Below are 115,343 nucleotides of genomic sequence, written 5' to 3'. Positions count from 1 at the left end.
AGCGCAGCGGGCGTCCAATAATAGATTCCAGCGTTTTTACTGCAATATCAAATTCATCGCGCTGTTCCAACAGCTGAGCTTCAGCCAGCTCGACTCTGGCACGCGTTTCAAGAAGATCGGTTTGTGTCCCTTCGCCGGCCTGAAGTAACCGCTGATTCAAACGCAATTGTTCGCGCAGCGTGTCATTCTGCGCTAGCAGCAATACGCCTTTCTCATGTTCAAGAAGTACGCGATTCCATGCCTGAAATAATCTGACCATTAGCGCTAAATGCTGTTCACGAAACTGCGCATAGGCCTGTCGCGCCCCCGCCTTTCCACGCTGATAGCGCGCCCAGGCCTCGTAATCTAACAAAGGCTGCTGCAAAGACCATGTTGATACTGCACTGGTATAACGTCGCTGATTGTGCTGCCGGGCACCGTTGACAGAAGAGTAATTACGAGCCTGTTGATAATCCCACCCTACTTTAGGTAATAACGCTGAAACTCCCAATTGTTCTTCTTCCATGCCCGCATCCCTGGCATAGCGCGCAGCCTGATAATCCGGATCGTGGGCAAGTGCCAGCGCCCAGGCGTCCATAAGGTTCATCGCATAACCTTGAGCAATAATTAAAAAGATGCCCGCCAATCCTAAAAGAACGCGCAAAGCGTATTTTGTTAGATACTGCATGCTCATTCCTCCGTGAATGCCAGTTTTAACCTATCAAATAGCGGCTTAAATAAATAACTCAGAAAAGAGCGCTCCCCCGTACGAATAAAAGCTTCCACTGGCATACCTGGGCGAATATCAAAATGGCTAAGCGCTTCACTTCCATGTTCATCAACACGGATTTGCAGGTCGTAATAAGGCTGCCCGGTTTGAATATCCTTTTGTTGGTCTGCTCCTACCAAGATAACCCGCCCGGATACACGCGGAGTGGTAGCCTGGTTAAATGCAGTAAAAGAAAGAGTGACCGGGTTATGAAGCGCAATTTTATCGATAAGGTTTATTGGAAGCTGGGCGTTAATTTGCAGTGGTTGCCCCTGAGGCACGACTTCCATTAAAAGTTGCCCTGCACTAATAATGGCGCCTTCTGTATATACGGTTAACCCAACAATTATTCCGCTTGCAGGAGAGATAATCTTCGTATTTTCCAGGTCGTATTCCGCACTTTTTAAGCGTTGTTCCAAATCCTGGGTTAACTTGCTTGTCTCAATAAACTGCTCATAAAGCATCTTCCGGTATTCACTTTCACGCAGCGAGAAGGTTTGTTCGATCTCCTGTTTTTGCTGCTGAAGAGCCATTAGACGCTGGCGCTCCTGGGCAAGGGCACCGCTCACCTGCGCAAACTGGCGCTCAAGCTCTAAATGACGATTGGCCGCAACGAACTGTTCCTGAACTAACGGCCTCACCCTGAGGAGCTGCTTATTGAGTAATTGTACCTGCTGCTGATTACTGGCAATCGTCGCACGGGCGCCGGCTATTTGCGCCGCAATGCCGGCAATAGAGGCCTGAATTGCATTACCCTCCCGAAGATGAGCGTCCCGGCGACTCGTCAGCAGTTTCTGCTGCGCCTGGCTCAGGGCTTGGGCAACACTATCGTCCAAAGAAAGTCGCTTATCTATAAAAGCGGAAAGAGATGCGGCGTCGTTAATTTCAGCCTGCAAACGCCCCAGATTCGCAAGCGCGTCCAGATATTGATAATGTAAATTTTCGCGTAGCGCCAAAAGAGGGCGGCTGTCCAGCTCAATCAGCGTCTCTCCCTGACGCACCGCTTGCCCATCGCGAACATGAAGCCGGATAATCTTCCCGCTCGTTAACGGCTGAACGGCCTTACGATTTTCCGTAACAATAACAATTCCAGGCACATTCACGCCGCTATCCAGCGGCGCAAATGCGGCCCACAGCAGCATCCCGCCCAAGCCAATGGCTATAATGCATCCCCCGCGGAAGATAATATTGCGCGTCCCGGGGACATCATATTGTTCCATTACCGCTTTCCCTGTCGGTTATTATGCGTTCAAATGGCAACGGCATCATCACGCACGGCTGGCTGACGTTGCCGTTCGTTCGGTACTTTACCCTGGCGCAGTGCCTGCGCGGACCCGAAGTAATTTACCTGCCCGTTGTTTAAAACTAATAGTTTGGTAGCACAGGCTAACAGTGCAGAGCCATGCGTAACGATAATCTGGGTACTACCGGCATTTTTCTGCGCCATAATTGCACTAATCAGCGCGGCCCGGCCGCCATCATCCAGACTGGCGTCTGGTTCATCCATAACCAGCAATACCGGTGTGTTATATATCGCCCTGGCGAGAGCAACCCGCTGCTTCTGCCCGCCTGAAAGTGGATGCCCTCTTTCGCCAAGCGGAGTGTCATACCCTAGCGGCAGTTGCAAGATCAGTTCATGCACGCCAGCACACCGCGCTGCCGCAACAATTTTGCTTTCATCATTTATCGAAAAACGGGCAATATTTTCCGCTATAGTGCCCTGAAATAATTGAATGTCCTGCGGTAAATAGCCTATATAGCTCCCTAATATATTTTTATCCCAATGCGGTAATTCGGCCCCATCGAGCCTAATTTTTCCGCCCGTCGGAGCTAACGCTCCTACCAGCGCAGCCGCTAACGTTGATTTCCCGGCCCCGGATGGCCCAATAATTCCCAATATATCGCCCGGCACCAGTTCAAAAGAAATATCACGCAGCAAACTATGAATACCCTCTCGATGACTAAGGTGTTCACACTTTAAATATCCTGTCGGAGGCGGCAGCGGAAGACGGGAAGGCGAAAGTGGCGCACTCGCTAATAGTGACTCAAGTCGTTGCCAGGACTGCCGGGTCTGAATCCAGGGACGCCAGATAGCAATAATCTGATCGATAGGCGCCATAACGCGCCCGGATAAAATGGAACCGGCAATCATCATGCCCGGCGTAATCTCCTCAAGCAGCACAAGCCATGCCCCCATCCCCAGCATCAGCGACTGTAAAGTGAGCCTTAACATGCGCGTCGCCGTACTAACGGCAGCACCACGCTCCCCCACCTGATTTTGCTGATGCAGAAAATCCCGATGCTGCTGTAACCAACGCTGATAGAAAGCGTCATGCATTCCCATAGCATCAATCACGCCGCTTTGTGACAAAGTCGCATTTACCTGGCGGGATGCTTCAGCAGAAAGTTCCCCGGCCCGTTTCACCGCCTGCGTAGTAATTTTTTGATTCAGCCAGGCCAAAAACAGCAGCACAATAGCACCAACAAGTGCCATTATTCCCAGCCAAAAATGCAGCAAGAAAATAGTCAGCAGATATAGAAAAAACCAGGGTGCATCAAAAAAAGCAAATACCGCATTCCCGCTAGAAAACTGACGTAGTTGAGTTAAGTCGCTCATTCCCTGAGCGGCATATTGTACGCTGCGGCTTCGATACCCTTCAAATACGGCATAAAAAATACGCCGGTTAATGCGCATATCTAATTGATTACCCATGCGCGACGCAATAACACTTCGTAACCATTCAAGGCCACCTAAAAATATAAACAGCCATATTACAATGACGGTTAGCATCACCAGCGTTATTTTATTTCCCGATGCCAGAACTCTGTCATAAACCTGGAGCATATATATTGAAGGCGTCAACATCAGTAAATTTGTTATCGCGCTAAAAAGCGCAATACTCCATAGTTCTTTCTTACACGCACGGATAGCGCTAAAGATCTCACCGGGTCCATTATTTTCATTGTTAACTTTCATCGCGAATATCGTATTACAGCCATTGAAGAATACACTTCCCTGTTAGAGATACTGTTTGTAACGAGCGTAAGCCTAAACAACAACGCCAAAAAATTCGTCACATATAGTTACACTGAATTCGACACCCTCCAATAAAAAACAACGCATAAAGAGAAAAATTAATGATTACCAGGGCGCACCAGGAAGCAGGCTACTTTCTTAAACAGAGTGTTTTCAGCCGAACTAAAGAAGTTCAAATAAAACTGGCAACAACTTAAGAAAAACACTCGTGAATACAAGGCAATACAAATATATGCCTTGTTAAAATTTTTGAGAGTCTCAATCTGATGAGGATACCTTTAAGAAATTTTGCAAGCAAAATCACAAAAACACGTCAAATGAGATGAATTAAGACAAAATGAAGCGACAGAGTACAATCTTCTTTTATAGTGGCTAACTCAAGGATGATAGTTACCATTTGTTACATCTGGATTGCTACGGAAAGTGGGTCATTAATGGCAAAACAATATCGCGCCAGCTTTAGAGCAGTATTAATTTATCCGCTGCAAAAAGCTTACTGCGCCACAGGGATATATTATACGGGGTTTTCCATAGCAACAGGCATAGCGCCATTTACCGCTGCCCTGCGCGCTTATATCTATCCTATACAAACAATGAAGCCTTTCTTAAAAAGAGGGTATCTATATTTAAAGCGGCGAGAAAATAAAGGCTATCGACCAGGAATTTCATCTATTAAAATAAAAGGTGACATTACTGTGCCCAAACCGCTCGATTACACCGAGTTGACGCTCAATTAAAAGAAAATATTTTACACTGTGTATAGGAAAACGCCCCGGATATGCGGGTTATCGACAGGGGCAGTTCCCTCTACTCAGAAAAGCGTTGTTAAACCCATTGTAGATAAGAAAAGCGATCATGCAGCAGGAAAACAGTATTAAACCCAAATCAGCGTTAGTTCGCGTTTTAAGCAAAGCTGTGCGAGTTTATAACACGCCTCTCTTCGCTCATATTTTCATTACGCTATTCCTTGTTTATATGACAACCATCCCCGCGCTTTATTTAAGTACCTACACTTTCCCGCAGGAAGATAAGATACACGCGCAAAGTGGCCTGTTCATTTATAAAAATATGGGCAAAGAGGGCTATGCGCCGGGCATATTCGCTAACGGGAAGAAATACCGGTTTTCTTGTGCCAGCAGGAGCACTGCTCGTCATACTTGCGGGAAAATGAGTGCAAAAGACTTTAGGCGCCTGCGTGGAAAACCTGCAACCATCTACTGGTTTCAGCAGGAAACAAATCTTTTTAGCTCGCAAAAGCGGGTGGTGGAGATAGTGATTAATAATGAAGTAACAGTCACCCGCCCCTCAGTAAACAGGTCTATCACCATAGAGCGAAAATCACGCAACTTTAATCTGTGGACAAGTAGTATTATAACAATCACTGTGAACCTTTTATTATGCTGGGGATACAGGCGGATGAATAAAGCAGAAAATAAAAACAATGTCGCTGAGAATGCATAACCTTTCTATAGCCACAAGAAACTGACAAATAAATTGCTAAAGAGACGATACTCCATGCAGCAGGAAAACAGTATTAAACCCAAATCGGCGTTAGTTCGCGTTTTAAGCAAAGCAGTGCGAGTTTATAACACGCCTCTCTTCGCTCATATTTTCAGTACGCTAATCCTTGTTTATATGACAACCATCCCCGCGCTTTATTTAAGTACCTACACTTTCCCACAGGAAGATAAGATACACGCGCAAAGTGGCCTTTTTATCTATAAAAAAATGAGCAAAGGCTATGCTCCGGGCATATTCGCTAACGGGAAGAAATACCTGTTTTCTTGTGCCAGCAGGAGCATTACTCGTCATATTTGCGGGAAAATGAGTGCAAAAGACTTTAGGCGCCTGCGTGGAAAACCTGCAACCATCTACTGGTTTCAGCAGGAAACAAATCTTTTTAGCTCGCAAAAGCGGGTGGTGGAGATAGTGATTAACAATGAAGTAACAGTCACCCGCCCCTCAGTAAACAGGTCTATCACCATAGAGCGAAAGTCACGCAACTTTAATCTATGGGCAAGTATTATTATGATAATCATCATAAATCTTTTATTATGCTGGGGATACCGGCGGATTAATAAAGCAGAAAATAAAAACAATATCGCTGAGAATGCATAACCTTTCTATAGCCACAAGAAACTGACAAATAAATTGCTAAAGAGACGATACTCCATGCAGCAGGAAAACAGTATTAAACCCAAATCGGCGTTAGTTCGCGTTTTAAGCAAAGCTGTGCGAGTTTATAACACGCCTCTCTTCGCTCATATTTTCAGCACATTATTTCTTGCTTACATGTTAGTTATACCTTCACTTTATTCAAGTAAATACACCTTTCCGCAGGAAGGTAAAATACACGCGCAAAGCGGCCTGTTCATTTATAAAAATATGGGTAAAAACGGCTACGCGCCGGGCATATTCGCTGACGGGAAGAAATACCGGTTTTCTTGTGCCAGTGGAAGTTTTATGCAACATACTTGCGGGAAAATGAGTGCAAAAGACTTTAGGCGTCTGCGTGGAAAACCTGCAACCATCTACTGGTTTCAGCAGAAAACAAATCTTTTTAGCTCGCAAAAGCGGGTGGTGGAGATAGTGGTCAATAATGAAGTAACAGTCACCCGCCCCTCAGTAAACAGGGATATCACCATAGAGCGAAAGTCACGCAACTTTAATCTGTGGACAAGTAGTATTATAACAATCACTGTGAACCTTTTATTATGCTGGGGATACAGGCGGATTAATAAAGCAGAAAAAGCGTTAAAGGAAAATAATAATACCGATACTCGCCTATAAAAATAGCGGGGAATGCATTTAAAACTCACGGAAAAAGAATAATACATCCGTTTGATAAAACAATAATACAATTGTCGATGCGCATACTTATGCAAAATTTTATAAGTTGCATTAGCTCGCTAATAGTTAAACACACTATTATCAAGCGGCGGGTTCTTAGCTTACCCAAAGAAATAATGAGCAAGCATAGTAATAAAAAACGCTTTAACAATAATTACACGAATAAAAAAGTATTTTTTAAAAAAAACACGGCACAGAAACACTGATACAGGGAAACCTGATTTAGTGAGGTCAACTCAACAATACGGCAGAAACAAGGAAGGTAACGATGAGTCATCTATTTTTAGAGAGCGGTTTCGGGAATATTTTAGCCTATATTAGCGGGCATACCAATATATTGCCCACCATAAATAATGCAACTAAAATTGAGGATGCCAACGGTGCGTTTAGTTTTGGGGTCAGCGCGGCGCAAACCGGGGCTTCGGTGTGGGAAATGATAGGTAAGGAGCTGCCCACCAGCTAGCGCTGGGCTTGGGGTTGATTTAATAGCAATGCAAAAATCTTATCAACAAACTGGCACCGTCAACACTTCTAATATCTACTCCGCCCTGAGTAACATTAGCTCCGCTGCCAGCGCGCTGGCGCTGATGGCCGCCATTGGTGGCACAGCGGTAAGCGCCCCGGCTTTAGCCTCTGTGGCTGCCGCCCTTACCGTCGTCGGCGGAATACTTGCCGTTGCCAGCGTAGCGTCAAAATCAACAATTAATGTGGATGCCTTATTGAATGATATTCACGACAGTCTGGCCCCCGCTCAGGACGCGCTGGGCAGCGTTTGGGATCAGGCTACGAAAATGGTTGACGGCCTGGTTGACGCCTTTGAACAGGGTGAAAACGCGCTGGCAGAGGCATTAAACGCCATGGCGGAAGCCGCTAAGGAAGCGATGAAGGATGCCGGAAATGCCATTGCCAACGCACTTTCCTCCGCTACGGGAATACCGGTTGACGCGTTACAAAAACTTCTGGAAAAAGCGGCGAATGCGGTAAGCCCGCTGATCGTCGATCTTGACGGCGATGGCGTGGAGACCTCAGAAACTACCACATGGTTCGACCACGATGGTAACGGCTACGCTCAACAAACCGGCTGGGTTGGCAGAGACGATGGCTTACTGGTGTTGGACAAAAATCAAAACGGCCTCATTGATGACGGTAGCGAATTATTTGGCAACAATACCCGGCTTTCTGACGGCGAACTGGCTGAAAATGGTTTTCTGGCCCTGGCCGACTACGACAGCAATGGGGATGGCGTTATCGATATTAATGACGAAATTTTTACGCGCCTTAAAATCTGGCAGGATCGGAATGGCGATGGCATAACCGATGAAGGTGAGCTCATCACGCTGGAACAAGCGGGTATCAAAGCGATTAATCTGGACTGGCGCGATACTGATATTGTCGACGCTGCGGGTAACCATCATCGCCAACAGGGTGGCTATATTAAAACTGACGGTACGACCGGCGCGATATCTGACGTTTGGTTTAACCAGAATCCGGGCCACCGGGTTGACAAAAACCCGGTTCCAGTCGGTGACGACATCGCTAAACTCCCCGACATTATTGGCAGTGGAAACGTCAGCGATCTTCATCAGGCTATGGCCCGCAGTAATGACCCCGCGCTACGGTCTCTCGTGGAGCAATTTATACGGGAAGAGGACCCGGCGCGGCGTTATGAACTGGTCGATGAGTTACTCCGGCAATGGAGCGGAGCCAGCCAATATGCAACCGACAGCCGTGGCAGGAATATCGATGCGCAAAAACTCTACGCTCTTGAAGCCTTCCTGGGTGAACGTTTTTACCAGCAATTTGTAGGTAGCGGTAACCCCGGAGCAAATGCGGCAGAACTACTTGATGATGCCTGGCACTGCCTGCAGGACAATATCTACGGCCAGCTAATGATGCAAACTCACCAGGCGGAGCTCATCGACCTTGCTGCCTGGCACATTGAAAAGGGTCAGATTATCTGGGAGGCGGACGCCATAGCTGAAAAATTACTTGAGAGCTGGCTACATGCCCCTGAAGCCGCGCTGAAAGAGATTGCCTCGCTTATTCAGACTCTCAAAGGGGTCGATACAGACTTCACGCACCAAATATTGCACGGTCTGGCCGAAATAACGCTTTCCGGAAATGAAGACTTTTCCGCAATATTAAATACTTTTAGCATCAATCCCGAAATTCCCATCATCGCCGGGCTCGCGGGAAATGATACGCTCGATGCACAGCATGCGGCTTTAATGCTGGGTATGGATGGCGACGACACACTTAACGGTTCCGGCTTCGCCGATACCCTCAGCGGCGGGCGCGGTAATGACATCCTGCGCGGCGGCGGCGGCGATGACACCTATCTCTACGCCAGCGGCGATGGCCATGACGTCATCGAGGAAAAATACCTCGGCGGCAGCGATACCCTGCGCCTGAGCCATATCGGCGCCGAACGCATTACCGTTACCCGCGACGGCAATGACATGCTGATTAACGTTCAGGCCAGCGCGCCCGGCGCCGGGGACGCCGGCTCCATCCGTTTATCCGGCCAGGCGGCTGATGCATCAACCGGTACCGGCGTCGAATTCATCACGCTGGACGACGGCACCCGCTGGGACCAGAAAACCCTGCGCCAGATGATGTTTGACACCGCCCGCACCGACGGCGATGACATTATCACCGGCTCCACGGCCGCCGATACCCTCAGCGGCGGGCGTGGTAATGACACCCTGCGCGGCGGCGGCGGCGATGACACCTATCTCTACGCCAGCGGCGACGGCCATGACGTCATCGAGGAAAAATACCTCGGCGGCAGCGATACCCTGCGCCTGAGCCATATCGGCGCCGAACGCATTACCGTTACCCGCGACGGCAATGACATGCTGATTAACGTTCAGGCCAGCGCGCCCGGCGCCGGGGACGCCGGCTCCATCCGCTTATCCGGCCAGGCGGCTGACGCATCATACAGTACCGGCGTCGAATACATCACACTGGACGACGGCACCCGCTGGGACCAGAAAACCCTGCGCCAGATGATGTTTGACACCGCCCGCACCGACGGCGATGACATTATCACCGGCTCCACGGCCGCCGATACCCTCAGCGGCGGGCGCGGCAATGACACCCTGCGCGGCGGCGCCGGCGATGACACCTATCTCTACGCCAGCGGCGACGGCCATGACACCATCGAGGAAAAATACCTCGGCGGCAGCGATACCCTGCGCCTGAGCCATATCGGCGCCGAACGCATTACCGTTACCCGCGACGGCAATGACATGCTGATTAACGTTCAGGCCAGCGCGCCCGGCGCCGGGGACGCCGGCTCCATCCGTTTATCCGGCCAGGCGGCTGATGCATCAACCGGTACCGGCGTCGAATTCATCACGCTGGACGACGGCACCCGCTGGGACCAGAAAACCCTGCGCCAGATGATGTTTGACACCGCCCGCACCGACGGCGATGACATTATCACCGGCTCCACGGCCGCCGATACCCTCAGCGGTGGGAGCGGCAATGACACCCTGCGCGGCGGCGGCGGCGATGACACCTATCTCTACGCCAGCGGCGATGGCCATGACACCATCGAGGAAAAATACCTCGGCGGCAGCGATACCCTGCGCCTGAGCCATATCGGCGCCGAACGCATTACCGTTACCCGCGACGGCGATGACATGCTGATTAATATCCGGGCCAGCGCGCCCGGCGCCGGGGACGCCGGCTCCATCCGCTTATCCGGCCAGGCGGCTGACGCATCATACAGCACCGGCGTCGAATACATCACACTGGACGACGGCACCCGCTGGGACCAGAAAACCCTGCGCCAGATGATGTTTGACACCGCCCGCACCGACGGCGATGACATTATCACCGGCTCCACGGCCGCCGATACCCTCAGCGGCGGGCGCGGCAATGACATCCTGCGCGGCGGCGCCGGCGATGACACCTATCTCTACGCCAGCGGCGACGGCCATGACGTCATCGAGGAAAAATATCTCGGCGGCAGCGATACCCTGCGCCTGAGCCATATCGGCGCCGAACGCATTACCGTTACCCGCGACGGCGATGACATGCTGATTAATATTCAGGCCAGTGCACCCGGTGCCGGGGACGCCGGCTCCATCCGCTTATTGGATCAACTAAGCACCTCCAGACAAACCGGTGTAGAAACACTCGAATGGGATAATGGCGATATCTGGGATCTTACCGATCCGTCGATATTTACCAGCGCGCAAACGCAGAGTTTTTCACCCACAGCCTTAATGATTAGCAATATGTCCGAACTGATAGCCGCTGATATTCCGGAGATCTCCTCTTCCACTTGCCAGGAGAGCCTCTGGGTTTAAGGTTTAATTTAACGTCGGTAATAAAGACTACTACTATTACCGGCGTTATCTTTAAGATATTTTTATTAACCTTGGCAATCCATCTTTATAAAATTTCCTGTTTTATTATTTCTCAGTAATATATCTTTTACTCGCCAATTTCTCTTATTGTATTCATAGTGCAAATATAACTGCCCTCTTCTAATTATTTTTCCCTTTTCCGTTTTGATTTTTCTGAGTTATTTTTCAGTAATAAAATCCTCTTTCACAATGAGCATCTTTTCAACAAAAGCACCGTCAGGTTAGTGATAGCGTATTTAATAAGCAGTAGGAAATGAAATTAAAAGACACTTACCCTCAGCTTTAAGGACAAAGAAATGAAAAGTGTAACTAACGAAGTTAAAGAAGAATTTAACTGCCCGTCTTCTACATTATTTAACCTATTAACTGCCCCTGCGAACTGGCTGGGGCTACACCCGGTCACTAAAGGCATTTATGGCCCGGCAATTACCCGCAGCCTGGGCGTTGGCGGCGTGGCAATCGAACACATCGACTCTGATGAGCGCCCGGCTCCTTTCGATGCTGTATGGTTGGTGACGCGCCATGAGCAGGATAAAGTATGGGAGTTGTCATCTCTCTATTTCGGCGGTCAGCCACTCACCGTCAAAATACGCTATGACTTTCTTCAACATTCAAACAATATGACTACGTTTAAAAGGACAATGATCACCTACTATCAGGAAGGCGATATTTCTGAGCAAAACCTGAAGGCCTCAAAAAGCGCCAGGGAACATGAGATCTATTTCGATAATATCCGTAAAAGATTGAACGCGCTTCAGGCTTCCTGATTGTGACAAGCGGCCCGGGGCAACCTGGGCAGTTATCTGTTCCCGATACAGAATCCAATAACTTAATCTCACCCTGCTATGCTTATTACCGGTATCTCTACACAATAAGGAGCAGAGAATGCATTATCTCTCGTTAGGAAAAACCGACCTGCGCGTCTCGCGTCTGTGTTTAGGCTGCATGACTTTTGGCGAGCCCAGCCGCGGCAACCACGCCTGGACGCTGCCCGAGGAAAGTAGCCGGGTCATTATCAAACGCGCGCTGGACGGCGGAATTAATTTTTTTGATACCGCAAACAGTTATTCTGACGGCAGCAGCGAAGAGATACTGGGGCGTGCGCTGCGTGATTTTTCCCGCCGGGAAGATGTGGTGGTGGCAACGAAAGTGTTTCACGCGGCAGGCTCACTAAAACAGGGGCTTTCCCGCGCCCAAATTATGCAGTCTATTGACGACAGCCTGAGCCGTCTGAACATGGATTATGTAGATCTGCTTCAAATCCACCGCTGGGATCCGAATACGCCTCTGGAAGAAACTCTGGAAGCCCTGCACGATGTGGTAAAGATGGGAAAAGCGCGCTATATCGGCGCTTCGTCAATGTATGCCTGGCAATTCGCCCGCGCGCTATATACCCAGGATAACCACGGCTGGACGCGGTTCGTCACCATGCAGGATCAATACAATCTGATCCAGCGCGAAGAAGAGCGTGAAATGCTACCGTTATGCTACGCCGAAAACATTGCAGTTATTCCCTGGAGCCCACTGGCGCGGGGCCGCCTGACCCGTGCCTGGGGTGAAACAACAGCGCGCCTCGTTTCGGATGAGTTTGGGAAAACGCTCTATGCCAGCAGCGAAGAAAATGACGCGCAAATCGCCGAGCGGCTAGCTAATGTCGCAGCCGCACGCGGCACGACGCGGGCGCAGGCGGCTTTAGCATGGCTGCTCAGTAAACCCGCCATTGCAGCGCCTATTATTGGCACTTCACGCACAGAGCAGCTTGATGAACTGATTCAAGCCGTGGATATCACGCTGGAACCTGAAGAAATTGCCGAACTGGAAATGGCCTACGCGCCGCATCACGTGGTCGGTTTCTCGTAACCTACCCCCAACGCCGTTTCACAATACTGAATGTGTCCGGCATCACTGGCACGCTCAGTATTGTGCTATCCCTGGCTGCGGTTAGCGGGCTATTTAACGCCGCACAATCAGAGATAAATTCTTTTAAATAACATATTATTTTCATCGCGTTGATAATTAGCCCGCTTTAACGCTGTTATTCTGAGTGAATAGCATAAGCAGTAATTTGAATAATAGAAAACGGCGCTTAAATTCTCTTCATATCAATATTATTTAATCTAATTTTATTAACACCTATTTTAAAAATCACTATTTTCATTTGCAAACTAGAACCAAGCGATGATATTCAGAAAAATCTTCTCAGCATATACTCAACGACTACTTTTTGAGTACATTGCTACCGGTCAATGCATAAATAAAACGCTCTCATCTAATAAGCTGTAGTTATTGATTACCACTGTTTTCTTAAACTCAATATATACCCATTCTCAGATGCGAATAGCATTCATTTTAAATAAATTAATATTGCGATTTACCTAAACTGGCGCGTATTCATTGCGTGAGATCAATACCTCCTTTCACGATTTTCATAACAATCGCCGCTTTATTTTCCTCGGGATCACCATTGATGAAAAAAAGCAATAGTGCTAAAGGAGTAACACTGTCTGCGATATCGCGACGGAGCTTTGTCAAAGCCAGTACCGCACTGGCACTCTCTACGCCGCTCTTTTCACTGCGTTCAGCGCAAGGCGCGGGCCAGACGCATTCTGTGTCATCGGCGGCCACAGCGGATGATGAACGCGTTGTCGCCACCTGCAGCACCTTTGACTGCGGTGGTAAATGCGATATCCGTGCCCATGTACGTCATGGTGAAGTGACGCGAATTTCCACGCGCCCGGATAACGAACTGGATCCCGAAATGCCCATTATGCGGGCCTGCGTGCGCGGGCGGGCCTACCGTAAATTTGTCTATCATCCGGACAGACTAAAGTACCCGATGAAGCGCGTAGGTAAACGCGGCGAGGGGAAATTTGAACGGATTTCATGGGATGAAGCGACAACGCTGATTGCGCAGAATATGCAGCGCATTACGCGTCAGTACGGCCCTGCCTCCCGGTATGTTCACAATAATACTGCCACCAGCAGCGGTACCTTCACCGGCGATAAAATGGTGCGCCGTCTGCTTAATCTCACGGGCGGTTATCTGGAGTACTACCACTCCGTAAGTATGGGGAATACCGGTGCAGCAACGCCTTATACCTATGGGGTTGCCGCCAGCGGCAGTTCGCTGGATACGCTGGCCAATACGCCGCTGGTTATCTTATGGGGGCATAACCCAACGGAAACGATTTTCGGGCATACCAATCACTATTTTCAGCGCATGAAACAGAACGGCACCCGGTTTATCGTAGTTGATCCCCGCTATTCCGATACCGCCGCCTCTCTCGCCGATGAATGGATCCCATTACTTCCCTCAACCGACAATGCGCTGATGGACGCAATGATGTATGTCATTGTGAGCGAGAACCTCCACGATAAAGCGTTTATTGAACGCTACACGCTGGGTTTTGATGAACAGAACATGCCGGAAGGCGTGCCGCCTGGCGAATCGCTGGTCGCTTACCTCATGGGCCATAAAGATGGCGTAGTGAAAACGCCCGAATGGGCGGAGCGCATCACGCACGTTCCCGCACAGACCATCCGCCAGCTCGCCCGGGATTACGCTACAGCTAAACCCGCCGCGCTGATTCAGGGCTGGGGACCGCAGCGCCACAACTGCGGCGAACGTACCGCACGCGGTTCCACACTGCTGGCGACAATTACCGGCAATGTAGGCCGCATGGGTGGCTGGGCCGCCGGCTATGGCGGCTGCGGCAACCGTAAATTCGCCGCTGGCCCGGAGATGCCGGATAACCCGGTATCCGCCAAAATTTCCATTATGAATTGGGTACAGGCCGCCGATGATGCCAGCAAAGTCACACCGGAAATGGGACTAAAAGGGGTTGATAAGCTGGATAGCAATATCCGCATGCTCTTTTGCCTGGCGGGTAACTATTTGTCTAACCAAAACCCGGATATCAACCATGCGGCCCGGGTGCTGGAAGACGACGCTAAAATTGAATTTATCGTAGTTAGCGATCTGTATATGACGCCCAGCGCGAAATACGCCGATATTCTGTTACCAGAAACCAGTTTTATGGAGCGCTGGAATATCGGTGAAACCTGGGGCACGGGCAACTATCTCCTGCTCTCGGAAAAAGTCATTGAGCCGCAATTCGAGCGCCGCTCTGACTACGACTGGCTGCGGGAAGTCGCTGCTAAGCTTGGAATTGAACAGGATTTCAGCCAGGGTCGTGACGAAAAAGCCTGGATTGCGCATATTTGGGAACAAACGCGGCTGGCAATGCCTGACGAAAATTTGCCCGATTTCGCCGGTCTGCAAACCCAGCGTCGTCATCTGTTTAAAAGCCCGCCTTACGTCGCTTTTGAAGAGAATATCCGCGATCCGCAAAATCATCCGTTCCAGACGCCTTCCGGTAAAATCGAAATTTTCTCAAAACGTCTGTATGACATGCAGCACCCGGAAATTCCGGCGCTCTCACACTATGTCCCTGCGCATGAAGGGCCGGAAGATAGCCTGGCGAAAAAATATCCGCTACAGCTGATCACCTGGAAAGGGAAAAACCGTGCTAATTCAACGCAATATGCTAATCCCTGGCTGCAGGAGGTTCAACAGCAGGCGCTGTGGATTAACCCGCAGGACGCGCAGCGGCGCGGCATTAAGCACGGCGATACCGTCCGGATTCATAATGACCGCGGCGTCACACTGGTGCCGGCGCATATAACGCCGCGCATCATCCCGGGCGTGGTCGCTATGCAGGCCGGTGCCTGGTGGCAGCCCGACGCGCACAGGGCGTGGACCACGGCGGTTGCGCCAATGTGCTCAGTTCGGCGCGCATTACGCCGCTGGCGAAAGGGAATTCTCACCAAACTATGCTCGTGGAGGTCACTCAATATGACGTCATTTAAGCACTACCCGCCGGTGAGCGAGCAGCAGCTCGGGTTTTTCATCGACACTTCGCGCTGTTCAGGGTGCAAAGCCTGCCAGGTGGGCTGTAAAGATAAAAATAATCTGGAGCCGGGCCGCCGCTTTCGCCGGGTTTATGAGGTAGCCGGCGGCGGGTTTATCGCGACCGGCCAGGGCGGCGTGCAGAATAACGTTTTCGCCTACACCCTTTCTATTTCGTGCAATCACTGCGCTGACCCGGTGTGCACGAAAAATTGCCCGACGACCGCAATGCATAAACGCCCGGGCGATGGCATTGTCCGCGTCGATACCGATAAATGCGTGGGCTGCGGCTACTGTGCCTGGTCCTGCCCTTACGGTGCACCGCAAATGAATACCCAGACCGGGCAGATGTCTAAGTGCGATTTTTGCGTCGATTTGCAGGCCGCCGGAGGCCGCCCCGTATGCGTCGATACCTGCCCGCTGGGTGCCATTGATTTCGGACCAATAGAAGAACTGCGCGCTAAATATGGGCATCTCTGCGACGTGAAAGGATTGCCGGACTCTTCTTTGACGCGTCCTAACCTTGTTATAAAACCACACCGCGGCAGTGAAAAAGAGGAGACGCCTCATGCATGAGTTACCGTTAATTCTGTTTACTCTGCTGGTACAGGCATCAGTGGGCGTGATGTGCGTATTCGCCTGCTTCTCGCCAAAGTCGCTGGCCCCCACCCAACGCACGCTGGCAGTGCTTTTTATTTGTTTCAGCGCCGGGCTTGGGTTACTGGCGTCTACCCTGCATATGGGGTATCCGCTGAACGCGTTTAATGCATTGCGCCATTTTGCCAGCTCATGGCTTAGCCGGGAAATCGTCTTTGCCGCTCTGTATCTTGGGCTGTCAGGTATCGCACTGCTGTGCGCGCTGCTGCGCCGCACGCCGCCTCGCGTATTACTGTTCGCTGCGGCGCTTTGTGGGCTTGTCGATCTGCTTTGTATGAGCGCGATTTATATGCACGCCACTGTCGTTACCTGGCGCCATATTAATACGCTGTTCATGTTTTACGGGTCCGCCGCGCTGCTGGGGGCGGTATTTTCCGCATGGATTTTACCTTTATCGCCTCGCGCACTCAGGGTTCTCGCCGGTATCGCTATTGCCGCACTGGCGCTTCGTCTCCTCGTTCAGCCGGATTATATAAGCTGGCTTTCAGACGCCGCGCGCAGTGAAGCGGTGACGTTCCCACACTATCCGCTGACGGCATTTCGCCTGCTCTCTGGTATGCGCCTGAGCGCATGGATTAGTTCAGCGGTCGGCGTCCTGCTGTTCACGCTGGCGGCCCGGCGCGGAAAATCACCGCTGCTGTTATCCGGCTGCGTGTTGATCGCGGTGGCTGAAATTCTCCAGCGCTTCACCTTTTTTAGCATTCAGTAATGGTATTCCTTTCTGACAGCCCCGCCGCGACGGCGGGGTGCTTGCGCCAGCGCTTTCGTTTTTCCACCTGTCGCGCCTGTGCAGAGGCCTGCGCGACGCGGGCTATCACAATCAATAAAGCAGAAATAACCCTCAACCAGCCACAGTGCACCGACTGTGGAGCCTGCCTGTTCGTCTGCCCTGTCAACGCAATTACCGGCATACGGCCACCGCGACGCGGGTATCGCTCAGGCGTGCTGTGCGCGCCGCTTACGTATCCTGCGCCGGACGTTGAAGAGCTGAAGTCATGGCACGCGGAATATCATATTCGGGCCGTCGAGCTGAATGTTACCGCTGCTCCGGGCTGGGCGCTGGCGATCGCCCGTCTGAATCTTTATTTGCAGGCAGTCAATGAGCCTGTCTGGCAGGCGCTTCCTCCCGCTGCGCCGGAACAAAACGCCGGGCTTCGCCGGTTACTGCATTTGCCTCAACACAATGATGCGCTTCAGGCGAGCGTAACGCCGGGTAAGCGGCTACATCGCCGTTATTTTTCCCGCTATCGGGAATATGCACTGGCGATTTCACCGCAAAATTGCCAGCTTTGCGGCGCCTGCGGACGCGCCTGCCCGGAGGGCGCTCTGATATTTAATGAAGGAGGCTGGATGATTGACGATGCAAAATGTACCGGCTGCAAAGCCTGTGTCGCCAGCTGCCTGCATAACGCCATAACGGTAACCGCAGAGGTTGCCCCTGCCCGACAGCAATATATTCCCTTACATCAGCGGCACTGCGCGCGCTGCCGCCGGCCCTTTCTCGCCTGGGATGCGCACGCCATGCATTGCCATATTTGCTGCCGGCACCTTCACGGCATGCGCAGTTAGTTTCACACAGATTTATCATTTGTCTGGCTGGGTAAAATCTCCTTCTGCCCGGCGTTGAGATGGCTTTTCCCTAAAGTTAAAGCTCGTATTTGCCCCTTTCGCACCATCATACAACCGGAACCAACAGACCTAAAAATAACCGCCTTATCGTGGAAGGATTTATACAGTTTCTAATCACCAGACAGCGTCAAGGTTTAGGATATGAAGGATAAATTAGGGAAAGTCCCGGCGGCTTTTGCACGGGCCGCGCGCACCGCCAGCGCGGCAGAAAGCGCGGAGGTAAAAATATCGGTACTCTTCTATACGCCTGAGATTGGTGGGCAGTTGTCGACTATGGCACTATTAAAGCCGCCGATATTTTGAAAGGCGATTTTACTGTTTTACCCGCACAAACGATTAGTTTTGCTATGACCCGTGGCGCTCCTGCCCCAGAGTCGCGTTCAACGCTATCGATACCAAAAGCGACTCACTGGCTCGCCCGGCAGGTAAAACCGTGCTTACCATTGATATCGACGATACAAAGCCTGTTAACGGGCCGGGTATGGATGGGGATAAGAAAAGAGGTGCAATATTTAATAGCGTTTAAATATCTTACCATTGAAGCGGGAACTTGCATAACACGGTGATATTGCCAAACAGTGGCAACATCACGGGATTTAAAAGGTATACCCGGCCGTGGTCTGGATAGTTAACCTCTTTTGCATCGAGTGAAGGTGACAGTAACCTATAGCGTTCACCACTATGAATGCAACATTCCAATGACGGTCCACAATCAATAAAGGCGCTGGGTTAGGCTTGACTAAAGCTGAACATCCGGGCGCCCCCCCCTCTCGAACCGTACTATTTATAATTAACGCTTATTGATTAAGTTAATTTTTATGGGTGAAACTTCAACCGACACCTTTAAAAAAATCACCACAACCACGGTTCTCCATCTGAAAAACGTTTAATTGCACAGAAAATTCATCAATAGCGCAATCAGGACTCTATTCTTTATAAGCATGGGTGAAATAACCAATCACAGAAATAAAAAAGATTAACCAAACCAACAATTCACTCTTACCAAAAATATTTCCCACCCTATAATCTTATTAAAAATAAAAGATCAAACACGATATTCTGGCCATTGCCCTATATATTTTTTTAAAAAAAGAAAATTAGATGAACAAAATCAAACTTATTACATATTGAAATTGTATAAATTTAATGGGTGACTTTTCTCAAAAGTAAATATCCATATTTACCCAAAACCTTACTTTAAGTACCATCCTACAATCTAAACCGGCGGTTATAAAATAAATAGCATCCGGCAGATGATATTCACACAATTTAGTTATTACCAGAAAGCACCAAGGGATCTGAAATGAAACATAAACCAGGGAAAGCACTCGCTTTAGCGGCGCTAGCGCTGACTGTGAATACCGCTACGGCCGCAGACAGCGTCGATGTGAAAGTCATCGGCACTATTGTTCCCACCGCCTGTAAGCCGGAAATTGCCGGTGGGTCCACTATTGATTATGGCACTATTAAAGCCAGCGATATTGTACTGGATGACTATACTGTGCTGCCGAGAAAAACTGTCGATTTTACTATCACCTGCGATGCACCGGCAAAAGTCTCACTTAAAACCATTGATGTTAAAAGTGACTCAATGGTTCGCCCGATTGGTAAAAATATACTGACTGTCGTTGTCACCGAGACTACCCCTCTGCAGGGGCTGGGCATGGACGGCACAAGTAAAATAGGAGCATATCGAATGCTGCTTAGTGGCGTAACCGTGGATGGCGGTACGTCGGTAAAAAACCTTCTCTCTGCTGATGGCGGCAAGTCATGGTCTAAGCCAGTATATTTATGGCTCAGCCCAGACTATATAGCCTCCGTAGGCGCTGCCGCTGGCGATAATACGCCATTAGCTTTTACGACGCTTAGCGGAACATTCCAGCTTCAGGCCGCCATCAATAAAGGCTCCGAACTGGATCTGACTAAAGCGGTGCATCTGGACGGCCAGTCGACTGTCGAACTGTACTATTTATAAGTTATTTGTAAGTTATAAGTCACGCCTGCTTTTCAATTATCTCCTTTTCCGGGCGTCATTTAAAATGGCGCCTAGAATACATAATGTTCGTATCCTATTAATAGCAGCCTCTATTTATCTTAGAATTATTTTTAACTTATTATTAAATATCTCCAGATAATTATTTGGCGTTGCTGCGCACCAAAACAAAGCATTAACTCTATAAAATTAATAAAGCTGACTATCTATTTTCGCGGTAACTTATCCAGATATCATGAATTGAGCTGGCTGCCGCGCTAGCCATATCGGCGATAAGCGCTCAGCGTTATTGATTCGGCTTGCGCTCTAAATATCGCGCGGTTTTAGCCCATAAAACGCGGCGCACCTAAAAGCGCGCCGGAAATAAAAAAATTTCTCATCGGATAAAATCAGGATTGAGGTTCAGGACTATAACAGCCCAATAGGCCAGTAATGCCCAATAAGCCAAATGATCCCCGCAGAGATAATGCCGGCGATAATATCATCAACCATAATGCCCATTCCGCCCTGCACGTTCCTGTCGAACCAGCGGATTGGCCAGGGCTTCCACATGTCCAGGATGCGGAAAATCACAAACCCCACGGCAACCCACCGCCAGTCATTTATCGGCAGCGCCATCAGCGTTATCCACATTCCGATAAACTCATCCCAGACGATACTGCCGTGATCGTGCACGCCCATATCCCGCGCGGTGCGATGGCACAAATAGACGCCGATGCAAATCCCCAGCATCACCACCAAAGAATAGAGCTGCCAGGGCAGTAAAATAAGCAGACACCAGAAAGGGATCGCCGCCAGCGATCCCATGGTGCCTGGCACCACCGGACTAAGCCCGCTGCCAAACCCTGTAGCCAGTAAATGCCACGGATTTCGTAAATTCAGGCGGCGCTTCGCTTCCGCCTTACTGCTGTGCAAAGTGGTCATAACCCTTCCATGCCAGCGTCACCGGCTGGCCATTTTGCAAATACTGAATGCCTTCCGCCGCCGCGGTGGTTTGTCCGATACAGGTGAACGGCGTTCCCAGATAGCCCAGCGCCACTTCCAGCGCACCGCGATTACGCTCTGGTACGGTGAAGCAAAGCTCATAGTCTTCACCACCGGAAAGCGCCCAACGCTGGGCCTGTTCGGGCGTCGCGCTTTGCGCCAGCGCCGCCGAGTAAGGTAAAGCATCGAGCATAATACGGGCGCCGCAGCCGCTAGCTTTAAGGATATGTCCTAAATCAGCGACCAGTCCATCGGACAGGTCAATGGCGCTACTGGCTAATCCGCGCAGCGCCTGGCCTTGTAAAATTCTTGGTACAGGCCGCAAATGGCGCTGCAATAAATAATCAGTGTGCTTATCATCCGACGGCGCAAATTGCCCCAATAATACGGCCAGGCCCGCAGCGCTGTCGCCGGGGGTGCCAGTAACGAATATCCAGTCGCCCGCGCAGGCACCGCTGCGCTTTAACGCTCGCCCCTGCGGCAATAAACCATGAATGCCAAGCGTCATCGCCAACGGCCCGCGCGTGGTATCTCCGCCAATAAGCTGCATTTCATAATAATCGAGCTGCTCAAACAGGCTATCGCTGAAGGCCGCCAGCCAGTCTTCGTTGACTTCTGGCAGCGTCAGCGCCAGGGTTGCCCAGGCGGGTGTGGCGCCCATGGCCGCCAAATCGCTCAGGTTAACCGCCAGCGCTTTATACGCCAGATCGCCGGGCGCGATATCGGCCAGAAAATGTATTCCACAGACCAGCGTATCCTGGCTAATAGCCAGCGTTTGCTTCTCGGGCACATTCAATAACGCGCAGTCATCACCGATACCGGTTTCAACATCACGCCGGACGCGGCGTACGCGGTCAAAATAGCGGGCTATAACAGAAAATTCATCGCTTGCCAAAGCAGTTAGCCTCAGTCGGACTCAAAATTAAGGCCGGTAAACCGGCCTCGAAGTTATTTTTTGCGGGGACGTATATGCGGCGCGGCTTTATCGAGTACGCCGTTGACAAATTTATGACTGTCTTCGGCGCCAAAGGTTTTCGCCAGTTCGATACCTTCATTGATGGCCACTTTATAAGGCACATCGTCACGTTTCGCCAGTTCGTACAGCGCCACGCGCAGCACCGCTTTCTCCACCTGCCCAAGTTCGTCAAGCTGACGCGACAAATACGGTTTCATCAACCCGTCAAGGTATGCGCTGTTGGTCGCTACCCCGGTGAGCAGTTCACGGAAATACGTTATGTCGACGTCTTTAACATCCTGGTCCGCCAGGAACTGATATTCAACATCGGCAATGTCGTTCTGAGATAACTGCCAGGAGTAGAGCGCCTGGACGGCACACTCACGGGCACGACGACGAGCAGCAGGTTTCACGGAATTCCCCTTACAAAATTCAGGCTTTAATCGCCTTTAGTACATTAATCATTTCAAGTGCGGTCAGCGCAGCTTCAGCGCCTTTATTGCCAGCTTTAGTACCCGCGCGCTCAATCGCCTGCTCAATGCTTTCCGTGGTGAGTACGCCAAAAGAGACCGGAATGTCACATGCCTGTGCAACCTGGGCTAAACCATTACTGGCACCCCCCGCGACATATTCAAAGTGCGCGGTACCGCCGCGAATCACTGTTCCCAACGCAATAATCGCATCGTATTTGCCGGTTTTCGCCAGCGCCTGTGCGGCCAGCGGTAGCTCATACGCACCGGGAACCCAGACCACGGTAATATTTTCTTCACTGACCTGACCAACACGCTTTAGCGCATCAATAGCGCCATCCAGCAGGCTGTCATTTATGAAATTGTTGAAACGCGCGATAGTAATTGCAACGCGCGCGCCCGGGGCGGCTACATTAGCTTCGATAATATTCATACTTATCCTTTAACATATTTACAGGCCCCGCAGGGGGGCGGATTCTATCATACTCTTTCACATACTGCTTACGGTTTTGGGGCCGGGTGAATATCCTATGCGGGCGTCAGCGTGAGGCGAAGATCTGGCCCAACTGCGGCAACCTGGCTAAAGACCAGTTTAGGCGCATCCGCCAGCCTGGTTAGACCAGGCAATGTGCACAAACCTCTCGCAGCATTTCCTAACAGCTTGGGCGCCAGGTACACGATAATTTCGTCCACCAGGCCTGCCTGCAGCAGCGCACCCGCGAGCGTGGCCCCCGCCTCTACCCAGACGCTATTAATCTGTTTTTTACCCAGAATCATCATCAGGGCAACCAGGTCCGGACGATCGTTATGCTCAGGGATCGCTATCTGCGAAACGCCCGTGGGCCACGATTCTGCATCAGGCTGTATCCGGGCAAGCCAGGTTTCTCCCGGTAATTGCACCAGACGATGGCGAGACGTTATTCTGTTAGCGCCGTCCACCACCACCCTCACCGGCTGGCGTAGCGCTGAGCGCGGATATAGCGCCTGAGTTTGCGCATCGAGCTCGTCCCATCGCACGGTTAAAGAAGGATCGTCTGCCAGCACCGTACCGCTGCCGGTCAGTATGGCTGAGCTTTGCGCACGGAAACGCTGCACATCGCGCCGCGCCTGTACCGAGGTAATCCACTGGCTTTCCCCGTCAGCCATCGCCGTGCGCCCATCCAGCGAAGCACCAAGCTTTAACTGCACCCACGGAAAGCCTGTGCGCATGCGCTTTAAAAAACCGCGATTAAGCACTTCCGCCTCGGCCATCATAAGGCCGTGGCTTACGGCAATACCGGCATCGCTCAGGCGTCGCAAACCGCGTCCGGCAACTTGAGGATTAGGATCCTGCATTGCAGCCACTACGCGCGCCACGCCTGCGGCGATAAGTGCGTCACAGCAGGGCGGCGTGCGGCCATGGTGACTACACGGCTCCAGCGTCACATATACCGTCGCGCCGCGAGCTTTATCGCCAGCCATACGCAGCGCGTGCACTTCCGCATGCGGCTCCCCCGCCCGATAGTGAAACCCCTCTCCCACAATCTTCCCTTCGCGAACGATTACGCACCCGACATTGGGGTTAGGTGTGGTAGTAAAACGACCGCGCCGCGCAAGAGAAAGCGCGCGTGCCATATAAATTTCATCCTGCATTACTATTAATCCTGTAGACGGGCGATTTCTTCACCGAACTCACGGATATCTTCAAAACTACGGTAGACAGAAGCAAAACGGATATAGGCTACTTTATCGAGCTTTTTGAGCTGCTCCATCACCAGACTACCAATCTGTTTACTGGGCAATTCGCGCTCGCCGGTACCTCTTAGCTGCGATTTAATATGGTTGATTGCCATTTCGACATCGTCAGCGCTCACTGGCCGTTTTTCCAGCGCTTTTAGCATTCCGCTACGCAGCTTATCTTCATTGAACGGTTCGCGAATATCATTACTTTTAATCACCCGCGGCATGACCAGCTCAGCTACTTCAAATGTCGTGAAGCGTTCATGGCAAACCAGGCACTGGCGGCGGCGGCGTACCGAGGCGCCTTCCCCGACCAGGCGAGAGTCAATCACTTTGGTGTCCACGGCGAAACAGAATGGGCAGTGCATACGGCTACCTGAAATAAGAGAAAATGGGGAGTAGTTTACCCCGAACTCGCAGGCCGGCAAAACGGCATGTACTTTGAGAGTAAAACACTATGCTTTCCCACGGGCATCGCCTACGCTGCGTTAACTGACTGAACATAAGGAATCTTTTATGCTAAAAACTCCGGGCATCAAACTTATTCTCGCAAGCGGGCTGCTGACATTAACCGCCTGTAGCGCTCCGCGCACGCAGGTTCAGGAAACCAAAGAAGAGGTCAGCGCTCTGGCGCAGAAAATGAACCGTTTAAATCAGCAAACGGTGAAACTCACTCAGCAAAATACGTTAAATGCACAATCGAAACAGGGCGTCTATTTACTTCCCGCCGCCAAAGCACCGGCGCAATTAGAGAGCCAAATTGGCGATTTAACGCTCAGGCTGGATAATATTATCGCCTATGGCACTGGCACAAAGGCCACGCTCACTATTACAGGTGACAGCATCAGGCCACTGCCCGCTTTTTCTGGCGAGATCGTTTGGGGAGAAATTCAGGGTACGATCGAGGATTATCGGGAAGTCAATACGCATACCCGAACGATAAGTGAAGCGGCCAGCGTTCTGGTACCGAGCGATATTGTCATTCAACTGGACATGCCGGATATCGCGCCAGCGCAGCTCGGGTTTGTGCGAATACACGATATTGTACCGACCGATCCTGACTTTAAACCTGCGGCCAGGTCCCCGTTTGGCAAGCATTAATGTTGATGGTCGCGTAGCTAATAAGGCAGGGTCGCCAATGCAACGCGCCCCTGCCTGTTAAGCCCGATCAGCGCCTGAGTGACGGCGATGAAACGCGTCGTCATCTGCTCACGCCACGCCACGCCACGCCACGCCACGCCACGCCACGCCACGCCACGCCACGCCACGCCACGCCACGCCACGCCACGCCACGCAGAATGAAACCACCTGCTCCATGGAATATAAAGAAATTTATTCGTTTATTCAGACAATCCCCCCCCCAAAACGCCGACAGAATAAACCCTGAAACGCGACCGCAATCGATTACCAGAGAAAGATAAATGTGAAGAAACACATATTTTTGTGAGAAATGATTTTTATAATAGCCCGCTCGCCTGTTTAAGTTTAATCAGGCAGCGCATACATTCAGGGGTGGCCATTGCGGCCATTCAGCAATCACAGTGGCAATTACATGAAAAAAATGATGTTAGCGGCAGGCGCCGCCCTTACTTTTATCGGCTCTTTCACCGTTAAAGCTGCAGATAATTCCGGTGAGTTCGTTTCTGACTGGTGGCACCAGAGCGTCAATGTCGTCGGCAGTTACCATACCCGCTTTGGGCCGCAATTACGCAACGATACTTATCTGGAATATGAAGCGTTTGCTAAAAAAGACTGGTTTGATTTTTATGGTTATATTGATGCCCCGCGCTTTTTTGGCGGCGACAGTAACGCGCGCGGGATCTGGAATCACGGCTCGCCGCTTTTCATGGAAATCGAACCGCGCTTTTCAATCGATAAATTAACCGGGCTGGATTTAGGATTTGGCCCGTTCAAAGAGTGGTACTTTGCTAATAACTATGTTTATGACATGGGACGCAACAGCGCTAATCGCCAAAATACATGGTATATGGGGTTAGGTACCGATATTGATACCGGCTTGCCAATGGGGCTATCACTAAACGTATATGCGAAATATCAGTGGGAAAACTATGGCGCCGCTAACGAAGATAGCTGGGACGGATATCGCTTTAAAATAAAGTACTTTGTACCGATAACCGATTTATGGGGCGGAAAACTCAGCTACATCGGCTTTACCAACTTTGACTGGGATTCCGACCTGGGCGATGAAGCGTACCGCACCAATAACTCTATTGCTTCCAGCCACATCCTGGCCCTGAATTACAGCCACTGGCATTACTCCATCGTCGCACGTTATTTCCATAATGGCGGCCAGTGGGAAAATGGCGCAGGCCTTAACTTTGGAAAAGGCGATTTCAACGTGAAATCCACCGGCTGGGGATATTATCTGGTTGCCGGTTATAATTTTTAATAATCATTAGTGCGCCATTAAATTTCCAATGCATTATGTAATCAGGGGCCAAAAAGGCCCCTGATTACATGCTTAGCGACACAGTTATTCTTATGTATTAGCAGCACCATATTCCGCTAGTAAAACGAAAAAACCATCCAAACTCCCGATTATAAAATATTAGCATCGCTAATGCTGCGGCGTTCTCAAGGCAATCAGTATCGAATTTGACGGATTTTCAGGCAAAGTTACAGGCGCAGGGGTTGAGGCAAAGTATGTCATCCGGGAAATAGCGTTTAGAACGCGCTAATTGCGGACATCCTCACCGGCGTATGTTTATCTGAGCCAGGACAGAACCAACAGCGGGCTGAGGAAGGCGAAATTTGTTCAATAACGGAAGCCTGGCGGAAAACTAAAAGGCCTGGGATCGATAACGTTATCAATCCCAGGCCCTGAGAGTAGCTTAACCTAAGCGGCCCAGCTTTATGATTCAACACCATAAAACTGAGCATTTTCACAATCACAAATAGGTTACGGCAAAATTGACGGCTGATCCGCCCCTTCTTTCTCAACCTTCTGCTGGATTAAGTGTTCACGCTTCATCCCAAGCTTCAGCGCCAGCGCAGAGGCAACATAGATAGACGAGGCAGTACCAATGGATACCCCGATAAGCATGGTCAGCGAGAAACCTTTAAGCATCGCACCACCAAACAGATAGAGCATCAGAATAACTACCAGCGTAGTGCCTGACGTTATCAATGTTCGGTGCAGCGTCTGGGTGAGCGAGACGTTGAAGATTTCGTAAGGCGTGCCGCGCCGTATTTTGCGGAAGTTTTCACGAATACGGTCGGAAACCACAATACTGTCGTTCAGCGAGTAGCCAATAACCGACATTAGTGAGGCCACAATCGTCAGATCGATTTCTATCTGAAACAGTGACAGCACGCCCATTGTGATTACCACGTCGTGCGCCAGCGCGATAACTACGCCCGCAGCCAGTCGCCACTCGAAGCGGAAGCCCACATAAATCAAAATACAGATCAGCGCGACCAGCAGCGCCATGCTGCCGGTTTGCGCCAAATCGGCGCCGACGCTCGGCCCGACAAACTCAATGCGCTTCACGGCCGCGTGCTGGCCGGTGGCGCTATTGATAACGTTAACCACTTTCGTGCCTAACGTTTGCCCGCCGGTTTCACCGCCCTGCGCTGGCGGCATGCGAACCATAATATCCCGACTGCTGCCGAAGTTCTGCAGTAGCGGATCGGCGAAGCCGGCTTTTTCCAGCGACTCACGCATCATGTCCATATCCGCAGGTTTTTCTAGCGAAATTTCGATGACCGTACCACCGGTGAAATCCAGCCCCCAGTTAAAGCCGCGCACCCCGATAATAATTATCGACAGTATTAGCAGCAGGCCAGAGATGCCAAAGGCCCAGTAATCCCAGCGCATAAAGTCCCAGACTTTACGGCCGTGGTTCAATTGTTCAACGGTATAATCCTGTGCCACAACGCACTCCTCAGATAGACAGCTTGTTGACGCGTTTGCCGCCATACAGCAGGTTGACGATGGCACGGGTACCAACTATCGCGGTAAACATTGAGGTTGCCACGCCGATGCCGGTCGTGATCGCAAACCCTTTAATCGCCCCGGTGCCCACAGCGTACAGAATAATCACTTTGATAAGCGTCGTGACGTTAGCATCCACAATGGAGCTAAACGCGCCGCTATAACCTTCATGAATCGCCTGCTGCACTGAACGTCCGTTGCTCAGTTCTTCTTTAATACGTTCATTAATCAAAACGTTAGCGTCCACCGCTACCGCCAGGGTCAGTACGATACCCGCAATGCCCGGCATGGTTAGCGTCGCACCGGGCAACAGTGACATAATGCCAACAATTAACACCAGGTTCGCAATCAGCGCCGTCGTCGCTATCAGGCCGAACTTCTTGTAGAAGAAAACCATGAACAGAATAGAAGCGATTAGACCCCACAGGCAGGCTTCCAGCCCCTGTTTGATGTTCTGCATCCCGAGCGTTGGCCCAATCGTGCGTTCTTCAACGATTTGAATCGGCGCAATTAGCGCACCTGCACGCAGCAGCAGCGATAGCTGACGAGCCTCATTCGGGTTGTTGATACCAGTAATTCGGAAGCTATTGCCCAAACGCGACTGAATATTCGCGATGTTGATAACCTCTTCCTGTTTCACCAGCACCGCGCGCCCGTTGGCATCTTTACGACCGCTGTCTTTATACTCCACAAATAGCGTTGCCATTGGCTTGCCAATGTTGTCTTTCGTGAAGTTAGACATCATATTGCCGCCCGCGCCGTCCAGAGAAATATTAACCTGAGGCTGGTTATATTCATCCAGGCTGGACGTCGAGTCCGTAATATGATCGCCCGTTAGAATAACGCGCTTGTACAGCACTACCGGCTGGCCTTCACGCATATTTTTAACTTCAGAATCGCCCGGGACGCGCCCGGCGGCGGCGGCGGACGGATCGACGCTGGTGTTGACTAAACGGAACTCAAGCGTCGCCGTCGCTCCAAGAATTTCCTTGGCGCGCGCGGTATCCTGAATCCCTGGCAGTTCCACAACGATGCGATCCGCACCCTGGCGCTGAACCAGCGGTTCGGCCACGCCAAGCTGGTTTACACGGTTACGTAAGATATTAATGTTTTGCTGAACCGCATAATCACGCGCTTCCCGCAGACGATCGTCAGTCATGACTGCGCGCAGCGCATTTCCACCCAGGCTCGTTACCACCAGATCGCGATGGCGCGGCTGCAGATAAGCAATCGCTTTATCGCGAGTATCAGCATCACGAAATGCGATAGTCACACCATAATTATTGGCTTTACGCACATTGCTCCAGGCAAGACCTTTTTCGCGCAGATCGCTACGCAGGCCGTCGATATTTTGCTCCTGGAGTTTGCTGAGCGCGGTTTCCATATCCACTTCCATCAGGAAGTGCACACCGCCGCGCAGATCAAGCCCAAGTTTCATTGGTTCCGCGGCAACCATCGATAGCCAGCGCGGAGTTGCAGGTGCGAGGTTAAGCGCAACGACGTATTGATCGCCAAGCTTGCTTACTAATGCCTCACGCGCGCGTAGCTGCGTATCGGTGGAATCAAAACGCGCGAGGATCGCGCCCTCTTCCAGCGCGACGGATTTTGGCGCCAATTTTTCTTGTTGTAAGGTACTCCGGACCTGTTCCAGTGTTTGCTCGCTGGCGGCGACTCCGCGCGCGCCAGTGATCTGAACGGCCGGATCCTCACCATAAAGGTTGGGAAGCGCATATAACAGACCGACGAGAATCACGACGATCAGCATGATGTACTTCCACAAAGGATAACGGTTTAACACGGCAATTCCCTTCGGGAAAACGAAAAATTACAGCGCCTTCATAGTGCCTTTCGGCAAGACCGCTGCGACGAAATCACGCTTGATAACGACTTCAGTCGTGTCATTGAGCGCGATGGCAATATACCCATTTTCCGAGACCTTCGTAACGCGCCCTACCAGGCCGCCGTTGGTCAATACTTCATCACCCTTCGCGATGGCATCCATTAGCTTTTTATGATCTTTGGTACGCTTCTGCTGCGGGCGTAGGATCATAAAATAAAAAATCAGACCGAACACAACCAGCATCAGGATCAGAGACATTGGGCTCCCTTGAGCCGGTGCTCCGGTGGCCGCAGCCGCATCAGAAATAAAAAAGCTCATTTACATTCCCTCATTTCAAAATTAATCAGTGGATAACGCGGGAACCGCTTTATCCTGACGAGTATAAAAATCTGCGACGAAGCGCTCTAATTTACCCTCTTCAATAGCCGCACGTAAACCGGCCATCAGGCGCTGATAGTAACGCAGGTTATGAATCGTATTGAGTCGCGCGCCCAGTATTTCATTGCATCTGTCGAGATGGTGCAGATAAGCGCGCGAATAGTGGCGACAGGTATAGCAATCACACTCCGCGTCGAGCGGCGAGGTATCACTTTTGTACTTCGCGTTGCGAATTTTCACTACGCCATCCGTAACAAACAGATGACCATTGCGCGCGTTGCGCGTCGGCATCACGCAATCGAACATATCAATCCCGCGGCGAACGCCTTCAACTAAATCTTCCGGCTTACCCACCCCCATTAAATAACGCGGTTTATCCGTCGGGATCTGGGGGCAAACGTGCTCCAGAATGCGATGCATATCCGCTTTGGGTTCGCCTACCGCCAGTCCGCCGACAGCGTAGCCATCAAAGCCGATATCTACCAGGCCTTTTACCGAGATATCACGTAAATCTTCGTAAACGCTGCCCTGGATAATTCCAAACAGTGCATTAGGATTACTCAGGCTATCAAACCGTTCGCGGCTGCGTTTTGCCCAGCGCAGTGACATTTCCATTGAACGCTTAGCATAATCCCAGTCGGCGGGATAAGGCGTGCATTCATCGAAAATCATCACGATATCCGACCCAAGATCGTACTGAATCTCCATCGACTTTTCAGGACTCAGGAAGATAGAGTCGCCGTTAATCGGATTACGGAAATGCACGCCTTCTTCTGTAATTTTGCGAATATCACCGAGGCTAAACACCTGAAAACCGCCGGAGTCGGTTAAAATCGGCCCGTGCCACTGCATAAAATCATGCAGATCGCCGTGCAGCTTCATGACCTCCTGCCCCGGGCGCAGCCACAGATGGAAAGTATTGCCCAATATAATCTGCGCGCCGGTATCTTTAACTTCTTCTGGCGTCATGCCTTTAACGGTGCCGTATGTGCCCACAGGCATAAATGCCGGCGTTTCTACCGTGCCACGCTCAAACACCAGCCGACCGCGCCGCGCGCGCCCGTCGGTGGTCTGCAATTCAAATTTCACCTTTCCTCCCACATCAGAGAAACAGTCTGATGGAATACAAAAAACCGCTTATTCTAAACTAACTGCCTGCGCCGCGCCATTAACCGCGCGGTGATACATCCGATTTACCCGGCGTAATGACGGTATTATCATCAGATACGCGCTTTTTTTACACATTTGCACATTCCATTCTTATGCTTTTATCACTACCCAGCCAGCCAGCCAGCCAGCCAGCCAGCCAGCCAGAAATGGGATGCTGCCGGCTCTGCGTCAGTCAATGGCTGGCAAACTATTTTTTCGGATCGTTAATATCAGAAAGGCATGTACAAAAACGCAAGGATGAATACCCGCAAAACGCATTGTTAATAGACGGGATAAATGAGCATAAAATAATGCCGTTGAGAACTGACGCCGTATGTCCGGTAATTTCTTAACCTATTAATATATTGCGGAGCGGGGTATATATAGCAGCCTTTACAATAAGGTGTAATGAATAATCTTATCTCTATGATTCATCAATAAAATCCCCTGCCATATATCAATATCACAGTGACTTTTCTCAAATTTCTTTACATATATTCACTTTTAAACGTTACGCAGTATTATCCCCTCTGGCTGCAGCGGCTGACATGGGCATTAGGTCGGTAAGTTGAAGCAGCGTAACTCATGATGAATAACCAGGAAATAACAATGTATACAACAGGGAAAATCGCCACCATCGCCGTACTGGCGATGGCTATCAATACCGCAATGGCGGCAGACAGCGTCGATGTTAAAGTGATTGGGACTATTGTTCCTGCGGCCTGTACCCCGGCAGTGACCGGCGGTGCCACCTTTGATTATGGTACTATTCCTGCCAGCACCATTCCCGCCGATGACTACACGGTTCTGGGCGTCAAAACGCTCGACTTTAGCATTACCTGTGACGCATCCGCCAAAGTTGCGCTGCGCGGCGTAGATGGTAAAAGTAATACTGCAGCAAAACCCATCGGTAAATCCTTTAACGATCCCGATAATACTCTGATCGATGCAAGATCCTGGATGTTTGGGCTCGGTGCCGAAGAGCCTGGGAAACTTACAGGCAGCTATCGGATGTGGATTGAAACGCCGACGGTGAAATTGGACGGTAAAGCCGCAGGGCAGGCACTGATAAGTAGCAATCTGACCTCGGCCTCACCGACCTGGGCCGCATCGCCAAATCAAACCGTGCTGATTACCAGCCCAAATAATCGCTATTATGCCTGGTCAACCGACGCAACAACCGCACCCGCGTCGTTCACTACTATGACCGGCACTCTGTCAGTTCAGGCCGCTATTAATAAAGGTTCCGCACTAGACCTTACCAAAGCAGTGCACCTGGACGGGGTAGCCACCGTTGAGCTTTATTATCTGTAATTAAGTTATCTCAGCGTACTACATATATACAGGCGCCCGCCTTTACGGGCGCCTGTTATTTTTACGGCTAAACCGCGCTTTGCCGGTACAGCTATATCGACCGGGTTCTATATTATGATACTGAGATTGCACTTTATTAATAATCCATTACTTATTAAGGCGTTAATCAGTGTCTTTAAAATAATCGGCGCAACTTCAACAAAAAGTTTCTTTATTTTTCTTTACAGTCCATCAAATAAATTATTTCAGTTTTAAATGATTTACCATGGTGACTTATCCCAAAATAGTCACTCAGTATTCCTTGCCAGGTTTACTTTCGGTATTATCCCGCCACGCGACTAAAACAGATGGCAATCGTCTGTTCCTTCCTTAATCATGATTTACAGAAAATAAAGGTGTTTGGCCATGAGAAGCCCTGGTTTAAGACTCATTACAGCTCTGGCCGTATTTACTACCTATAGCGCTATCGCCGCAGACAGCGTAGAAGTAAAAGTCATTGGTACCATTGTGCCGGCAGCCTGCACGCCCAGCATTGTCGGTGGTGCAACCATAGACTATGGCACCATCAAAAGTAGTACCCTTACCGCCGATAATTACACGCTACTCCCTGTGAAACATCTCGATCTCGCCATTACCTGTGATGCGCCGGCAAAAGTCGCCTTGTCACTCATGGATATAAAGAGCGATTCCGGCACAGCACTGGCAGGGCTAACGCTACTTGATTCCAGCGCGCTGTCTACGCAGCTTGGGCTGGGCCAACAAAATGGAAAAAATATCGGCGCCTATGCTATAAGCCTAACCCGTGATGCGCTTTACGTTGATGGGCAAAACGCCGATACAATTTCTGCTGCCAGTACGCTTAAATGGAGCGTGATCGCCGACCGCCTGTATTTCAGGGACACCGATAATCTGGTCTCTTTTAGTCAAAAAGGGGCGACCACACCGATGGCTTTTACTACGCTCAATGCTTCTTTGGAAGTTCAGGCCGCCATTAATAAAGGCTCAGAACTTGACCTGACTCGCCCATCCATCTGGACGGCATGTCAACTATTGAGCTGCATTATTTGTAACACCGCTAACACGCCAGATTAAATGCACGAAGCGCCCTTTCCGGGCGCTTTTTTTATGACGATGAGATAATGATGCCAACCAGATGTGCTGCGCTTTAGCTCTTAAAGCCGCTTTATCACTACGCGGGCGTACACCCGGGCGGGCCTCGAATATTATTACTTCAACCAAACCTTATCAGGAACGTAGGCCACCGATAATTATATGATAGGCAGTCTGACGCAGCGGCGTGGTAAAACTGGCCGCAGGGATCACGGCCGTTCGTCAATCGCCTGCGGATTTTGGGTAATAAACATGGCATCGCCGTAGCTAAAAAATTGATACTCCGCCGCTACGGCTTCCCGATAGGCGCGCATTGTATTCCGATAACCGGCGAACGCTGAAACCAACATAATCAGCGTCGATTCAGGCAGGTGAAAATTAGTTATCAGCGCATCGACCACCCGGTAGCGGTAGCCGGGGTAGATAAAAATCTGAGTATCATCGAAAAACGGTTCAATCTCCGCCTCTTTTGCCGCCTGCGCTGCGCTTTCCAGCGAGCGCACCGACGTAGTACCAACCGCAATCACGCGATTACCGCGCGCGCGACAGGCCAACACTGCGTCCGCCACCGCCTGCGGCACCTCGGCGTACTCAGAGTGCATAATATGCTCTTCAATACTCTCTACTCGCACCGGCTGGAAAGTACCGGCGCCGACGTGCAGCGTAACGAATGCCAGCTCGATGCCCTTACGGCGCAGCGCTTCCAGCAGCGGCTCATCGAAGTGCAGGCCCGCCGTAGGCGCTGCCACGGCTCCCGGCTTTTGGCTATACACCGTCTGATAGCGTTCCCGATCTGCTTCCTCATCCGGGCGATCGATGTACGGCGGCAGTGGCATATGTCCGATATCATTCAGGATTGCCAGCACGCCGCGCGCATCATGAAACGCCACCTCAAACAGCGCGCCGCGCCGCGCAGTCATCGTCGCGCGCACCTCTTCACGCTCACCCAGCAACAATTCCGTCCCCGGTTTAGGCGCTTTTGAGGCGCGAATATGCGCTAATACACAGCGGTCATCCAGCACTCTTTCTACCAGCATCTCCAGCTTTCCGCCGCTCGCTTTACGCCCATAGAGACGCGCGGTAATTACGCGCGTATTATTAAACACCAGCAAATCGCCCGGATTAAGTTTATCCAGTAAATCGGTGAACACGCCGTGCGTTAAGTCTCCCGAAGGCCCGTCCAGCGATAATAAACGGCAGGCGCTGCGCTCCGGCTGGGGATAGCGGGCAATCAGGGATTCAGGCAGTTCGAAGGTAAAATCGGCGACACGCATGGTAAAACACTCAGACGGGAAAACAGGCGGCCTAGTCTAGTGCCGGGGCGCGTTCCCTGCAACCAATAAGCCCGTAGAAAAGGTTACGCATGAATTTTCTGGCACATCTTCATCTCGCAAGGCTGGCAGACAGCTCTCTGCTCGGCAATCTACTGGCAGATTTCGTACGCGGTAATGCTGACGAGTGGACACCCGCTGTGGCTGCGGGTATCGCCATGCATCGCCGGGTTGATGTGCTAACCGATGCCTTACCGCAGGTGCGGGAAGCGCGCCAGTGGTTTCGCCCGCAAACGCGGCGCGTCTCGCCCATCACGCTTGATGTCATGTGGGATCATTTTCTCTCGCGCCACTGGGCAGAACTATCCGCGGAACTGCCTCTGGAGCAGTTTATCGCTCTCGCCAAAGCGGAAATCACGCCACTGCCGCCGCATGCACCACCGGAGTTTATCGCGCTGAACCAGCATATGTGGTCCGAACGCTGGCTGCAGCGCTATCAGGATATGTCTTTTATCGCCAGCGTGTTAAACGGCATGGCTAACCGCCGGCCGAAACTCGGCGCTCTGCGCGATTCCTGGCACGATCTGAACGCCAACTATGCAGGGTTGGAGCGCCTGTTCTGGGCGTTTTATCCCCAGATGATGGACGATGCGCGGAATAAAAAGCTGTAACACGATGAGATAACCCGCAGGCGCTGAAAGAATGGTAAGGCGCAATGGTCGCAGCGCCGCCACGCACCTGAGATAAAAGCTGATTCAGTACCGGCACCGCCGGGCACGGCACACACCGCAACGCTGGCTTTCGCAAACGCCATCTTGTAAAAAAGGGGAATACTTTCCCCTTTTTCAGAACATTTTCGTCGTGCAACCGGTTGGTCTATCGCAGGCGGCGGCGCTCTCGGTAACCTTTACACCACCAGCCCACCAGCAGCAATGCTATCCACGCAAATCCCACATACAGCGAAATACGCGTATCCGGATGGTAGCCAATGAGCGCGATAATAAAGGCTAAAAAGATAAGCCCAATAAATGTCATCACCACGCCGCCTGGCACTTTAAACTTCAGCGCCGCCGCTTCTTCAGCGGACAGACGGCGGCGGAATGCTATTTGCGACAGCAGGATCATTATCCAGACCCACACGGTGGCAAATGTCGCCAGCGACGCAATCACCAGAAAGACATTTTCTGGCATTATATAGTTCAGATACACCGCCAGCAGCAGCGCCAGCGTCATCACTACTACGGTTACCCACGGGATACCCCGGCGCGAGGTTTTAGCAAAAATCTTCGGCGCGCTCCCCTGCTCCGCCATTCCGTGCAGCATTCGCCCAACGCCAAAAACATCGCTATTAATCGCCGACAGCGAGGCGGTCAACACCACAAAATTCAAAATCGTTGCGGCGAAGGTAATGCCCATATGCTGGAAAGTCATCACAAACGGGCTGCCGTTCGTTCCCACCAAATTCCAGGGATAAATCGACATAATGACGAACAGCGTACCTACGTAGAACACCAGAATACGCAGCGGAACAGAATTAATCGCACGCGGGATCGATTTCGCCGGATCTTTCGCCTCCCCGGCCGTAATACCGATAATTTCTATTCCGCCATAGGCAAACATCACCATTTGCAGCGACATCACCATGCCGAGCCAGCCGTTTGCGAAAAACCCGCCGTGAGTCCATAAGTTATGCACCCCGGTCGCCTTACCTCCGTTGCCAATTCCCCAGACAATCATGGCCACGCCCGCGACAATCATCACGATAATGGTCGCCACTTTGAAAAATGAGAACCAAAACTCCATTTCGCCAAACACTTTGACGCTCATCAGATTAATGGCGCAAATCAATAAAACGACGCTGAGTACCCAAATCCAGTGCGGCACAGTGGGAAACCACACGCTCATATAAATACCGAATGCGGTAACATCAGCGATAGCAACAATTAATATTTCAAAACAATACGTCCAGCCGGTGATATATCCGGCCAGTGGCCCCAGATTCTCTTGGGCGTAGCGGGAGAAAGAGCTGGCAGAGGGGTTATGAACTGACATCTCACCCAGCGCGCGCATGATGATATAGGCAATTACGCCACCAATAATATAGGCCAGCAGCACGCTCGGCCCCGCCATTTTTATTGCATCTGCGGAGCCGTAAAATAACCCGGTGCCGATGGCTGAACCCAGCGCCATAAAACGAATATGCCGTGTGCTTAAGCCGCGTTTAAGCTTGTTTTTTTCCATTGAACACATCCACTAAAATAAAAAAACCACGAGGGGATAGCCTCGTGGTTAATACAAACCGTCGACTCAGTGCGCCGCAGAGGTCTTAGACGCCCCCGCTAAGCGATCCCAAATAATGCACGCTATCAACACGCACACCGATGGCGCAAGCCAGGCCAGCCCCTGGTCCGCAAAAGGCAATTTTGCATACCAGGCGGGCAGGCTTACTTTCAGTGTCGACGCTTTTATACCATCCAGCACGCCGAAAATCAGGCTAATAAACATGGTGGGAGCCATAATCCGAGTTGGGTTATGCCACAGCGGGCGCGTAAAACTGAGCACCACCAATATGATACAAGGCGGATAGATCGCCGTCATAACGGGGATAGAGACCTGAATTAACTGACTTAAACCCAGGTTGGAAATCACCATCGAAAATCCACCGAGAATGAAGACCAGTGTACGATAAGAAAACGGCAGATATTGCGCAAAAAACTCAGCGCAGGCGCTGGTCAACCCCACCGCCGTCACCAGACAGGCAAGGAAAATCAGTGCCGCCAGTAGGAAGCTGCCAAAGCCGCCAAAAGTGTGCTGCACATAGGCATGGAGAATAGCCGCGCCGTTCGCGGACTGATCCACCAGCGACATGCTGTCGGAGCCGAGGCGAAATAGCGCCAGATACAATAGTGTGAGACCGATACCGGCGATAATGCCAGCCCAAACGGTATAGCGGGTTAATAGTTTTGCCGAGTTAACGCCGCGTGAACGCGCGGCGTTGACGATAACAATGCCAAATACCATCGCCCCCAGGGTATCCATTGTCAGATAACCATTAACGAAACCGTTAGAAAACGGCGCGGTCTGATAAATATCTGTCGCCGTGCTAATCCCCCCCGCCGGCCATAGAATCGCAGCGACTGACAAGATTGTTAACGCGATAATCTTCAGCGGCGCCAAAAAATGCCCTACGGTATCGAGAAGCTTGCCAGGATAAAGCGACACCAGAATCACCAGCGCGAAATAAACGATGCTATAAATCAGCAGAGGCAACGAGCCATCGCCGGTTAGCGGCGCTATCCCCACTTCAAATGAGACCGTCGCCGTACGCGGCGTTGCAAACAGCGGCCCCACGGCGAGATAACAAACTACGGCCAGCAAGACCCCGGCCACGCGGCCAATAGGTGAACTCAGGCTATCAATACCGCCGCCAACGCGAGCAAGCGCGATCACGGTTAAAACCGGCAATCCCACCGCGGTAACGAGGAAGCCAAAGGAAGCCAGCCAGACATGCTCACCGGCCTGCAAACCCACCATTGGAGGGAATATAATGTTGCCCGCGCCGACAAACAGCGCAAAGGTCATAAAGCCCAACGCGATAATGTCGCGAGAAGTTAAACGATGGGTCATAAGATAATGCAACCTGTGGATGTGGTGTTGTAAACGTTAATTTTTGCGCGCTTATTCCTGGCGCAAAAAATAGTAATATTCATCAATGACGCCGGGAAATCCTACCCGCCGGGCGCGGCGAAGAGTCGTTATTCAGTTACCGCCCCGTATGGTCAATCTGACAATTAACGGGAGCTAATTAAAACGCTTATAGCGTTTGAAGGCAACAGGGGTTTGCCAAACCAGTAGAATATGCTGAATATAAAAATTTTCCTGGAAACATCTGCCAGTACAATAAAATTTACCCCGTTTATCATGCGAACAAAAAACAGTCACCGTTCTCAGGCTGCATTATTCTATCGTTGAAGTAAAACAGACTAGCACTGCCACGCTGCGCCGTTTTTCCATACTATTTCCCAAAACCATACGCTCAGTTCGCCGAAAATCATCGGCCGCTCACTACTACTAATGTGGGCAGAAACGCAGGGTATTTATACACGGCACGTACGCGGCGTGGCACCGCCTAAATAGCATTATAAGCGGCATCAGAAATCGACGGCCGGCAGTTCGCCGAAAACTATCGGCCGCTCACTACTGCTAATGCGGGCAGAAACGCAGGGTATTTATACACGGCACGCACGCAGCGTGGCGCCGCCTAAATGGCATCATAAGCGGTATCAGAACTCGCCGGCCGGCAGTTCGCCGAAAACCATCGGCCGCTCACTACTGCTAATGTGGGCAGAAACGCAGGGTATTTATACACGGCACGTACGCGGCGTGGCGCCGCCTAAATAGCATTATAAGCGGCATCAGAAATCGACGGTCGGCAGTTCGCCGAAAACCATCGGCCGGTGATACCGATTAACATGAGCAGAACCGCAGGGTACTTGCATCGCACGCCGTGCACACAGCGTGGCGCTAGCTAAACTGCACCCTACACCTATAAATGGTGCCGAAAGCCGCCAGTCGTCAATAGCTCTGGCTCTGCGCTTTGATGCCACGCGCGCTCTGTCTTTGGCCAGCAAAAAATAGCCTCTACTTTCAATTGAGTTTTCACGCAGGAAAGCGCCCTGCTTGCCTGTAACCTTCGCCCCCGATAGTGAGCTCTCAATCCTCGTCAGAAGGCTCAGGCGATGACCTCTGACTCCCCCGCTCTGGCAGGAAAGAGGCCAGAACGGCTTGCGTCGATAGCCTGCAATCAACGCACACTCAATTTGCATCAACCTCAAGTGAGCTAACCGCGTCGTGCGTTACCAGACAGACATCCGGCAGCACAAACGAAAAACGAGCGCCCTGCCCCGGGGCGCTTTCGATAATCAGCGTCGAACCGTACTGCTCCAGCGCATGTTTGACGATAGCCAGCCCCAGGCCACTGCCGCCTTTGCAGCGCCCGCGCGCCGCATCAACGCGATAAAAGCGCTCGGTTAAACGCGGGATATGTTCTGCCGGGATACCCGGCCCATTATCACTGACGCAAAATGATCCACCCTGCGGCGTTTTGCGCCAGCTTACCGTCACCCGCGTTCCTTCCGGCGTATGCCCAATCGCATTGAGTATCAGGTTGGCAATAATGCTGTATAGCAATGACTCACTGCCCACCACCTGCAAATTGGGGGCCGCATCGATACTTACTTCATGGGACGGTCCCAGGGCATGCGCTTCGCGCTTAATCTGTCCAAGCAGCGTACAGATATCCACTTCAATATGCTCACCCTGTTCCGGCTTCGCCTCAATACGAGAAAGGGTTAAAAGCTGCTTTACAAGCGTATCCATTCGCTGCGTCTGCTCACGCATCGCATCCAGCGCTTTCTCACGCTGCGCTTCCGGCAGCGCGCCTTCCGCCATGATTTCCAGATAGCCTTGTAATACCGTCAGAGGCGTGCGCAATTCATGGTTAACATCGGCAAAAAAGCGGCGCCGCAGGTTTTCAAGCCGGTGTATTTTGGTTACGTCTCGCGCCACAATTAGCCGCTGACCAGCGCTGTAAGGCATAACGCGAAATTCAAGATGTCGCCCGTTATTTAGCTGCAAATTTAGCGCCTGAGTAAAATCATGTTCCTGTATAAAGCGATGAAATTCCGGATAGCGCAGCAAATTTTGAATATTTTGCCCGGCATCTGCCGGCCAGCGAAGATGTAATAAACGCTGGGCTAATTGATTACACCAAAAGATGTCTCCCTCATCGGTAGTCAAAACTACCGCATCGGGCAGCGACTCTGCGCCGCTGCGAAAACGCTTTATCAAACCGCCCAGCTCTTTGCGTCGCTTCTTATTGCGTCTTTGATGCAAATGCAGCCCATACATGACCGGCGCCCAACTGCCGCTGCCGGGCGGCGGCGTCATGCTTTTATCTACCCAAAGCCACTGGGAAAGCCGCATCAGATTATAAAAATGCCACAGTAACAGGCACAGCGTCGCCGTAAGCCAGCACCATGCAAGATGCCCGCATAATATACCCAGCAGCAAAGCAGGAATGCTGATAAGTGCAAACTCGGCAATAAGCTGTTTCCACGACAGTTTCTCCAGCACGCTTTGCTCCTGTTAATCGCTGATAGCCAGGCGCTGGCTTCTATTATCATTTCTATTACTTCTATTACGTCAGTTTGATGGCGCCTGCGCAGTAAAACAGATGAATCGAATAGTTAAACCCGCGTAGAGAAACGATACCCTGCCCCGCGCACGGTTTGGATCATACGATCGTGACCACTCGCTTCCAGCACCCGGCGCAGCCGACGAATGTGTACGTCTACCGTACGATCTTCAACGTACACATTGTTACCCCACACGTTATCCAGCAGGTGCTCGCGGCTGTAAACCCGCTCCGGGTGAGACATAAAAAAGTGCAGGAGCCGAAATTCCGTCGGCCCGAGATCCAGCGCTTTGCCAGCGGCATCAACGCGGTGTGATATAGGGTCGAGTAACAGACCCAAAGCCTCAAGCGGCGGCTTATCAACGGCGGGAGAGACCCGCCGCAGCAGGGCTTTTACCCGCGCCACCAGCTCTTTGGGAGAAAATGGCTTCGTCATATAATCATCCGCGCCGGCATCAAGCCCGCGCACGCGTTCTTCTTCTTCACCGCGGGCGGTAAGCATTAATACGGGAATATCACGCGTCTGTCGCGTATATCTGATGAATTTCAGAAGCTGTAATCCTGAACCGCCGGGTAACATCCAGTCGAGCAACACCAGGCTGGGAAGCGGCTCGCATAATTGACGCTGTGCGTCAGCGTAGCTTTCGGCCTCAAGCGTGTGAAACCCGTGCTGCATCAGCGTTAAACACACCATCTCACGAATTGCCGCTTCATCTTCTATTACCAGAATATGTTTCGTCATCATTCCTCTGTTCAGGAAAATGGCTACGGGGTGTTATCGTAAACAGTATGAGCCATTTTTGTGACAAAAATATGAAATTACATATTCTCCAGTTCTTAGACTCTGCGTAATGCTGCCCTCACCTCCCCACACAGTTATAATCGCCCCACACTTTTACGCCCGGACATCGTCATGCGCATTATTCACACCTCGGACTGGCATCTCGGACAAAATTTTTACACTAAAAGCCGCGCCAGCGAACATCAGGCTTTTTTACACTGGCTGCTGGCACAGGTTGAGCAGTATGAGGTTGATGCAATTATCGTTGCCGGCGATATTTTTGATACCGGCTCTCCCCCCAGCTACGCCCGGGAGCTGTATAACCGTTTTATCGTGCAGCTACGCAACAGCGGCTGTGCGCTATATTTGCTGGCCGGAAATCACGATTCCGTTGCCACGCTTAATGAATCCCGGGAGCTACTGGCCTGCCTCAATGCGCGGGTGATTACCGGCCCAGACGATGACCCCTTTATTATTCCGCGCCGGGACGGCGCGCCCGGCGCAATCCTGTGTCCCATTCCTTTTTTACGCGCGCGCGATATGCTGCAAAGCAAGGCCGGGCAGTCAGGTGCAGAAAAACAGCGCTCTCTGCAGGATGCTATCGCTAATCAGTATCAGCAAAGCTACGCGCGCGCCCAGGCTTTGCGCCAGGAAAAGCCGCTTCCGATCGTCGCTACGGGCCATTTAACCACCGTCGGTGCCAGCGCCAGCGAAGCGGTACGCGATATTTACATCGGCACGCTGGATGCATTTCCGGCCCACGCCTTTCCGCCAGCGGATTATATTGCGCTGGGGCATATTCATCGCCCACAGCGGGTCGGCGGAACGGAACATATCCGCTATTGCGGCTCCCCTATCGCATTAAGTTTCGATGAAACTGGCACCGCTAAAAGCGTAAATCTGGTGGAATTTCGCGATGGCGCTTTTGCCGGCGTCACGCCGCTGACGGTACCGACAACGCAGGCGATGGCAGTGTTAAAAGGCACGCAAGAAGAGATTGAACGGCAGCTTGATGCCTGGCGCGGCGCGCCTGAAAGCCCGGTGACCTGGTTAGATATTGAAATCGCCAGCGACGACTGGCTGCACGACACTCAGCGGCATATTCAGCGCCTGACCGATTCATTGCCGGTTGAGGTGCTGCTTATCCGCCGCAGCCGCGAGCGGCGCCAGCGCATCATTGAGCGCCAGCATCAGGAAACGCTTAGCGAACTGACGCCAGGGAAAGTGTTTGAACGCAGGCTGGCGCAGGAGACGCTGGATGAAGAGCAAAAAAGCGGGTTAAGGCGGTTATTTCAACAAACCCTGGACGACGTTACACAGGAGCACGATGCATGAAGATCCTCACGCTGCGCCTGAAAAACCTGAACTCTCTCAAAGGGGAGTGGAAAATTGATTTCACGGCAGAGCCTTTTGTTAGCAGCGGGCTATTTGCGATAACCGGCCCCACCGGCGCCGGGAAAACTACCCTACTGGACGCGCTCTGCCTCGCGCTTTATCACAGAACACCGCGCCTGGGCGCTGTATCTCAAACCCAAAACGATGTGATGACGCGCGATACCGCCGAATGCCTGGCTGAAGTGGAGTTTGAAGTTAAAGGCGTCGCCTGGCGGGCTTTCTGGAGCCAAAATAGAGCGCGCAATCGGGCGGACGGTAAGTTACAGGCACCGCGCGTAGAACTGGCCCGCTGCGCCGACGGGAAAATCGTCGCGGATAAAATCAAGGATAAGCAGGAGCAAATCGTCGCGCTCACCGGGCTGGACTACGATCGTTTCACTAAGTCCATGCTGCTCTCTCAGGGGCAGTTTGCCGCATTCCTGAATGCCGATCCTAATACGCGCGCCGCGCTGCTGGAAGAGCTTACCGGCACGGAAATTTATGGCCGGCTCTCTGCACAGGTATTTGAGCGCCATAAGTCCGCGAAAATCGAGCTGGAAAGCCATGAAGCGCAGGCAGCAGGCATTCTTTTATTAAGCGATGAACAAAAGCAAACGCTGCGCGCGGCGCTAAAAACGCTGCAAACAGAAGAAATTACAGAACAGGCGCAGCTGCGCGCACTGGAAGCACAGCGTCAGTGGTTGATTCAATATCAAAGACTGCAAACCCAGGAACGTGAAATTGAACAGGCGTCCAGTTCAGCGCAGCGCGCGCTGGAGGCGGCTCAGCCAGAGCTGCAGCGTCTGGCGCTTGCACGCCCGGCGAATACGCTGCGCCCCGAGTGGCAAACGCGTCAGCATTGGGCGCAGCAAACCGTCGATTGTGCGCGTCAGCACGACGCTGTGAGCGAACGTTTACATACCCAACGCCTCGCCCGTCAGGCTATTCGTGAATTAGCCCTCCGGGAACATCAGGCTCTGGCCGCTCAGCAGTCAGCGCTTACTCACAAATTGCGTGAAAGCACGCATATTGCCCGCTGGCAAAATGAAATCAGCGGCTGGCGCAGCGCGCTGGCCCAGCGCCAGCGCGATATTCAGCGCCTCGACGCCCTGTCTGGCAGCCTGAAGAGCTACGATAGCCAGCTCGCCCGGCTTCCCACACCGGATGCCGACCTCTGCGCCGAGGAAGTAAGTCAGCGCTTACAGCAACTGACGGAGGCGCGCCCCCGCCGCCAGCAGCTTGCTCTGTTACACGCCTGCCTGGCGCCGCTTGCCGGGCAGGAAGCCCATTTGCAGAGCGCGCTGACACAGCTTACGCGCCGGTTAAACGAGCAGTCACGCACTCTGGAAGAGACCTTCCGCAGCCTGGAGCAGCAAAATCAACTCGTTGCCGAAGTCACTAACATCTGCGAGCTGGAACAAACCATTGTCTCTCTTCAGGCTGAACGCGAGCGCCTGCGGCCATCTCAGCCCTGCCCGCTGTGCGGCTCTACTGAGCATCCCGCAATCACTCGCTATCAGACCATCGCACCGGATACCAATAAACGGCGCCTGGCGCAGCTTACGCAGCAGCGGGACGCGCAGGCGGAACAGGGCGCGCGCCTGAAAGGGCAACTGACCGCCGGGCAACAGCAGCAGGAACAGCTTGAACGCGACTGCGCGGCGCTGATTGCCGACCGCCAGCAAATGGAGCAGCAGTGGCACGCACTGTGCGCCGCTCTCAGCATTGACCTCTCATGGCAGCAGCCGGTCGCGCCGTGGCTGGACCAACAGGAAGCTCATGAACAGCAGTTGCTTCAATTGCAGCGGCGTCAGGACATTGAAATCCAGCGCCGGGCGGCGCTGGAGCAGCATAAACAGCTCAATGACGCTATTGTCAGCGAACAGGCGACCCAGCGCCTGGCGCTGGCGGAACTATCGCTTAGCTGGCCCGAACCGGGGCAGGAAGAAGCCTGGCTTGCCGAACGTATGCAGGAGATACAAACCTGGCAGCAAAATCAGGCGCAGGACGCGCAGTTTACTCAACGCCTGGCGCAGCTTAGCCAGTTGCTGGATACGCTGCCGGAAGAAACCTTAACTGCTGATGCATCCGCCCAGTCTGCCGCCGTGCCGGATACCGCACACTGGCGCGATATCCACGCTCAGTGCCTGACGCTCGCCGGGGAATTGCAGAGCCTGACGCTGCAATTAACCCAGACGCGCGAACAGCTGCACGCCGCCGAGCAACAATTCGCCGCCGCCCTCGCCACCGGCCCGTTTGCCGATGAAGCCGCATTTCTGGCCGCGCTGCCCGATGAGGCTGAGCTAACTGCGCTGGAGCAGAAAAAAAGTGCGCTGGAGCGCGCCGCTCAGCAGCAGCAAACGCGCCGCGACGACACTCAGCGGGCGCTGGACGAACACCGGCGACAGCGGCCCGGCGAACTGGATGCAGCAACACCGTTGCCAACCATTGAAGCGGCGCTTACAGCACTCACGCGAGATCTGCGCGACAATGCTGCCCGCCAGGGGGAAATTCGCCAGCAGCAGCAGGCCGATGCGGAGAGCCTGCGGCGCCATCAGGCGCTGGCCGAACAGGTAGCAGTTTGCCGCCAGACCCTTAACGACTGGGCTTTGCTCAACCAACTCATCGGCTCGCGGGAAGGCGACCGTTTTCGTCGTTTTGCGCAGGGGCTAACGCTGGATAATCTGGTATGGCTGGCTAATCAGCAGCTTAGTCGTCTGCACGGGCGCTACCTGTTACAGAGGAAAGAGAGTGAGTCCCTGGCGCTGGAAGTGGTCGATACCTGGCAGGCGGATGCGGTTCGCGATACCCGCACGCTGTCGGGCGGCGAAAGCTTTCTGGTCAGTCTGGCGCTGGCGCTGGCGCTCTCTGATTTAGTGAGCTATCGCACGCGTATTGACTCACTGTTCCTGGACGAGGGGTTCGGCACGCTGGACGCAGCCACGCTTGATATCGCGCTTGACGCGCTGGATGCGTTAAACGCCAGCGGAAAAACTATCGGCGTCATTAGCCACGTAGAGGCGATGAAGGAGCGGATCCCGGTTCAAATTCGGGTAAAAAAAATCAACGGCCTCGGGTTTAGTCGACTGGAGCCAACGTTCGCGGTATAGATTGATACCGCGCTGATAAAGACTGTATACCGCTCATTTGAGATTTCGGCTCTGCAAGCGATGAGATGAACGTAGCGCTCATTCACCGCCTGCGCGCGCTGGCAGGTAAACCGCACGCGGGCCGAAGCCGAACTCAGCGTGTAGCCGCGCATTGAGAAACCTGCCGCGCGCAAAATTTACCTCAGCGCGCTGGCAGGCACGCTTCAGGAAGCGAATACACTCCGGCGACCGGGCTTCCCTGTGCGGTTATGCTTTTGGCCACAGCCAGGCCGCGCCGCGAACGCCGCTGGAATCCCCGTGCATCGCCTGGCGGATCGGCGTTGAAAACTCGCCGCCAAATACCCACGGCGTTACCAGCGCCGGCAACCTGTGATACAGGCGCTCAACGTTGCTCATTCCGCCCCCCAGCACGATAACGTCCGGATCGAGCAGGTTTACGACGTGCGCCAGCGATTTCGCCAGACGCTGTTCATAGCGCCCCAGCGCCCGTTCAGCCTGTGCGTCGCCGGACAGCGCGCGCCGGACGATTTCATCACCGGCGAGAGCCTCACCGGCCTGCCGCCGATAATCGGTGGCAAAACCGGTCCCGGAGATAAACGTTTCGATGCAGCCTTGCTTTCCGCAATAGCACGGCACCTCCTGGCGGTAGCGTAGTTCAGCGTCATCCATCCACGGCAGTGGATTATGGCCCCACTCGCCCGCGGTTCCATTGCCGCCGGCGTGGCTCTGGCCGTTCAGCGCAATGCCGGCGCCACAGCCGGTGCCAATAATTACCGCAAATACCGTGTTAGCTCCTGCAGCGGCGCCGTCCGTCGCCTCAGAGACCGCCAGGCAATTCGCGTCATTCGCGATGCGCACTTCGCGCCCCAGGCGCTGCGCCAAATCATTATCCAGCGCCTGCCCGTTCAGCCAGGTAGAATTCGCGTTTTTAACTTTTCCGGTAACCGGCGATAGCGTCCCCGGGATCCCGATGCCTACGCTGCCCCGTTCGCCGGTCGACGCCTCCGCCTGCTCCACCAGGCGCGCAATAATTTCTACCGTTTGTGAGTAGTCATCGCGCGGGGTGGGCAATCGGTGCCGATAAAGCTGGCGCCCGTCATCCGCCAGCGCGATAACCTCTGTTTTCGTCCCGCCGAGATCAATACCAATACGCACGTTCATGGCCCCTTTAACACAGATATTTCAACAGAGTAGAACGGCGTATAGGGAAAGGCAATGAAACCCAGGCGACGATTCGCTATCATGCCCGCTGCGTTTGACTGATAAGGTTACCTTTCATGCTGTGGTTCAAAAATCTCATGGTTTACCGGCTTAGCCGGGACATTTCGCTGAATCCGGACGAAATAGAAAAGCAACTTGCCCAATACAGCTTCACGCCCTGCGGCAGTCAGGATATGGCCAAAACCGGCTGGGTATCGCCAATGGGGCCACAGGGTGATGCGTTAACGCATGCCACTAATGGACAAATCCTGCTTTGCGCGCGCAAAGAGGAAAAAATGTTGCCGTCGCCGGTGCTTAAGCAGGCGCTGGAATCAAAAATTCGCAAACTTGAAGCCGATCAGGCTCGAAAGTTGAAAAAAACGGAAAAAGATGCGCTAAAAGATGAGGTGCTGCACGATTTACTGCCGCGAGCTTTTAGTCGATTTAGCCAGACTATGCTGTGGATAGACAGCGTCAATGGGCTAATCATGCTGGACTGCGCCAGCGCCAAAAAAGCCGAAGACACGCTGGCGCTGCTGAGAAAAAGCCTGGGTTCGCTGCCAGTGGTACCGCTCACGCTGGAAAATCCTATCGAATTAACGCTCACCGAATGGGTGCGCTCCGGCGGCGCGGCGCAGGGCTTTCAGCTTCTTGATGAAGCGGAGCTAAAAGCAATTCTGGAAGACGGCGGTGTGATCCGGGCTAAAAAACAAGAGTTGGTCAGTGATGAAATTGCGGTGCATATCGAGGCGGGCAAAGTCGTGACTAAACTGGCGCTCGACTGGCAGCAGCGCATCCAGTTTGTATTATGCGAGGATGGCTCGCTCAAGCGCCTGAAGTTTAGTGATGAGCTGCGCGATAAGAATGAAGATATCGATAAAGAAGACGTTGCCCTGCGCTTTGACGCGGATTTTACCCTAATGACCGGCGAACTGACGCTGCTGCTCCAGGGGCTGATTGAAGGGCTGGGCGGCGAGGCTCAGCGCTAACAATCGCTGATAGCGCACAACACCGACCTATTCACCGGCAGAGCAGAGTTCGCCTGCCGGTGAATCTTTCATGTCATCGACTCCGCTTAATCGAGCGCGTAAAACGGGTGTTTAATAACGCGGCGGCGTATTCGGGCCAGGAAAACCTTGATACCGAATGCCAGCGCTCTTCACTGTCTGCCAGCGTCTCTTGTTCAGGCAGAGAAAATGGGCTGAACGGGCTCCCACGCCGTAATACAAAAGCGGCGCGACTCGCCGTAACGTAATATCTCCATAAGCCACGCCTTTCAATTCTTCGGCACGACTACAGGCAACGAAGGCGGTGCGATTCGTAGTAATACAATATTCCCTCCTTAGGTTTTATAACCGCAGCGCTACAGGCAATGAAGGCGGATGCTGTGCGCTATATGGCATAGCGCTTACCGTCTATTTGTAACCTCACGCTTTAATCTCACGCCGACCTCCCCTTGCTTTATTGTCAAAACCCGCCTTCGCAAAAGGCGACCTGATGCAACCTTGCAGCTTGAAGGGCGTAGTCGTGGCAAAAAAAAGATGCCCGCCCGCCGCACGAGCGTTAAATCTCAAAATAAGCGTACAGAGCGAAACCGGGGTGGGGGTTACGGTCAACGAAGGTTCTGGTTAGCGATGAAATAACTCAGCGCATGTATAAACAACAATACAATTCATTAAATGGAGCCAAAGAGAAAATAAAAGGATGTATAAATCTCATCACTTCAAACCACGAATAAGAAATGACTTCTTACAGCCATACTCATAAAGTAGTATTTCCTTTTGATAAGCACGCTAACCAGCGGAATATGACGGCGAAATAAAATGATTACAATGCCATCAAAAAAGGGGGTAATACTTTTATGGCTTACGCTGCTTTAACCTGCCTATTAGCACCAGGCATGGCGCCGCTAAATTACGCGCTCATCAACGCCGCGTCTTGTTAAATGAAAACCAAATCATATTGATTACACTTTAGATTTATCTAATCAAAATAAAATTATTTCCCCTAAAAAACGCTGCATACAAAAAACAAGCCTAATTCTTCCACGGAAACGGTATGGTTTTTATTCAGAATATCAACAAACAAGGACATTTTTGTTAAGAGAAGTGACGAGATTTGCATTACTTGAAGAAAATTAAACAATATCTTAATTAATACACACTTTCATAAGTATTAATCGCCATAATGCTCGGAAAACTCCATAAGAAGAATCTTATTACCCTAACCCGAGGATATCTGTATGAGAAGGGACCATTTCTCAGCGAACGTGATAGCGCAAATCCTGCACTGGATTGACGACCACATCCACGAAAAGATTACGCTGGAAGATTTATCACGTATTGCAGGTTACTCAAAATGGCATCTGCAGCGTATGTTTTATGAGCAAATGTCCATTACCGCGGCAACCTACATCCGCAGCGATAAATTGTACCGCTCAATCCGTGATTTAAAGTTTGGTGACTGCACGATTATTGATATTGCTGAAAAATACAGTTTCAGTTCGCAACAATCATACACGCGTACGTTTAAACACGTGCTCAACTGCACGCCGTCCCAGTGCCGCGCTCGCCGTAACCATTTATTCAACGGCCTGGAAGGTGAGCAATTATGCCGCACTTGCCGCACGCTGTATGAGTAATCACCCGCACGCGTGGCCCTTTTCGGCACGTTAGGGAAAGCCGCCCCTGCGCTCACGCAGGAACGCAGGGGCGGCTTTCCGGGCCATCAGATAAAACCTTAAGCTCGGGTCTTCGCGTTAAAATCAATCACCATACGGCCACGAATTCTCCCCTGCTCCATTTCTGTAAAGATAGCGTTGATATCCTCCACCGGGCGCAGCGTGACTTTTGGCACCACTTTGCCTTCGGCGGCAAACTGGAAAGCTTCCTGTAAATCCAGTCGCGTCCCTACCAGTGAGCCCACTACCTGAATACCGTCCAGCACCAGGCGCGGAATATCCAGGCTCATTGCCTCTGGCGGTAACCCCACAGCCACGACGCGAGCGCCTGCACGCACGGCATCAACCGCGGAATTAAACGCGGCTTTCGCTACCGCGGTGACCACGGCCGCATGCGCACCGCCGGTTTTTTGCTGGATAAATTTCGCGGCATCCTCCGTGCGGGAATTAACGGTAAGATCGGCGCCCATCTCACGCGCCAGCGCTAGCTGATCGTCATTAACGTCCACGGCAATTATCTTAGCGTTGAATACATTTTTCGCATATTGCAGCGCAAGGTTGCCAAGCCCGCCCAGCCCGTAAATTGCTATCCACTGGCCCGGCTGAATATGGGAGACTTTAACGGCTTTATACGTCGTTACGCCTGCGCACGTAATGCTGCTTGCCTCCGCAGACCCCAGCCCATCCGGCACTTTTACCGCGTAATCAGCAACCACAATGCACTCTTCCGCCATACCGCCATCCACGGTATAACCCGCATTCTTCACCGACCGGCACAGCGTTTCATTACCAGAATTACAGTATTCACAGTGACCACAGCCCTGATAAAACCAGGCGACGCTGGCGCGATCGCCCACCTTTAACGCGGTAACTCCCGGCCCCAGCGCGGTGACAATACCAATCCCTTCATGCCCCAGAATAACGCCGGTCTTATCACCAAAATCTCCATTTTTTACGTGGAGATCCGTATGACAAACGCCACAGCATTCCATCTTCAACAGCGCCTCACCGTGCGCTAAAGCGCGCAGCGTTTTATCGACGACGGCGACCTGATGATCCTGAGTAGCAATAGCAGCTTTCATGTGCGTTCCCTTTAATGTCATTAATATACCCACAAAGTAGAACGATGTTTCTTACAACGCAATCCCCGTGTGGCAAAAAGAGGCTCTCAGCCTTATCGCTGCGAAGATCAATTCAATAAACGCAAAACGCCGTCTTAAAAAATCGGGTACCATTAGAGGAATGTCACACAGCTTCAGGTGAATTCCATGCCAGATTTTTCATTAGTAAATCGTCCACGCCGCCTGCGCCGTACGCCGGCAATGCGCGCAATGTTTGAAGAAACCACGCTCTCACTCAATGATTTCGTTCTCCCCATCTTCGTGGAGGAGGGACTTGCGGATTACACTCCCGTCGAGGCGATGCCCGGCGTGATGCGCATCCCTGAAAAACGCCTTCCTTATGAAATTGAGCGCATTGCCAAAGCGGGTATCCGCGCCGTCATGACGTTTGGTATTTCGCATCACACTGACGCCACCGGAAGCGATACATGGAATGAAAATGGACTGGTCGCCCGAATGGCGCGCACGGCAAAAGAAACGGCTCCCGATCTGCTGGTCATGTCCGACACGTGTTTTTGCGAATATACGTCTCATGGCCACTGCGGCGTGCTGTGTGAAAGCGGCGTAGACAATGACGCCACGCTAATTAACCTCGGTAAACAGGCGGTGACCGCCGCGCGCGCCGGCGCTGATTTTATCGCACCTTCGGCCGCGATGGACGGCCAGGTACAGGCGATTCGCCAGGCGCTGGACGCTGAGGGATTTACGCAAACCGCGATTATGGCGTACTCCACTAAATTCGCCTCCGCGTTTTACGGCCCCTTCCGGGAAGCCGCAGGTACCACGCTCAAAGGCGATCGAAAAACGTATCAAATGAATCCCATGAACCGCCGGGAAGCAATCCGTGAGTCGTTACTGGATGAGGCTCAGGGCGCTGACTGCCTGATGGTAAAACCCGCCGGCGCCTATCTCGATGTTCTGCGCGACATCCGTGAACGCAGCGATCTGCCGCTGGCGGCATATCAGGTAAGCGGGGAGTACGCGATGATAAAATTCGCCGCCCGCGCAGGCGCCATTGATGAATATAGCGTGGTATTGGAAAGCCTGGGAGCGATTAAACGCGCCGGTGCGGACTTAATCCTGAATTATTTCGCGCTGGACCTCGCCGAACAAAAAGTGCTTTAGTTCAATATCTACGGTTGTCGCCTAAGGTGCCTGGCAGATGAAATTTAAGTAAGCCAGGCGCTACTTTACGAGGATTTATTAGCTACAGGCGATATTCAACGCGGCGAAAATGCCCCGGCGCGTCGATTACACGCCGTTTTTTCGGCGTTCAATCACCTGCCCTGCCTCATTAATACCCATCAGCGCCCGCGTGACCAAGACGCGCTTACCGGGTAATAGGCACCAGCATCAGTTTATTCTTTATAGGTAATTTATTACCGCAGTTGAAACGCATTCTACCTGTTTTTTTAAAGGAGCAGGGAAGCATGCAGCAATATCACGACATTGTGCGGCCTGCCGGGAATAAGTTAGGCCGAACAGCATAATAATGATTATTCTGTATGCTATGTGCCATTAACTTTATGCGTGCGTTTTATCTCAACCCTATCATTAAGCAATCTCTTTTAGAGCGCTTTATATAACCTTACGGCAAATATCACAGAGCACATAATTTTATTTTCTATAATAAAATTATATTTTATAAGAATTGATAACCATTATAAAACAGCCACTGCCGGCGCCCCTGATAAATTGCCAGAAAATATACCTACCAGGATCATACAGAATAAAACATTTCATATTAGCAAACTCATATTAACGCAATATCGCGCTCTGTAAATAATGTTTTATTTATCAATATCATTTTGTGAAGTTACCTGAAAGCTTTAATTACGCAATATTATATGATTCGCCTCAGAATGCGGTGGAAAAAGCATTACCCCCATTCGCCGAAGAAAACGCTCTTCGGAAAATCATTTCTATTTACGTTTAATGCTTTTATTGGAATCCACTTTAAGAGGATAGTGTATGTCTATTATTTTCAACAGGAAATTTGATGGCTCCCCCACCCCTTATTACGCCAGGGTTATTATTACTGATATTCAGAATAGTGATAATAGTGCAGTCGATATTGAACACTATTTCACCTGTTTTCTAAATTCCCCTGTTAATATTTCACAGGATGATGTCACTACGGAGTTCCTGCATCAGGGCCGGGAATTTGAGTTTGATATTAACAGCGAGCAAATTTCAGAGACGCTGTATGATGTTACTATTTCTGTGAAGGCTAAGGATAATAATCCGTTTACTATTGAAATGACGGATAGCCTTGCTATTGGATTTAATTCCGCCACCGGTGACCCTGATTTATCCAGCATTTTGGACGAGTATCTGAAGACAATGGTCATTACCGCAGACGGTGAACCCGATATTACTGGTTATGTTAATATTCGCTGCGCACAGGCTCCCGATGAAGCTCTGAAGAATAAAAGCGTCGACGTGAACTTTACTTTATCTGATACCACTACCTTCAGCGTTATGCCTAGTGAGACCCAGCGGCAAAGCCTCGTGGCAGGTAGCTATTCTATTTCGGCCGGAACGCTTATCAGCGATGATGGAAATATTCAGGCAACCGTTATTACCACTCCCAATAGCGTTGATATTGAAGTCGGCAAAACCGCCGATATCGCGCTCACCTTCGGCCAGATTGAACGCTATAGCTCACTGGATTTCAGCGTAGCCAATATTGAAGCGCTGGAGAACGAAACGCTGCAGGTTACGCTGTCTTTCAGCGATACGATGATGCAGCCCATCACGTTTACTACCCAAATCGGAAAAACAACCCATTTTGAAAAACTCCCCGCCGGCGGCACGCTGTCGGTTGCAATTGCTCCGGTTAATAAAAATAACCAGCAAATGACATTTGCGATCGCAGATAGCACGCTGGAAAATGCGCTTTGCGTGGTTGAAGTTACGTCTGAAAACGTCAGCATTCATCAGCTTCCCACCGATGGCTTCCAGACGGTTACCGTGGTTGTGGATATCGCTAATGAGCTTGATAAAGCAGTGGAAGTGCGCCTGATTTCACCGGAAATGAGCTACGTGCAGGCGATAACGCTGCATAATCAGCGCCAGCCGCTGGCGGTAAAAGTGAAGCCAGGCACATACTCAGTGGCTATCGCTAATTTTATCCTCGATAAAACGGTATATAGCGTGGAGTCTCAGTCAACTCTTACCGTCGACTCCCAGCCCGTCGATTTGCCCGTTACGGTAGCTCGCGGCGCACACCTTGTTGTGCGCGGTTTTAGCGCGGAAAATTTAGGAATGGGCGGCTGTGCCACGCTACAGACGGATAACGAGGCGGCATTTACCGCCGCACGCGCCTCTTCCATCTTTAAATATGCCGGGACAGGCGGTGACGGCAACCCCAATGAATTTTTGGAAACCGATGTCGCGACGATAAACACGCTGACGCTGGCCCGCAAACTTGAAGAGAATCTGTCCTCGGCGGTTCTGCCAGTAATGGTGTCTTATACGGTTCAGCTTTCAGGTGGCGATGTCACTGAATTACAAAGCGTCGATCACTTGACGCACAGCTTCGCTAACTTCATCCTCACGCTGCAAACGCTAATGGCGAAAAAAGACGCTGCGCACCCCGTTCCCGGCGGTGTGATTGTGAACCCCGATATGTTGGGTACCTGCCAGCAAAAAAATCTGCCGCCAGACTACGCCATGCCGGTGAGAAAACCGCTTCAGGACGCTCTCGATCACTGGAAAATTGATGCAACCATCCCTGAGGATATTACGGAGGATCTCACCGGTTATATTCGCAGCGTTAACTGGCTGGTCTCTGAGGTTGGGCCGGATATTACCTTTGGCTGGCAGATTAACCTGTGGGGCGTGGGTAAGTCAGAGTGGGTGTACGGTACGGAAAACGATATTGACGTAGCGCAGGCCGCTCAGGAAACCGCTGACTATATCAAGGCACTACAGGTATATGACGGCAAATACGCGCCCGACTTCCTGGCAATTGACCGCTATGAGGCCGACGATTTGACTCAGCGCGCGTATATCAACGTCTATTGCTATGGCCCGGCGGAATGGGCGGCATACTTTGAGTTCTGCTCACTGGTAAGTCAGCATTTGGCCCTGCCTGTCATCCCGTGGCAAATCCCGGCTAGCCGCACTCCGCTAACGCAGGATAACGTACACGCCGAATTTGATAACCAGCACTGGGGGACCGCAGCTAACTATATCTTTGGCGACAAGGCTTTAGGTAGCGATGTCATGAATATTCACCCTGTAATACGTAATTTCAACTTCAGCGAACACGGCGCTTCGACAATTGCCGGCTACGTGGGCGCAACGCCTGGCGATATGTATCAGCGCCGGGGACCGTTTGATGTCTCAGCGCCTGCCTGCCGCGATTTTGCGCTGCGCGGGATCGTACACATGATGTTCGGTGGCGGGACTACGCTCGGTATGGTGCTCCCTACCGGGGCAACGAGCGATAACGTCGATCTGAGCTGGGTACAGCAGAAATTCAGCGACTATGCCGCGGATCCGGTTACGTTTGAGGATACGATAAAATAGGCCATTACTCGGTAGTGCAGTAACAAGCCGCCCCGCGCCGCTGCGTTGGCGTGGGGTGTGCTACGGCTCGGTTAACTATTCTTCTTTGTACCGGCCCGCGCACAGATCTTTTCCACTTCAGATTCAGGCATAAAGTAACGCAAATACTCTCTCAGCCATCATAATGGTCAGCCAGAATTTTAAGTACGCAATAGAGCAAGATAAATAGCGGTATCGACCTACACAACACTAAGCTTCCCCAAAATAACCAACGGGCCACGCCAGCGTAGAAAAATACATTTTATCGCTAAAGATTGTATCATTTAGGTGTGATCTTATGCTGTAGTACCGCCTGAAGCAGCAAACCGACTCTTCGTCAATTTACTGTTACGGCCGGATAAATATATTTATTACTCTTTTGTGACAGCACCCACTAATGTCACAAATATTACACTTAATTTACTGTTTAAACTAAGCATAACGCCGATGGCTTGTAATGCAGTGAAATAAAACAGTTTTTATTTCTACTTTTTAACCTTTCCTCATTTAAGGGCATTTAAATATTTTTATTTCACATGAAAACTATCCGCGTATTTCACTGCATTTAAAACCAGACAATAAAAATAACAATAATCAGGCATTACTTATCTGGCATCACCACTATACTTCATATATGGGCCAGCGACGGAATGCTTATCGTCGCTGGCTATTTTACATCCAAAAAAACGAGGTTCATCATGAAAACGCCCGCCCAGTTACTCCTTGCTGCGACAGGTGTGTTGATATCAGGGATGATGAACGCTTACGCTGAATTACCCGGGGGTACCATACAATTCCAGGGCGAACTGTATAATGAGTCCTGTAATATGCAGCAACGTCACACTCAAATTCACTCCACGTGTTACACCGATGGCAAGGTTCAAAGCACCACGCTGGCGTTAACGCGCACCAATAGCGGACTGCTTCCAGATAACAAAGGCACAACGGAAGTTGAATGGCTGGATAATACCCATAAATTAGGCGTTGTTATCGTCCAGTATAAATAATATTGATCGTCAATAAATAGGGAAGACTAAGACAGGGAGGTTTTTTAGAAATTTATCGGCGCGGGCCTGCCCTTTTAAAACCCTCAGTCGTCATTTCTATTTTTCCGCCGCCTATTTGAAAGCACCAGCTTTATAAAATGCGACTTACCTCAAGGAAGTTAAATAAAAAACCTGCGCGACATCACTATTAACGCCAGACGTTATTTCTTCGCGTGCATGTCCTGGAACTAACGGCGATAGCTTATTATTGATGTAAATAACAACATTAATATTGCGCTAATTATATCGGTTATTAATTACGCAAAAAGAATCCCCGGATAATAATGCATCGCCCTCATCATATCCATCTCTCCCTAAAACATTATTAGCCATTCGAATAAACTTTCCGGCAGTGAGAGAAATACCCCGCGCATTAAGAAACGGGAATTACTCTATTAATCATCGTTACTGTACGCTTAATAGCCTGGCATTTTCTCCTTGGTTAAATCATTAGCAGCATCGACTCATCGCACTGAATGAAGGCCTGTAACGCTGGCTTTTACTTTATATTACCGAGCCGGCTATACCCGCCTACCGGCTAATCCATATTGTTCAGCGCAATACGCTGCCTGGTCCAATGCATAGTCTGAAGCGCTTCGCCTGCACGCGCAGGCGGAAACATTTCGCCATTTTTCACGACGGCCAGATTTAGCATCATTACCCGGCGAAAGAGAGGCGCAGCGCAAGCGCTGCCAGCGTGAAGAACAGCACGGGCAGCGTCATGATAACCCCAGTGCGGAAGTAATATCCCCAGCCGATAGTCATGTTTTTACGGGCGAGAACATGCAGCCAGAGTAGCGTTGCCAGACTGCCTATCGGCGTCATTTTTGGCCCTAAATCGCAGCCGATGACATTAGAGTAGATCATCGCACTTTTAACAACGCCCGTAGCGCTACTGCCGTCAATCGATAAGGCTCCCACCAGCACGCCTGGCAGGTTGTTCATTATCGCCGACATAATCGCGGTTAAAAATCCGGTGCCCAGCGTGGCCGCCCATAGCCCGTGGTTCGCTAGCGTATCCATGACATTCGACAGAAAGCCGGTTAACCCGGCATTGCGCAACCCGTAAACCACCAGATACATACCCAGCGAAAAAATGACAATCTGCCAGGGCGCGCCGCGCAGTACGCTCCCGGTGTTAATGATGCGGCCGCGCCTGGCGACAGCGAGTAAAATGGCGGCTCCGGCCGCCGAAATAGCGCTAACCGGTACACCGTGAGGCTCCAGTACAAAAAAGCCCACCAGCAATAGCACCAAAACCACCCAGCCAGTGATAAACGTCGCCGGGTCCTTAATCGCTTTCGCAGGCGCTTTTAGCAGCGCCAAATCATAGGCAGCCGGGATATCTTTACGAAAAAATGCGTGCAGCATCGCAAGAGTGGCCAGAATAGCGGCAATATCAACGGGCACCATAACCGACGCATATTCTGTGAATCCCAGATGAAAAAAGTCCGCCGATACAATATTCACCAAATTTGACACGATAAGCGGCAGGCTGGCGGAATCGGCAATAAAACCGGCCGCCATAACGAACGCCAGCGTAGTGCGCGGGTTAAAGCCCAAAGCCGTTAGCATAGCCATCACGATGGGCGTCAAAATCAATGCCGCACCGTCATTGGCAAATAGCGCCGATACCGCCGCCCCGAGCAGCACAATCCACGTGAATAACAGGCGCCCGCGTCCGTTGCCCCAGCGGGATACGTGCAGCGCCGCCCACTCGAAAAAACCCGATTCATCAAGCAGCAGGCTAATAATAATGATGGCGATAAATGTCGCAGTGGCGTTCCAGATGATATGCCACACCGCGGGAATATCCGCCGCGTCTACCACGCCGCACGCTAACGCCAGCCCCGCGCCTAATGAAGCGCTCCAGCCAATCCCTAATCCCTTCGGCTGCCAGATAACCAGTAACAGGGTCAGGATAAAAATAGCGCCCGCCAGTAACATACTTGCTCCCTCAATTGCATCGTTGAAATGATTTGGCTGCAAAGATAACCCCGTGACGGCCAGGCGCCCTCTTCGCCCGCGTCAGTAATAGCCAATATGACCTTGCCACTACCTATATGTTTCGTTAGCCTGCTGTAGGAAGTATTTAAAGACGTGACGTCTCCATAGGCTTCACGTTCTTAGTATCTGTCAAGCTATATAGCTACGGGCCGTTATGGTTAATACCTTCCTTCTCATCAATCATAACGGCGGGATCAAGGGCAGTTTTGCAGACCTTTATAAATGAAATAAGGTAGGAATATTTATATTAAACATTATGAATTATTGGGGAAATATTACATTTTAGTATCGCGCATAGGAATATAACACAAACATATAGCCATTGATAAAAATACATATTTCTTGTTTTATCCTTATAAATACTCCGCTTTGTTTTTCATACAATTCAATGAGCCTTCCATCAAGTTGCCATTCCCCCACGGAACGCGCAAGTATTCTCGGCTCTCCGCCCCATTACTGCCGCTATCGGTTAAGAACAATATCACTCACTTTCTGGTAAGAACCACGGTTAATTGGTCCGCACGTTTTCCTGGCATGAGGATATTTGTCACGGTCAAATACGGCACCTGTTCCTGAACTGTATCTGGTATGGATGCCATCGTGTCGCCTGCAGTACAAGTACGGCCAGGAAGTGACGCCATTGTCTGCACTGAAATAATGAACAGAGGGGCTAAATCACACCATCCAAAATCACCTGGGCTTTTCCCTGCGAACACCGCTCGATACGCCCGCGTACACCGTATACTTCTGCCAGACTTTCAGCATTAATAATGGTTTCCGGTTTACCGCTGGCGATCAGTTTTCCCGCTTTCAGCATCAATGCCTGGGCCGCATGCCGCAGCGCAATATTGATATCATGCACCACCACCAGCGTTACCATATTGCGATGCTGCGTCTCGCGCGAAATGACATCCATTACGTGAAACTGATAGTTAAGATCGAGGGCGCTGATCGGTTCATCAAGAAGCAATAATTCAGGTCGACGGATTAGCGACTGCGCAAGCCCCACCAGCTGCTTTTGCCCACCGGAGAGCCTATCAAGATAGCTCATCGCCAAATGAGCGATGCCCAATTCTTCAAGCAAGGCTATAGCCCGCTCAGGAGCCTGCTCCCCATCTGATGCACGTTGAGCAACAATCACCGACTCCAGTACCTGCAAATGCACGCCCTGTGGCAGTGATTGCGGCATAAACACAACTTTTTCAGCCCGGCGGGCGAATGGCAGCGCTAATAAATCGACACCATTTAACCAGGCCTCGCCACTTGCGTGATTAAGGCCAGCCAGCGCGCGCAGAAGCGTCGATTTGCCACAACCATTGGGCCCCAGCAACACTGTAACGTCGCCGCACGGAAGATTAGAAAAAATAAAATTCTCAATAACTTGCCTTTTAGCATAACCGGCATTCAGGTCGTTAATCGTCAGGCCGCTCATGACATATTCCCCCGATGGCGCATGATAATACTTAAAAAGAACGGTACGCCAACCAGTGAGGTGACAATACCTACTGGCAAGATCACTCCGGGAATAATATTCTTCGAGGCAATCGACGCCAGCGACAGCACCAGCCCCCCTATGAGCACGCTTCCCGGCAGATAAAAACGGTGATCTTCTCCTAACAACAGACGCGAAATATGCGGAGCAACAAGCCCGATAAAACCAATTGGCCCGACAAACGCCACCGAGATCGCCGCCAGCAGGCTGATACGCAGTAGCGCTCCCAGACGTAAGCGACGAACATCAATACCAAAACTTAACGCGCGCTCTTCGCCAAGCCGCAGCGCCGTTAACTGCCAGGCGCTTCGTAACGACCATGGAAATATCACCGCCAGCGCAGCGCTTAGCACCGCGAGTTTTTCCCACGATGCGCGGGCTAAACTTCCCATGGTCCAAAACACCAACCCCTGCAGCGTATCTTCATCTGCGACAAACTGCATGATGGAAACCAGCGCATTGAAGGTGAAAACCAGCGCGATACCAAACAGCACCACACCGGAGGTCGGCACGCACGTCCAGCGAGTCAGGCTATCGAGTAACAGCGCAGAAAGCAGTGCAAACAGAAAAGCATTTGCCGGAATAAACCAACTTTCCGGCACGCCAGGAACGCCAATATCCAGCACAATAGCCAGTGCGGCGCCAAAGGCCGCCGCCGCCGACACGCCAAGCGTAAACGGGCTTGCAAGTGAGTTATTTAAGATGGTTTGCATCTCTGCGCCTGCCAGCCCCAATGCCATACCCACTAACAGCGCCAATAATGCGTAAGGCAGACGAATATCCCAGACGATAACCCGTATTCCCGTAGCCGCATCTGCGGGATGCACCAGCGTTTGCATAAGCGAGTGAAGTGATAGCGACGACGGGCCAAGGGTAAAATCAAGTATCAGCGAGGCGATGATAGCGAAAAAAATAAACGCCAGAACCGCCAGACGCTGGCGAAGCACCTGCCGATAGCGATACTCAACCGATAGAGGTTTTTCCACAACAGACATCGTTTTCCTTACCCTATCTCAGCGCGGCGGGTGAAGCACGTCGCTTACCTGCGCCTCGCTTAGCGCCAACCCAAAAAATTGCTGATAAAAATCACGCGTCTCTTTGCGCATATCAACGTCCGTAAAGCGTTCGGGATAGAGCGTTTTCGCCAGCCACAGGAATTGCAGCGCCTCTTCACTGGTCTCGCGACACCACCAGAACATTCCCTTCGGATTAACGTACACGCGATGATGGATCACCGCGTCAACGCCGGCCCACTGGGGAGAACTCAGAATGTCATCGGCATCGCGTTTGTTCATCGCCACAATCACCGCCGGGTTAGCGGTGACAATTTTCTCCAGCGCCACTTCGCCCGAATGATTTTGCTTACCGCTGTCAAACCAGTTTTCGGCAATGTTTTTACCACCTGCGAGATCGATCCAGTCCTGATTAAGCGACGGCCTGCCCGTAGTGGTCAAGGGGGTTCCCATACTGTGATAGAGCAACACGCGCTGCGCTATAGGAAGCCCCTTCAAGTGCCCGGCCACCAGCGCAACATTGCGGTCAAAGTAGCGCTGATAAGCCCGCGCCTTTTGCTGCGCATCCGGCCCAAGCGCTTTCGCCGTCTGCTGCACACGGTGAGTCAGCGCCGACATGGAGTTTGCCTCAAACGCCAGTACCTGCACGCCCGCCTGTTTCAGCAATTCCTGCTGCGGCACCACCGTGCTATGCGGCACAAACAGCATATCGACGCCCAGGGCGATTATCTGCTCCGGGTTGATTTCGTGCCCGCTGTTCACGCTCACCGCCGGTACATTTTCAATGCGCGGCAGACTCTGGCGAAACAGAGGGATTTTTTTGGCGATCATCGACGTACCAACAATGTTATCACCATAGCCGAGCATGGCGATGATGGTATTCTGCGCGGGCCACGGCGAGGCAATACGCACCTCCTTGTGCGTATTTTCTGCGTGCAGGCTGGCAGCCAGAAACATCGCCAGCACGGGGATTAAGCGAGAAAGTTTCATCAGCTATCTTTAGAAATCGAATGTAACGGACGCGCGTACTTCACGGCCGCCGCCAATAAACGCGCTTGGAGATCCATTATCGCCATCGGTACCCGACGGGAAGATAGATGCCCAATAGTGTTTATCAAACACGTTGTTTACCACTACGCGGAAGGTCGTCGGCACATTGCTCACCTTCGTGGTATAGCGCGTACCCAGATCCCAGGTAACATAGCTGCTGGCGTAAGATGTATTGGTATCGTTCGCCGCGCGTTTGCCGGTGTAATGTACGTTAGTGCTATAAACCCACTGCGGCATCGACGGCAAGCTATATTCTGCAAGCAGGTTAGCCTGTACTTTTGGCACCCCGACCACTTGTTTGTTCCGGGTGTTAGAACTTGCAGTATCTTTCAGTTTCGGATCGAGGAAAGTGATGCCGCTGTAAACGCTCAGCCCCTGCCATACGTTGCCGGAAGCGGTCAGTTCCAGGCCGTTATTGACCTGATTGCCCTGCTCTTTATAGACATTATCCGCGTCGAGATAGGCAAACGGGCGCTCCAGGCGGAATAGCGCCGCCCCCAGATTCAGCCCCGTAACATCCGATTTCACCCCCACTTCATACTGTTTGCTGCGATACGGATCGAGCGTCTGGCCCGCATTTTTCACGCTATCATCCGTGGGCGCGGTACCGCCCTGCTCCAGCGAATCGGCGTAGCTAACATAAGCCATGGTGTTTGGCGTAATTTTATACATCAACGCCGCGTTCGGGCTCAGGCCATCTTCATCTACCTGACCGGTTTCCTTGCCGTGCTTGTCGTAGTTTTTGGCCTGCAACCAACTCTGGCTCAGATAAAACATCGCTGACCACTGCGGCGTAAACGTCACCGTATCGCCGAGCGTAATGCTCTGCTGAGTGTTAACGCCGGAACGATAGCGCGGGCCGCCGGTGCGAATTTTACCGTCGCCCAGTTCTTCCATCCTATCAGGGTTATTCATATTGGTGTTGCCCCAGCTGTAGCTGGAACCCGCTCCCTTCGCACTGTACAGCGACCAGACATAGCCGGTGGTGGAAAGCGAAAGATCGTGGCCGACAGATCCGGTGTCGACATGGCCATTCAGCCCGGCAGTGTTGCTTAGCACACGGAAGCGCCCGGCGGCGGTAGAGTCTTTCATCGAGCGGGAGATATCCCCCTGAGCGTTAAGAATTTTGCTGGAAACGCTGCGCATTGCGCGGTCTGCCTGCTGCCAGCCTACGCCCGCATTCATTGACCAGTCATCGTTGAAATAGTGAACGAGGCGGGTGCTAATAGTATCAGTGGTTAAGTCGTTGCCCGCCGTACTCAGCGCGAGATTTTTGTCTTTTGAGTTGGGTGCGGAAGGTAATTTAACGCCCGGGCCATAGCTGAAGCTGCCCACATACCCTTTTTGAATAAATTCATAGTGACTGGCATCCAGCTGTAATTGTGTACCTGGCTGAATGTTCCAGTCGAGCGCCACGGAAACCAGTTTGCGGCGCAGAGTGCTATCATCAACGTTGCCTTCGCCTTCCTGATCCAATAGGTTGACGCGATAACCAAACCGTTTTTCTTCATCAAAATGGCCGCCCAGATCGGCGTGGCCGGTGAACGCACTACGGCCCTGGTAACCGATAGTGACCTTACGCAGCGTCTCTTCAGTTGGGCGTTTAGCCGTAAAGTTAAATTGCCCTGCAGGGCTCGCCGGGCCGTACAGCGCACCGGTCAAACTATTGAGCACATCCATACGTTCCAGCATTTCAACCGGAAACGCGGTAGTAGATACCACATTCAATCCGTCAAGGCGGCTATTAGCAACTACGCTGCCCTGCATACCGCGGCTTTGTGGACGACCAACGTCCATACCACCGCGTGCCTGCATTTGCGTGCTCGGAGAATATTTCATCATCTCACTGACACTTTGCAGCTGCTGATTATTAATCATCTCTTTGGTGACTGTAGTGGAAGAATAAGGCGTATCAACCCAGGATTTAGTCCCCAGCGGGCCAATATCAATATCATTCGTTTTAAACCCCGATCCGGCAGCGTAATCGGCCGTATCGGCAGCACCATTGCCAGTGACAACCATAACATCTTCAGGAGTGGAGCTGGATGCAGCATACGTGTGAAGAGGAGCCAAAGACGCCAACGCAGGCAGAAGCGCAGCGAGAGTTATTTCAGTTTTCATGCATTATTTTTTCGTTATATAAAATTATATATTACGAAAAACGCCAGCGAACATTTATGATCGAGATCACAGTGAAAGGGCGCCGCCAGGCACTGGTAATAATAATCTATTGATTTATTGAATAATTATATATCTGCGCGTCCCTGCTGTGCTCCCTGGCCTTGCTTCTGGTGGGGTCAGTCCAAACTATACATCAGGATCGTCTACCGGGGTGGGGTCAGTCCAACCTCAAGATACAAACCAGCACCATCTGCCCGCTTATAGGCTTTCTCTCTGGGTTTAGCAGCATCTACCTGTCTGGCATTGAGCTTCATTTGGAGGCATCTCTTCTGGAGATAACACGACATGCGCCCAACTTACCGCAGATTTCTGTGAACGTGAGTAGACAAACAGAGACAGTAAGGGCCGTAACACCGCGGATTATAAGAACTTAGAGGATGTTTGAGTAGAACTAAGAAGACGTTAAACCAGGTGAGATAATAGGAACAATACCTGTATCATATTCATTTGATTAATAATATAAATATCATGTTTCATCTTTGATGATACCCCCAATGGATTTTCTTTCTTCATTATGATTTTGTCTAACCGGAGATTACAAAGCTTCAAGGGCTTTACATGTGTTTTTTTTAGGCATACACTACTTGCATGCCGTGACTAGTGAGAATCTCCGGTCAGTAAACGGCCTCTACAGGCTTTAATGCACTTACAATGCCGCTTCGCTTACTATGTAGTTTATTGAAATCCTTATGGTTTTCAGTTTAAACTCACAATGTAACGAGGCGGTTTTTGTATGTATAACACACCTCAGCACCTCAGCACCAGAGTGTCTTTCCACAGCAGATACGATATGATATCTATATGAAAATGATATAAACAGTGGTGCGTCATGAGCATAAAGATAAAAGAAATATTTGATATTTATTTCAATAATACAATGGATTTTGTTGATTTTTTTAGTTTAAATAAGATGGACCATTTGGAGACAAAAACTTTCAGAGGACGAGAAATAGTAGCATATAAAGAAGGATTTAATAAGCTCCGATTGCTACATCGCTTCCTCAATGAAGCTATCTTTAACAGGGTTGAGATCATAGATGATGTAGTCTTTTCTTATAGAAAAAAGGTTAATGTATTCGATTGTGTTTATCCACATAGATTGAACCCATTTATTTTCAAAACAGATATAAAAAGCTTCTTCCCCTCTTTCACCCAAAACTTTATTCAAAGTAAGTTAGAAAATATTTTTAAAGAGTTTATTATATCAGATATTAATGAATATTTACCCAAAATAGTTGACCTTGTAAGCTATAATGATTGCTTACCAGTAGGGTTTTCCACATCCCCTTCACTAAGTAATATTCTTTTCAGTGATGCTGATAAAAAATTAAAAAAATTTAGCGCATCCAATGAATACATATACACCCGATATTCTGATGATTTAATAATCTCGTCCGAGAAGGAAATACATAAAAATGAAATATTTTCCTCAGTTCAACAAATAATAAATTCAGAATGTGAAACATTTGTTTTAAATTTTGACAAGACCAAACTCTTAAAGAAAGGTGGTGTCCGTAAAATAATGGGCGTCAGCATTTTGCCTGATGGACACATCTCTGTTGACAAAACCATAAAAAACAATATTGAAACCAAGCTTCACTATATATCAAAATTAAATAACGTTAACTCTCAAGATCCTGAGCTAATGGAAGTAAAAAGATACTTATCCGGTATGATTAATTACATAAGTACGATTGATGAAGCTTACATAAATAAATTAAAAAGAAAGTATGGTTCAACAATAGTTGAAATGTTTCTTAGGAAGAGTCTCGTAAAATGAAACTTGAACTGTCAATAAACCAAATACAACACCTATCAAATCTAAACGCTAGCTTTGACTTTAGTGAAAGTAAAATATTTTGTATTGTTAGCCACAATGGCATAGGGAAAACGACGTTAATAAAGTCAATGGGTATTCTATTTCAGCCTACGATTTTTGTAAAAACATCAAACCGATTTATATTCAATCCAAATAGTGAATTGTCGATAGATATCGATGGTGATCATTATGAGTATAAATACAATCCAGCTATAAACCAAATAGATTGTAAAAATATTGTTAATCAAAAAAACCTAGGTGTTGTTGAACTTCCCGTACCATATGGGAAACGCTATGGTTCATATTCGAGATTGAACGAAATAGATGGTGAATTAAGAGTTAAAATAGCATTCAGTGAATATTCGACTCCTGAAGCACTAATCCAGTTCTTAACTTTCATATATCCCTATAAAGATTTTTCAGATTTGAAATCAGTAGAAATAAACGGAGAGGAATATTATTTCAGACTGGTTGGAAATAGCAACTATATACGCGAAGATTATTTCAGCTCTGGAGAGTATTTTGTAATTAATATTTTTAGGATTATAAACTCAGATACGAAATTGATTATAATTGACGAAATAGATATGTCGTTAGACTCATACGCTCAAATAAGGCTCGTGAAGCTTATTAAGAAATCGAGTGAAGAAAATGAGAAATTCTTTATATTTACCACACATTCCCTTGCAATGTTAAAATCTATTGATGATATTGGCATAGACATTTATTACCTAGAAAATTCAAATGGGAATGTTGATTTGAAGAAAAGAGGATATAGTTATATTAAAGGAGTTATGTTTGAATTTAAAGGAAGTGATAAATATATTCTAACAGAGGACTCTGTTTTAAAGGAATATATTAAAATGAAAATGCAAAAAATCATTAAAGAGTCAACACTCAACAAAAAAGAAAAAATTGAGGTTATTAGCATAGGAGGCTGTGAGAACGTTATTGATTTTTATAAAAAAAATAAAGAAGAGTCTTTCCTATGTGAGAGAGATGAGAAGGTATTGGTTATTTTAGATGGAGATGTCAGGGAGGAAATCCTAGAGAAAAATAAAAGCATTGCTTCTAAATTGCTTTTTTTACCTTTCGACTCAATTGAAAAGGAAATTTTTAAAAAATCCAATAATACTCAATACAATCTGCCTTATGTTGGAAAATTAAAAGGGAAACCAGAGAAAAGAAACAAAAAATATTTTGATAAACTAACAAAGAGGAACGGATTTGATATGGAGAAGATATTCTACATTGCAGAAAAAGATAATCAAGAAGCTGTATTAAATTTTGAAAACAGGCTTTCATCTTTTTTAAAAATGTAGACGACTGTATTGAGTAAATATGACTTTAACGCACAGCCTGCCTTCGGTCAGGCTTAACAGCCATCCTTGCTTTAATACTAATTATTAATAAAGCCAAATGCTTTTCATATTTTCACATTTAGTTTCCTGCCGAAATATTTTTGTTTGTGTATGTTGATTTTAAAATACTCGCTCAACCTAGATTTAAATCTATTTTCATGCTCAACTATATAATAAGGTTTTTTCTTTATCTCTTCTTTAACTATTTTCTCTTTGTTCCTTGGATGCATAACAGGTTTTTTTATACCTAACTTTTCTCTTATTTCTTCGATCTTAGTTGCTCTACTATTGAAACTGCTACGGCCTTTGAGTCTAAAGTTATTCGTGGCTGCGTTGGCTGTTTCTGCATGATCAAGTATCCTACCGATAGAACCACCACTAAATTTATCATGCCCACTATTAAAGCCACTTTTATTATAAGCCTTGATTGATTCTTTATTGTATTGTTTTTTAACTCTGTTGAGTATTTGTGCAGATTTTTGTGTTGTTCTTCTAACTTTTGGGCCTGTTGGTCTATTATATTTTTCGCTGAGTTTAAAGCTGTGGTTGTTGTTTCTAATGAGTTGTTCACCCTTGTTAATGTCTGTTGCGTCTGATTTAGTGCTGTGCTGACTGATTCGGATAATATCATCATCGATTCCGTCAACGGCTCTACTGTCATAGAAATCTGATTCAGTAGGTGATCGTCTAATACTATTTTCGTCATCTGTTTTTCTTGCTGCGAATCTTCTAACGAGTTCATCATCTCTATTTTTGTCATATTTCACCTTTGCCTTAATTGTGTTCCAACTGAATTTTTTACCAAGAGATGCTCCCTTGAAGAAAATATTTTTTTCATTATTTTTGATACCAAATGACACTCCGGCGACGTTGCCAGTAGAAGCAACGTTAAAGGCCGGCTCAATGCCTACAGCCTGCAGACGTTCCAAGAACGTAGACAAATCAGGCTTATCGACTAAAGCCGCTTGTAGTGCGTTCTGTAGCACTAAACGGGCTGGTTTCTCACCTGTCCTCAAGGCTTGCTCGATCTCTGCTTTGGTTGGTGCTGATATGTCTGATTTTCGGCCTTTGAGACTTTGTGTAATGGTTAAGCTGTGCTTTACTTCTAAACGTTCACAAGCTGCTATTGTATTAAATGCTGAGTGCTGACCGTGCCATACAGAACCATCTAAGCCAACCCTATTTGCTACAATATGAATATGGTCTTGATCTGTATCTTTATGGCGCACACAAATATATTGATGTTTTTCTATATCGATATTCATTTCTTTCAAATAGTCTTTTGCTATCTCCTGCCATTTTTCATCTGTTAATTTTTCATCTTTTGGAAGAGATAAAAACGCATGAAACACTGTTTTTTTATATCTTGCCTAAAACTGCTTACAGTTTTAAACTCATCAGTTAAATTACTAACATTATTATAATCACTTGCCATATTGCTACAAATGAAATCATGATCATCTTTTAATATATACTTAACTCTGTTTTTAAATGATTTACCTGATTTAGCTACGTATCCCTTCATAATTTAGATCCTTGTTTATTTCTAATATCCTTCTGCTAACTTGCTTTATATTAAACATAACTTTATCAACTTCATTTTTATCAAAATACTCATTACCATTTAGTTTCTTTGTTGCTTGGTTTATATTATTGCCTATGGCTGACAGTTGTATATAAGTCTTCTGATTTACTTCCGGCATTTTTCTTTTTACCACCGGTTCAGCTTTTAACATTTCTCTTCTTATATAATGGCCTCGTTCAAGGCCGGATGCTTCAACCAATGACTTTAAATATTCGAACTCTTCTTTGTTTACTCTGAACTGTATCGATATGTCTCGGCGTTCGTCAGCATTTAAATTTATACGCCCTCGTTTTCTGTCTGTTGTTGGCATTTTTTATTCCTCATAATAATGTAATCATCTGTTGCTCTTATGTAGTCGTTATCATTTTCAATAATTAATGCTTCAATAAGCTCATCAGCTTTATTCTCTTGTATATATCCATGAGCCACAAAATAACATAAATCTCGCTCATCACTATTGATTTCATTAAATGGCATCTCTTTGTTTTGTTCTATGTAATAAAAAAATCTTGCCAGTATTTCGAGCTTATATTCTATAGTCATACTATTCATTAAGTTTTCTACATTCATGTTCTATTATTCCTTTTGTATTTAATCAGTGCTTTTTTATCTATCATTTTTCTAACTTCTGATATTGCTTGCTTTGCTTCGCTTGAAGAGTTTGTTTTTCCAGTACAGCTACGGATCATAAAACCTCCCAACATAATACAAAGTATTACCATTGCTACAGACATAATCATCATAATATTCTTTTCTCCCTGCCTAAAAATCTAAATAGTGTATTATAAGAACCTACCAATGAAATATCTTCAAACCACAATATAATATGTTCAGCTAAAGCAACCTTAGCCCTATTTGATAATTTATTTATTATCTCCACTGCTTCGTTTAAATCTTTTATTTCAACATCTCTATTTGCTTCATCTCTTGCCTCACCTAAAAAATAGATACTCGCTTCAAGATAATACCTTAAATAATCCAAGTCATAATGTTCATATTTCACAAATTCTTTTTTTGTGTCATCATTACCCAGTATGGCATTAGTTAAATATTGATAATGCTCAAATAAAAATTTCCCATCTATGTTATTTATAAAACCTAAATCATCATTCATTTTAAATACTCCTATAATATTAAACTGTATGGTTTACCGCCTTCCCTTTGACAAGGGGAATAGGCGGAAGGGTAGATCTTTTTCAACCCTACGAGCAAAGCGAGATAGGGCAATCCGAAGGATTGGGTAAATAGCGGATACGCTATTACACCTTGCCTCAGTTTCCGAAAAACAAAAAATCAAAGCTGAACTACACTTATATTTAAATAGATAACCGATCTAAAATACTTGTCAATAGCGGCTACATAAATACACTGCACATCGAATAAAATGCAAATAAAAGATAGGATGAATAATATATTGCCTTTCTGGTAGCTGTGCGTAATAGGTAGCTTTGCGTAAATTTGCAACAGGGGTCAAATCGTCAAGTAATAGATCGCGGGGTCCCGCTGACAGCTTTTATGTCAGTGGGTTACGATTTATTACTTGATGACGCAATGAAGAAAATAAACTTTAGATATGTGATGGTTCGCACTGCGAGCCATCACCTTGAAAGACAGGGCAGTTTTACATTCTTCGTCTAAAAGAAATCCGTTCAGAGAAAGCCAACTTGCTAATAATAAATCCAAAAATCCCAATGACAAACAAACTTATATTAAATGCAACTATACCTGCATTCAACCCGATCAAAATCGACAATGTTAAAGTCCCTAATATAACTAAAAATACGCACCAACCCGGAGGAGCACCGTATAATATAGTTGCTTGACATCCCGTGCATACGCGAACCCCTTTCTGACTTTCTTTTAGACAGTAGGGGCATTGAATGGTATTGTTTTCCATTTCCTAATCCTCTAATCTTTCTTAAAAACCGCACCTTGGTAAACTACACCGCCTTGGACTTTTTCTATTTTAAAAGTCCATGAACCTAGATCTTTGTTTTGAGTTCTAGCGATATAAATAGGTTTTTGGCTTTCATCCCAGTTTTTAACAGTAAAAACGCCATTCCTGAACTTGATGACGTCTTTCTGAATATCAAGCCTGACGCCATACTGTTGATTGGTGTAGTTGCCATAGATGCCATCATCACCGCACCCTGCCAGCAGGACGACAAGACCTGCCACTAACATAAATTTACGCATACCTTTTCCTTCACCAATAGCACAGACCTACGATTGATCTGTAAACGCCTTAGAATTCAATTATTTTTATGTCTAGTCATATCGTTTGTACCGATCGAAAAAATGGACATTGATAGTTATAAACTATCATATGATAACTATCGATCGTTAAAAACAATTAACAACGATCGATTAAGCACCTTTTGATTGATAAAACCTATTGATATATACATATCGATCTTTTATAACGATCAATTTCTGTTTAGGATTTGGATCTTGAAGGGATAACAACGGGAAAAGTTCTATGGTGGGATATCTGGCGCGAGACTGTTTTTTTTATTTTTTTAGATATGGTTTTCTTTTTACTTTATTAGGCTTCGCCCTATATATTTTTTAGATCTAGTTCTACTTTATATTTTATTGGTGCCATAAAACAAGGCACCTTTGCTATAAACATAAACAACCTTACTGAGAGTTATATACTGCCTTGTGTTCGCCCCCGAAAAGGGGACTTCATCCAAGGCTTCGCCTCCTGAAATTTTCAACTTATTTTGTTGAAAATGTATCAAGATTGGCGAAAACCAAGATGAAAAATATGACTTCACCCAAGTTGATCTGGCTTAAAGCTCTACATCGTTTCCAATGTAGGACACCCTACGACACCCCCAGATTCGTTCATGCAGATTAATGTATTGTTATCCCCTATTTATGCTGTCAACAAAGGTAGGGCTTTCTCATAGCTATTCCATATACAACTTCACTTATCTGTTTAGAACTTCGCTTCGGGTTGGTATTACGTCGCTTCCCCTTCTATACCTACAACCAACAAAACATACGGACATCTCTTATTAGCGACTCGCGCTCAATTGCTCCACATATGCAGACCTGATACAAAGGTTTATAATTTGATTGCTTTCGAGGACATTAAAGATTCTGGTAGTGGTATTTAAAAGACTTGTAAAAAGCTCAGATTTAGATTTGACAAATATGAAAAGATTATTTAATACTTTATTATATTTGTAATCGCGTTATTCCTCTAACTGATTACAAGACTTAAAAAAGTCAGCGAAAACTTTTTTAGTCCTTAAAAAGTCAGATTTATCATCTGGCTTTTTTTGTATCTTTACTTTTTATAAAACTTATATTTTAATAGTCAATAGAAATAAAGAAAATATTTCACAAAATCATTATTGATTAATGATAGCAAACCTAATAAAGGTCAGATATATCTCTGACCTTTTGCTTATGATATCTATATTACTCATATAAAATCTCTAAACGCTAAACAATCCATTTTGAGCTATTTTATTTTCACATATAACAAATCATAATGGCTTCTGTATGCATGCACATTATATTTATTCTAACCTCTTCCAAATCTATGAATCTATGCTGACTTTGATCAATACTTTTCTTCGTTTTATCAATAATATCATCGTAAACAGTTTCCATATAATACTTGTCAGTAAATAGATCGAATACTTCATTAGCAGGCTTCGCAAGCACTTTCTTGGTAAAGCGAGAGTATTCTAACAATGCTGTAAGTTCTGCTGAGTTCTGACTATTACACTTATTTTCTTTTTTCATTTTTGGTTCCTTATTTAATCGTTGAGTAAATATCCCCCTACATTTCCATGTATTATTTAAAAGGGATTGTTGTATTTTATAAATATATGTTTATATTGCTTTCACATACTACCCATATATTATTATGCTGCTGTATTGCGTGATGAATAGATCAGTTGTTCAATCCATTCATCAATCTCACTTTCAACAAAGGCACAGGCTCTTATTCCAATCTTAATCGGCTTAGGAAAATCACCCTTACTAATAAGTCTATAGATCCATGCTTTGCTAAATCCTGTTTTATTCATCACTTCTGGCAAGCGAATAAGTTTTCTTGTTGTCATATATTTCTCCGTTGTTGTTTTGATGAATGTAGTATCTGCAGATCGCTTATGACGTTCAACCCTCGGAAAATCAGAATTGAACTCGGATTGAGTGTTTTTCATACAAAAACAGATGAAATGACGGGAGAGCTGTCACTGGGCGGGGTGTAGAGCGATTTAGCAATAAGTGCTATTTATTTTCCTGTTTTAAGGTATTTTATAATTTTTATATTAATCAATTAGTTAACAAACATCAGTTTAAATTCTGACTTAATTCTTATCTGCATTAGCCAAGAAAAAGGGCTATGCCCGTTAAGACATAACCCTTCTTTCATCAGCAGTTATCCTTACCCACGCCGATTAAACGTTCCCTGCACGACATTACCGCCTTTCTCAAGGCTTACCATGTAGTTGGCATACCATTGCAGCATCTCGCGTCTGCCATCGAGATATTGCGCATGGTTGTAGGTGCCACGGATAGCATTCTTATCAACATGGGCTAGTTGGGTTTCAATCCATGCAGTGTTGTAGCCCTGTTCATGAAGAACGGTGCTCATGGTATGACGGAAGCCGTGACCCGTAACCCGTCCTGTATAGCCGATTCGCTTAAATACCTGATTGATACTGGCTTCGCTCATGGTCTTACTTGGATCATTGCGGCCCGGAAACAGCAAAGGGAATTGTCCTGTCATTGCTCTGATCTGTTCGATAATGGCTAACGCTTGGGTGGATAGCGGGATGATATGAGGACGGCGCATTTTCATGCGTTCAGCAGAAATTTCCCATAGCGCTTTCTCGGAATCGATTTCCGACCATAAGGCACCACGCAATTCACCCGTTCTTAGGCCAGTAAGGATCAACAATCTCGCTGCCAACACCATCAATTCACTACCAGAGTAGCCAGCAAGGGCTTTAAAGAAGGCAGGAAGCTCTTCGGTGGTCAGGAACGGGTAATGTGTAGATTCATGCCCCTGCATGGCACTTGTGAGATCAGGCGCAGGATTATACTCGGCTCTGCCTGTCACGATGGCATAGCGAAACACTTCACCACATCGTTGGCGCACTTTCTTAGCTTTCTCTGTTGCACCTCTGGCTTCGATTTTTTTAAGCACATTAAGAAGCTCTAATGGCTTAATGTCCGCAACAGGCCGTTGACCAAGAAAAGGAAAAATATCTTTATTGAAAGCTTCGAGAATGTCAGAGGCATACCCAACTGACCATTTTTTCACTTTCATGCTGTGCCATTCGAGCGCAATTTGCTGAAAGGTGTTTTTGACCTGCGCTTCACGTTCAGCTTTATGTTCTTTCTTAAGCTCTAAAGGATCGATACCCCCAGCGATACCTTTTCGAGCTTCATCACGTTTTGCTCTGGCATCAGCCAAAGACACATCGGGATATACCCCCAGCGCCAATAACTTTTCCTTTCCATCGATACGATACTTTAAACGCCAGTAGCGTGACCCGTTAGTTTTAACCAATAAGTAGAGGCCACCACCATCAGCCATCTTGTAGGGTTTCTCTTTGGGCTTGGCAGTCTCGACCTGTCTGGCATTGAGCTTCATTTGGGGGTATCTCCTTTAGACCGAACAGCAAATACCCCCATTGATACCCCCAACTCACCGTAGATTTCTGTGAACGTGAGTAGACGAGCAGAGACAACAAGGGCCGTGACATCCCGTATTATAAGGGTTTAAAGGGTATTTGAGTAGAACTAAGAAGACGTTAAACCAGGTAGGATGGTGCCGATAATAGGAGTCGAACCTACGACCTTCGCATTACGAATGCGCTGCTCTACCAACTGAGCTATATCGGCGTTTTGAGGCGCGTACCAAGGCGAGTGATGGTACGCGCTAAAGAGTAAAAAAAAGTGCTGCTCGCGTCAACTGCCTGGCACGTTGACTGCTGTTTTTTACGTCACTGAGCTACAAAATCAGCGCCGGATAATATCATCGCCGTAGCCAATCCATTTATAGGTAGTCAGCGCCTCCAGCCCCATCGGCCCGCGCGCGTGCAATTTCTGCGTGCTGACCGCCACTTCCGCACCTAATCCAAATTGCCCACCGTCGGTAAAACGCGTAGACGCATTCACATACACCGCCGCTGAATCCACCGCGTTGACAAAATGCTGCGCGCTACGCATAGAGCGCGTCAGTATCGCCTCGGAGTGCCGGGTGCCATGGCGGCGAATATGATCAATTGCCGCATCAATGTCTTCCACCAGCACCACGTTCAAATCCAGCGATAAAAATTCATCGTCCAGCTCGCCGTTTTGAACGGGCACCACCCGCGCCGGGCCGGCCTCAAGCAGAGCCGCGGCGCCGTCATTCGCATGCAGACAAACGCCGCACTGGGACATCCGCTGGCTCAGCGCCGGTAAAAACGCCCCGGCAACCGCCTGATGAACCAACAGCGTCTCTACGGTATTACAGGTACTCGGGCGCTGGGTTTTCGCATTCACAATAATCTCCAGCGCCGGCGCAATCGCCATATCGCTATCGACAAAAATATGGCATACCCCAATGCCGCCGGTAATCACCGGTATCGTCGACTGCTCGCGGCAAAGCTTATGCAGGCCCGCCCCGCCGCGGGGGATTAACATATCGATATAGCTATCCATGCGCAGCATTTCATGTACCAGCGCGCGATCGGGATTTTCAATCGCCTGCACGGCGGCGGCCGGTAATCCGCACTCTTCCAGCGCCCGCTGAATCACGCCCACGGTTGCCGCATTGGTGCGCCAGGTCTCTTTACCGCCGCGTAAAATAACGGCGTTTCCCGTTTTCAGGCACAGCGAGGCCACATCCACGGTGACGTTTGGGCGCGCTTCATAAATCACGCCCACCACGCCGAGGGGAACCCGGCGTCGCTCAAGCCTAAGCCCGCTGTCCAGCGTGCCGCCGTCAATTAACTGCCCAACGGGATCGGCAAGACCGCATACCTGTCGCACATCGTCCGCAATGGCCGCCAGACGCGCCGGCGTGAGCATCAACCGGTCCAGCAGCGCTTCGCTTAACCCGTTATTACGCGCCTCGGCAATATCATCGGCATTCGCGCTTAACACGCTTTGCGCGCGCGATTCGAGATAATCGGCAATCCGCATCAGTACCTCATTTTTTTCATGAGTACTGAGCTGAACCAAACGGTAAGATGCAGTTTTTGCCGCTTTGCCCATCTCTTCCAACATAACTATTCCTCACTCTTCCGCTCGCACGCGCGGGCGGGATAGAACTTCGCTTTCATCCCGGCTAACCCGGCTGCGGCCTCTTCTGCTCGCACGCGCGGGATAGAATGCAATAACGCCGCCGCGTTTACTATCGTCAGGCGCTTCTTTTACGCAGCGCCTTCGCCCATTTTAAAAGCCCGCCTTACTATCGGTATGTCACACACAGCGGGGTTCCCAAAACGATTCGCTAAATAAAAAGTTGGGGCGTTACAACTGAAAAATTCTTTATTTTTCTAATGATACAGTGAAATGTGAATCCAGACACACAATCGTTAACCGCCTCTTTCAGTGCGGCCAGCCGTTGATCGCGATCAAATTCAGGCCGGGTTCTCGCTGTATGATTCATACCCATAACGAAGAGAGCTGCGATGACTACGCGCCCATAGCATAAGCATGATTCAACGTTTTAGTGTAACAGCAGCGTTAGGCAGGGAATGACACCGTCCGTCAGCATACCGTTTTTGATTTTCCCATCGCCGACGAACCGTAAACCGACTGATATTCTGCAATCGCCCGCCTTGCGCACTATTTCAGGCCGTGGCTGAAGAGAATGAAACGGCATATATGGCTCACTGAAACCGCAAACTTATTGCGGCTGGCGGTCAGCCCCGTTCTTTTGCGATATAAAATCAGGCGCGTTTTTCGCCAGGCGCATACGCCATAAAGATGATGTACCCGGTAGTTTCGTCTCTCAGTAAGTCACAGTGAACAGGACCCTGAATGCCCCGCAGCCGCGCTACACCGTCGCTAGCGTGGAGCGCCATACCGTATTATGTCGTTTCGAGGATGCCATTCGGCAGTTAGCACAAGGATAGAACGCCGATGCGATACAACATCAACGATAATCTGATTTACGATGCGGCAGACGGCTCGCTAACGCCCTGTGGCCGAGATGCGCCAGAGACTCAGCTCTCGATTACCGCCAGCGCACTATTCCTGTTTTTTATTACGCATAAGGAAATTATTAGCCGCAACGAAGTGCTTTCCCGGGTTTGGGATGACAATGGTCTTACGTCATCTAACAGTAATCTCAATCAATATCTCAGTATTTTACGCAAAACGTTTCGTCAATATGATATTGAAAACATTATAGTTACTGTCTCACGCGGCCATCTCCAGCTTAACCCTGTGGTTACGGTTTTGCCGCTGGCAGCGGAAAGCCATGAGGCGGAACATACGGCGCAGCGCCAAGTATCATCCCAACAAACGGCCCGAAATTCATCGCCAAAATCGCCAACGCGTACGCTACACACACAGGGTATGTGCTGGTACATGGCAAGCATCACTCTGTTAGTCATCGCCGGGCTGCTGGTTGCTTTCACGCTTTCTGGCAGCGTTGCGTCCCGCGTTATAACGCTCAACCCCATCCAGCACAGCCTGTGTGAACTATTGGCCAGCGAAGAGATGCTAAATTCCGTTTCCGCCACGAGCTACGTCCGTAACTTTGAAGCCGTGCGTCAGCGCCTGAACCTCACCTGTCAGCCCAGCGAGCGCTTCGTGTTTTTTTACGGCGATCGTCTGCAAACTAACGGGCTGGGGCGCGTCTATCTCGCGCACTGCGCGATGCACGAGAATAATCCATTCAGTTACTGCGTTAACTATTTCTATTATTCGTGGAGCGCCAAATGAAGCTCTCGCCGCGCCTCGCGTTTGCGCTTTCAGCCGTCGCTTTTATCCTCGCCGTAGGTTTTTGTATCTGGAAACTTATTCCCATGCGCACTGCGGGCATAATGAGCTGTTCCACTAAAGCCATTATGCGCTTTGAAAATATGGAAACCGAAAACGTTAACGGTAATATTCACTTCAATTTCGGCGCTAACGGCAAAGGTTCTATCGTCGCAGAAGGCTATACGGGCTCTCAGGCCGGCTGGTTATACCTTCAGCGCTATGTGAAATTCACCTATACCACGCGGCGAATTTCCCCTACCGAGCGCCATTACCGCATCAGCCGCTGGGAAGCCAGCGCGTCGTCTATTGACGAATCGCCGGATGTTATTTTTGACTATTTCATGCGCGAAATGTCAGACAGCCATGACGGGCTATTCCTGAATGCGCAAAAGCTCAACGAGCATGCAATATTACTCAGTTCGCTCAACTCCCCGCTGTATATTTGTACGCTAAAATCCGGCAGCAAATTTGATTAACCCGCACACCTGCACCGCTTCCCTCCTTTTACATCATTTTAAGTCTGCAGCAAGTACCCCATTCCCCCGCTTTGGCTTTCGCGCTTTTTCTCGCGAGTGGTACCCGCTTTTTATCCTGGTCGCGCTAAATAGCTCATTTTCTGCAGGATAAAACCTCAGCGCACAGATGCCCAGTCCGCTAATAACATGACGCCTTTCACAATTATGAACACTCACTCATCGTTAAACACTCTTATGCAAAGCTTAATTGCATGACAAAACCCACCTTCTAGTGCGTGCAATAAAAACCGCAAACACCTCCCGCCATAAGATCGCAAAAACACAGAATGAACAGATAAATTATATACAAAATATCGATAAATAACAGAATAAAAAACTAAATACACAAAATATAAGAATTTAAATTCCGTTTTAAACCCTACTCAATATAGTGATTTTGAATCCGCGATCGCGTGCCTTCATCCCAGGGGCGCAGGCGGTTTTCACTCTTCCCAGAAACCTGACTTAAAGAGGAAATCACAATGGGTGATGCATTAGGTCTTATTGAAACTAAAGGTCTGGTGGCCTGCATTGAAGCCGCAGATGCCATGTGCAAAGCCGCCAACGTCGAGCTGATTGGCTATGAAAATGTCGGCTCCGGGCTGGTTACCGCCATGGTGAAAGGCGACGTGGGCGCAGTAAAAGCCGCGGTGGACTCCGGCGTTGAATCGGCGCAGCGCGTTGGCGAAGTCGTAACTTCGCTGGTGATCGCCCGTCCGCATAACGACATCAATAAAATTGTCATTAAGCACAAGGCGTAAGCCCGGAGGAATGCACATGGGTGATGCATTAGGTCTTATTGAAACCAAAGGTCTGGTGGCCTGCATTGAAGCTGCGGATGCAATGTGCAAAGCCGCCAATGTTGAGCTTATCGGCTATGAAAACGTCGGCTCAGGCCTGGTCACGGCAATGGTAAAAGGCGATGTCGGTGCCGTCAAAGCCGCCGTAGATTCCGGGGTTGAGTCGGCGCAGCGCATTGGCGAAGTCGTCACCTCACTGGTAATCGCTCGCCCCCATGCGGATATCAACAAAATCGTCGCACAGTACAAAGTCGCTGAATAACCGGAGAAACCGCAATGAAAGAAGCTCTTGGGCTTATCGAAACCAAAGGTCTGGTGGCCTGTATCGAAGCCGCAGATGCCATGTGTAAAGCCGCCAACGTCGAGCTTATCGGCTATGAGAATGTCGGTTCCGGGCTGGTTACCGCCATGGTGAAAGGCGACGTGGGCGCCGTCAACGCCGCCGTGGACTCTGGCGTCGAGGCCGCCAGACGCATTGGCGAGGTAGTTTCGTCTCGCGTTATCGCTCGCCCTCACAACGACATTGAAAAAATCGCGGCGCAGCATAAAGCCTGATAGCGCGCGCCCCGTCTTCACCCTTTTAGTCTGAAAAAGGATAGATTCATGATTGAGCTGGATAAAGATTTGCGTTCACGCCAGCAGGCGCGGGATCTGGTGCGCGAAGCCAGGCAAGCCCAGGCGCTACTGGCCACTTTTTCGCAGCAGCAAATCGACGCCATTGTAAAAAACGTGGCTCAGGAAGCGGCACACCACGCCGAGTCTCTGGCAAAAATGGCCTGCGAAGAAACAGGTTTCGGCAACTGGCAGGACAAAGTACTGAAAAACCGGTTTGCCTCGCTGCGGGTTTACGACGCAATCAAAGGCATGAAAACTGTCGGTATCATTCATGACGATCCGGTTCAAAAAGTGATGGACGTGGGCGTGCCGTTAGGTGTGATCTGTGCATTAGTTCCCTCGACAAACCCGACCTCAACCATTTTTTACAAAGCGTTAATCGCGCTTAAGGCCGGCAACGCCATTATTTTTTCCCCACATCCTGGGGCATGCCGCTGTAGCTGGAAAGCCATTGAAATCGTTAAACGCGCCGCAGAAGCGGCAGGTGCCCCGGTAGGCTCCGTCAGCGGTATTACTGAACTGACGCTCGAAGCGACCTCGGAACTCATGCACAGCAAAGATGTTTCCCTGATTCTGGCCACCGGAGGCGAAGGTATGGTGCGCGCAGCCTATGCATCAGGCACGCCAACCATCAGCGGCGGCCCGGGCAACGGACCCGCGTTTATCGAGCGCAGCGCCGATATCCCGCGCGCGGTGAAAGACATTATGACCAGCAAAACGTTCGATAACGGCGTTATCTGCGCGTCAGAACAGTCCATTATTGTCGAACGCTGCATCTACGATGCCGTCCATCGCGAACTGGAAGCTCAGGGCGCCTATTTTATGAACGATGACGAGGCGGCTAAAATGGCGGCGCTGCTGCTGCGCCCGAATGGCACTATCAACCCTAAAGTCGTCGGCAAAACGGCGCTTTACCTCAGCCAATTGGCCGGTTTTTGCGTACCTGCCAGCACGCGCGTGCTCATTGCCCAACAAACCTCTGTTTCACCGAAAAACCCCTATTCCCGTGAAAAACTGTGTCCGGTACTGGGCTTCTACGTTGAAGAGGACTGGAAAGCCGCCTGTCAGCGCGTTATGGAACTCCTGACCAATGAAGGTTTAGGGCATACGCTGGTGATCCACACCCAAAACCAGGACGTTATTCGCCAGTTCAGCCTTGAGAAGCCGGTAAATCGGATCTTGATTAATACGCCTGCCGCGCTGGGTGGCATCGGTGCCACCACCAATATTACGCCTGCGTTAACGCTCGGCTGCGGTGCCGTAGGCGGCGGTTCCAGTTCCGATAACGTCGGCCCGATGAACCTGCTCAATATCCGCAAAGTCGGCTACGGCGTGCGCACCATTGAAGAACTGCGCGCTCCTGGCGCTCAGAGCGAACGCCCGCAAACTGCACCGCAGCCTACGAGCGCTGCGCGCCTGAGCATCTTTGAGGACGAGAGATTCACGTCGGGCAGTACCTCTGCACTTTCTTCTGCCGGGGCAGATACCCGCTTCGATACGGCGGCGGCCAGCCCGCGCCGCGACGGCGACTGCGCGCATGAAGAAATAAACACGCAAAACATTGAGCGTATTATCCGCCAGGCGCTGGAGCGTATCTAAACCTAACCCATTGAAACAGGGCGATAAAACATGATTCTCGCAAAAGTCACCGGACACGTTGTGGCAACGCAAAAATGCGACGAACTGCGCGGCAGTAACTTACTGATGATTACCGCGCTGGATGACGATCAGCAGCCAATGAAAGACAAAACCTGGGTTGCGGTCGACAGCGTCGGCGCGGGTATGCACGACATCGTGCTGGCAGAAGCCTATTTCGCGCTGAATAAAGACCGTTACAAAGCCATGTCGGTGGTGGCTATTGTCGAGAAAGTGTTTCGGGATCGCTGAGGAGCCAGTCACGTTATGGGTGAATTTTTACTAAAGCCACGGGTCCACTTTGGACAAGGGGCGCTTGCCACGCTAAACCAGCTCTCCGCCACGCGGGTATTGTTGGTCACTGACAAAGCAATGGTCAAATTCGGGCTGGCACAGCGGGCCGCTGAACTTCTGCAGCGTCAGGGCGCTGACTGTCAGGTATGGGACGATATCGCCTCCGATCCTGATATTGAAACCGTCGCGCACGGCATGCAATTGATGAACGCCCGCTATCCCGATCTGGTAGTCGCGTTGGGCGGCGGTTCGGTTATCGATGCGGCGAAAGCCGTCATCTATACGCTGCGACGCGCGCGCCCGGAACTCGCGCGGCCTCGTTTCGTGGCCGTCCCGACCACCAGCGGCACCGGATCGGAAGTCACCGCGTTTTCAGTGGTAAAAGCCGGTGCGGAAAAACTGGTGCTGGTTGATGAACACATGCTGCCGGATATCGCCATTCTCGATCCCGCGCTGGCCGCATCGGTGCCGCCGGCTATTACTGCGGATACCGGCATGGACGTACTGTGCCATGCGCTGGAAGCCTATGTATCCCGCCAGGCCAGCGACTTTACTGATGCACTGGCGGAAAAAGTGGTCGAGTTAGTTTTTAGCTGGCTGCCCGCCTGCTGGCGCCAGGGCGATAACCTTGAAGCCCGGGAAAAAATGCACAACGCCTCCTGCATGGCAGGGATGGCGTTCACAAACGCCTCGCTGGGCATCACGCACAGCCTCGCCCACGCGCTTGGCGGCATGTTTCGAATCCCCCACGGGCGCGCTAACGCGTTATTAATGGCCGGCGTCGTCGCCTGGAATGCCGACTATACCGGTCAATGCGATACCTTCGCGGCGCGGCGCTATGCGCGCCTTGCCCATAAATTGGGGCTGCCCGCGTCCTCCACGTATCAGGGCGTTACCAGCCTATTAGTCGCCATTCAAACGCTAAAAGAAGCAATGCAGATGCCTGCCGGTATTCGTGACGCAGGCGTAGACGGCGCTGCCTTTGAACAGCGTCTGGGTGACATGGCGGCTCAGGCATTGCGCGACGGATGTACTCCCACGAATCCTCGCGAACCCGACGCCGCAGCGCTGATCGCGCTCTATCGCGAAGCATGGCGCGGCCGCGCTTTTGACGACACAGCCCAGGGACAATAACAGGAATATCAGGAGAATTTTATGGCACAGATCGACCTAACACCGCGCGTCCGCGTGCTGGCGGAACGCCTGCTTTCACAGAAAAGCACCCTGAGCACCGACCATGCCACCGCGCTGGCCGCACTCGATGGCGATATCGCCGGCGTTCCGGCGGCGGTCAAACCGGCTCGTCGCTTTTATGAACTGGTGCGCCAGTTACCGCTTGGCGTCACGCCGGACTCACTGATCGTAGGCAACCAAACCCAGCAGCCGCACGGCGCTATTTTCCACGATGTCGCAACGCTGCAGCGCGCTTCGATTTTCCAGTGTCTGAACCTGAGCGACAGCGTCGCGTCGCCGGATTACATGCTGGTCATCGATAAAGGCGTAGAGGCGATTAAACAACAGCTTGAAGCGCGGGTGCGCACGCTGGGCAGCGCCGTCAGCCGCAGCGGTGCGGATGAAGTTAACGCCTGCCGCGCCGCGATTTACGCCTGCGACGCGCTGATTGCGCTGGCGATGAACCTCGCCGAACGGGTACAAACGCTCGCAAGCGGAGAGCAAAATGTCTATCGCCAGAATGAACTGCGGGAAAGCGCGGCAATACTGCGCCGCATTCCCGCCGCGCCTGCGCAAACCTTCCAGGAAGCCTGCCAGGCGTTTTACCTGCTCCAGTTAGCCATTCACCTCGATAACGGCGGCTACGCGGTTAACCCGTGCGGCGCGGACAAAGCGCTCTATCCGTTCTACCAGCGCGATCTCGATAAAGGTACGCTCACCCAGCAGCAGGCGCAGGAAATCGTTGAATGCCTGTGGCTACAGTTGGCTGAGCTTAGTGAAGTACGCGCTCCAACGGCAATCGACGGCTACCCGATGTTCGATGCGCTCATGCACGGTGCCGCCCCGGACGACGACGCGCGCCTGGCGCAAAACGCGCTTTCCACCGTGTTCCTGCAGGCGCAGCGCGGGCTGAACGCGCTCGGTTTATCCGTGCGCCTGTATCGCGGCAGCGCGCAGTCTGGCAGCTTCAGCGCTACGGCGGCGCCGGGCGCTTACCCACAAACCGACGCCGCGGGCCTTACCGTAATGGAAGGGCTGACGCCACGCCTGCAGCGCCTGCGTAACCGCTATCTGGAAGCCCGCCCCAGCGTCTCTATTTACCGCGCGCTGGCCTTCACGGAGGTCGTTAAAAACAACCCCGGCATGCCAACGATACTGTTACGTGCCAAAGCCTTCCGCCGCGCCTGCGAAACCGCCCCGATCCTGATTCAGGATGAAGAGCTGATCGTCGGCCACCCCTGCGGTAAGCCGCGCGCCGGCGCGTTCTCACCGGATATCGCCTGGCGCTGGGTGCGCGACGAACTGGATACCATGAGTACCCGCCCGCAGGACCCTTTTGAAATCAGCGAAGCGGATAAAAAAACCATCCGTGAGGAAATTGTGCCTTTCTGGGAAGGCCGCTCGCTGGATGAAATTTGCGAAGCGCAATACCGCGAAGCCGGCGTCTGGGCCTTCAGCGGTGAAACATTTGTCAGCGATCTCTCCTACCACCAGATTAACGGCGGCGGCGATACCTGCCCGGGCTACGACGTACTGCTGTTCACCAAAGGGATGGACGGTATTAAAGCCGATGCGCAGGCGCACCTTGCCGCGCTCAGCATGGAAAACCCCGACGATATTGACCGCATTTACTATTACAAAGCGGCGATTGAAACCTGCGAAGGCGTGGTGAGCTATGCGCGCCGCATCGCCGCTCACGCCCGCGAACTGGCGGCAAAAGAGCAGGATGCCCGGCGCCGTGCAGAACTACTTACTATTGCAGAAGTCAACGAGAACGTCCCTGCCAAACCGCCGAAAACGCTCCAGGAAGCGCTACAAAGCGTCTGGACCGTAGAGTCGCTATTCGAAGTGGAAGAAAACCAGACCGGGCTGTCGCTGGGGCGTCTCGATCAATACGCCCTGCCAATGTATGAGGCCGATATTCGCGACGGGCGCCTGACGCGGGAAAGCGCGCTGGAAATGATGCAGGCGTTCATCATTAAATGCGCCGAGCTGATGTGGATGTCCAGCGAAGCGGGCGCGAAATATTTTGCCGGCTATCAGCCCTTTATTAACCTGACCGTTGGCGGGCAAAAGCGCAGCGGCGGCGACGCGTGTAACGAGTTGACGTATCTGATTATGGACGCCGTACGCTTCGTGAAGGTCTATCAGCCTTCTCTCGCCTGCCGTATTCACAACCAGTCGCCGCAAAAATACATGGAGAAGATAGTCGACGTCGTGAAAGCGGGGATGGGATTCCCGGCGTGCCACTTCGATGATTCACATATCAAAATGATGCTGCGCAAAGGCTTCGATTTTGAAGACGCGCGCGATTACTGTCTGATGGGCTGCGTAGAGCCGCAAAAATCAGGGCGGATTTATCAGTGGACCTCCACCGGCTATACCCAGTGGCCAATCGCCATTGAATTCGTACTCAACCGTGGCCGCATGGTGCTGTTTGATAGCTATCAGGGGCTGGATACCGGCGATCTGCGCGAGCTGACTACCTTTGAAGCCTTTGACGCCGCCGTGAAAAAGCAAATTGAACACATCGTTCGTCTGTCGGCAATCGGCACCGTTATTAGCCAGCGCGTGCATCGGGACGTTGCACCCAAGCCGTTAATGTCGCTGCTGGTCGAAGGCTGTATGGAAAGCGGTAAAGACGTCGCCGCGGGCGGTGCCGTTATCAATCACGGCCCAGGCCTGATTTTCTCCGGGCTGGCAACGTACGTCGACTCCATGGCCGCCATTCGCAAGCTGGTGTATGAAGATGGCAAATACACGCTGGAGCAAATTCGCGACGCGCTGTTGGCCAATTTCGAGGGTTATGACGCGCTGCGCCGCGACTGCGTGAACGCACCGAAATACGGCAACGACGATAATACCGTCGACCAATACGCGCTGGATATCACCGAATGGACGGAGCGCGAGTGTCGCAAATATAAGATGCTTTACTCCACGCTTAGCCACGGCACCCTGTCAATTTCCAATAATACGCCCATCGGTGAACTCACCAATGCCACGCCGAATGGCCGGCTGGCATGGATGCCGCTGTCAGACGGTATCAGCCCAACCCAGGGCGCCGACAAACAGGGCCCAACGGCGATTATTAAGTCCGTGAGCAAAATGAACGTTGAAACTATGAATATCGGCATGGTGCACAACTTCAAATTCCTCAAAGGATTGCTGGACACGCCGGAAGGCCGCAACGGGCTCATTACGCTGCTGCGCACCGCCTCTATTCTCGGCAACGGGCAAATGCAGTTCAGCTACGTCGACAATGAAGTACTGAAAAAAGCGCAGGTAGAACCTGAAAAATATCGCGATCTGATCGTTCGCGTGGCGGGCTATAGCGCTTATTTCGTCGAGCTGTGCAAAGAAGTTCAGGATGAAATTATCAGCCGTACCGTGATTGAGAAATTCTAATTCTCAGTCACGCGCAGCGAGTAACGGCACCGCCGGACTATCGAGACGGGATCTGGATAGTCCAGCGCATCCGGCATGGCGGCCTCGCGGTAAGGCGCCTGGGTTACGCCAGGCGCTATCGCCCCGCTCAATCAAGCGCGTAACGCGGTTTTACAACATTACTTTCAGCTAACCAGGCTGCTGTACGTGCCGCACCCGCACGGACCAAAGAAAAATAGCATCGCGCGCCAGCAAACCAAGGTGCGTATTTTAGGCGGAGCCAGTGCCTTATGCAGGAGGCAAGCGTGAGCAGTACAAGTACACCGGAGTTAACGGGCCGGATTTTTAATATTCAAAAATATTCTATTTACGACGGCGAAGGCATTCGCACTCTCATTTTCTTTAAGGGGTGTAATTTACGCTGCCCCTGGTGCGCGAATCCGGAAGGGCTGACCAGCCAGTTCCAGGTAATGTTCTCGCCGGATAAATGCATAAGCTGCGGCGACTGCGTCAGCGTATGCCCTACCGGCGTTCATCAGCGCAGAGAAATAAACGGCGAGCTAAAGCATAGTGTCGATCGTACTAAAAACTGCATTGGCTGCCGCCGCTGCGAAGAAATTTGCACCCGCAGCGCGCTGGATGTCGTGGGTCGGGACGTCACGGTCAGCGAACTGATGGACATCATTATGCAGGATTACGATTTCTATGTTGCTTCAGGCGGCGGCGTGACTATCGGCGGCGGCGAGATGAGCCTGCAAACCGACTTTGCCGTCGCCCTGTTCCGAGAATGCAAAAAAATGATGATTAATACCGCCGTGGAAACGCAGGGCACTACGTCGCTTGAAAGCTACCAAAAGCTGGCGCAGGTCACTGATACCTTTTTGTTCGACCTCAAAGAGCACGACGACGCCCATCATCAGGCGCTGTTCGGAATGGGCAATAGTGGGATTCACCGCAATCTCGAATGGCTGGTAGACAACGGCGCAAACGTGGTGGTACGTATGCCGCTTATTCGCGACTTTAATGACTCATGGGATGCCATTACGGGCGCGATTGAGTATGTCAAAAAACTGGCGCGACGCGGCAATATTCAGCGTATCGATATCCTGCCTTACCACCAGCTTGGCAAAAATAAATACGCCCGTCTGGACATGCCTTATCCCATTAAAGACGACCCGTCATACAGCGACGAAGAATTGCAGCGTCTGGAGCGCTTTTTCACTCAATTTGATTTTGATATCCGTCTGATTCGCCACTAACTCACAGGAGCCGTTCATGAAAAGCTTAGGCGTAATTGAAACCCACGGACTTATCGCCGCTATTCAGGCACTGGACGCCGCCTGCAAAGCGGCCAGCGTAGCCTGCATCGGCTATCGAAAAGTCGGTTCCGGCCTGGTGAGTATTTGTATTGAGGGCGAAATAAGCGCCGTGATTACCGCCATCGAGCGCGGCGTTTCCGTGCTGACACCCGAGCAATACGTGGGCTCGCTGGCCATTGCGCGCCCGGAGCACGGCACCGTTCGCGCGCTCGCATCGCTTAAAGGACGCCCGGCCTCACGGTCAGAAAAAGGGTCAGAAAAAGCGGCGCCCCTGCCTTCAATATCCGCACCGGCGCTGACGCCATCGATAGCGGATAACGCCGCGACACCCGCGACACCCGCGACACCCGCGACACCCGCGACACCCGCGACGCAGGATAAGGCACCGGTGAAAAAAGGGAAGAAAGCATAATGGATACGCTGATCCGCGCACAAATTGACGCCCGCCTCGGGGCAACGGCGCCTGCTATTCCGGTCGGCGTGTCCAACCGTCACGCGCACCTTTCCCAGCGCGATGTAGAAACGCTGTTCGGCACAGGCTATCACCTGAAGCCGCTTAAACCACTGCGCCAGCCGGGACAGTTTGCCGCCGAAGAGTGCGTTACTCTCGTCGGTCCTAAAGGTTCACTAAAAAATGTACGCGTACTCGGCCCAACCCGACCAGTTACGCAGGTTGAAATTTCCCGCGCCGACTGTTTTACCCTGGGGGTAAAAGCGCCGGTGCGAGAATCAGGATGTCTTGAGGATTCCGGCAGCGCGATGCTGGTCGGCCCGGCGGGCTACGTTGAATTGCATTCCCAGCTTATTTGCGCCTGGCGGCATATTCACATGTCCCCGCAGGAGGCACTTCGCTTCTGCGTTGCTAACGGTCAAAAAGTTCAGGTACGCGCCGCCGGTGAGCGCGGGCTGATTTTTGATGAGGTTATCGTGCGGGTGCGCGACGACTTCGCGCTGGAATTTCATATCGACACGGAAGAGGCTAACGCCGCCGGGCTGGCGAACGGCGCGCAGGTTACGCTGCAGCGTGTGGCGGAAAACAGGCTATGAGCGAAGCGGATATAGAGCGCCTGGTGGCACGCATTGTCCAGACTCTGACGCGCCCGGTGACACTGCTGGTGAACGCCGATGCCGGTTATCGGAAGGAGATAGCCGCGCGGCTTGCCGACTGCGGCGTACATTTCCGGGTCGCACTGAGCGAAGGCGTCACCGACGCTGAACGCTGGCTGAAGCTGGGCGAGGCAATTTCTTTCCCGACATCGCCCGCCGCAATGCCGACGCGCACCTGCCGCGCTCTGGTGCTGCCGTTTCTGAATGATTCGCTGGCGGCCGACGTTGTCAGCGGCGTATTAATCAGCCCGGCGGCGCAGGTTATCCATCACGCCCTGCTCTGCGGCATTCCGGTGCTGGCGCTGCGCTACCACTGCGACCCGGACAGCGAGCTAAATCAATTACGTGCGGGTAAAGGCAATCCTGATTATTTAGCGCACAGGAAGGCAATAGTCGCTCAGCTTAAACAGTGCGGAGTCACGCTGTGCGCTATTCATGAACTGGAAGAGAGGCTAAACGCCGATGACTGCGCCCGGGAACGCAGCGCCGCGCCCGAAAGAATGCGCTATATCACCGCTTCCGCGCTGGAGCGCGATCCCACTCTCACCCGCGCGGCGGGCGTGCGGTTAACCGATGCGGCAATGGACTATGTGAAGAAACAAAAACTGTAATCCGCAGATAGCAGATATAAGTGCGCCTGCGAGCCACCGCGAGGCGAGCGCGCGATATCCACGCTGCGGCAGAAACCTATTAATAACAAAGCTATGAATGCAATCAGGAGATGATGATGTCATCGAAAACAAAGTGTTGGCTGTGGATGTTGCTGGTAATTTTTTCTGAAACGTCGGCCACCTCGACGCTTAAAATGTTCGATAACAGCGAAGGAATGACGAAAACGCTGCTGCTGGCGCTGATCGTGGTGCTGTACTGTATCTGCTACTACTCACTGTCGCGCGCGGTGAAAGATATTCCGGTCGGCCTGGCCTACGCCACGTGGTCCGGCACCGGCATCCTGCTGGTATCAACGCTTGGCATGGTATTTTATGGCCAGCACCCGGACACCGCCGCCATTGTAGGCATGGCGATTATCGCCTGCGGCATTGTCATCATGAATCTGTTTTCCAAAATGGGTGGCGAAGAGGCAGAAGAGACACCGACTCAGGAACCCGCGCCGCTGGATAAAACCATCGCTAATTGACAGGGAAGAAAAACGCTATGTTTAATTTTGGATTTTTATGGCTGGCGCTCTCTATTGGCTCCGAGATAACCGGCACCTCAATGATCAAAAAAACGCACGGTTTTAGCCGCCTGTGGCCTTCTGTACTAGTGATTTGCGCCTATTCGCTCTGCTATTTCGCACTAACCCGCGCGATGAGCACAATTCCAGTCGGGGTAGCGTATTCACTGTGGTGCGGGTTTGGCATCGTTGGCGTCACGCTGTGCTCCATGCTGCTTTATAAGCAAAAGCCGGATTTCCCGGCGCTGTTCGCCATGGTGCTGATTATTGCCGGCGGAATTATTATGAATACCTTTTCCACGATGTAAAAGACACATGGCCAGGTGTCCGCAGCGGCGGACACTGAGGTTATTGCCTGTGCAACCCGGCTTTCACACGGCCCTACTTTGGCAGACAATAAATACCCTATCTCCCCGAAGTACGGCTGTAATAGGCCGACGCTGCGTGTGATTTATCAGCAACCGATCGTATTAGTAACCTGAAGACGCGACAGCGGACACGCAATACACTCTCACGCGATTTCCAGGCCGCACCGGTGACGGCGCTGCGCGGCGGCGAGTGTGAAAAATACGGCGGCGCACCGGCCGCATACGCGCAGGTCCTACTCGCTCAGGTACACCATAAAGCGTCGGCTATGTTTTGTCGGCCAGCGCTCACCGGACATTAACTCACAATCATATCATCACGATGCACTGCAACCGGCCCATACTCATATCCTAAAATCGCGTCGATTTGCTGAGAATGGCATCCTGCAATACGGCGCATCGCATCACTGTTGTAGCGTGAAACGCCGTGAGCGATATCCCGGCCCTGCTGATTACGAATGCGAATAACTTCACCGCGCGAAAAGTTACCGCTGACGGTGATAATCCCCGACGGCAGCAGCGAACTGCCGCGTGCGGTGATAGCCTGCTGTGCACCGTCATCCACGGAGATTTCTCCAGCCGGCGGCGCGCCGAAAATCCAGCGCTTGCGGTTTTCAAGCGGCGAACTTTGCGCGTGGAAGCGCGTGCCGACGGGGATATTCTCCATCACTTCTTCAATCACGCCCGGGCGGCTGCCAGCGGCTATAACTACCTCCACCCCCGCGCGGCACGCTACGTCAGCGGCCTGAAGCTTGGTGCCCATACCACCGGTGCCTAATCCGGACACGCTGTCACCGGCGATAGCGCGCAGCGCATCGTCAATACCGTGTACGTCTTTGATAAGCTCTGCGCCAGGATCCTGGCGCGGGTCGGCGGTGAAAAGCCCCTGCTGATCGGTAAGCAGTAGAAGTTTATCGGCCCCGGCCAAAATTGCCGCCAGCGCCGATAAATTGTCGTTATCGCCCACTTTTATTTCCGCCGTCGCTACCGCATCATTTTCATTAATTACCGGCACAATACGGTTAGCCAGCAGCGCGCGTAGCGTATCGCGCGCATTCAGGAAGCGCTCCCGGTCTTCCATATCCGCACGGGTGAGCAGCATTTGCCCGACGTGGATACCGTAAATGGAAAAAAGCTGCTCCCAAAGCTGGATCAGACGGCTTTGCCCTACCGCCGCCAGTAGCTGCTTAGAAGCAATGGTCGCGGGCAGCTCCGGGTAGCCCAAATGCTCGCGCCCGGCGGCAATTGCCCCCGACGTCACAATAACAATTCGATGTCCGGCCGCGTGCAGATGGGCGCACTGGCGCACCAGCTCAACGATATGGGCGCGATTCAGGCGGCGCGAGCCTCCGGTTAATACGCTAGTGCCCAATTTGACGACCAGCGTCTGGCTGTTACTCATGTTGTTATGCCATTTCAGTTAATAAGGAAATTTCGCTCATGTTGTAGCAGGTGGCAGGCGGCTTGCCAACCGGTGAATATGCCAGGGCAGAGAATTAGCGCCGGCGTAATCAACGCTATTCGCACGGTTTTATGGTTAATCTTACGCGAACGCCAGGCTAAAAAATTAGCCCTCACGCGCAGCAACATACGCGCACAGAGCAAACCGGCTCAAGCCGATGGGCGCACCAGGTTGAGTGCAACATTCTCTTTTATCACGCCGATATTCGCCAGGCGGTTACACGACGAAAGCAATCGAATCGCGTATTAATACGGCGCGTACGGGTCTGGAAACCCGGCCGATTTCCGGCGGGCAGCTTAATATATAAAGGATTTATCCGGCGATACCGGCCACACATAAAATTTGCCGCTATCGGATATGGGGTACTCTCAGGGTGGCGCACCGCCGCGTAATACGCTGCGTCGGTTTACCACCACTGCCGAGCCGCAATTCGTGGCGCAATTAGCAGCCCGGGGGCGGTAAAATAGAGCCGCGAGAAAAGGCTTACTAAAAATCGCTGGCCGGCGCTAAAGCTCTGGCAGGAATCATTAAAACGCGATGTATATCAGCCCGCGCTGCCTGGGTAGCAAATCATAGCGGCTGGCGATGGCTGTCAATTCGCTGTCCGAACAGAAAACAGGTGCGCGCCCAAATCGCTATCGCTCTTTGGTCGCATCAACTCAGGAAAGCGCCACACACCGGCGGCGTTTGGTTCATCGGGAGCGACGTGCGAAAGGCATCGCACGTCATATCACGGCGCTGCGGCCAGCGAATCAGGCGCGCAGTTTTACCGGTTGCTCAACAAAGCCCTCGGCGGGCAACAGTTCAAGATCCAGCGAATGTAGCAGCGCCTGAAAACGCTCATGAAAATTACGTAGCGCATCGGTCACTCTGGCTTCTACCGCGCTATCTTTAATGGTTTCCCGCTGCCATGAGCCCTGTTTATTGAATAATCCAAAATGCCAGGTGTAGTAAAAATGCCGGTCCTGCGGCGTTACTTCCATCCACCAGCCCCAAAACTCACGTTCTTCCGGCGCAGGCTTTACATTGACGCAAACGGCCAGGCAATCAAAAAAGAATCCGCTGTCATCACACTGCTCTTCCCGAATATAGGGGCCGAGCGCGGCAAACTTCTTAATCAGCCGACTTTTTGGATATCCAGTTGGTAACGTCATCGCGATCTCCTGTTATGAAGCATTTTATTTAGCAGAGACTGGCGATTTCGCCATTTTTTCGCGTAATTTTTTCTGTTTAAATTTCCGCTAGTGTTCGCAGGCCTGCCTGGCCGCCTTACATCACTTTTCTACCGCCAGCGCCGGGAGCTGGCACAGTAGCCCGCCCCGCGTGCGCTGTGGCTTTAACGCAGCCGGCGCTGAACTGGCGTTCGCAATGCCGGCTGGCACAGCGGCGTCGTTACCCATTAAGGCGTTTAGCCATCCAGCTAACAATCTGTTTCAAAGCGCGATCAAAGCCTGCGTATAGCGGCGCGGTCGCAATCTCCAGCGCCTTGCCGTCTGCCGAAGACGAGGCAATTAACCGCGACTCGTCTTCCGGGCTAAACGGATCGTTGCGCCAGTACCCCGATAGCATCGGCACCGGGCAGCGCCGCCCCAATAACCCCTGCATTTTTAGCGAATAACGCTGTAATTCCACGCTGAGTGCGCTATCGGAAACATCCTGCATCCCCAGCCGGCTGGCCAAAACATCAATATACATATCCGGCACATTGTGTTGCCGCGCAGGCTCGCACATCAGCGCGTGCACCACTGGCCCCAGGCAGGCCACCGCCCGCAATCGCGGCGCTTCCAGATAAGCCAGACGCACGGCCACGTTGGCGCCAAAGCGAAAGCCGAACGCCGCCACGCGCGTATGATCTACCCAAGGAACATTTACCAGCGCCTGAAGCACGCACTGGTGCAATAAACTGGAATCCTGAGTCAGTTTCCATTTTGACGAGAATCCCACTGAAGGCATGTCGATAGTGAGCATCGCAATGCCCGCAGGCGCGAGGTAGCGCTCAAACAGAGGATAAAAGTCGCTCTGAAGCGTATCCAGCCCGCCGCACATTAACACCACCGGGTGCGGCCCTTTAGCGCCTTTAGGTACATGCAGGAAGCCGGTGACCTGACCGCCATCGGGCGTGGGAAACTGAAGCTCGCGCAGTTCGCCGGACAGTTTGCTGGCCGCCTCTTCATAAGCGCGATTAGCCAGCGCCTGCGCCTGTTCCGCCAGCGTATCGCCTTTCAAATACGGATAGGCAGCAATGCTGTATAAATTCGCAGCCGCCAGCCAATCGGCGCCACACCGCGCCTCATCGGGCTGCTGAGCGGCACGCTGCTGCCACAGCATAGCCTGATGTGACCATTCATAAACCCAGTTACCGCTGCGATAGCCGATAACGGTATCAAGAAGCGCATCATTACTGCGCGCGGCTTCGCAGGTGGCTATTCGCGCTTCGACATCCAGAATATCGAGCGGACTAACGCCGCGCCAAACCCATAGCAGGCGGTTAATCAGGCGATACCAGCGGCTGTCGGTACGCCCATCAAGCGCCGACTGCAGCGGAGCAGTGGCGTGATGGTGCGCCCGCCGGATTAAAGTGGAGGTTTCGGGGTGTTTAAAATGCGGCTTAAATAACTCCTCGCTGAGGTTGCTCTGCGGCATCGCGGTTTTCTCCCTAAAAGTCACTGCCCGGTATTGTACGCTACGCGCGCGCAAAGAAAACAAACCGGTGCCCGTGGCAAGCGCAGGGATTGCAGAAAAAATGTGTCGACCTCTATGAGCGGGATATCGCGCCCGGCGCTGTAATCCCGGCGGCAGGGTGTTTCTGAGAAACGGACGAATGGCCTTTTTGTGCGCCCGGAAAACGCTAACCCTTACCGGCCAAAGGCGCCGCCAAAGCACACTAAAAAAGCGCAATGAGAAGAACAGATTTACAGAATGCGGTTGATGGCAGGCAATAAAAAACCCGGGCTGGGGCCGGGTTTACAGAATGAGTCGCAGCGCTGCGATTAACGTCCCGCCAGCGGCGGCACAAACGCGACGCCCATATCCCAGGGCTGCTCAATCCATGTGTCTTGCGGAATATCGATTTCATAATCATCCACCAGCGGCTTACCGGCCGGTTTGGCGAAAATAGTAATGAAATGGGCTTTGGGATACATTTCACGAATCGCAACCGCAGTACCGCCGGTATCGACTAAATCATCAATGACAATAAAACCTTCGCCGTCGCCTTCCGCACGCTTAAGGATTTTCATTTCGCGCTGGTTGTCATGGTCATAGCTGGAAATACAAACGGTATCAACGTGGCGAATGCCCAATTCACGCGCCAGCAGCGCTGCAGGGACCAGCCCACCGCGGCTCACGGCGATAATCCCTTTCCACTGCTCCGCAGGCAGCAGGCGGTTCGCCAGTTTACGGGCGTGAATCTGCAGCATGTCCCAGGTGACAACGTATTTTTCGCTCATGTGAAGTGTCCCAGCCAGTGATAACGGCTTAAAAAGTGTTCAAGGGGAAATAGGTTGCGCGAAATTATAGAGGTCTGGGCCGGCAAAAACCAGTGCCGCGCGGGTAAGGGAACGCTTTTTAGGCTTTTATGCTCCATGAAGCCGGAGAAAATGATATCCTCAGCGCCTCGCCCGGGATTTTTCCGTGGCGCATTCTTATTCTGTAACCCTGTGCCCGCAACTTTGCTGGTCGTCGTCAAGGAGACGCATTTTGTCTGAATTGTCTCAACTCTCCCCGCAGCCACTGTGGAATATTTTCGCCGATATCTGTGCGATTCCCCATCCCTCTTATCATGAAGAAGCGCTTGCCCGGCATATTATATCGTGGGCTAAAGAGAAGGGACTGTTCGTCGAGCGAGACGGCGTCGGCAATATCCTGATCCGTAAAGCGGCAACGTCCGGCATGGAAAACCGCAAACCCGTCGCGCTGCAGGCGCATCTGGACATGGTTCCGCAGAAAAATAACGATACCGTTCACGACTTTGCTACCGATCCGATTCAACCCTGGATTGACGGAGAATGGGTAAAGGCGCGCGGCACCACTCTTGGCGCGGATAACGGTATCGGTATGGCGTCCGCGCTGGCGGTGCTGGCTGACGACAGCGTGCAGCATGGCCCGCTGGAAGTGCTGCTCACCATGACGGAAGAAGTCGGAATGGAAGGCGCATTCGGTCTGCAAAGCGGATGGTTACAGTCGGAAATTCTGATTAATACCGATTCCGAAGAGGAAGGCGAGATTTATATGGGCTGCGCCGGCGGCATCGATTTTATCTCGACCCTCGCCGTAACGCGTGAAGCGCTGCCGGCTGGTTTCGCAACGCTAAAACTGACGCTTAAAGGGCTAAAAGGCGGCCATTCCGGTGCCGATATTCACTTCGGGCTTGGCAATGCGAATAAATTGCTGGCGCGCTTTTTAAGCGACCAGGCGCGCGAACTGGATCTGCGCGTGATCGATTTCAGCGGCGGCACGCTGCGTAACGCAATCCCGCGTGAAGCCTTTGCTACGCTTGCGGTTGCCCCGGAACACATAGACGCCCTGCGCGCGCGCGTTAATGCGTTCCAGGCAATTTTGCACAATGAATTGGGCGCAGTTGAAAAAAACATCACGCTGCAGCTGGAAGCCACTACCGGCACGCTGGCCCCGCTGTGCGCTAATAGCCGCGACGCGTTTCTCAATTTGCTCAATGCCACACCAAACGGCGTCATCCGCAACTCTGACGTCGCCAAAGGCGTGGTCGAAACCTCGCTGAACGTCGGCGTCGTGACCACGGCGGAACAGAATATCGAAATTATCTGCCTGATCCGCTCGCTGGTTGATAGCGGGAAAGAGGCGGTAGTGAGCACGCTGACGTCGCTGGGGCAGCTCGCCGGCGCGAAAACAACGCCGAAGGGCAGCTACCCGGGCTGGCAGCCGGATGAGCACTCGCCGGTGATGCATTTAGTGCGTGAGACTTACCAGAAGCTGTTTAACAAAACGCCGAACATCATGGTTATTCACGCCGGGCTGGAGTGCGGGCTGTTCAAAAAACCGTATCCGGAGATGGACATGGTGTCGATTGGCCCCACGATTACCGGCCCGCATTCTCCGGATGAGCAGGTGCATATTGCAAGCGTCGGGCAGTACTGGACGCTGCTGACGGAGCTGTTAAAAGCCATTCCGGAGAAATAAACCGCACAGCGCCTGATAGACGGGCGCTTACGCGCTAACGGGGCCGCCCTTTGTTGAGGCGGCCCCGTCGTTTATAGCACACCACAGTGCAAACGTTAGGCCGCAGGTTTACCAGCCGAGCACAAGCTGGCGCTCCAGCTGTGGGTCGAGCAGGGTTACATGCAGACCAACCAGCCTGACGCCCCGCCCCGCTCGCCTGTTATCCCAGGCTTCTCTGGCCGTGGCGATGAGGTCGTCTTTATTCAGGCGCGGCCAAACGTGTTCCTGGGTTGTCAGCTGAAAATCATGAAACTTCAGTTTGATGCCCTGGCGGGTGATTAATAAATCAGGCTGCACCTTCATCAGTCGCCTTTCCAGCTCCGGATATAATTGTTCAATCAGCGCCTCGCACGCCGGCCAGTGGTGGATATCTTCGGCAAGCGTCCGCTCCACGCCAATGGACTTTCGCAACCTGTCGCGCTGAACCTCGCGTTCATCGATACCCTGGCTGCGCTCCCATATCATGCGCCCTGCTTTACCAAATGTTTTCAGTAACAGCGCCAGGTCTGCGCGCTGCACGTCGGCGCAGGTGCGCAGCCCCATGGTTTCAAGCCGGGTGGCGGTGACTTTCCCTACCCCCGGAATTTTCTCCAGCGCCAGCGTGGAGAGAAACCCCGGGATAGACTGGGGAGTAATAACGTATTGACCGTTTGGCTTATTCAGATCGGAGGCGATTTTAGCCAGAAATTTCACGGGCGCAATGCCCGCCGAGGCGGTTAGCGCCAGCTCGCGATGAATAGTATCCCGAATCTCTTTGGCCATTAACGTCGCCGAGCCGTGACACAGCGCGCTGTCGGTGACATCCAGATAGGCTTCATCCAGCGACACCGGCTCAATCATATCGGTATAGCGGCGTAAAATAGCGTGGATCTGCTGCGAAATATCCCGGTATGTTTCAAAGCGACCGGGTAATAATGTGAGATGAGGACAGAGTTTCAGCGCCGTTGCCGTAGGCATAGCGCTGCGCACGCCAAATTTGCGCGCCGGATAGTTCGCCGTGCTAATGACACCGCGCCGCTCACGGCTGCCGCCAATAGCGAGAGGAACCGCGCTCAGCGCGGGGTTATCGCGCATTTCCACGGCCGCATAAAAGCAGTCCATATCAATATGAATAATTTTACGCATAGGCGACCAGTTAAACTGTATACCCATACAGTATAACCAAAACCCGGGGCGGCAATCCAATGCGTTTCGTGCCCACGGCGTACGACCGCCGTTTCCCGCCAGCATTAAGTACGGTCTGAGCGCTCGCCGGAGAAGCGCTTACACTACATACTCGCTGACGATAAACTTTCACCGCTAAAGCGGGTCAAAATGCGATATCACCGTCGCGCAGTTGAAAAAAGCCGCGCGCCGCACTTGCGAAAATTAACGGCGGTGATAATGTGAGCGCCAGCTTCCAGACGATTCCGATTTTGGAAGCCATACGTCGCTTCGCCCTATTCGTTATCGTTTTATCAAGGAAATAGTAGTATGCGTAAAATCGCACTTTTGATTGCGATCTTTCTGATTCCCTGCGTCTCGTGGGCAGGTCTGCTGGGCAATAATGCCAGCGCGGCGCCTTCCGTGCAGAATAAGCAGCAGTTCATGGGGTTACCGGTTTATATCCAAATCTTTAAAGAAGAGCGCACCCTTGAGCTATGGGTTAAGAGCGGCGAAAAATATGAATTAATGCGCAGCTACAATATTTGTAATTACTCAGGCGGCCTCGGCCCCAAACGGCGCCAGGGTGATTTTAAAAGTCCGGAAGGGTTTTACAACGTCGGGCGCAACCAGCTCAAACCTGACAGCCGCTTTTATAAAGCGATTAATATCGGGTTTCCTAACCAATACGATCGTGAGCACGGGTATGACGGCAAATACCTGATGATCCACGGCGCCTGCGTGTCCGTTGGCTGCTACGCCATGACCGATGGCGGCATCGACGAGATTTTCCAGTTTGTCACCGGCGCCCTGGTATTCGGGCAATCGCGCGTGCCGGTAAGCATTTATCCCTTCCGTATGACCGACGCCAATATGAAGCGCCACCAGCGGTCGTACTATGCAGATTTTTGGCAGCAGCTAAAACCGGGCTATGACTATTTTATGGCGCATAAAGAACCGCCCGTGGTCAGCGTGCAAAATGGGCAATATGTGGTGAATACCCGCCCGACAAGCCAGAGCGGCGGCCTGCTGCAGCAGCCGCAGCTCGCCTCAAACTATACGTTCACCCAGGCAAAATAGCGCCCAGTCACCCGGCGCAATCTGCTGCCAGTCTTCATTGCCGGTTAGCGGCTGGGTGGCAATTACGGAAACCACATCGTTGGGCGTGGTTTCCCGTTGAAAATCAATCTCAACGTCCTTATCCAGCAGCTTCGCCACGCCAAACGGCGCGCGGCGGGTTATCCAGTATAACCGGGTCGAACAAAACGCCATGATATAGCGCCCGTCCGATAACAGCATGTTAAACACGCCTTTTTCACGCAGCCCCCGCGCCTGAGCCGCCACAAAACGAAATACTGCCGCCATATTTCCCGGCGTTCTGGGATAGCGCTGGGTGAGCTGATGTAGCAACCAGCAAAACGCATACTCGCTGTCAGTCTCGCCTACCGGGCGAAAGGTGCCAGTTTCCAGCGCGCGATAACCGCGTAACTGACCGTTGTGCGCGTATGTCCAGTTTCGGCCCCACAGCTCGCGGGTAAAGGGATGCGTGTTCTCCAGCGCGACTTTGCCGCGATTCGCCTGGCGAATATGTGCAATCACCGCCCGGGACTTAATAGGATACTCCTGTACCAGACGCGCGATTGGGGAGTTAAAGCTGGGCTGTGGATCTTTAAACGTCCGGCAGCCTTTATCTTCATAAAAGGTAATCCCCCAGCCGTCTTTATGGGGGCCGGTGCCCCCGCCGCGCAGAACCAACCCGCTAAAGCTAAAGCAAATGTCCGTCGGCACATTGGCGCTCATGCCAAGCAATTCACACATGCTTCCTCCCCAAAGTTAAGCGCCGCTACGCTTTTTTCACCATCTCTTTCTCAATTAACATCATCAGGATATGAATAACTTTAATGTGAATTTCCTGAATGCGATCGGCGTAGCCAAAATGGGGCACGCGGATTTCAATATCGGCGGTGCCGGCGATTTTCCCACCGTCTTTGCCCGTCAGCGCGATAACTTTCATGCCCTTAACGTGTGCGGCCTCAATGGCGTTGATAACGTTGGCAGAATTTCCGGAAGTCGACAAGCCGAGTAGTACATCGCCTTCGCGCCCTACGGCTTCAACGTAGCGGGAAAAAACATAATCAAAACCGAAATCATTACCCACACAGGAAAGATGGCTGACATCGGAAATCGCAATCGCCGGATAGCCAGGACGGTTTTCACGAAAACGCCCGGTCAACTCTTCGGCAAAATGCATTGCGTCACAGTGTGAACCGCCGTTACCGCATGACAACACTTTTCCCCCGGCTTTAAAGCTGTCCGCCAGCAAAACGGCCGCACGCTGAATTGCATGAATATTGGCGTCATCTTGCAAGAAATTCGCCAGCGTTTCCGCCGCTTCGTTAAGTTCGTTACGAATCATATCCTGGTACATAAGGTTTATCCTTCAGCGTTACTCATTTTACGTTGCAGTTTACCGGATAGCGCGAAGAGTAGCGAGAAGCCCCGCCTCGCGTGCAGCCAAAAGGATATCCCCTTTGGCCTGCCGGGATGTGAGCGATATTGTAATTATTATGTAAACAATTTGCTAATGAGCGAGGTATTAACTACAACAGTAAGAAGAACTGGTCAGACCTCAAACCAAAAAGGCTCGCTTTTATGATGATGCTAAGTATTCTCGCTACCGTAGTGCTAATCGCTGCCCTGTTCTGGCACCGCGTTAATCTGATCTACAGTAGCGTTATTTTGCTGGTATGGACCGCGCTGCTCGCCCTCAGCGGCGTTTGGTCTTTCTGGACGCTGCTGCCGCTTATTCTGGTGCTGGTACCGCTCAATGTACCGGCAATGCGTAAAGCGTTTATTTCCGGCCCTGCCTTTCGCACCTTCCGTAAGGTAATGCCGCCTATGTCCCGCACCGAGAAAGAGGCCATCGATGCGGGCACCACCTGGTGGGAGGGGGATTTATTCCGCGGGAACCCCGACTGGAGTAAATTGCATAATTATCCCCAGCCGCAGCTGAGCGCGGAAGAACAGGCGTTTCTCGATGGGCCGGTTGAAGAAGCCTGCCGTATGGCGAATGATTTCGAAATCACGCATGAAATGGCCGATCTGCCCCCGGAACTCTGGGCTTACCTGAAAGAACATCGCTTTTTCGCGATGATCATAAAAAAAGAGTACGGCGGGCTGGAATTTTCAGCCTATGCGCAGGCGCGCGTATTGCAAAAACTGGCGGGGATATCCGGCATTTTAGCGATAACCGTCGGCGTTCCTAACTCGCTGGGGCCGGGGGAATTGCTGCAGCATTACGGCACCGAGGCGCAAAAGGATCGCTATTTGCCCGGCCTGGCGCGCGGCGAAGAAATCCCTTGTTTTGCCCTGACCAGCCCGGAAGCCGGCTCCGACGCGGGCGCCATTCCCGACACCGGCATTGTCTGCATGGGGCTCTGGCAGGGCGAACAAACGTTAGGCCTCCGTCTGACCTGGAACAAGCGCTATATCACGCTGGCACCGATTGCCACGGTGCTCGGTCTGGCATTTAAACTCTATGACCCGGAACACCTGCTAGGGGACGACGATGCGCCAGGTATCACCTGCGCGCTGATCCCTACCGCCACCCCCGGTGTGGAAATCGGTAAGCGCCACTTCCCGTTGAACATCCCGTTCCAGAATGGCCCTACGCGCGGAAAAGATGTTTTCGTCCCCATTGATTATATTATCGGCGGCCCCAAAATGGCGGGCCAGGGCTGGCGCATGCTGGTTGAGTGCCTGTCCGTCGGGCGCGGTATTACGCTCCCCTCCAATGCCACCGGCAGCCTGAAGAACCTGGCGCTGGCGACGGGCGCCTACGCGCGCATCCGCCGTCAGTTCAAACTGTCTATCGGCAAAATGGAAGGGATTGAAGAGCCTTTAGCCCGCATTGCCGGCAACACCTATGTGATGGACGCCGCGGCTTCATTAATTACCTATGGCATCATGCTGGGTGAAAAACCCGCGGTACTGTCCGCAATCGTCAAATACCACTGCACTCACCGCGGCCAGCGCGCGATTATCGACGCCATGGATATTGCCGGCGGCAAAGGTATTATGCTGGGTAAAAGCAACTTTCTCGCCCGCGCATATCAGGGCGCGCCTATCGCTATCACCGTCGAGGGCGCAAATATTTTAACCCGCAGTATGATGATTTACGGCCAGGGCGCAATCCGCTGCCATCCTTATGTGCTGGATGAAATGTCCGCCGCGCAAAATAACGACGCCGACGCGTTCGATAAACTGCTGTTCAGCCATATTGGTCACGTTGGCAGCAACACCGTGCGCAGCCTGTGGCTGGGGCTGACTAACGGCCATACCAGCGCCGCGCCGACCCGCGACGCCACGCGCCATTATTACCAGCGGCTCAACCGGCTAAGCGCCAATCTGGCCCTGCTATCGGATGTCGCCATGGCCGTATTGGGCGGCAGCCTGAAACGACGCGAGCGGATTTCCGCACGGCTGGGCGACGTGCTTAGCCAGACATTTCTCGCTTCTGCCGCATTAAAACGCTACGAGGATGAAGGGCGCAATGAAGCCGATTTGCCATTACTGCACTGGGGCGTGCAGGATGCTCTATTCCAGGCCGAACGGGCAATCAGCGATTTGCTGCGTAACTTTCCTAATCGTTTTGTCGCCGGTGCGCTGACTTGTATCCTGTTTCCGCTAGGCCGCCGCGCCCTGCCGCCGTCGGATAAATTAGATAGCGCTTTGGCACGGCTTCTCCAGACGCCTTCCGCTACCCGCTCCCGTCTTGGCCGTGGCCAATTTCTGGCGCCCTGCGAGAATAATCCTGCCGGAATGCTGGAGCAGGCGCTGGTGGATGTCATCGCCGCCGAGCCCATCCACCAGCGGATTTGCAAAGCGCTGAATAAACAGCTGCCGTTTACCCGTCTGGATGAACTGGCGCACACGGCGCTGAGTGCCGGGCAGATTAATGAGGAAGAAGCCGCTATTTTACAGCGAGCGGAAATCAGCCGTCTGCACAGCATTAACGTGGATGAATTCTCACCTGACGCACTGGCCGCGCGCCCTAAGGCAGCTTCGAAGGAAAAAAAGTCGCGCAACTATGAAGTCGCCTGACGGGCTGACGCACGCCATTATCAGATAAAGGGGCCGAGCGCCCCTTTATTGTTGGCCGGTTTACATCATTAAAGTAATAGCGTATATCACGCAAATGCATTAACCCGGCCCGGGGGAAAAGGGGCTCCCCAAATAGGCTACTTAAGGCGGCTGGCAGCAAAAATGGCCGCATCCCGTATTAAAGCGCGGTAGCCGTATTCCGGCATTGAGGCGTTGCCGCCCTGAGTCCCTTACTTTGCGGCAAGACGAAAACAGGGAGCCGCTGGCTCCCTGCTGTACTCACAAAGCGGCGCATCATGAGCGCCTGCCAGTTTGCTCATACAATCACTTGTAGTTAAATGCGTCCGGGTGATTTTCCAGGCTGCCGGTTAATGCGGCAAATAACACCGTTTTCCCGTCAATAGATAATTTATCCCCCGCGTTCATCCAGACTAACCTTTCAGCGCCGGACTGTTCTTTTACCGTTGAGTATACCCCGGCCATGGTGTTCTGCTGTTCAGAGTATAAAATTGCAATACGCTCCGCGCCGCAGTTATGCGGTTTGCAGGCTTCCAGAACCTGATATTTATCGCCACCTAAAGTCACTTCTTTAGCCGGAGTGGTAGTACCACCTTTAACTACCCATTTCGGCAATTTATGTCCTTTCACCATCTGCGCAAACGCGGCCTTCGTCTGGTCGCCTTTCGCTAAACTATCGACAGTCAGGTCGCTCTGCGCCCACGCACCGGTAGTCGCTAATATTAAAACGACAGCGCTTAGTTTCTTAAACATATTGAGACTCCTTTTTTCGTTAATCGCATTCCCATACTTCGGGCCAGCTATCGCTATTCGCGATTTTAGCGTGGTCCACAGTTTATCAGATTGCCAATTTTCCGAAAAATCAGCGCTGTAACAGAATGCTGCCAGCCAGAGCATGCCAGAACGCAGCGATGTTTAATAAATCGGTGCACTACAGGCGAAATTTACGGCTGCTTAACGCTAATCACCCGCGCATGGTTACGGTATAAGCTCGCCCAGTGCCACTATCAGGGCGCGCTTTGAAGCAATCACCAGCAAATATTGCGAAAGCGCTCAGGGTTACTCGCCGTATATCTGACCGTATGACTAATATTGCGATGCCCCAGATAGTCCTGAATTAAACGCGTATCCATTCCTTTATTCGCCAGTTCAAAACCGCAGGCGTGGCGCAGCATATGCGGATGAACATCAATCCCAAGGTTGGCCTGTTTACCATAGCGCTGAATCAATAAATAAATGGTTTGCCGGGATAACATCTTTCCGCTTTGAGAAGGGAAAAGATAAGGAGAGTCTGCATTCTGAGTATTTTTATTACGCACCACTAACCAACGGTTAAGCGCACTAACGGCGCGTGGAGATAGCGGATGCGTGGAAGAAAAGCCGTTTTTTAGCCTATTGACATAAAGCACTTTACTTTTCATATCAAAATCTGAAAGCCGCAAACTTAATAGTTCGCTCACTCTCAGCCCATGAAAATAGCAAATCAGGATCATACATTTATTTCTTTCATTATTTTTTCCAGTTTCCGCCTGATTTATTAATTTTTCCACTTCGCTTTTGGTAAGAAAGTAACGACTTTTTCTTTTCATATTCCCCCCTGGTTTTAGTGACTCAGAAGCAACCCTTTAATAACCGGGTAGCACAAAACATATCTTCAAGAGAAATCGAGGCATCAATAAACTATTAAAACACGCCGCGCAGAGAGATACCTATGTACTCCCAATGCCTATCTGCACAATGTAGAAATCGTACTGACATAATAAAGATGCTGCAACTCTGCAGAATAAGACTGCATCCGTTTTACCTGGACATATCTATACCGTATTCACCTTATTTTTCGACCTTAAACCTCAGATTCCATCAGGGAAAATACCTAATTCACTATAATAAGATGCTACTGATAGCCAGTGCTAAAAAACAATGGAAAAAGAAATATTATATTACCTGAATATAATGTACCAATCATATTTAACCACTATGGCACTTTATGTCACCCCGAAAAAACATCACAATAATAGGTAATCAGGATAGAATCTGCAAAATACGCCCGTGAATCCGCGCTGACTTTTCAGCAATAAAGGGTAAATACAGAGCGCCACCTCGCCTTATAAAGGCCGTCAGTTATCTTAGCAAGATTAATATAATCAGGGTAATTACGGTCGTATTCTTAATTAAAATTTCACCAAGGAAAAGTGAATAAATTTCTTAACCTTTGATTTTTTGGAATCATGGCATATGAAGTTGACATAGATCAACGCGCCATAAAAATATTCAATAATAAGGTTAAAAACAACGCATGCAGAGCAATTAAAATAACTCTTTGCAGGTATTATAAGCCAAAAATGCCACATAATAGAATGCCAATTGCCATTTTCTTCGGCGTTTAGACATTAAATGTGAGTAACATCCGTTTTACTTAAGCTGGCATTACCACCTTCTTTCCTAAAAGGCATATAGGATAACATCGTCAGCATTGCTAAAGAGCGGGCGCGACTTCATCCCCAATCTGCTGATAGATTCGCCTTACTTTTGCAATATATTCCGTATTAAAACGCGGCGTAGCGGAATGATAGAGACCCACGCCTTTCCATACGTCCCCCCCCATCAGATTGATATTCCGCCTGAGCAACCAACTTCCCACAATCACATTCTTACACGGCTCCAGTAGCTCAGTAATCGTTATCCCTGTACTGGCTAATTCATTTTGGTGAACGGTATTTATCTGCATCAATCCAATATCAATGCTGCTATTTTTATTAATATTTATCGCATCAGCGCGCAGCCCGGATTCCACCACGGCAATGGCATAAATGACGCGCGGCTCAATGTGAAACTCCTCGCCGGCCAGTTGAAAACAGCCCATCTGGCAGTTTGCGGCGGCGGAAAATAAGCATAAAAAGTAACAGTTGATGGTTTTTATCATTCGCTATCCCTGTCGGTGACTACCAGTGCACCTGACGCTACCGCCGCAGGCAGTGGGCGGGCACAGTGTCCCGCACGGTTTTCCTCGGGGTAATTGCGCAGCGCGATTAAACAGTTGCCGTCGCCTTTATAACCCACATGGTAATACGCCAGATTCCAGACATGCGCCCCCAGCCCGGTCGCCGCAGCGTATTTATCCGCCAGCGCGCTGGCAAGCTCTGGCGAGGAAGACGAAAAGGCGATATAAAAACCTTTATCATCAACGTAAATGCGGCTGTCCCTGCGTTCAGCCAAATGATAATTGGCGGGTAAAGAGAGTTGCTTTAATGTGACCTCTCCAACATAGTCCGGATATAATTCCCGATAATACGCCAGCGCATTACGCATATAATCAACATATGCCAGCGCGCTATTCACAGAAGAGGCCGCTGCCGCGGATTCTGTTTGCGTTAAAAAAGAATAACCCGCTGATATTATTGCAATAATAAAAATAGCAATATAGGCCATTTATCTGTCCTTAACTATCATGAAATAGCCAGCCCTGATACTCCACCAGAAAATAATCAAAAAGAATGCCTCTAATATTTAAACTAATAGTCTGCCCCGGCATCTAACAATGCCAGAGGCAGCAATGTTACCAGTCGTTTATTTTCAGGTTTCTTATTTAGCTGTTCGCGTTCACATTAAATTTCATAGCATTTTTATCACTACCGCACGCATCGCTCACATCTTTTAAAGACTTATCATTATCCAGATCTGTACCTGCCACGCTGATACTGCTAAAGTTGCCGGAATGGATCAGTTGCTGAGCAAGTTTAATGCAAGACTCTTTCGGTACATTCGGATAATCAATTACAAAGCCATTACCTGAATTTGTGACGCTTACCGTAACGGTACCCGCCCATTCATTTTTAGCTGAACCATCGCTTTTATTGATAGCCAGACTTTTTGGAATAGTATCCGTATCAATAAGCACTTTCGTCAAATCATCGCCGTCATTTCCATAGCCGTTAACGTTCTGCAACGCGCGCGTAGAAGAATAGAGCCCCAGAATGCTGTTCATTGCATCATTGGTGCTCGAACTGGAAAATAGCTGGCCCATTTTACTGGCAGAAAGCGCAATAATAGAAAACCCCACAATAAGAACAATAATAAGTTCCAGTGCGGTAAAACCACGTTCTTTCTTTAATAAATGGGACTGGTATTGTATAGAATCCTTAGATAAGATCATTGTTACACCTTTTAAAATAAATAAAGATTAACCTACCGATGCCTGAATCGCATCCTGAATCCCCCCGGCACCGGAAATAACTAACAGCATAATGACGCCCACACTGGCAACGCCTAGCATTAGCATCATTTTGGCTACGCCCTGTATTTTAACGACGGTTTCTTCCAGCCACCGGTTACCAAAATTAATAATGGCTTCATCGATTCCACTATAGGTTGAAATAACGGATAAAAAACGATTTGCTTTTTCATCCGGAAATCGATACCCCGATGCCGTCAGCGATTCGCCGAAGTTCATTCCCTCAGATAATCCGTGCATTGCCGCATGAATACGCTCTTTCAACCAGGGATTTGCCTGTTCCGCTAATATTTCCAGCGCCGTATTCAAACGCATTCCGGATTTAATCAGCGCGCCGACGTTCAGTAAAAAAGATGCGCCGTGCACCAGCCGATATATCGACCACGGAGGCAGCACATCCAGCAAAATACGCAGGCGCCCGCGCAGATAGGGAAAACTGAATGTGATAAGCAATACGGTGGCAATCAGCACCGCTATCGCCATCACGCCATAGCCGGTAACGAACGCTGCGATATCGCGTAATATTCCTGCAGATCCACTCCATTTTTGCGGATCGACGACTTTCGCCAGCTTGGGGACGAGATCGGTCGCCACCATATGCAGCAAAAACCCCATCATGCTGAATAGCACCAGCGGATAAGCGATAGCGCCTACAATAGCCCCGACGATTTTTTTACGCGCAGTCATTATTTTTTCCGCTTCGCTGAACGCATCGCTCAACCGGCCGGCAAGCTCGCCTGCCTGTAGCAACATCGCTTCTTCTACCGGCACCCACCAGGACATGGCTTCACTGAAAGCGTCGCCGTCATTCATGCGCTGAAGACATTCGTCAATCACAATAGCCACCGGAGCCGACTTCTTTTTACCGTCGTGGCTGTAGACGGAATATAATTCGGCCAGCGCCTCATTCAGCCGCACCTGATTATTCAGCAGCAGCGTTAAAGAGCGATAAAAATCCATCCGTGCTCCCGCCGCAAAAGACAGGCGCGCCAGATAGCGGTTTAGCGGTGCCAGCAATGCATTGATCCCCTGAGTTACTGCGGTCTCGGACACAATCCGGCTCCTTCATCATCATCCAGCATACAAACATCGCGTTCCCCTTCGCAGGGATCGATAAGCCCCTGATTTATCATTTGAATCAGGATATGGTTACGCGTTAACCCACCCATTTGCTCCACCCAGTAGCGGCGCGCGGCGCTCTTCCCTTGGCTGATATAAATTTCCATCAGCGTGTTATCCGGTTCCACCACCTCCGCGACTACGGTGCGCCCGCTAATGCCGCTAAAACCGCAGGCCTTACAGCCGTCGCCGCGCAAAAAAACATTCGCTATTTGGCAATATTTCTCAACCCGCTGGCGAATATCCGGCGCTACGTGCTGAGCGTACCGATGCCAGGGTTTACGGCAGTGAGGGCACAGCTTACGCGCCAGTACCTGGCTGATTAGCCCGGTCAATAAGGAAGCATCCGTCAAAATCGCCGGAGAAACGCCGATATCCTGCAGACGGGTCAAAATAGCCAGCGCGTCGTTGGCATGCACCGTTGTCCACACACCGTGGCCCGTCATAGCAGCGCGGAAGGTCGCCACGGCCGAATGCAGATCGCGCACCTCCCCGCACATTAAAATATCCGGATCGAGTCGCATGGCATTGGAAATCGCCCGCGCCCACTCGCGGCTTATCGCATCATCGTCATTCTTATCGCACTGGATGGGCGTCTGCACCGCACCGCTAATTCGGTATTCCGGCGGATCTTCCAGCGTCAGGACGTGCGCTTTTCCTTCACGCTGCGCGATAATACGTTTCAGCACGCACTCAAGGGTGGTGGACTTCCCGGAGCCGGTCGGGCCGGACAAAATATTGATCCCGAAACGCCGGGCGGTCATGCGGTTAATGAGCGCGACCTGCTCGCCGGTGTATCCCAAATGTTCGAGTTCCAGGTTATTGCTGCCGCGATCGTAAAGTAGCCGAATCACCATCAGCAGGCCCGAATCGGTGGGGCGCGTGGCAATACGCCCGCCGTACAAACCGCATTTTTCCAGCGAAGAACTCATTAACCGCGCATCCTGGCTACGGCGCGGGTTAAATACCGGCTCTGCGACATCGCACATTGTTTGATAAATAGTGGCGCAAATATCGTTGCCGTCGCTTTCCGAGAGTTCCTGATAGCGCCGCAACTCACCGTCCACGCGATATTTAATATTGGTCACGTTCTCCCTGACAATAATATGAATATCGCTGGCTTTAATTCCTACCGCATTACGAATTATAGAAATAACTTCTTCTTGTCTTCCGGATGATTGAGTTTCCTCACCTGAAAAACCTACGTTTTGGCTATATAACTGGGTGATCTCCTCAATACTTACTAACTCAACTGTAAACTTAACTCTATTACGTCGTAATTTATCAATGAAGGCCAATACCCAATAGGATTTCTCATGCGATGCGGAAATGTATAATTCACCACTGCTGGAAAAATAGATAATTTTCCTGGCATCATCATTTAATTCGTAGGGGCCGCCTTTCATCGTCAGGCAACGATGCTCTTTAATATTTACATCCATTTATATTCACCGTTAGTTTTTAATAATGGCGTGCGACGTTCCAGAGAGGGTATATGCCACGCCATCTTTCTCAACGATGACTTTATCAATACGAATTCGTTTTACTTGTTCTCCACAGAGTAGTGTATCTCCTTCCTGCGCCTCTATCGCCGCAGACGAATTATAATAAAAGCTCGCATAATTCCGATTATTCACGCCATAAACGGCCTTTAACGCCAGCGCGCCAATACCTTTGCTGGTACAGACTTCCGAAGCCGACACCTTTACATCTTTCATCGCGCTTAGCTCTTTTTCCAGTTTGGCGCGATCGAGAGCGGACTTCAGCATAAGCATACTTTGTTGATTGCTGGTAATATCTCCAACGGTGGGCGCTGCCACTGATAAAGCGCTGCCCCCCAACATCGTCAGAGCAAAAATAGCGCAGGTTATTTTTTTATTTACCATAAACTTCCCCAGTGAGAGTCCAGCTTATTTTATTCGTCGTAGATAATTTGCTGTGAATAGAACGCACCACTACGCCATCCATGTTTTTTAATTGCATTACAGTTAACGGTGATAATTCTGTCGTCAGCTCATATTTTGCCATCCTCATGCCGCTACTCAGCACATCATCCATTTTCCCTTTAGCTATTCCGGATTGCAGTATTTCCAGAACGTCGCTGGCTATCGACTTAATCGGCTGTAATTGCTCCATCTTTCTATCGCCGGAAACCTTGATTAAAGAAATAACTTCAGCGAACATGCCCTGCTGAAAACGGAATTTTTTATCCTGCAAAGATTGCGCGAAGTTTTTACTGGTGGCGTGGATTCCCGCTTTATAGTGGGCCAGCACTTTTTCCCCGTCGCAGCGCATATCTACCAATGCCCAGCCGGCGATATCCACCGGATACTGATACATTTCGTTCACGCAGGCGGTAATCATTTGTCTTGCTGGCTTCACGCCGCGCCACGCCCGCTCGGCGAACCCGGAGACCTTTAAGCGCGCAAGCTGCTCAGCGCGCTCGCGCTCGATGCGCTCCTGCTCAAGCTGGTGCTGATAGTATCCCCAGCCGCCGGCGGTTATCCCCAGCGTCAGTGCTATAGCAAGCCCGCGGGTCAGCAGCAGTCTGGCGCGGCGCCTTATTTGCTGCGAGAAAAGAATGCGATAGCTGCTTTTCATCGTCGCGCCTTTCAAACGCGCCAGCAAATCGATATTTTCACCCGCCAGCCCTTCAATCCCGCTGACGTACTTTATCTCCCAAGGAAATAGCTCGCTATAATCCCGATAGCGCTCAGTGGCCAGCGCCTCGTCGTCAAAAATAGCGTCACCGCCGGGCACCACAATACCGTTATCGATAGCAGCCAGCCAAAACCGCCCGTCCGGCAACCGAAACAGTCCCAACCATGAATCTCCGAGCGTCTCCCTGAGCAGCAAAATGGCGCTCCAGCAGCGTCGGTTCTGCGGCAGGCTATTCGTCATGCCGCACTGCGCCCGGTTCCCCTGAATATGCGTCAGATAATATTGGCATTTTTCATTTTTAATCAGGCCTTTAACCTCAACCTGAATATTACGAACGGTATGAATGGGCTGCCAGATTAGCCCGGCAACGGCGGTATCCTTGCCCGCCAGTGCCAGTAGCGACAGATTTTCTTCCGCCCCAGTAACCTGAGGCTGCCTGTTTTTTTTCATGGCTACTCCATTACTACCGGGCTAATCATGATCACAATAATGCTGCGTTTGTCCGAGGTATTAACCCCGCCGCCCAATAGCCAGTTAAAGGCGCTGCCAAAGCCATTGCGCTTAGCCTGTTTCGCATTCTGCTCAAAGCCAGATAGCACCAGCGTTTGCCCGGAGCGCAGCTTCACTTTTTGCGAGAAAATACGGTTTTCTACTTCCGGAACCTGAATTTTGTTGCCATCGTCGGCGTCGCTGCTTTTCACTTCCTTCAGGCTTTTCAGCTCGCTAATGTTGATAGAGTACTGCAGTAAAAGCTGCTCATCGGGCATTACGAACGGCAGTAAATTCATATTAAAACCGCTGGTCACACTGCCCGGCGTTAGGGTTACGGACGTCCCCACATTCGCGGTACTGTTGCTTTCAACTCGCGCCAGATAGCTGGTCTGCGTGGCCACTTGCACCGGCACCGGCTGCATATTTAGCGTCGTTACCGACGGAGACGTCATGACGGACACTTTCCCCTGCTGCGCCAGTGCATCCATGATGAATTTTGAGTTAGCAAAATTACCGTTAAGAATAGAAGCAGAGATATTCGCATTCCCCCCCGAAGCGCCCGACTCCGCGGTATTACCCAGCAACGAAGCGCCAAATTTCCCGCCGCCGTAGATAAGGTTCCAGTCGATGCCAAACTGGCTGGAATCATCCAGCGTCACGGACAGCACTTTCACATTCAGCAGCACCTGCTTGGTTATCGCACGATTCTCGCCGTCGATATAACGCTGGATCCGGTCCAGCACCTCCGGTGTATCCGTAACGGTTAGCGTGCCGGTAGAAGGCGAAATGGACAGCCTGCCCACATTTTGGGTCAGCATCGACTGCACGCTGTTCTGAATATCATTCACCATATCGCTTTTCAGGTTAACCGAGGTGGTTTGCGAACTCTGTCCGCTATCGCTGGAGTCACTGCTCCCCGATGTCGAGCCCTCCTGGCTGCTGCCGATACCTGCATCGATACCCGACTGCACCACCGAGCGCATATCCGTCGTTGACGGGATCGCGAAAATATTAAAGGTTCGTGACTCCAAATAATAAAGGTTGACCTCGCCCCCGCTATATTTCCACGATAGCCCCATAGACGACGCCACCGTATCCAGCAGCCCATCCAGTTTCCCCTGCCAGCGAATATCAACCAGCCGTTCGTCCGGCGCAGCGCTGCCCGGCACCTTACGGCTATCGCCCAGCATACCGTTAGTTTTCTGCTCCGCGTCCAGCGTAATGCGTACCGGTACGCCGCATAGCCGGGTTACGGTTTTACTGAACTCATTCAGCGTCACCGGCGTGCCGGTGGCAAAAGTTATCGCACAATTTTTATTTGTCGGAATTCGGTTCTTATTCATTAATACCGGTGAGCCGGAAACCCACGGCCCCTCGTGAATATGTAAATTATCCGCCGACCTGTTTTGTAATGCCTGAGTGATGTTCTTGCTGTGACGATAATCGAGATCAATTTGCTTCTCATTTTTCTTAGCCTGCGGAAAAGCACAGCCAGCCAGTAAAAAAATGGAAGGGATCATGAATGTGGCAATTTTTTTGTTATGCATTTTTTTTATTTCTATTTAGTAGAGAAGACCGCGATAGACTGCCGGGGATAGACATCCAGGCGCAGCACGCGCGAAGCGGTTGAGTAACTTTGCGCCAGCATATCCAGCGCCTGAAGATAGGAGCCTGAAATACAGAAATCTGCTTCCAGCGGATAGTCGTAATCAGACTGCCACTTCACCTGCCAGTGCGCTTTACTGGCCCAGCTCCGCATATTTTCACTGAGCGTCATCGCTTTGTTCATACACCATGTCCCGGCAATGCCCTGAGTGCGCAAAACGTCGGCGCGCGTGCGGGCTTCAGCGTCAGCAATAATCGACTCCGATGACAGAGGGCGAGAGGCCAGCATCTCTTCTCCCTGCGCGTTCGCCTCATTCAGCAGCCGATTAACGCGCTCAACGCCGGGGCTGGTTTTAGGCTCAGGCACCGCGTTCCACACCGGATCGCGCTGTTTTAACGGCGCCATCTTTGCGCCGTCAAACAGCCCGGTCGATGAACAGGGAAGCATTCCGCCGTTGCATGAAGCCAGCGCCTGACTTCCCCATAATCCCAATACAATTGCGGGTATAAAAACACGGACTTTAAGCATCTGCGCGCCTCTGGTTAAGCGGTTTACAAGAAAGGAATGCATCGCGTAACTGTTTAAATTGCAGATCCGGCTGCGACCTTGATTTGCATTCAACGTCCTTACGCATTTTCTTCCGGACGGTTTGTTTAATTTCGGTCACTAACAGGTGGGTTTTCACTACATTCCCTTTCCCTGCTTTAATACGTTTTACTCTGCAGCTAAATACGTTCGAATATCGGCGATGGATCATGGATAGAATATTCGTTGCCTGACGCACACTAATCCCAAAATTTGCGGCGACATCATCACAGCAAATATATTCCTGGCGTAAGTAGCTCCAGCGCGCAATATATTTATACAGCGCATTTTCTTCATACTGCCAAAGTTCACGCGGGAGGATATAAGAATGATGATTCGCCTGCCGGGCAGGCATAACTCTTTTGAGTGAATGATTAGCCGTTAATGATGACATTTGATATCTCCACATCTAACAAAATGACTTATTTTGTTAGATGCCACCCACAGCCACCGGCTAACTCATTAACATTT

Annotated in this window: 103 protein-coding genes, 1 tRNA gene and 1 pseudogene (1 of these 105 only partly in view); 47 read left to right on the top strand and 58 right to left on the bottom strand. The window is 50.8% G+C overall.

The genetic code is table 11. The features are described from left to right. The 3 genes in view from SFA31_RS08750 to SFA31_RS08740 are tightly spaced (at most 29 nt apart) and all read right to left on the bottom strand, a layout consistent with a single transcriptional unit that may run on beyond the window. Positions 1-667, bottom strand: partial view of a TolC family outer membrane protein gene (locus SFA31_RS08750; protein WP_322837649.1) — the 5' end (the start) only. It extends 689 nt beyond the left edge of the window; only the first 667 of its 1,356 coding nucleotides appear in the window; the start codon lies at positions 665-667; the stop codon falls past the left edge of the window. 2 nt (positions 668-669) lie between these two features. Then, positions 670-1,968 (bottom strand): HlyD family type I secretion periplasmic adaptor subunit, encoded by a 1,299-nt coding sequence (locus SFA31_RS08745; protein WP_322837648.1) that lies wholly within the window; start codon positions 1,966-1,968, stop codon positions 670-672. Between the two features lie 29 nt (positions 1,969-1,997). Further along, positions 1,998-3,725 (bottom strand): type I secretion system permease/ATPase, encoded by a 1,728-nt coding sequence (locus tag SFA31_RS08740; protein ID WP_322837647.1) that lies wholly within the window; start codon positions 3,723-3,725, stop codon positions 1,998-2,000. A gap of 494 nt (positions 3,726-4,219) precedes the next feature. Between SFA31_RS08740 and SFA31_RS08735 the strand changes: the two genes are divergently transcribed. The 14 genes and pseudogenes from SFA31_RS08735 to SFA31_RS08670 all read left to right on the top strand — a co-directional run bounded on the left by SFA31_RS08735 (position 4,220) and on the right by SFA31_RS08670 (position 20,184). Beyond that, entirely contained in the window at positions 4,220-4,522 is a 303-nt protein-coding gene (locus SFA31_RS08735) for a hypothetical protein (protein ID WP_322837646.1), read from the top strand. Positions 4,523-4,640: 118 nt separating this feature from the next. Next, positions 4,641-5,246, top strand: a complete 606-nt coding sequence (locus tag SFA31_RS08730; RefSeq protein ID WP_322837645.1) for a hypothetical protein — start codon at positions 4,641-4,643, stop codon at positions 5,244-5,246. 54 nt (positions 5,247-5,300) lie between these two features. Then, positions 5,301-5,903, top strand: a complete 603-nt coding sequence (locus SFA31_RS08725; RefSeq protein WP_322837644.1) for a hypothetical protein — start codon at positions 5,301-5,303, stop codon at positions 5,901-5,903. A 54-nt stretch (positions 5,904-5,957) separates the two neighbouring features. Further along, positions 5,958-6,575 (top strand): hypothetical protein, encoded by a 618-nt coding sequence (locus SFA31_RS08720; protein ID WP_322837643.1) that lies wholly within the window; start codon positions 5,958-5,960, stop codon positions 6,573-6,575. 328 nt (positions 6,576-6,903) lie between these two features. Then, the gene (locus SFA31_RS08715) at positions 6,904-7,098 is read left to right on the top strand and encodes a hypothetical protein (protein WP_322837642.1); all 195 of its coding nucleotides are present in this window, start codon (positions 6,904-6,906) and stop codon (positions 7,096-7,098) included. Between the two features lie 28 nt (positions 7,099-7,126). Then, on the top strand, positions 7,127-10,954 hold the full coding sequence (locus SFA31_RS08710; RefSeq protein ID WP_322837641.1) for a hypothetical protein: 3,828 nt from the start codon (positions 7,127-7,129) through the stop codon (positions 10,952-10,954). 356 nt (positions 10,955-11,310) lie between these two features. After that, positions 11,311-11,781, top strand: a complete 471-nt coding sequence (locus tag SFA31_RS08705; RefSeq protein WP_322837640.1) for a hypothetical protein — start codon at positions 11,311-11,313, stop codon at positions 11,779-11,781. Between the two features lie 118 nt (positions 11,782-11,899). Beyond that, positions 11,900-12,874, top strand: coding sequence for an aldo/keto reductase (locus tag SFA31_RS08700; protein ID WP_322837639.1), 975 nt, complete (start codon positions 11,900-11,902; stop codon positions 12,872-12,874). A 607-nt stretch (positions 12,875-13,481) separates the two neighbouring features. Further along, positions 13,482-15,883 (top strand): annotated as a pseudogene (locus SFA31_RS08695) (DMSO/selenate family reductase complex A subunit). After that, positions 15,792-16,499: a DMSO/selenate family reductase complex B subunit gene (locus SFA31_RS08690; protein ID WP_322837638.1), complete on the top strand. Its 708-nt coding sequence runs from the start codon at positions 15,792-15,794 to the stop codon at positions 16,497-16,499. Before SFA31_RS08695 ends, SFA31_RS08690 begins: the two are co-directional and overlap by 92 nt. Then, the gene (locus SFA31_RS08685) at positions 16,492-17,289 is read left to right on the top strand and encodes a dimethyl sulfoxide reductase anchor subunit family protein (RefSeq protein ID WP_322837637.1); all 798 of its coding nucleotides are present in this window, start codon (positions 16,492-16,494) and stop codon (positions 17,287-17,289) included. Before SFA31_RS08690 ends, SFA31_RS08685 begins: the two co-directional genes overlap by 8 nt. Then, positions 17,289-18,149 (top strand): 4Fe-4S dicluster domain-containing protein, encoded by an 861-nt coding sequence (locus SFA31_RS08680; protein ID WP_322837636.1) that lies wholly within the window; start codon positions 17,289-17,291, stop codon positions 18,147-18,149. Before SFA31_RS08685 ends, SFA31_RS08680 begins: the two co-directional genes overlap by 1 nt. A 201-nt stretch (positions 18,150-18,350) precedes the next feature. After that, on the top strand, positions 18,351-18,512 hold the full coding sequence (locus SFA31_RS08675; RefSeq protein WP_322837635.1) for a hypothetical protein: 162 nt from the start codon (positions 18,351-18,353) through the stop codon (positions 18,510-18,512). A gap of 1,000 nt (positions 18,513-19,512) precedes the next feature. Continuing rightward, complete coding sequence (locus SFA31_RS08670) at positions 19,513-20,184, top strand: DUF1120 domain-containing protein (protein WP_322837634.1); 672 nt, start codon at positions 19,513-19,515, stop codon at positions 20,182-20,184. A 426-nt stretch (positions 20,185-20,610) separates the two neighbouring features. On the opposite strand, the gene pgpA is transcribed toward SFA31_RS08670, so the two are convergent. The 6 genes from pgpA to nrdR all read right to left on the bottom strand — a co-directional run bounded on the left by pgpA (position 20,611) and on the right by nrdR (position 24,698). Beyond that, positions 20,611-21,126: a phosphatidylglycerophosphatase A gene (pgpA, locus tag SFA31_RS08665; protein WP_322837633.1), complete on the bottom strand. Its 516-nt coding sequence runs from the start codon at positions 21,124-21,126 to the stop codon at positions 20,611-20,613. Then, complete coding sequence (thiL, locus tag SFA31_RS08660; RefSeq protein WP_322837632.1) at positions 21,104-22,081, bottom strand: thiamine-phosphate kinase; 978 nt, start codon at positions 22,079-22,081, stop codon at positions 21,104-21,106. Before thiL ends, pgpA begins: the two co-directional genes overlap by 23 nt. A gap of 53 nt (positions 22,082-22,134) precedes the next feature. Continuing rightward, positions 22,135-22,554: a transcription antitermination factor NusB gene (gene nusB, locus SFA31_RS08655; protein ID WP_322837631.1), complete on the bottom strand. Its 420-nt coding sequence runs from the start codon at positions 22,552-22,554 to the stop codon at positions 22,135-22,137. Between the two features lie 19 nt (positions 22,555-22,573). Next, positions 22,574-23,044, bottom strand: coding sequence for a 6,7-dimethyl-8-ribityllumazine synthase (ribE, locus tag SFA31_RS08650; RefSeq protein WP_322837630.1), 471 nt, complete (start codon positions 23,042-23,044; stop codon positions 22,574-22,576). 95 nt (positions 23,045-23,139) lie between these two features. Then, positions 23,140-24,243 (bottom strand): bifunctional diaminohydroxyphosphoribosylaminopyrimidine deaminase/5-amino-6-(5-phosphoribosylamino)uracil reductase RibD, encoded by a 1,104-nt coding sequence (gene ribD / locus SFA31_RS08645; protein ID WP_322837629.1) that lies wholly within the window; start codon positions 24,241-24,243, stop codon positions 23,140-23,142. Positions 24,244-24,248: 5 nt separating this feature from the next. Further along, a complete protein-coding gene (nrdR, locus tag SFA31_RS08640) occupies positions 24,249-24,698 on the bottom strand; it encodes a transcriptional regulator NrdR (protein WP_322837628.1) in 450 nt (149 codons plus the stop codon). A 148-nt stretch (positions 24,699-24,846) separates the two neighbouring features. Between nrdR and SFA31_RS08635 the strand changes: the two genes are divergently transcribed. Beyond that, positions 24,847-25,431 (top strand): DUF3251 domain-containing protein, encoded by a 585-nt coding sequence (locus SFA31_RS08635; protein ID WP_322837627.1) that lies wholly within the window; start codon positions 24,847-24,849, stop codon positions 25,429-25,431. A gap of 17 nt (positions 25,432-25,448) precedes the next feature. Here SFA31_RS08635 and SFA31_RS08630 read toward each other — a convergent pair whose 3' ends face one another. After that, positions 25,449-25,613 carry a hypothetical protein gene (locus tag SFA31_RS08630; RefSeq protein ID WP_322837626.1) on the bottom strand — a complete coding sequence of 55 codons (165 nt, stop codon included), beginning with the start codon at positions 25,611-25,613 and terminating at the stop codon, positions 25,449-25,451. Positions 25,614-25,882: 269 nt separating this feature from the next. On the opposite strand from SFA31_RS08630, the gene SFA31_RS08625 reads away from it, so the two are divergent. Then, positions 25,883-26,740 (top strand): nucleoside-specific channel-forming protein Tsx, encoded by an 858-nt coding sequence (locus tag SFA31_RS08625; protein ID WP_322837625.1) that lies wholly within the window; start codon positions 25,883-25,885, stop codon positions 26,738-26,740. A gap of 510 nt (positions 26,741-27,250) precedes the next feature. Here SFA31_RS08625 and secF read toward each other — a convergent pair. Genes secF through tgt form a run of 4 tightly spaced genes read right to left on the bottom strand, consistent with a single transcriptional unit; the run spans position 27,251 to position 31,592 of the window. Next, positions 27,251-28,225 carry a protein translocase subunit SecF gene (gene secF, locus SFA31_RS08620; protein WP_322837624.1) on the bottom strand — a complete coding sequence of 325 codons (975 nt, stop codon included), beginning with the start codon at positions 28,223-28,225 and terminating at the stop codon, positions 27,251-27,253. 10 nt (positions 28,226-28,235) lie between these two features. After that, the gene (gene secD, locus SFA31_RS08615; protein ID WP_322837623.1) at positions 28,236-30,083 is read right to left on the bottom strand and encodes a protein translocase subunit SecD; all 1,848 of its coding nucleotides are present in this window, start codon (positions 30,081-30,083) and stop codon (positions 28,236-28,238) included. A 27-nt stretch (positions 30,084-30,110) separates the two neighbouring features. Next, entirely contained in the window at positions 30,111-30,443 is a 333-nt protein-coding gene (yajC, locus tag SFA31_RS08610; protein WP_322837622.1) for a preprotein translocase subunit YajC, read from the bottom strand. 21 nt (positions 30,444-30,464) lie between these two features. Next, on the bottom strand, positions 30,465-31,592 hold the full coding sequence (tgt, locus tag SFA31_RS08605) for a tRNA guanosine(34) transglycosylase Tgt (protein WP_322837621.1): 1,128 nt from the start codon (positions 31,590-31,592) through the stop codon (positions 30,465-30,467). Positions 31,593-32,261: 669 nt separating this feature from the next. Between tgt and SFA31_RS08600 the strand changes: the two genes are divergently transcribed. Both SFA31_RS08600 and SFA31_RS08595 read left to right on the top strand, forming a co-directional pair. Further along, entirely contained in the window at positions 32,262-32,966 is a 705-nt protein-coding gene (locus tag SFA31_RS08600) for a DUF1120 domain-containing protein (protein ID WP_322837620.1), read from the top strand. Between the two features lie 405 nt (positions 32,967-33,371). Then, a complete protein-coding gene (locus tag SFA31_RS08595; protein ID WP_322837619.1) occupies positions 33,372-34,058 on the top strand; it encodes a DUF1120 domain-containing protein in 687 nt (228 codons plus the stop codon). A gap of 227 nt (positions 34,059-34,285) precedes the next feature. Here the strand turns inward: SFA31_RS08595 and queA are convergent, their stop codons facing one another. After that, complete coding sequence (queA, locus tag SFA31_RS08590; protein WP_322837618.1) at positions 34,286-35,350, bottom strand: tRNA preQ1(34) S-adenosylmethionine ribosyltransferase-isomerase QueA; 1,065 nt, start codon at positions 35,348-35,350, stop codon at positions 34,286-34,288. 89 nt (positions 35,351-35,439) lie between these two features. Here queA and SFA31_RS08585 point away from each other — a divergent pair, with 89 nt between their 5' ends. Beyond that, entirely contained in the window at positions 35,440-36,018 is a 579-nt protein-coding gene (locus SFA31_RS08585; RefSeq protein WP_322837617.1) for an ACP phosphodiesterase, read from the top strand. A 205-nt stretch (positions 36,019-36,223) separates the two neighbouring features. On the opposite strand, the gene proY is transcribed toward SFA31_RS08585, so the two are convergent. The 4 genes from proY to phoB all read right to left on the bottom strand — a co-directional run bounded on the left by proY (position 36,224) and on the right by phoB (position 42,285). Next, positions 36,224-37,588 (bottom strand): proline-specific permease ProY, encoded by a 1,365-nt coding sequence (gene proY, locus SFA31_RS08580; RefSeq protein ID WP_322837616.1) that lies wholly within the window; start codon positions 37,586-37,588, stop codon positions 36,224-36,226. Between the two features lie 66 nt (positions 37,589-37,654). Continuing rightward, a complete protein-coding gene (gene brnQ / locus SFA31_RS08575; RefSeq protein WP_322837615.1) occupies positions 37,655-38,974 on the bottom strand; it encodes a branched-chain amino acid transporter carrier protein BrnQ in 1,320 nt (439 codons plus the stop codon). Between the two features lie 1,188 nt (positions 38,975-40,162). Beyond that, entirely contained in the window at positions 40,163-41,482 is a 1,320-nt protein-coding gene (phoR, locus tag SFA31_RS08570) for a phosphate regulon sensor histidine kinase PhoR (protein ID WP_322837614.1), read from the bottom strand. A gap of 113 nt (positions 41,483-41,595) precedes the next feature. Then, complete coding sequence (gene phoB / locus SFA31_RS08565; protein ID WP_322839330.1) at positions 41,596-42,285, bottom strand: phosphate regulon transcriptional regulator PhoB; 690 nt, start codon at positions 42,283-42,285, stop codon at positions 41,596-41,598. A gap of 171 nt (positions 42,286-42,456) precedes the next feature. On the opposite strand from phoB, the gene sbcD reads away from it, so the two are divergent. Together sbcD and sbcC are read left to right on the top strand one after the other, a co-directional pair. Then, positions 42,457-43,659 carry an exonuclease subunit SbcD gene (gene sbcD / locus SFA31_RS08560; protein WP_322837613.1) on the top strand — a complete coding sequence of 401 codons (1,203 nt, stop codon included), beginning with the start codon at positions 42,457-42,459 and terminating at the stop codon, positions 43,657-43,659. Continuing rightward, positions 43,656-46,808, top strand: a complete 3,153-nt coding sequence (gene sbcC / locus SFA31_RS08555) for an exonuclease subunit SbcC (RefSeq protein ID WP_322837612.1) — start codon at positions 43,656-43,658, stop codon at positions 46,806-46,808. The genes sbcD and sbcC overlap by 4 nt, the downstream gene beginning before the upstream one ends. A gap of 246 nt (positions 46,809-47,054) precedes the next feature. Here the strand turns inward: sbcC and mak are convergent, their stop codons facing one another. Next, positions 47,055-47,963 (bottom strand): fructokinase, encoded by a 909-nt coding sequence (gene mak / locus SFA31_RS08550; protein WP_322837611.1) that lies wholly within the window; start codon positions 47,961-47,963, stop codon positions 47,055-47,057. Positions 47,964-48,085: 122 nt separating this feature from the next. On the opposite strand from mak, the gene rdgC reads away from it, so the two are divergent. Both rdgC and SFA31_RS08540 read left to right on the top strand, forming a co-directional pair. Beyond that, the gene (gene rdgC / locus SFA31_RS08545; protein ID WP_322837610.1) at positions 48,086-48,997 is read left to right on the top strand and encodes a recombination-associated protein RdgC; all 912 of its coding nucleotides are present in this window, start codon (positions 48,086-48,088) and stop codon (positions 48,995-48,997) included. Positions 48,998-50,250: 1,253 nt separating this feature from the next. Further along, the gene (locus SFA31_RS08540; protein ID WP_322837609.1) at positions 50,251-50,649 is read left to right on the top strand and encodes a helix-turn-helix domain-containing protein; all 399 of its coding nucleotides are present in this window, start codon (positions 50,251-50,253) and stop codon (positions 50,647-50,649) included. Between the two features lie 98 nt (positions 50,650-50,747). Here SFA31_RS08540 and adhP read toward each other — a convergent pair whose 3' ends face one another. Then, a complete protein-coding gene (gene adhP / locus SFA31_RS08535) occupies positions 50,748-51,770 on the bottom strand; it encodes an alcohol dehydrogenase AdhP (RefSeq protein WP_322837608.1) in 1,023 nt (340 codons plus the stop codon). Between the two features lie 186 nt (positions 51,771-51,956). On the opposite strand from adhP, the gene hemB reads away from it, so the two are divergent. The 3 genes from hemB to SFA31_RS08520 all read left to right on the top strand — a co-directional run bounded on the left by hemB (position 51,957) and on the right by SFA31_RS08520 (position 57,370). After that, positions 51,957-52,934: a porphobilinogen synthase gene (gene hemB / locus SFA31_RS08530; RefSeq protein ID WP_322837607.1), complete on the top strand. Its 978-nt coding sequence runs from the start codon at positions 51,957-51,959 to the stop codon at positions 52,932-52,934. 846 nt (positions 52,935-53,780) lie between these two features. Further along, positions 53,781-56,345 carry a hypothetical protein gene (locus SFA31_RS08525; RefSeq protein ID WP_322837606.1) on the top strand — a complete coding sequence of 855 codons (2,565 nt, stop codon included), beginning with the start codon at positions 53,781-53,783 and terminating at the stop codon, positions 56,343-56,345. 716 nt (positions 56,346-57,061) lie between these two features. Beyond that, positions 57,062-57,370: a hypothetical protein gene (locus tag SFA31_RS08520; protein ID WP_322837605.1), complete on the top strand. Its 309-nt coding sequence runs from the start codon at positions 57,062-57,064 to the stop codon at positions 57,368-57,370. Between the two features lie 696 nt (positions 57,371-58,066). Here SFA31_RS08520 and SFA31_RS08515 read toward each other — a convergent pair. The 5 genes from SFA31_RS08515 to SFA31_RS08495 all read right to left on the bottom strand — a co-directional run bounded on the left by SFA31_RS08515 (position 58,067) and on the right by SFA31_RS08495 (position 65,092). Continuing rightward, entirely contained in the window at positions 58,067-59,356 is a 1,290-nt protein-coding gene (locus SFA31_RS08515) for an arsenic transporter (protein WP_322839329.1), read from the bottom strand. A gap of 730 nt (positions 59,357-60,086) precedes the next feature. Beyond that, the gene (locus SFA31_RS08510; RefSeq protein WP_322837604.1) at positions 60,087-60,848 is read right to left on the bottom strand and encodes an ABC transporter ATP-binding protein; all 762 of its coding nucleotides are present in this window, start codon (positions 60,846-60,848) and stop codon (positions 60,087-60,089) included. Continuing rightward, positions 60,845-61,903, bottom strand: coding sequence for an iron ABC transporter permease (locus SFA31_RS08505; RefSeq protein ID WP_322837603.1), 1,059 nt, complete (start codon positions 61,901-61,903; stop codon positions 60,845-60,847). The genes SFA31_RS08510 and SFA31_RS08505 overlap by 4 nt, the downstream gene beginning before the upstream one ends. A gap of 18 nt (positions 61,904-61,921) precedes the next feature. Beyond that, positions 61,922-62,911, bottom strand: a complete 990-nt coding sequence (locus SFA31_RS08500) for an ABC transporter substrate-binding protein (protein ID WP_322837602.1) — start codon at positions 62,909-62,911, stop codon at positions 61,922-61,924. Positions 62,912-62,920: 9 nt separating this feature from the next. Continuing rightward, complete coding sequence (locus SFA31_RS08495; RefSeq protein WP_322837601.1) at positions 62,921-65,092, bottom strand: TonB-dependent siderophore receptor; 2,172 nt, start codon at positions 65,090-65,092, stop codon at positions 62,921-62,923. 889 nt (positions 65,093-65,981) lie between these two features. On the opposite strand from SFA31_RS08495, the gene SFA31_RS08490 reads away from it, so the two are divergent. Further along, positions 65,982-66,932, top strand: coding sequence for a reverse transcriptase domain-containing protein (locus SFA31_RS08490; RefSeq protein WP_052097974.1), 951 nt, complete (start codon positions 65,982-65,984; stop codon positions 66,930-66,932). Continuing rightward, a complete protein-coding gene (locus tag SFA31_RS08485) occupies positions 66,929-68,293 on the top strand; it encodes an AAA family ATPase (protein WP_043085798.1) in 1,365 nt (454 codons plus the stop codon). Before SFA31_RS08490 ends, SFA31_RS08485 begins: the two co-directional genes overlap by 4 nt. Before the next feature lie 104 nt (positions 68,294-68,397). On the opposite strand, the gene SFA31_RS08480 is transcribed toward SFA31_RS08485, so the two are convergent. The 12 genes from SFA31_RS08480 to proA all read right to left on the bottom strand — a co-directional run bounded on the left by SFA31_RS08480 (position 68,398) and on the right by proA (position 77,165). Further along, positions 68,398-69,684 (bottom strand): relaxase/mobilization nuclease domain-containing protein, encoded by a 1,287-nt coding sequence (locus SFA31_RS08480; protein WP_322837600.1) that lies wholly within the window; start codon positions 69,682-69,684, stop codon positions 68,398-68,400. Positions 69,685-69,837: 153 nt separating this feature from the next. Continuing rightward, positions 69,838-70,227 carry a plasmid mobilization protein gene (locus SFA31_RS08475; protein ID WP_322837599.1) on the bottom strand — a complete coding sequence of 130 codons (390 nt, stop codon included), beginning with the start codon at positions 70,225-70,227 and terminating at the stop codon, positions 69,838-69,840. Continuing rightward, entirely contained in the window at positions 70,194-70,487 is a 294-nt protein-coding gene (locus tag SFA31_RS08470) for a hypothetical protein (protein ID WP_322837598.1), read from the bottom strand. Before SFA31_RS08470 ends, SFA31_RS08475 begins: the two co-directional genes overlap by 34 nt. Continuing rightward, complete coding sequence (locus tag SFA31_RS08465; RefSeq protein ID WP_020231151.1) at positions 70,484-70,660, bottom strand: hypothetical protein; 177 nt, start codon at positions 70,658-70,660, stop codon at positions 70,484-70,486. The genes SFA31_RS08470 and SFA31_RS08465 overlap by 4 nt, the downstream gene beginning before the upstream one ends. Continuing rightward, on the bottom strand, positions 70,657-71,031 hold the full coding sequence (locus SFA31_RS08460; RefSeq protein ID WP_322837597.1) for a hypothetical protein: 375 nt from the start codon (positions 71,029-71,031) through the stop codon (positions 70,657-70,659). The genes SFA31_RS08465 and SFA31_RS08460 overlap by 4 nt, the downstream gene beginning before the upstream one ends. 507 nt (positions 71,032-71,538) lie before the next feature. After that, positions 71,539-71,814: a hypothetical protein gene (locus SFA31_RS08455; protein WP_071883434.1), complete on the bottom strand. Its 276-nt coding sequence runs from the start codon at positions 71,812-71,814 to the stop codon at positions 71,539-71,541. Positions 71,815-71,825: 11 nt separating this feature from the next. After that, on the bottom strand, positions 71,826-72,113 hold the full coding sequence (locus SFA31_RS08450; protein WP_322837596.1) for a hypothetical protein: 288 nt from the start codon (positions 72,111-72,113) through the stop codon (positions 71,826-71,828). A 1,290-nt stretch (positions 72,114-73,403) separates the two neighbouring features. After that, complete coding sequence (locus SFA31_RS08445; RefSeq protein ID WP_322837595.1) at positions 73,404-73,679, bottom strand: hypothetical protein; 276 nt, start codon at positions 73,677-73,679, stop codon at positions 73,404-73,406. Between the two features lie 122 nt (positions 73,680-73,801). Next, positions 73,802-74,002, bottom strand: a complete 201-nt coding sequence (locus tag SFA31_RS08440) for a helix-turn-helix transcriptional regulator (RefSeq protein ID WP_000213227.1) — start codon at positions 74,000-74,002, stop codon at positions 73,802-73,804. Positions 74,003-74,328: 326 nt separating this feature from the next. After that, positions 74,329-75,543, bottom strand: a complete 1,215-nt coding sequence (locus SFA31_RS08435; protein WP_322837594.1) for a tyrosine-type recombinase/integrase — start codon at positions 75,541-75,543, stop codon at positions 74,329-74,331. Between the two features lie 175 nt (positions 75,544-75,718). After that, positions 75,719-75,794: transfer RNA gene (locus SFA31_RS08430), tRNA-Thr, on the bottom strand. Between the two features lie 117 nt (positions 75,795-75,911). Next, entirely contained in the window at positions 75,912-77,165 is a 1,254-nt protein-coding gene (gene proA / locus SFA31_RS08425; protein WP_322837593.1) for a glutamate-5-semialdehyde dehydrogenase, read from the bottom strand. An 861-nt stretch (positions 77,166-78,026) separates the two neighbouring features. Between proA and SFA31_RS08420 the strand changes: the two genes are divergently transcribed. The 15 genes from SFA31_RS08420 to SFA31_RS08350 all read left to right on the top strand — a co-directional run bounded on the left by SFA31_RS08420 (position 78,027) and on the right by SFA31_RS08350 (position 91,199). Beyond that, positions 78,027-78,833 carry a winged helix-turn-helix domain-containing protein gene (locus SFA31_RS08420; protein ID WP_322837592.1) on the top strand — a complete coding sequence of 269 codons (807 nt, stop codon included), beginning with the start codon at positions 78,027-78,029 and terminating at the stop codon, positions 78,831-78,833. Next, the gene (locus tag SFA31_RS08415) at positions 78,830-79,348 is read left to right on the top strand and encodes a FidL-like protein (protein ID WP_322837591.1); all 519 of its coding nucleotides are present in this window, start codon (positions 78,830-78,832) and stop codon (positions 79,346-79,348) included. The genes SFA31_RS08420 and SFA31_RS08415 overlap by 4 nt, the downstream gene beginning before the upstream one ends. 521 nt (positions 79,349-79,869) lie before the next feature. Continuing rightward, the gene (locus tag SFA31_RS08410; RefSeq protein ID WP_004249182.1) at positions 79,870-80,148 is read left to right on the top strand and encodes a BMC domain-containing protein; all 279 of its coding nucleotides are present in this window, start codon (positions 79,870-79,872) and stop codon (positions 80,146-80,148) included. A gap of 16 nt (positions 80,149-80,164) precedes the next feature. Beyond that, positions 80,165-80,449 (top strand): BMC domain-containing protein, encoded by a 285-nt coding sequence (locus tag SFA31_RS08405; RefSeq protein WP_322837590.1) that lies wholly within the window; start codon positions 80,165-80,167, stop codon positions 80,447-80,449. Between the two features lie 14 nt (positions 80,450-80,463). Next, positions 80,464-80,742, top strand: coding sequence for a BMC domain-containing protein (locus SFA31_RS08400; RefSeq protein ID WP_322837589.1), 279 nt, complete (start codon positions 80,464-80,466; stop codon positions 80,740-80,742). 48 nt (positions 80,743-80,790) lie between these two features. After that, positions 80,791-82,401 carry an acetaldehyde dehydrogenase (acetylating) gene (locus tag SFA31_RS08395; RefSeq protein ID WP_322837588.1) on the top strand — a complete coding sequence of 537 codons (1,611 nt, stop codon included), beginning with the start codon at positions 80,791-80,793 and terminating at the stop codon, positions 82,399-82,401. 30 nt (positions 82,402-82,431) lie between these two features. After that, entirely contained in the window at positions 82,432-82,689 is a 258-nt protein-coding gene (locus SFA31_RS08390) for a EutN/CcmL family microcompartment protein (RefSeq protein WP_322837587.1), read from the top strand. Positions 82,690-82,704: 15 nt separating this feature from the next. Further along, on the top strand, positions 82,705-83,865 hold the full coding sequence (locus SFA31_RS08385) for a 1-propanol dehydrogenase PduQ (RefSeq protein WP_322837586.1): 1,161 nt from the start codon (positions 82,705-82,707) through the stop codon (positions 83,863-83,865). A gap of 21 nt (positions 83,866-83,886) precedes the next feature. Continuing rightward, the gene (gene cutC / locus SFA31_RS08380; protein ID WP_322837585.1) at positions 83,887-87,309 is read left to right on the top strand and encodes a choline trimethylamine-lyase; all 3,423 of its coding nucleotides are present in this window, start codon (positions 83,887-83,889) and stop codon (positions 87,307-87,309) included. 284 nt (positions 87,310-87,593) lie between these two features. Beyond that, on the top strand, positions 87,594-88,547 hold the full coding sequence (cutD, locus tag SFA31_RS08375; protein WP_322837584.1) for a choline TMA-lyase-activating enzyme: 954 nt from the start codon (positions 87,594-87,596) through the stop codon (positions 88,545-88,547). A gap of 16 nt (positions 88,548-88,563) precedes the next feature. After that, positions 88,564-89,019: a BMC domain-containing protein gene (locus SFA31_RS08370; protein WP_322837583.1), complete on the top strand. Its 456-nt coding sequence runs from the start codon at positions 88,564-88,566 to the stop codon at positions 89,017-89,019. After that, positions 89,016-89,654, top strand: a complete 639-nt coding sequence (locus SFA31_RS08365; RefSeq protein WP_322839328.1) for a phosphate propanoyltransferase — start codon at positions 89,016-89,018, stop codon at positions 89,652-89,654. Before SFA31_RS08370 ends, SFA31_RS08365 begins: the two co-directional genes overlap by 4 nt. After that, entirely contained in the window at positions 89,651-90,325 is a 675-nt protein-coding gene (locus SFA31_RS08360; RefSeq protein WP_322837582.1) for a hypothetical protein, read from the top strand. Before SFA31_RS08365 ends, SFA31_RS08360 begins: the two co-directional genes overlap by 4 nt. 116 nt (positions 90,326-90,441) lie before the next feature. Next, positions 90,442-90,852, top strand: a complete 411-nt coding sequence (locus SFA31_RS08355; RefSeq protein ID WP_322837581.1) for a multidrug efflux SMR transporter — start codon at positions 90,442-90,444, stop codon at positions 90,850-90,852. Positions 90,853-90,869: 17 nt separating this feature from the next. Further along, positions 90,870-91,199, top strand: a complete 330-nt coding sequence (locus tag SFA31_RS08350) for a multidrug efflux SMR transporter (protein ID WP_322837580.1) — start codon at positions 90,870-90,872, stop codon at positions 91,197-91,199. Positions 91,200-91,554: 355 nt separating this feature from the next. Here SFA31_RS08350 and proB read toward each other — a convergent pair whose 3' ends face one another. Both proB and crl read right to left on the bottom strand, forming a co-directional pair. After that, positions 91,555-92,658, bottom strand: coding sequence for a glutamate 5-kinase (gene proB, locus SFA31_RS08345; RefSeq protein ID WP_322837579.1), 1,104 nt, complete (start codon positions 92,656-92,658; stop codon positions 91,555-91,557). 812 nt (positions 92,659-93,470) lie between these two features. Further along, positions 93,471-93,872, bottom strand: coding sequence for a sigma factor-binding protein Crl (gene crl, locus SFA31_RS08340; protein WP_322837578.1), 402 nt, complete (start codon positions 93,870-93,872; stop codon positions 93,471-93,473). Between crl and SFA31_RS19070 the strand changes: the two genes are divergently transcribed. After that, positions 93,835-93,963, top strand: a complete 129-nt coding sequence (locus tag SFA31_RS19070; RefSeq protein ID WP_416208350.1) for a hypothetical protein — start codon at positions 93,835-93,837, stop codon at positions 93,961-93,963. The two genes, crl and SFA31_RS19070, sit on opposite strands and share 38 nt — an antisense overlap. 29 nt (positions 93,964-93,992) lie before the next feature. Here the strand turns inward: SFA31_RS19070 and SFA31_RS08335 are convergent, their stop codons facing one another. The 3 genes from SFA31_RS08335 to gpt form a co-directional block, all read right to left on the bottom strand. Beyond that, on the bottom strand, positions 93,993-94,118 hold the full coding sequence (locus SFA31_RS08335) for a hypothetical protein (RefSeq protein WP_322837577.1): 126 nt from the start codon (positions 94,116-94,118) through the stop codon (positions 93,993-93,995). After that, on the bottom strand, positions 94,111-95,361 hold the full coding sequence (gene frsA, locus SFA31_RS08330; RefSeq protein WP_322837576.1) for an esterase FrsA: 1,251 nt from the start codon (positions 95,359-95,361) through the stop codon (positions 94,111-94,113). The genes SFA31_RS08335 and frsA overlap by 8 nt, the downstream gene beginning before the upstream one ends. Positions 95,362-95,708: 347 nt before the next feature. After that, complete coding sequence (gene gpt, locus SFA31_RS08325) at positions 95,709-96,167, bottom strand: xanthine phosphoribosyltransferase (RefSeq protein WP_322837575.1); 459 nt, start codon at positions 96,165-96,167, stop codon at positions 95,709-95,711. Positions 96,168-96,417: 250 nt separating this feature from the next. Between gpt and pepD the strand changes: the two genes are divergently transcribed. Further along, positions 96,418-97,875: a beta-Ala-His dipeptidase gene (gene pepD, locus SFA31_RS08320; RefSeq protein WP_322837574.1), complete on the top strand. Its 1,458-nt coding sequence runs from the start codon at positions 96,418-96,420 to the stop codon at positions 97,873-97,875. Between the two features lie 108 nt (positions 97,876-97,983). Here pepD and dinB read toward each other — a convergent pair whose 3' ends face one another. After that, on the bottom strand, positions 97,984-99,039 hold the full coding sequence (gene dinB / locus SFA31_RS08315; RefSeq protein WP_322837573.1) for a DNA polymerase IV: 1,056 nt from the start codon (positions 99,037-99,039) through the stop codon (positions 97,984-97,986). 348 nt (positions 99,040-99,387) lie between these two features. Here dinB and dpaA point away from each other — a divergent pair, with 348 nt between their 5' ends. Next, positions 99,388-100,137 carry a peptidoglycan meso-diaminopimelic acid protein amidase gene (gene dpaA / locus SFA31_RS08310; RefSeq protein WP_322837572.1) on the top strand — a complete coding sequence of 250 codons (750 nt, stop codon included), beginning with the start codon at positions 99,388-99,390 and terminating at the stop codon, positions 100,135-100,137. On the opposite strand, the gene SFA31_RS08305 is transcribed toward dpaA, so the two are convergent. Further along, positions 100,108-100,875, bottom strand: coding sequence for a class II glutamine amidotransferase (locus tag SFA31_RS08305; protein WP_322837571.1), 768 nt, complete (start codon positions 100,873-100,875; stop codon positions 100,108-100,110). The genes dpaA and SFA31_RS08305 overlap by 30 nt on opposite strands. Positions 100,876-100,900: 25 nt before the next feature. Further along, complete coding sequence (lpcA, locus tag SFA31_RS08300) at positions 100,901-101,485, bottom strand: D-sedoheptulose 7-phosphate isomerase (RefSeq protein WP_322837570.1); 585 nt, start codon at positions 101,483-101,485, stop codon at positions 100,901-100,903. A 224-nt stretch (positions 101,486-101,709) separates the two neighbouring features. Here lpcA and fadE point away from each other — a divergent pair, with 224 nt between their 5' ends. Beyond that, positions 101,710-104,160: an acyl-CoA dehydrogenase FadE gene (gene fadE, locus SFA31_RS08295; protein WP_322837569.1), complete on the top strand. Its 2,451-nt coding sequence runs from the start codon at positions 101,710-101,712 to the stop codon at positions 104,158-104,160. Positions 104,161-104,484: 324 nt separating this feature from the next. On the opposite strand, the gene ivy is transcribed toward fadE, so the two are convergent. The 12 genes from ivy to SFA31_RS08235 all read right to left on the bottom strand — a co-directional run bounded on the left by ivy (position 104,485) and on the right by SFA31_RS08235 (position 115,266). Continuing rightward, positions 104,485-104,931, bottom strand: coding sequence for an Ivy family C-type lysozyme inhibitor (gene ivy, locus SFA31_RS08290; RefSeq protein ID WP_322837568.1), 447 nt, complete (start codon positions 104,929-104,931; stop codon positions 104,485-104,487). 275 nt (positions 104,932-105,206) lie between these two features. Beyond that, positions 105,207-105,767, bottom strand: coding sequence for a tyrosine-type DNA invertase (locus SFA31_RS08285; protein ID WP_322837567.1), 561 nt, complete (start codon positions 105,765-105,767; stop codon positions 105,207-105,209). A gap of 887 nt (positions 105,768-106,654) precedes the next feature. Further along, complete coding sequence (locus tag SFA31_RS08280; RefSeq protein WP_322837566.1) at positions 106,655-107,101, bottom strand: lytic transglycosylase domain-containing protein; 447 nt, start codon at positions 107,099-107,101, stop codon at positions 106,655-106,657. Continuing rightward, positions 107,098-107,607 (bottom strand): type IV pilus biogenesis protein PilM, encoded by a 510-nt coding sequence (locus SFA31_RS08275; RefSeq protein WP_322837565.1) that lies wholly within the window; start codon positions 107,605-107,607, stop codon positions 107,098-107,100. Before SFA31_RS08275 ends, SFA31_RS08280 begins: the two co-directional genes overlap by 4 nt. 157 nt (positions 107,608-107,764) lie before the next feature. Next, positions 107,765-108,331: a type 4 pilus major pilin gene (locus tag SFA31_RS08270; RefSeq protein ID WP_322837564.1), complete on the bottom strand. Its 567-nt coding sequence runs from the start codon at positions 108,329-108,331 to the stop codon at positions 107,765-107,767. A 27-nt stretch (positions 108,332-108,358) separates the two neighbouring features. Further along, positions 108,359-109,462, bottom strand: a complete 1,104-nt coding sequence (locus SFA31_RS08265; RefSeq protein ID WP_322837563.1) for a type II secretion system F family protein — start codon at positions 109,460-109,462, stop codon at positions 108,359-108,361. Further along, the gene (locus SFA31_RS08260; protein ID WP_322837562.1) at positions 109,444-110,970 is read right to left on the bottom strand and encodes a GspE/PulE family protein; all 1,527 of its coding nucleotides are present in this window, start codon (positions 110,968-110,970) and stop codon (positions 109,444-109,446) included. The genes SFA31_RS08265 and SFA31_RS08260 overlap by 19 nt, the downstream gene beginning before the upstream one ends. 12 nt (positions 110,971-110,982) lie before the next feature. After that, positions 110,983-111,414, bottom strand: coding sequence for a hypothetical protein (locus SFA31_RS08255; RefSeq protein WP_322837561.1), 432 nt, complete (start codon positions 111,412-111,414; stop codon positions 110,983-110,985). Beyond that, positions 111,404-112,639, bottom strand: a complete 1,236-nt coding sequence (pilO2, locus tag SFA31_RS08250; protein WP_322837560.1) for a type 4b pilus protein PilO2 — start codon at positions 112,637-112,639, stop codon at positions 111,404-111,406. Before pilO2 ends, SFA31_RS08255 begins: the two co-directional genes overlap by 11 nt. Positions 112,640-112,641: 2 nt before the next feature. Then, entirely contained in the window at positions 112,642-114,228 is a 1,587-nt protein-coding gene (locus SFA31_RS08245; protein WP_322837559.1) for a PilN family type IVB pilus formation outer membrane protein, read from the bottom strand. Positions 114,229-114,239: 11 nt separating this feature from the next. Next, on the bottom strand, positions 114,240-114,815 hold the full coding sequence (locus SFA31_RS08240) for a TcpQ domain-containing protein (protein WP_322837558.1): 576 nt from the start codon (positions 114,813-114,815) through the stop codon (positions 114,240-114,242). Next, complete coding sequence (locus tag SFA31_RS08235; RefSeq protein WP_322837557.1) at positions 114,808-115,266, bottom strand: CaiF/GrlA family transcriptional regulator; 459 nt, start codon at positions 115,264-115,266, stop codon at positions 114,808-114,810. The genes SFA31_RS08240 and SFA31_RS08235 overlap by 8 nt, the downstream gene beginning before the upstream one ends. Positions 115,267-115,343 lie beyond the last annotated feature (77 nt).

It is taken from the genome of Erwinia sp. HR93 (assembly GCF_034555055.1).
Taxonomy (GTDB): Bacteria; Pseudomonadota; Gammaproteobacteria; order Enterobacterales; family Enterobacteriaceae; genus Apirhabdus; species Apirhabdus apintestini.
The sequence above is the reverse complement of the archived record's forward strand: the minus strand, read 5'-3'. Positions and strand labels throughout refer to the sequence as shown.

Bases quoted from the DNA above. Each gene is read 5' to 3' on its own strand.
- SFA31_RS08285 (WP_322837567.1), bottom strand. From the start codon at position 105,767: ATGAAAAGAAAAAGTCGTTACTTTCTTACCAAAAGCGAAGTGGAAAAA.
- SFA31_RS08275 (WP_322837565.1), bottom strand. From the start codon at position 107,607: ATGGCCTATATTGCTATTTTTATTATTGCAATAATATCAGCGGGTTAT.
- yajC (WP_322837622.1), bottom strand. From the start codon at position 30,443: ATGAGCTTTTTTATTTCTGATGCGGCTGCGGCCACCGGAGCACCGGCT.
- SFA31_RS08525 (WP_322837606.1), top strand. From the start codon at position 53,781: ATGTCTATTATTTTCAACAGGAAATTTGATGGCTCCCCCACCCCTTAT.
- ivy (WP_322837568.1), bottom strand. From the start codon at position 104,931: ATGTTTAAGAAACTAAGCGCTGTCGTTTTAATATTAGCGACTACCGGT.
- adhP (WP_322837608.1), bottom strand. From the start codon at position 51,770: ATGAAAGCTGCTATTGCTACTCAGGATCATCAGGTCGCCGTCGTCGAT.
- pilO2 (WP_322837560.1), bottom strand. From the start codon at position 112,639: ATGAAAAAAAACAGGCAGCCTCAGGTTACTGGGGCGGAAGAAAATCTG.
- SFA31_RS08445 (WP_322837595.1), bottom strand. From the start codon at position 73,679: ATGAAAAAAGAAAATAAGTGTAATAGTCAGAACTCAGCAGAACTTACA.
- fadE (WP_322837569.1), top strand. From the start codon at position 101,710: ATGATGATGCTAAGTATTCTCGCTACCGTAGTGCTAATCGCTGCCCTG.
- SFA31_RS08730 (WP_322837645.1), top strand. From the start codon at position 4,641: ATGCAGCAGGAAAACAGTATTAAACCCAAATCAGCGTTAGTTCGCGTT.
- SFA31_RS08495 (WP_322837601.1), bottom strand. From the start codon at position 65,092: ATGAAAACTGAAATAACTCTCGCTGCGCTTCTGCCTGCGTTGGCGTCT.
- ribD (WP_322837629.1), bottom strand. From the start codon at position 24,243: ATGCAGGATGAAATTTATATGGCACGCGCGCTTTCTCTTGCGCGGCGC.
- SFA31_RS08585 (WP_322837617.1), top strand. From the start codon at position 35,440: ATGAATTTTCTGGCACATCTTCATCTCGCAAGGCTGGCAGACAGCTCT.
- SFA31_RS08700 (WP_322837639.1), top strand. From the start codon at position 11,900: ATGCATTATCTCTCGTTAGGAAAAACCGACCTGCGCGTCTCGCGTCTG.
- pgpA (WP_322837633.1), bottom strand. From the start codon at position 21,126: ATGACCACTTTGCACAGCAGTAAGGCGGAAGCGAAGCGCCGCCTGAAT.
- SFA31_RS08420 (WP_322837592.1), top strand. From the start codon at position 78,027: ATGCGATACAACATCAACGATAATCTGATTTACGATGCGGCAGACGGC.
- SFA31_RS08500 (WP_322837602.1), bottom strand. From the start codon at position 62,911: ATGAAACTTTCTCGCTTAATCCCCGTGCTGGCGATGTTTCTGGCTGCC.
- SFA31_RS08485 (WP_043085798.1), top strand. From the start codon at position 66,929: ATGAAACTTGAACTGTCAATAAACCAAATACAACACCTATCAAATCTA.
- SFA31_RS08520 (WP_322837605.1), top strand. From the start codon at position 57,062: ATGAAAACGCCCGCCCAGTTACTCCTTGCTGCGACAGGTGTGTTGATA.
- SFA31_RS08625 (WP_322837625.1), top strand. From the start codon at position 25,883: ATGAAAAAAATGATGTTAGCGGCAGGCGCCGCCCTTACTTTTATCGGC.
- SFA31_RS08260 (WP_322837562.1), bottom strand. From the start codon at position 110,970: ATGGATGTAAATATTAAAGAGCATCGTTGCCTGACGATGAAAGGCGGC.
- SFA31_RS08675 (WP_322837635.1), top strand. From the start codon at position 18,351: ATGAAGGATAAATTAGGGAAAGTCCCGGCGGCTTTTGCACGGGCCGCG.
- SFA31_RS08390 (WP_322837587.1), top strand. From the start codon at position 82,432: ATGATTCTCGCAAAAGTCACCGGACACGTTGTGGCAACGCAAAAATGC.
- SFA31_RS08435 (WP_322837594.1), bottom strand. From the start codon at position 75,543: ATGAAGCTCAATGCCAGACAGGTCGAGACTGCCAAGCCCAAAGAGAAA.
- SFA31_RS08350 (WP_322837580.1), top strand. From the start codon at position 90,870: ATGTTTAATTTTGGATTTTTATGGCTGGCGCTCTCTATTGGCTCCGAG.
- SFA31_RS08745 (WP_322837648.1), bottom strand. From the start codon at position 1,968: ATGGAACAATATGATGTCCCCGGGACGCGCAATATTATCTTCCGCGGG.
- phoB (WP_322839330.1), bottom strand. From the start codon at position 42,285: ATGACGAAACATATTCTGGTAATAGAAGATGAAGCGGCAATTCGTGAG.
- SFA31_RS08240 (WP_322837558.1), bottom strand. From the start codon at position 114,815: ATGCTTAAAGTCCGTGTTTTTATACCCGCAATTGTATTGGGATTATGG.
- SFA31_RS08245 (WP_322837559.1), bottom strand. From the start codon at position 114,228: ATGCATAACAAAAAAATTGCCACATTCATGATCCCTTCCATTTTTTTA.
- SFA31_RS08600 (WP_322837620.1), top strand. From the start codon at position 32,262: ATGTATACAACAGGGAAAATCGCCACCATCGCCGTACTGGCGATGGCT.
- SFA31_RS08740 (WP_322837647.1), bottom strand. From the start codon at position 3,725: ATGAAAGTTAACAATGAAAATAATGGACCCGGTGAGATCTTTAGCGCT.
- SFA31_RS08685 (WP_322837637.1), top strand. From the start codon at position 16,492: ATGCATGAGTTACCGTTAATTCTGTTTACTCTGCTGGTACAGGCATCA.
- queA (WP_322837618.1), bottom strand. From the start codon at position 35,350: ATGCGTGTCGCCGATTTTACCTTCGAACTGCCTGAATCCCTGATTGCC.
- SFA31_RS08335 (WP_322837577.1), bottom strand. From the start codon at position 94,118: ATGGGTAACGACGCCGCTGTGCCAGCCGGCATTGCGAACGCCAGTTCA.
- SFA31_RS08360 (WP_322837582.1), top strand. From the start codon at position 89,651: ATGAGCGAAGCGGATATAGAGCGCCTGGTGGCACGCATTGTCCAGACT.
- SFA31_RS08595 (WP_322837619.1), top strand. From the start codon at position 33,372: ATGAGAAGCCCTGGTTTAAGACTCATTACAGCTCTGGCCGTATTTACT.
- SFA31_RS08465 (WP_020231151.1), bottom strand. From the start codon at position 70,660: ATGATGATTATGTCTGTAGCAATGGTAATACTTTGTATTATGTTGGGA.
- rdgC (WP_322837610.1), top strand. From the start codon at position 48,086: ATGCTGTGGTTCAAAAATCTCATGGTTTACCGGCTTAGCCGGGACATT.
- SFA31_RS08725 (WP_322837644.1), top strand. From the start codon at position 5,301: ATGCAGCAGGAAAACAGTATTAAACCCAAATCGGCGTTAGTTCGCGTT.
- SFA31_RS08450 (WP_322837596.1), bottom strand. From the start codon at position 72,113: ATGCGTAAATTTATGTTAGTGGCAGGTCTTGTCGTCCTGCTGGCAGGG.
- SFA31_RS08355 (WP_322837581.1), top strand. From the start codon at position 90,442: ATGTCATCGAAAACAAAGTGTTGGCTGTGGATGTTGCTGGTAATTTTT.
- proA (WP_322837593.1), bottom strand. From the start codon at position 77,165: ATGTTGGAAGAGATGGGCAAAGCGGCAAAAACTGCATCTTACCGTTTG.
- SFA31_RS08440 (WP_000213227.1), bottom strand. From the start codon at position 74,002: ATGACAACAAGAAAACTTATTCGCTTGCCAGAAGTGATGAATAAAACA.
- crl (WP_322837578.1), bottom strand. From the start codon at position 93,872: ATGACGTTACCAACTGGATATCCAAAAAGTCGGCTGATTAAGAAGTTT.
- proY (WP_322837616.1), bottom strand. From the start codon at position 37,588: ATGGAAAAAAACAAGCTTAAACGCGGCTTAAGCACACGGCATATTCGT.
- SFA31_RS08670 (WP_322837634.1), top strand. From the start codon at position 19,513: ATGAAACATAAACCAGGGAAAGCACTCGCTTTAGCGGCGCTAGCGCTG.
- SFA31_RS08475 (WP_322837599.1), bottom strand. From the start codon at position 70,227: ATGCCAACAACAGACAGAAAACGAGGGCGTATAAATTTAAATGCTGAC.
- SFA31_RS08680 (WP_322837636.1), top strand. From the start codon at position 17,289: ATGGTATTCCTTTCTGACAGCCCCGCCGCGACGGCGGGGTGCTTGCGC.
- SFA31_RS08370 (WP_322837583.1), top strand. From the start codon at position 88,564: ATGAAAAGCTTAGGCGTAATTGAAACCCACGGACTTATCGCCGCTATT.
- dpaA (WP_322837572.1), top strand. From the start codon at position 99,388: ATGCGTAAAATCGCACTTTTGATTGCGATCTTTCTGATTCCCTGCGTC.
- SFA31_RS08400 (WP_322837589.1), top strand. From the start codon at position 80,464: ATGAAAGAAGCTCTTGGGCTTATCGAAACCAAAGGTCTGGTGGCCTGT.
- SFA31_RS08235 (WP_322837557.1), bottom strand. From the start codon at position 115,266: ATGTCATCATTAACGGCTAATCATTCACTCAAAAGAGTTATGCCTGCC.
- SFA31_RS08720 (WP_322837643.1), top strand. From the start codon at position 5,958: ATGCAGCAGGAAAACAGTATTAAACCCAAATCGGCGTTAGTTCGCGTT.
- SFA31_RS08490 (WP_052097974.1), top strand. From the start codon at position 65,982: ATGAGCATAAAGATAAAAGAAATATTTGATATTTATTTCAATAATACA.
- proB (WP_322837579.1), bottom strand. From the start codon at position 92,658: ATGAGTAACAGCCAGACGCTGGTCGTCAAATTGGGCACTAGCGTATTA.
- SFA31_RS08515 (WP_322839329.1), bottom strand. From the start codon at position 59,356: ATGTTACTGGCGGGCGCTATTTTTATCCTGACCCTGTTACTGGTTATC.
- SFA31_RS08270 (WP_322837564.1), bottom strand. From the start codon at position 108,331: ATGATCTTATCTAAGGATTCTATACAATACCAGTCCCATTTATTAAAG.
- SFA31_RS08405 (WP_322837590.1), top strand. From the start codon at position 80,165: ATGGGTGATGCATTAGGTCTTATTGAAACCAAAGGTCTGGTGGCCTGC.
- ribE (WP_322837630.1), bottom strand. From the start codon at position 23,044: ATGAATATTATCGAAGCTAATGTAGCCGCCCCGGGCGCGCGCGTTGCA.
- SFA31_RS08410 (WP_004249182.1), top strand. From the start codon at position 79,870: ATGGGTGATGCATTAGGTCTTATTGAAACTAAAGGTCTGGTGGCCTGC.
- SFA31_RS08470 (WP_322837598.1), bottom strand. From the start codon at position 70,487: ATGAATGTAGAAAACTTAATGAATAGTATGACTATAGAATATAAGCTC.
- sbcC (WP_322837612.1), top strand. From the start codon at position 43,656: ATGAAGATCCTCACGCTGCGCCTGAAAAACCTGAACTCTCTCAAAGGG.
- SFA31_RS08455 (WP_071883434.1), bottom strand. From the start codon at position 71,814: ATGGAAAACAATACCATTCAATGCCCCTACTGTCTAAAAGAAAGTCAG.
- SFA31_RS08705 (WP_322837640.1), top strand. From the start codon at position 11,311: ATGAAAAGTGTAACTAACGAAGTTAAAGAAGAATTTAACTGCCCGTCT.
- SFA31_RS08305 (WP_322837571.1), bottom strand. From the start codon at position 100,875: ATGTGTGAATTGCTTGGCATGAGCGCCAATGTGCCGACGGACATTTGC.
- SFA31_RS08280 (WP_322837566.1), bottom strand. From the start codon at position 107,101: ATGATAAAAACCATCAACTGTTACTTTTTATGCTTATTTTCCGCCGCC.
- SFA31_RS08505 (WP_322837603.1), bottom strand. From the start codon at position 61,903: ATGTCTGTTGTGGAAAAACCTCTATCGGTTGAGTATCGCTATCGGCAG.
- SFA31_RS08385 (WP_322837586.1), top strand. From the start codon at position 82,705: ATGGGTGAATTTTTACTAAAGCCACGGGTCCACTTTGGACAAGGGGCG.
- SFA31_RS08415 (WP_322837591.1), top strand. From the start codon at position 78,830: ATGAAGCTCTCGCCGCGCCTCGCGTTTGCGCTTTCAGCCGTCGCTTTT.
- SFA31_RS08710 (WP_322837641.1), top strand. From the start codon at position 7,127: ATGCAAAAATCTTATCAACAAACTGGCACCGTCAACACTTCTAATATC.
- SFA31_RS08690 (WP_322837638.1), top strand. From the start codon at position 15,792: ATGTGCTCAGTTCGGCGCGCATTACGCCGCTGGCGAAAGGGAATTCTC.
- cutC (WP_322837585.1), top strand. From the start codon at position 83,887: ATGGCACAGATCGACCTAACACCGCGCGTCCGCGTGCTGGCGGAACGC.
- SFA31_RS08255 (WP_322837561.1), bottom strand. From the start codon at position 111,414: ATGGTAAATAAAAAAATAACCTGCGCTATTTTTGCTCTGACGATGTTG.
- SFA31_RS08540 (WP_322837609.1), top strand. From the start codon at position 50,251: ATGAGAAGGGACCATTTCTCAGCGAACGTGATAGCGCAAATCCTGCAC.
- SFA31_RS08635 (WP_322837627.1), top strand. From the start codon at position 24,847: ATGCTAAAAACTCCGGGCATCAAACTTATTCTCGCAAGCGGGCTGCTG.
- sbcD (WP_322837613.1), top strand. From the start codon at position 42,457: ATGCGCATTATTCACACCTCGGACTGGCATCTCGGACAAAATTTTTAC.
- SFA31_RS08460 (WP_322837597.1), bottom strand. From the start codon at position 71,031: ATGAATGATGATTTAGGTTTTATAAATAACATAGATGGGAAATTTTTA.
- SFA31_RS08510 (WP_322837604.1), bottom strand. From the start codon at position 60,848: ATGAGCGGCCTGACGATTAACGACCTGAATGCCGGTTATGCTAAAAGG.
- nrdR (WP_322837628.1), bottom strand. From the start codon at position 24,698: ATGCACTGCCCATTCTGTTTCGCCGTGGACACCAAAGTGATTGACTCT.
- SFA31_RS08735 (WP_322837646.1), top strand. From the start codon at position 4,220: ATGGCAAAACAATATCGCGCCAGCTTTAGAGCAGTATTAATTTATCCG.
- dinB (WP_322837573.1), bottom strand. From the start codon at position 99,039: ATGCGTAAAATTATTCATATTGATATGGACTGCTTTTATGCGGCCGTG.
- frsA (WP_322837576.1), bottom strand. From the start codon at position 95,361: ATGCCGCAGAGCAACCTCAGCGAGGAGTTATTTAAGCCGCATTTTAAA.
- hemB (WP_322837607.1), top strand. From the start codon at position 51,957: ATGCCAGATTTTTCATTAGTAAATCGTCCACGCCGCCTGCGCCGTACG.
- brnQ (WP_322837615.1), bottom strand. From the start codon at position 38,974: ATGACCCATCGTTTAACTTCTCGCGACATTATCGCGTTGGGCTTTATG.
- SFA31_RS08395 (WP_322837588.1), top strand. From the start codon at position 80,791: ATGATTGAGCTGGATAAAGATTTGCGTTCACGCCAGCAGGCGCGGGAT.
- SFA31_RS08715 (WP_322837642.1), top strand. From the start codon at position 6,904: ATGAGTCATCTATTTTTAGAGAGCGGTTTCGGGAATATTTTAGCCTAT.
- lpcA (WP_322837570.1), bottom strand. From the start codon at position 101,485: ATGTACCAGGATATGATTCGTAACGAACTTAACGAAGCGGCGGAAACG.
- gpt (WP_322837575.1), bottom strand. From the start codon at position 96,167: ATGAGCGAAAAATACGTTGTCACCTGGGACATGCTGCAGATTCACGCC.